This is a genomic window from Acinetobacter sp. A47 (assembly GCF_000805455.1).
Lineage (GTDB): Bacteria > Pseudomonadota > Gammaproteobacteria > Pseudomonadales > Moraxellaceae > Acinetobacter.
In genome coordinates, this window is record NZ_JSUS01000044.1 from 115343 (window position 1) to 219901 (window position 104559).

At 46.4% G+C, this 104559-nt stretch carries 106 protein-coding genes, 2 tRNA genes, 2 pseudogenes and 1 riboswitch (1 of these 111 running past the window's edge); of the genes and pseudogenes, 61 read left to right on the forward strand and 49 right to left on the reverse strand.

Annotated elements, in window-relative coordinates; translation table 11 throughout:
• The 5 genes from OC23_RS10870 to OC23_RS10890 all read left to right on the forward strand — a co-directional run.
• Positions 1-616: the 3' portion of a DUF1285 domain-containing protein gene (locus OC23_RS10870; RefSeq protein ID WP_038344814.1), read on the forward strand. It extends 8 nt beyond the left edge of the window; the window shows 616 of its 624 coding nt (coding positions 9-624); the start codon falls outside the window, past its left edge; it ends in the stop codon at positions 614-616.
• A gap of 44 nt (positions 617-660) precedes the next feature.
• Positions 661-1548 carry a glutamate racemase gene (gene murI / locus OC23_RS10875; RefSeq protein WP_038344815.1) on the forward strand — a complete coding sequence of 296 codons (888 nt, stop codon included), beginning with the start codon at positions 661-663 and terminating at the stop codon, positions 1546-1548.
• Between the two features lie 94 nt (positions 1549-1642).
• A complete protein-coding gene (locus OC23_RS10880) occupies positions 1643-2671 on the forward strand; it encodes a DUF4062 domain-containing protein (protein ID WP_038344817.1) in 1029 nt (342 codons plus the stop codon).
• A 70-nt stretch (positions 2672-2741) separates the two neighbouring features.
• A complete protein-coding gene (gene hemH / locus OC23_RS10885; RefSeq protein ID WP_038344819.1) occupies positions 2742-3758 on the forward strand; it encodes a ferrochelatase in 1017 nt (338 codons plus the stop codon).
• Between the two features lie 29 nt (positions 3759-3787).
• Positions 3788-4432 (forward strand): MBL fold metallo-hydrolase, encoded by a 645-nt coding sequence (locus OC23_RS10890; protein WP_038344820.1) that lies wholly within the window; start codon positions 3788-3790, stop codon positions 4430-4432.
• 56 nt (positions 4433-4488) lie between these two features.
• Here OC23_RS10890 and OC23_RS10895 read toward each other — a convergent pair whose 3' ends face one another.
• The gene (locus OC23_RS10895; protein ID WP_038344822.1) at positions 4489-6225 is read right to left on the reverse strand and encodes a hypothetical protein; all 1737 of its coding nucleotides are present in this window, start codon (positions 6223-6225) and stop codon (positions 4489-4491) included.
• A 428-nt stretch (positions 6226-6653) separates the two neighbouring features.
• On the opposite strand from OC23_RS10895, the gene pqqA reads away from it, so the two are divergent.
• The 6 genes from pqqA to OC23_RS10920 all read left to right on the forward strand — a co-directional run bounded on the left by pqqA (position 6654) and on the right by OC23_RS10920 (position 10976).
• Positions 6654-6728 (forward strand): pyrroloquinoline quinone precursor peptide PqqA, encoded by a 75-nt coding sequence (pqqA, locus tag OC23_RS18830; RefSeq protein ID WP_009514286.1) that lies wholly within the window; start codon positions 6654-6656, stop codon positions 6726-6728.
• A 74-nt stretch (positions 6729-6802) separates the two neighbouring features.
• Positions 6803-7714, forward strand: coding sequence for a pyrroloquinoline quinone biosynthesis protein PqqB (gene pqqB, locus OC23_RS10900; RefSeq protein WP_038344823.1), 912 nt, complete (start codon positions 6803-6805; stop codon positions 7712-7714).
• An 8-nt stretch (positions 7715-7722) separates the two neighbouring features.
• A complete protein-coding gene (gene pqqC, locus OC23_RS10905; protein WP_152607825.1) occupies positions 7723-8481 on the forward strand; it encodes a pyrroloquinoline-quinone synthase PqqC in 759 nt (252 codons plus the stop codon).
• On the forward strand, positions 8474-8758 hold the full coding sequence (gene pqqD, locus OC23_RS10910; RefSeq protein WP_009514350.1) for a pyrroloquinoline quinone biosynthesis peptide chaperone PqqD: 285 nt from the start codon (positions 8474-8476) through the stop codon (positions 8756-8758). Before pqqC ends, pqqD begins: the two co-directional genes overlap by 8 nt.
• Positions 8755-9918 (forward strand): pyrroloquinoline quinone biosynthesis protein PqqE, encoded by a 1164-nt coding sequence (gene pqqE, locus OC23_RS10915; RefSeq protein ID WP_038344827.1) that lies wholly within the window; start codon positions 8755-8757, stop codon positions 9916-9918. Before pqqD ends, pqqE begins: the two co-directional genes overlap by 4 nt.
• On the forward strand, positions 9915-10976 hold the full coding sequence (locus tag OC23_RS10920; RefSeq protein WP_038344828.1) for a dipeptidase: 1062 nt from the start codon (positions 9915-9917) through the stop codon (positions 10974-10976). The genes pqqE and OC23_RS10920 overlap by 4 nt, the downstream gene beginning before the upstream one ends.
• A gap of 18 nt (positions 10977-10994) precedes the next feature.
• Here the strand turns inward: OC23_RS10920 and OC23_RS10925 are convergent, their stop codons facing one another.
• Positions 10995-11186 (reverse strand): DNA gyrase inhibitor YacG, encoded by a 192-nt coding sequence (locus OC23_RS10925; protein ID WP_038344829.1) that lies wholly within the window; start codon positions 11184-11186, stop codon positions 10995-10997.
• 364 nt (positions 11187-11550) lie between these two features.
• On the opposite strand from OC23_RS10925, the gene OC23_RS10930 reads away from it, so the two are divergent.
• Positions 11551-12201 (forward strand): SAM-dependent methyltransferase, encoded by a 651-nt coding sequence (locus OC23_RS10930; RefSeq protein ID WP_161792284.1) that lies wholly within the window; start codon positions 11551-11553, stop codon positions 12199-12201.
• Positions 12194-13402 (forward strand): TIGR03862 family flavoprotein, encoded by a 1209-nt coding sequence (locus OC23_RS10935; RefSeq protein WP_038344831.1) that lies wholly within the window; start codon positions 12194-12196, stop codon positions 13400-13402. Before OC23_RS10930 ends, OC23_RS10935 begins: the two co-directional genes overlap by 8 nt.
• Here OC23_RS10935 and OC23_RS10940 read toward each other — a convergent pair.
• The gene (locus OC23_RS10940; protein ID WP_038344832.1) at positions 13391-13579 is read right to left on the reverse strand and encodes a hypothetical protein; all 189 of its coding nucleotides are present in this window, start codon (positions 13577-13579) and stop codon (positions 13391-13393) included. The genes OC23_RS10935 and OC23_RS10940 overlap by 12 nt on opposite strands.
• A gap of 137 nt (positions 13580-13716) precedes the next feature.
• On the opposite strand from OC23_RS10940, the gene OC23_RS10945 reads away from it, so the two are divergent.
• Positions 13717-14127, forward strand: coding sequence for a GFA family protein (locus OC23_RS10945; RefSeq protein WP_038344833.1), 411 nt, complete (start codon positions 13717-13719; stop codon positions 14125-14127).
• Between the two features lie 17 nt (positions 14128-14144).
• Complete coding sequence (locus OC23_RS10950; RefSeq protein WP_038344834.1) at positions 14145-14783, forward strand: flavin reductase family protein; 639 nt, start codon at positions 14145-14147, stop codon at positions 14781-14783.
• Positions 14784-14796: 13 nt separating this feature from the next.
• On the opposite strand, the gene OC23_RS10955 is transcribed toward OC23_RS10950, so the two are convergent.
• Entirely contained in the window at positions 14797-15129 is a 333-nt protein-coding gene (locus OC23_RS10955) for a HopJ type III effector protein (RefSeq protein WP_038344835.1), read from the reverse strand.
• A 304-nt stretch (positions 15130-15433) separates the two neighbouring features.
• Positions 15434-15500: riboswitch (Fluoride riboswitch) on the forward strand.
• Positions 15501-15633: 133 nt separating this feature from the next.
• Here OC23_RS10955 and crcB point away from each other — a divergent pair.
• Positions 15634-16014: a fluoride efflux transporter CrcB gene (gene crcB, locus OC23_RS10965; RefSeq protein ID WP_038344838.1), complete on the forward strand. Its 381-nt coding sequence runs from the start codon at positions 15634-15636 to the stop codon at positions 16012-16014.
• Positions 16015-16027: 13 nt separating this feature from the next.
• A complete protein-coding gene (locus OC23_RS10970; RefSeq protein WP_038344841.1) occupies positions 16028-16357 on the forward strand; it encodes a DUF190 domain-containing protein in 330 nt (109 codons plus the stop codon).
• Between the two features lie 97 nt (positions 16358-16454).
• On the opposite strand, the gene OC23_RS10975 is transcribed toward OC23_RS10970, so the two are convergent.
• From OC23_RS10975 to OC23_RS10990, 4 genes are all read right to left on the reverse strand, one after another.
• Positions 16455-16709: a type B 50S ribosomal protein L31 gene (locus OC23_RS10975; RefSeq protein ID WP_004774205.1), complete on the reverse strand. Its 255-nt coding sequence runs from the start codon at positions 16707-16709 to the stop codon at positions 16455-16457.
• A 148-nt stretch (positions 16710-16857) separates the two neighbouring features.
• A complete protein-coding gene (locus OC23_RS10980) occupies positions 16858-18150 on the reverse strand; it encodes an ABC1 kinase family protein (RefSeq protein WP_038344844.1) in 1293 nt (430 codons plus the stop codon).
• A 271-nt stretch (positions 18151-18421) separates the two neighbouring features.
• Positions 18422-19780: an MATE family efflux transporter gene (locus OC23_RS10985; protein ID WP_038344845.1), complete on the reverse strand. Its 1359-nt coding sequence runs from the start codon at positions 19778-19780 to the stop codon at positions 18422-18424.
• Between the two features lie 36 nt (positions 19781-19816).
• Positions 19817-20278: a DMT family transporter gene (locus OC23_RS10990; RefSeq protein ID WP_038344846.1), complete on the reverse strand. Its 462-nt coding sequence runs from the start codon at positions 20276-20278 to the stop codon at positions 19817-19819.
• 114 nt (positions 20279-20392) lie between these two features.
• On the opposite strand from OC23_RS10990, the gene hemW reads away from it, so the two are divergent.
• Positions 20393-21547 (forward strand): radical SAM family heme chaperone HemW, encoded by a 1155-nt coding sequence (gene hemW / locus OC23_RS10995; protein ID WP_038344848.1) that lies wholly within the window; start codon positions 20393-20395, stop codon positions 21545-21547.
• A 127-nt stretch (positions 21548-21674) separates the two neighbouring features.
• On the opposite strand, the gene OC23_RS11000 is transcribed toward hemW, so the two are convergent.
• The 4 genes from OC23_RS11000 to OC23_RS11015 form a co-directional block, all read right to left on the reverse strand.
• Positions 21675-21750 (reverse strand) — tRNA-Lys (locus OC23_RS11000).
• Positions 21751-21870: 120 nt separating this feature from the next.
• Positions 21871-21946: transfer RNA gene (locus OC23_RS11005), tRNA-Lys, on the reverse strand.
• A gap of 173 nt (positions 21947-22119) precedes the next feature.
• Complete coding sequence (locus OC23_RS11010) at positions 22120-23961, reverse strand: long-chain-acyl-CoA synthetase (RefSeq protein ID WP_038344849.1); 1842 nt, start codon at positions 23959-23961, stop codon at positions 22120-22122.
• A gap of 190 nt (positions 23962-24151) precedes the next feature.
• The gene (locus tag OC23_RS11015) at positions 24152-27517 is read right to left on the reverse strand and encodes an Rne/Rng family ribonuclease (RefSeq protein ID WP_038344851.1); all 3366 of its coding nucleotides are present in this window, start codon (positions 27515-27517) and stop codon (positions 24152-24154) included.
• Positions 27518-28305: 788 nt separating this feature from the next.
• Between OC23_RS11015 and OC23_RS11025 the strand changes: the two genes are divergently transcribed.
• From OC23_RS11025 to OC23_RS11045, 5 genes are all read left to right on the forward strand, one after another.
• Positions 28306-29238: an RluA family pseudouridine synthase gene (locus OC23_RS11025; RefSeq protein WP_038344853.1), complete on the forward strand. Its 933-nt coding sequence runs from the start codon at positions 28306-28308 to the stop codon at positions 29236-29238.
• Positions 29235-29918, forward strand: coding sequence for an HAD-IA family hydrolase (locus OC23_RS11030; protein WP_038344855.1), 684 nt, complete (start codon positions 29235-29237; stop codon positions 29916-29918). The genes OC23_RS11025 and OC23_RS11030 overlap by 4 nt, the downstream gene beginning before the upstream one ends.
• Before the next feature lie 66 nt (positions 29919-29984).
• Positions 29985-30680 carry a helix-turn-helix transcriptional regulator gene (locus OC23_RS11035; RefSeq protein ID WP_038344857.1) on the forward strand — a complete coding sequence of 232 codons (696 nt, stop codon included), beginning with the start codon at positions 29985-29987 and terminating at the stop codon, positions 30678-30680.
• Between the two features lie 52 nt (positions 30681-30732).
• On the forward strand, positions 30733-31341 hold the full coding sequence (locus OC23_RS11040; RefSeq protein ID WP_038344859.1) for a glutathione S-transferase family protein: 609 nt from the start codon (positions 30733-30735) through the stop codon (positions 31339-31341).
• Between the two features lie 339 nt (positions 31342-31680).
• Positions 31681-32733 (forward strand): MBL fold metallo-hydrolase, encoded by a 1053-nt coding sequence (locus OC23_RS11045; protein ID WP_038344861.1) that lies wholly within the window; start codon positions 31681-31683, stop codon positions 32731-32733.
• Between the two features lie 117 nt (positions 32734-32850).
• Here the strand turns inward: OC23_RS11045 and OC23_RS11050 are convergent, their stop codons facing one another.
• Entirely contained in the window at positions 32851-34371 is a 1521-nt protein-coding gene (locus tag OC23_RS11050; RefSeq protein WP_038344862.1) for a catalase, read from the reverse strand.
• Between the two features lie 583 nt (positions 34372-34954).
• Here OC23_RS11050 and OC23_RS11055 point away from each other — a divergent pair.
• Positions 34955-35404 (forward strand): hypothetical protein, encoded by a 450-nt coding sequence (locus OC23_RS11055; RefSeq protein WP_038344864.1) that lies wholly within the window; start codon positions 34955-34957, stop codon positions 35402-35404.
• Between the two features lie 61 nt (positions 35405-35465).
• On the opposite strand, the gene ptsP is transcribed toward OC23_RS11055, so the two are convergent.
• Positions 35466-37760, reverse strand: a complete 2295-nt coding sequence (ptsP, locus tag OC23_RS11060) for a phosphoenolpyruvate--protein phosphotransferase (protein ID WP_038344865.1) — start codon at positions 37758-37760, stop codon at positions 35466-35468.
• A 92-nt stretch (positions 37761-37852) separates the two neighbouring features.
• Positions 37853-38329 carry an RNA pyrophosphohydrolase gene (locus OC23_RS11065; protein ID WP_004656060.1) on the reverse strand — a complete coding sequence of 159 codons (477 nt, stop codon included), beginning with the start codon at positions 38327-38329 and terminating at the stop codon, positions 37853-37855.
• 184 nt (positions 38330-38513) lie between these two features.
• Here OC23_RS11065 and OC23_RS11070 point away from each other — a divergent pair, with 184 nt between their 5' ends.
• Entirely contained in the window at positions 38514-39164 is a 651-nt protein-coding gene (locus OC23_RS11070) for an HAD family hydrolase (RefSeq protein WP_038344866.1), read from the forward strand.
• 135 nt (positions 39165-39299) lie between these two features.
• The gene (locus OC23_RS11075; protein ID WP_038344868.1) at positions 39300-40733 is read left to right on the forward strand and encodes a DUF2252 domain-containing protein; all 1434 of its coding nucleotides are present in this window, start codon (positions 39300-39302) and stop codon (positions 40731-40733) included.
• A gap of 108 nt (positions 40734-40841) precedes the next feature.
• On the opposite strand, the gene OC23_RS11080 is transcribed toward OC23_RS11075, so the two are convergent.
• Together OC23_RS11080 and OC23_RS11085 are read right to left on the reverse strand one after the other, a co-directional pair.
• Positions 40842-41708, reverse strand: coding sequence for a LysR family transcriptional regulator (locus tag OC23_RS11080; protein ID WP_038344869.1), 867 nt, complete (start codon positions 41706-41708; stop codon positions 40842-40844).
• A 53-nt stretch (positions 41709-41761) separates the two neighbouring features.
• Positions 41762-41968: a DUF2061 domain-containing protein gene (locus tag OC23_RS11085; RefSeq protein WP_005226599.1), complete on the reverse strand. Its 207-nt coding sequence runs from the start codon at positions 41966-41968 to the stop codon at positions 41762-41764.
• A 340-nt stretch (positions 41969-42308) separates the two neighbouring features.
• Here OC23_RS11085 and leuC point away from each other — a divergent pair, with 340 nt between their 5' ends.
• The 4 genes from leuC to leuB all read left to right on the forward strand — a co-directional run bounded on the left by leuC (position 42309) and on the right by leuB (position 46323).
• Positions 42309-43727, forward strand: coding sequence for a 3-isopropylmalate dehydratase large subunit (gene leuC / locus OC23_RS11090; protein ID WP_038344938.1), 1419 nt, complete (start codon positions 42309-42311; stop codon positions 43725-43727).
• Between the two features lie 108 nt (positions 43728-43835).
• Positions 43836-44486, forward strand: a complete 651-nt coding sequence (gene leuD, locus OC23_RS11095; RefSeq protein ID WP_038344870.1) for a 3-isopropylmalate dehydratase small subunit — start codon at positions 43836-43838, stop codon at positions 44484-44486.
• A 135-nt stretch (positions 44487-44621) separates the two neighbouring features.
• On the forward strand, positions 44622-45197 hold the full coding sequence (locus OC23_RS11100) for a hypothetical protein (protein ID WP_038344871.1): 576 nt from the start codon (positions 44622-44624) through the stop codon (positions 45195-45197).
• Positions 45198-45243: 46 nt separating this feature from the next.
• The gene (gene leuB / locus OC23_RS11105) at positions 45244-46323 is read left to right on the forward strand and encodes a 3-isopropylmalate dehydrogenase (protein ID WP_038344873.1); all 1080 of its coding nucleotides are present in this window, start codon (positions 45244-45246) and stop codon (positions 46321-46323) included.
• Positions 46324-46376: 53 nt separating this feature from the next.
• On the opposite strand, the gene OC23_RS11110 is transcribed toward leuB, so the two are convergent.
• Positions 46377-46787 (reverse strand): hypothetical protein, encoded by a 411-nt coding sequence (locus tag OC23_RS11110; protein WP_038344939.1) that lies wholly within the window; start codon positions 46785-46787, stop codon positions 46377-46379.
• A 153-nt stretch (positions 46788-46940) separates the two neighbouring features.
• Between OC23_RS11110 and OC23_RS11115 the strand changes: the two genes are divergently transcribed.
• Positions 46941-47312, forward strand: a complete 372-nt coding sequence (locus OC23_RS11115; protein WP_038344875.1) for a lysozyme inhibitor LprI family protein — start codon at positions 46941-46943, stop codon at positions 47310-47312.
• A 64-nt stretch (positions 47313-47376) separates the two neighbouring features.
• On the opposite strand, the gene infA is transcribed toward OC23_RS11115, so the two are convergent.
• Positions 47377-47598, reverse strand: coding sequence for a translation initiation factor IF-1 (gene infA, locus OC23_RS11120; RefSeq protein WP_001284370.1), 222 nt, complete (start codon positions 47596-47598; stop codon positions 47377-47379).
• A 230-nt stretch (positions 47599-47828) separates the two neighbouring features.
• On the opposite strand from infA, the gene OC23_RS11125 reads away from it, so the two are divergent.
• Positions 47829-48836, forward strand: coding sequence for an AraC family transcriptional regulator (locus tag OC23_RS11125; RefSeq protein WP_038344876.1), 1008 nt, complete (start codon positions 47829-47831; stop codon positions 48834-48836).
• 66 nt (positions 48837-48902) lie between these two features.
• Here OC23_RS11125 and truA read toward each other — a convergent pair whose 3' ends face one another.
• From truA to asd, 5 genes are all read right to left on the reverse strand, one after another.
• A complete protein-coding gene (gene truA, locus OC23_RS11130; protein WP_038344877.1) occupies positions 48903-49700 on the reverse strand; it encodes a tRNA pseudouridine(38-40) synthase TruA in 798 nt (265 codons plus the stop codon).
• Positions 49701-49715: 15 nt separating this feature from the next.
• A complete protein-coding gene (locus OC23_RS11135) occupies positions 49716-50684 on the reverse strand; it encodes an asparaginase domain-containing protein (protein WP_171194782.1) in 969 nt (322 codons plus the stop codon).
• 44 nt (positions 50685-50728) lie between these two features.
• Positions 50729-51973: a FimV domain-containing protein gene (locus tag OC23_RS11140; protein WP_038344878.1), complete on the reverse strand. Its 1245-nt coding sequence runs from the start codon at positions 51971-51973 to the stop codon at positions 50729-50731.
• Positions 51974-52034: 61 nt separating this feature from the next.
• Positions 52035-53438, reverse strand: a complete 1404-nt coding sequence (locus tag OC23_RS11145; RefSeq protein ID WP_038344879.1) for a FimV domain-containing protein — start codon at positions 53436-53438, stop codon at positions 52035-52037.
• Between the two features lie 141 nt (positions 53439-53579).
• Complete coding sequence (gene asd / locus OC23_RS11150; protein WP_038344880.1) at positions 53580-54698, reverse strand: aspartate-semialdehyde dehydrogenase; 1119 nt, start codon at positions 54696-54698, stop codon at positions 53580-53582.
• A 188-nt stretch (positions 54699-54886) separates the two neighbouring features.
• On the opposite strand from asd, the gene OC23_RS11155 reads away from it, so the two are divergent.
• Entirely contained in the window at positions 54887-55996 is a 1110-nt protein-coding gene (locus OC23_RS11155; RefSeq protein ID WP_038344941.1) for an endonuclease/exonuclease/phosphatase family protein, read from the forward strand.
• Positions 55997-56341: 345 nt separating this feature from the next.
• Here OC23_RS11155 and OC23_RS11160 read toward each other — a convergent pair whose 3' ends face one another.
• From OC23_RS11160 to OC23_RS11170, 3 genes are read right to left on the reverse strand one after another with little or no spacing between them, the layout of a single operon-like run.
• The gene (locus tag OC23_RS11160; protein ID WP_038344881.1) at positions 56342-57055 is read right to left on the reverse strand and encodes a hypothetical protein; all 714 of its coding nucleotides are present in this window, start codon (positions 57053-57055) and stop codon (positions 56342-56344) included.
• A 2-nt stretch (positions 57056-57057) separates the two neighbouring features.
• Positions 57058-57939 (reverse strand): DUF6502 family protein, encoded by an 882-nt coding sequence (locus OC23_RS11165; RefSeq protein ID WP_038344942.1) that lies wholly within the window; start codon positions 57937-57939, stop codon positions 57058-57060.
• Between the two features lie 47 nt (positions 57940-57986).
• Positions 57987-59228: a cupin-like domain-containing protein gene (locus OC23_RS11170; protein WP_038344882.1), complete on the reverse strand. Its 1242-nt coding sequence runs from the start codon at positions 59226-59228 to the stop codon at positions 57987-57989.
• Positions 59229-59363: 135 nt separating this feature from the next.
• Between OC23_RS11170 and OC23_RS11175 the strand changes: the two genes are divergently transcribed.
• A complete protein-coding gene (locus tag OC23_RS11175; RefSeq protein WP_038344883.1) occupies positions 59364-60896 on the forward strand; it encodes a PT dipeptide repeat lipoprotein in 1533 nt (510 codons plus the stop codon).
• A 59-nt stretch (positions 60897-60955) separates the two neighbouring features.
• Here the strand turns inward: OC23_RS11175 and OC23_RS11180 are convergent, their stop codons facing one another.
• Complete coding sequence (locus tag OC23_RS11180) at positions 60956-61891, reverse strand: lauroyl acyltransferase (RefSeq protein WP_038344884.1); 936 nt, start codon at positions 61889-61891, stop codon at positions 60956-60958.
• A gap of 127 nt (positions 61892-62018) precedes the next feature.
• Here OC23_RS11180 and OC23_RS11185 point away from each other — a divergent pair.
• Positions 62019-62545: pseudogene (locus tag OC23_RS11185) on the forward strand (O-acetyl-ADP-ribose deacetylase).
• Positions 62546-62592: 47 nt separating this feature from the next.
• On the opposite strand, the gene OC23_RS11190 reads toward OC23_RS11185, so the two are convergent.
• On the reverse strand, positions 62593-64506 hold the full coding sequence (locus OC23_RS11190; protein ID WP_038344885.1) for an ATP-binding cassette domain-containing protein: 1914 nt from the start codon (positions 64504-64506) through the stop codon (positions 62593-62595).
• 32 nt (positions 64507-64538) lie between these two features.
• Here OC23_RS11190 and OC23_RS11195 point away from each other — a divergent pair, with 32 nt between their 5' ends.
• Entirely contained in the window at positions 64539-64784 is a 246-nt protein-coding gene (locus tag OC23_RS11195) for a SlyX family protein (protein ID WP_038344887.1), read from the forward strand.
• Between the two features lie 57 nt (positions 64785-64841).
• Here OC23_RS11195 and OC23_RS11200 read toward each other — a convergent pair whose 3' ends face one another.
• On the reverse strand, positions 64842-65852 hold the full coding sequence (locus tag OC23_RS11200) for a zinc-binding alcohol dehydrogenase family protein (protein WP_038344888.1): 1011 nt from the start codon (positions 65850-65852) through the stop codon (positions 64842-64844).
• A 99-nt stretch (positions 65853-65951) separates the two neighbouring features.
• Here OC23_RS11200 and OC23_RS11205 point away from each other — a divergent pair, with 99 nt between their 5' ends.
• From OC23_RS11205 to OC23_RS18845, 9 genes and pseudogenes are all read left to right on the forward strand, one after another.
• On the forward strand, positions 65952-66314 hold the full coding sequence (locus tag OC23_RS11205) for a winged helix-turn-helix transcriptional regulator (RefSeq protein ID WP_038344889.1): 363 nt from the start codon (positions 65952-65954) through the stop codon (positions 66312-66314).
• A gap of 160 nt (positions 66315-66474) precedes the next feature.
• Positions 66475-66924 (forward strand): hypothetical protein, encoded by a 450-nt coding sequence (locus OC23_RS11210; RefSeq protein ID WP_004774271.1) that lies wholly within the window; start codon positions 66475-66477, stop codon positions 66922-66924.
• A gap of 33 nt (positions 66925-66957) precedes the next feature.
• Positions 66958-69597 (forward strand): type I DNA topoisomerase, encoded by a 2640-nt coding sequence (gene topA, locus OC23_RS11215; RefSeq protein WP_038344890.1) that lies wholly within the window; start codon positions 66958-66960, stop codon positions 69595-69597.
• 26 nt (positions 69598-69623) lie between these two features.
• A complete protein-coding gene (locus tag OC23_RS11220) occupies positions 69624-70568 on the forward strand; it encodes an NYN domain-containing protein (RefSeq protein WP_038344891.1) in 945 nt (314 codons plus the stop codon).
• Positions 70569-70673: 105 nt separating this feature from the next.
• Positions 70674-71432, forward strand: coding sequence for a hypothetical protein (locus OC23_RS11225; protein WP_038344892.1), 759 nt, complete (start codon positions 70674-70676; stop codon positions 71430-71432).
• Positions 71433-71602: 170 nt separating this feature from the next.
• Positions 71603-72175, forward strand: coding sequence for an HdeD family acid-resistance protein (locus OC23_RS11230; RefSeq protein WP_038344893.1), 573 nt, complete (start codon positions 71603-71605; stop codon positions 72173-72175).
• A gap of 118 nt (positions 72176-72293) precedes the next feature.
• Positions 72294-74273: an ATP-dependent helicase gene (locus tag OC23_RS11235; protein WP_038344895.1), complete on the forward strand. Its 1980-nt coding sequence runs from the start codon at positions 72294-72296 to the stop codon at positions 74271-74273.
• Positions 74274-74336: 63 nt separating this feature from the next.
• Positions 74337-74582 (forward strand): RNA recognition motif domain-containing protein, encoded by a 246-nt coding sequence (locus OC23_RS11240; protein ID WP_038344896.1) that lies wholly within the window; start codon positions 74337-74339, stop codon positions 74580-74582.
• A 6-nt stretch (positions 74583-74588) separates the two neighbouring features.
• Positions 74589-74735: pseudogene (locus OC23_RS18845) on the forward strand (ASCH domain-containing protein); the annotation flags it as partial.
• Positions 74736-74770: 35 nt separating this feature from the next.
• Here OC23_RS18845 and OC23_RS11245 read toward each other — a convergent pair.
• The gene (locus tag OC23_RS11245; protein WP_038344897.1) at positions 74771-75115 is read right to left on the reverse strand and encodes an EF-hand domain-containing protein; all 345 of its coding nucleotides are present in this window, start codon (positions 75113-75115) and stop codon (positions 74771-74773) included.
• An 84-nt stretch (positions 75116-75199) separates the two neighbouring features.
• Here OC23_RS11245 and OC23_RS11250 point away from each other — a divergent pair, with 84 nt between their 5' ends.
• On the forward strand, positions 75200-75703 hold the full coding sequence (locus OC23_RS11250; RefSeq protein WP_005280620.1) for a DUF6586 family protein: 504 nt from the start codon (positions 75200-75202) through the stop codon (positions 75701-75703).
• A gap of 112 nt (positions 75704-75815) precedes the next feature.
• A complete protein-coding gene (locus OC23_RS11255; protein ID WP_038344899.1) occupies positions 75816-76094 on the forward strand; it encodes a hypothetical protein in 279 nt (92 codons plus the stop codon).
• 54 nt (positions 76095-76148) lie between these two features.
• Here the strand turns inward: OC23_RS11255 and OC23_RS11260 are convergent, their stop codons facing one another.
• The 4 genes from OC23_RS11260 to OC23_RS11275 all read right to left on the reverse strand — a co-directional run bounded on the left by OC23_RS11260 (position 76149) and on the right by OC23_RS11275 (position 80152).
• On the reverse strand, positions 76149-77864 hold the full coding sequence (locus OC23_RS11260) for a cation:proton antiporter (protein WP_038344900.1): 1716 nt from the start codon (positions 77862-77864) through the stop codon (positions 76149-76151).
• Between the two features lie 228 nt (positions 77865-78092).
• Positions 78093-78248, reverse strand: coding sequence for a 50S ribosomal protein L33 (gene rpmG / locus OC23_RS11265; protein WP_003654787.1), 156 nt, complete (start codon positions 78246-78248; stop codon positions 78093-78095).
• A gap of 12 nt (positions 78249-78260) precedes the next feature.
• The gene (rpmB, locus tag OC23_RS11270) at positions 78261-78497 is read right to left on the reverse strand and encodes a 50S ribosomal protein L28 (protein WP_004649871.1); all 237 of its coding nucleotides are present in this window, start codon (positions 78495-78497) and stop codon (positions 78261-78263) included.
• A gap of 200 nt (positions 78498-78697) precedes the next feature.
• Entirely contained in the window at positions 78698-80152 is a 1455-nt protein-coding gene (locus OC23_RS11275; protein WP_038344901.1) for a coniferyl aldehyde dehydrogenase, read from the reverse strand.
• 121 nt (positions 80153-80273) lie between these two features.
• Between OC23_RS11275 and OC23_RS11280 the strand changes: the two genes are divergently transcribed.
• The 5 genes from OC23_RS11280 (at position 80274) to OC23_RS11300 (ending at position 83973) form a co-directional block, all read left to right on the forward strand.
• Positions 80274-80972, forward strand: coding sequence for a TetR/AcrR family transcriptional regulator (locus OC23_RS11280; protein WP_038344903.1), 699 nt, complete (start codon positions 80274-80276; stop codon positions 80970-80972).
• 84 nt (positions 80973-81056) lie between these two features.
• Positions 81057-81920: a formyltetrahydrofolate deformylase gene (gene purU, locus OC23_RS11285; RefSeq protein ID WP_038344904.1), complete on the forward strand. Its 864-nt coding sequence runs from the start codon at positions 81057-81059 to the stop codon at positions 81918-81920.
• 206 nt (positions 81921-82126) lie between these two features.
• The gene (locus tag OC23_RS11290; RefSeq protein ID WP_038344905.1) at positions 82127-82903 is read left to right on the forward strand and encodes an energy transducer TonB; all 777 of its coding nucleotides are present in this window, start codon (positions 82127-82129) and stop codon (positions 82901-82903) included.
• A gap of 43 nt (positions 82904-82946) precedes the next feature.
• Positions 82947-83567, forward strand: coding sequence for a MotA/TolQ/ExbB proton channel family protein (locus tag OC23_RS11295; RefSeq protein ID WP_038344906.1), 621 nt, complete (start codon positions 82947-82949; stop codon positions 83565-83567).
• 1 nt (position 83568) lies between these two features.
• Positions 83569-83973 (forward strand): ExbD/TolR family protein, encoded by a 405-nt coding sequence (locus OC23_RS11300; protein WP_016542445.1) that lies wholly within the window; start codon positions 83569-83571, stop codon positions 83971-83973.
• Positions 83974-84024: 51 nt separating this feature from the next.
• Here OC23_RS11300 and msrA read toward each other — a convergent pair whose 3' ends face one another.
• The 5 genes from msrA to thyA all read right to left on the reverse strand — a co-directional run bounded on the left by msrA (position 84025) and on the right by thyA (position 87708).
• Positions 84025-84549, reverse strand: coding sequence for a peptide-methionine (S)-S-oxide reductase MsrA (msrA, locus tag OC23_RS11305; RefSeq protein ID WP_038344907.1), 525 nt, complete (start codon positions 84547-84549; stop codon positions 84025-84027).
• Positions 84550-84656: 107 nt separating this feature from the next.
• Positions 84657-85133, reverse strand: coding sequence for an META domain-containing protein (locus OC23_RS11310; protein ID WP_038344908.1), 477 nt, complete (start codon positions 85131-85133; stop codon positions 84657-84659).
• A gap of 126 nt (positions 85134-85259) precedes the next feature.
• Positions 85260-86315, reverse strand: coding sequence for a DUF4105 domain-containing protein (locus OC23_RS11315; protein ID WP_038344909.1), 1056 nt, complete (start codon positions 86313-86315; stop codon positions 85260-85262).
• An 18-nt stretch (positions 86316-86333) separates the two neighbouring features.
• Complete coding sequence (locus OC23_RS11320; RefSeq protein ID WP_038344910.1) at positions 86334-86843, reverse strand: dihydrofolate reductase; 510 nt, start codon at positions 86841-86843, stop codon at positions 86334-86336.
• 22 nt (positions 86844-86865) lie between these two features.
• Positions 86866-87708, reverse strand: a complete 843-nt coding sequence (gene thyA, locus OC23_RS11325; RefSeq protein ID WP_038344911.1) for a thymidylate synthase — start codon at positions 87706-87708, stop codon at positions 86866-86868.
• Between the two features lie 228 nt (positions 87709-87936).
• Here thyA and OC23_RS11330 point away from each other — a divergent pair, with 228 nt between their 5' ends.
• Positions 87937-88209: a hypothetical protein gene (locus OC23_RS11330; protein WP_038344912.1), complete on the forward strand. Its 273-nt coding sequence runs from the start codon at positions 87937-87939 to the stop codon at positions 88207-88209.
• A 146-nt stretch (positions 88210-88355) separates the two neighbouring features.
• Here OC23_RS11330 and OC23_RS11335 read toward each other — a convergent pair whose 3' ends face one another.
• The 3 genes from OC23_RS11335 to OC23_RS11345 all read right to left on the reverse strand — a co-directional run bounded on the left by OC23_RS11335 (position 88356) and on the right by OC23_RS11345 (position 90600).
• Positions 88356-88931: a xanthine phosphoribosyltransferase gene (locus OC23_RS11335; protein ID WP_038344913.1), complete on the reverse strand. Its 576-nt coding sequence runs from the start codon at positions 88929-88931 to the stop codon at positions 88356-88358.
• An 88-nt stretch (positions 88932-89019) separates the two neighbouring features.
• Positions 89020-89724, reverse strand: coding sequence for a DUF3108 domain-containing protein (locus OC23_RS11340; RefSeq protein ID WP_038344914.1), 705 nt, complete (start codon positions 89722-89724; stop codon positions 89020-89022).
• Positions 89725-89919: 195 nt separating this feature from the next.
• Positions 89920-90600 (reverse strand): hypothetical protein, encoded by a 681-nt coding sequence (locus OC23_RS11345; RefSeq protein WP_038344915.1) that lies wholly within the window; start codon positions 90598-90600, stop codon positions 89920-89922.
• A gap of 243 nt (positions 90601-90843) precedes the next feature.
• Here OC23_RS11345 and OC23_RS11350 point away from each other — a divergent pair, with 243 nt between their 5' ends.
• The gene (locus tag OC23_RS11350; RefSeq protein WP_038344916.1) at positions 90844-91731 is read left to right on the forward strand and encodes an energy transducer TonB; all 888 of its coding nucleotides are present in this window, start codon (positions 90844-90846) and stop codon (positions 91729-91731) included.
• 142 nt (positions 91732-91873) lie between these two features.
• Here the strand turns inward: OC23_RS11350 and OC23_RS11355 are convergent, their stop codons facing one another.
• The 4 genes from OC23_RS11355 to miaB all read right to left on the reverse strand — a co-directional run bounded on the left by OC23_RS11355 (position 91874) and on the right by miaB (position 95532).
• Positions 91874-92173, reverse strand: a complete 300-nt coding sequence (locus OC23_RS11355; RefSeq protein ID WP_038344918.1) for an antibiotic biosynthesis monooxygenase family protein — start codon at positions 92171-92173, stop codon at positions 91874-91876.
• An 11-nt stretch (positions 92174-92184) separates the two neighbouring features.
• Entirely contained in the window at positions 92185-92670 is a 486-nt protein-coding gene (ybeY, locus tag OC23_RS11360) for an rRNA maturation RNase YbeY (protein ID WP_038344919.1), read from the reverse strand.
• A gap of 297 nt (positions 92671-92967) precedes the next feature.
• A complete protein-coding gene (locus tag OC23_RS11365; RefSeq protein ID WP_038344920.1) occupies positions 92968-94041 on the reverse strand; it encodes a PhoH family protein in 1074 nt (357 codons plus the stop codon).
• Positions 94042-94080: 39 nt separating this feature from the next.
• Positions 94081-95532, reverse strand: a complete 1452-nt coding sequence (gene miaB, locus OC23_RS11370; protein ID WP_038344921.1) for a tRNA (N6-isopentenyl adenosine(37)-C2)-methylthiotransferase MiaB — start codon at positions 95530-95532, stop codon at positions 94081-94083.
• A 299-nt stretch (positions 95533-95831) separates the two neighbouring features.
• On the opposite strand from miaB, the gene OC23_RS11375 reads away from it, so the two are divergent.
• The 4 genes from OC23_RS11375 (at position 95832) to OC23_RS11390 (ending at position 100006) form a co-directional block, all read left to right on the forward strand.
• On the forward strand, positions 95832-97739 hold the full coding sequence (locus OC23_RS11375; RefSeq protein WP_171194787.1) for a lytic transglycosylase domain-containing protein: 1908 nt from the start codon (positions 95832-95834) through the stop codon (positions 97737-97739).
• Positions 97740-97765: 26 nt separating this feature from the next.
• The gene (locus OC23_RS11380; protein WP_413772403.1) at positions 97766-98452 is read left to right on the forward strand and encodes a ribonuclease I; all 687 of its coding nucleotides are present in this window, start codon (positions 97766-97768) and stop codon (positions 98450-98452) included.
• 167 nt (positions 98453-98619) lie between these two features.
• Positions 98620-99606, forward strand: coding sequence for a malate dehydrogenase (locus tag OC23_RS11385; RefSeq protein ID WP_038344923.1), 987 nt, complete (start codon positions 98620-98622; stop codon positions 99604-99606).
• Positions 99607-99763: 157 nt separating this feature from the next.
• Positions 99764-100006, forward strand: coding sequence for a DUF2789 family protein (locus OC23_RS11390; protein WP_038344924.1), 243 nt, complete (start codon positions 99764-99766; stop codon positions 100004-100006).
• Positions 100007-100035: 29 nt separating this feature from the next.
• Here the strand turns inward: OC23_RS11390 and OC23_RS11395 are convergent, their stop codons facing one another.
• Positions 100036-100563 carry a hypothetical protein gene (locus OC23_RS11395; RefSeq protein ID WP_038344926.1) on the reverse strand — a complete coding sequence of 176 codons (528 nt, stop codon included), beginning with the start codon at positions 100561-100563 and terminating at the stop codon, positions 100036-100038.
• 55 nt (positions 100564-100618) lie between these two features.
• A complete protein-coding gene (locus OC23_RS11400; protein WP_038344927.1) occupies positions 100619-101236 on the reverse strand; it encodes a 2OG-Fe(II) oxygenase in 618 nt (205 codons plus the stop codon).
• Positions 101237-101625: 389 nt separating this feature from the next.
• On the opposite strand from OC23_RS11400, the gene OC23_RS11405 reads away from it, so the two are divergent.
• Genes OC23_RS11405 through OC23_RS11415 form a run of 3 tightly spaced genes read left to right on the forward strand, consistent with a single transcriptional unit; the run spans position 101626 to position 104431 of the window.
• On the forward strand, positions 101626-102483 hold the full coding sequence (locus tag OC23_RS11405; protein WP_038344928.1) for a 23S rRNA (adenine(2030)-N(6))-methyltransferase RlmJ: 858 nt from the start codon (positions 101626-101628) through the stop codon (positions 102481-102483).
• A gap of 38 nt (positions 102484-102521) precedes the next feature.
• Positions 102522-103355, forward strand: a complete 834-nt coding sequence (gene pssA / locus OC23_RS11410; RefSeq protein ID WP_038344929.1) for a CDP-diacylglycerol--serine O-phosphatidyltransferase — start codon at positions 102522-102524, stop codon at positions 103353-103355.
• Positions 103356-103372: 17 nt separating this feature from the next.
• Positions 103373-104431 carry a DUF6670 family protein gene (locus OC23_RS11415; RefSeq protein WP_038344931.1) on the forward strand — a complete coding sequence of 353 codons (1059 nt, stop codon included), beginning with the start codon at positions 103373-103375 and terminating at the stop codon, positions 104429-104431.
• Positions 104432-104559 lie beyond the last annotated feature (128 nt).

Below are 104559 nucleotides of genomic sequence, written 5' to 3' on the forward strand. Positions count from 1 at the left end.
TGAAAATGATTCTCCACAAAACTCTATAGAAAACCCGGGAAAAATCATGTTTTCTGATGATAAAAACTTAATGAACATTGCACAATACTTAAAAGATGTACAGCAAAGTCACAAAAGGTCAATCCCGCCTTTAGACCAGTGGCATCCAAAGCATTGTGGCAAAATGGATTTGCGCATAAAAGCCAATGGAGAATGGTGGCACGAAGGTCAATTGATCAAACGGCAAGCTCTGCTAGACCTGTTCAGTAAGGTGCTCTGGAAAGAACAGGGCAAATTTTATCTGAAAACCCCGGTGGAGCAGATTGAAATCGAGGTTGAAGACGAACCATTACTGATCAATCAGGTGGATCAGGTCGAAATTGAAGGCAAGACCTACCTGCAATTGATAACACCTAATCAGGACGTGGTGATCGTAGATGAAGCACATCCGGTTTTTATGCGTGAATATGCCGGTGAGTTACGTCCTTATGTGCATGTCCGTTTTGGCCTGAATGCGCTGATTCAGCGGCAGAGTTTTTATCATCTCGTCAACTATGGCAGTTTGTCTGAAAATGCACAGGGTGACACGGTTTTGACGCTAAAAAGTGGTGATTTGGTCTTGCATTTGAGCACCTGAGGTTTAAGCTTAATCCAGTAAATAAAACAGTGTCCATGTGTAATATGACTGCCGTTCAATCCATGCCCCTTTTACTTGACCCAATGCCCCATGCATCTGCTGATGCGCCGATCGGGGTATTTGATTCGGGGATTGGCGGATTATCGGTGGCACAGGAGATTGCCCGGCATTTACCCAATGAACGCATTCTTTATTATGCCGATACCGCGCATGTGCCCTATGGTGCACGTTCAGATCAGGAAATCCGTCAGCTGACGGCACAAGCGATTGAATGGCTTTACCGTCAGGGCTGTAAAATAGCCGTGGTGGCATGTAATACCGCTTCGGCCTTTAGCCTGGATTATTTGCGGGAGCATTATGGCGAGCGCTTTCCAATCGTGGGGCTTGTGCCGGCATTAAAGCCTGCCGTGATCCAGACCCAGTCCAGAGTGGTGGCGGTGCTGGCGACCCCGGCGACCTTCCGGGGGCAGCTGATTAAAGACGTGATGACGAAATTTGCCGAGCCGGCAGGTGTCAGGGTGATGCCGGTGACCAGTCTGGAGCTGGTACCGTTCGTTGAGGCCGGACAGCAGATGAGTCCGGCCTGTCTCGAGGTCCTGCAACAGATTTTGCAGCCTGTGGTCGAACAGGGCGCAGACTTTCTGGTCTTGGGCTGTACCCATTATCCTTTTCTGAAAGACGCGATTCGTCAGGTTTTTGCTGAAAAACTAAAATTAATTGATTCCGGACAAGCAGTTGCACGACAAACTGCCTATCTTTTAATTAAAAATGGGTTATTATGTGACAAATTGCGTCATAACATTACCCGTATTCAATGTTATGTCAGTGGTAACAATGCGCAGGAACTACAACCGGTTCTTCAGCACCTTATACCAGAACAATTAACATGGAAGATTCAGAATCTGGCCGAGATTGAGATAGGAAATCACTAAATCGAGCCATATTGATATATTTATTGGGGTTAGTTGTTAATAAAAATCAAGACAAATACTTGATATTATTGATCAATGAATTGGGGCCTGGCCTATGCAAGATACTCGTTATCAAGTTTTTATTTCTACCTCTGGCAATGAAATGCAACCAGAGCGGGCGGTTTTAGCACAAACTTTAGTGGGGATGGGATTTCTGTCATGGGGGCTGGAACAGCGAACCCCGCTGAGTACCTCGATTGCGCGGCGCCAGATTGACGATTGTGATTATGTGGTGATCTTGCTCGGCAGCCAGTATGGCGAGCAATCGGTTTCGGGTGTGGGCTATATGCATCTAGAATATATCTATGCCATGACCAAACAAAAGCCGGTAATTGTTTTTATGCATCAGGACCCGGACTCGCGTGAGGCCAGATTGCATGATCACAAACCGGAACTGAAAGAAAAATTCAAAGAATTCAGAAAGCAGCTTCAACATGAAGTTGATCAGGTGTTTTGTTATCGAAGCTTGAGAGATCTGGAGCTGGCGGTACGTTCCAGTATGCCGCAGATGCTGGAGCGTTACCCTGTCGTTGGATGGGTGCGTCCGCAAAATACACAGGTCTTGCGTGATGAAATAGATGCATTACGGGCCAAGGTCAAGCAGCTGGAAACCGAGCTGGGCAAGCGTGAAGCCGATCCGCTGACTCATGTCCCTAAAGTCTCCATGCATGAACTGTATGCCTTTGAATACCGCATGCATGCTTATCAGGATGGAAACTTCAAGGAAGTCAAACCGCATCGCAAGATGACCTGGGCACAATTACTGAATGTACTGGGCTCAGCCTTTGTGATCCCGACACCGGAAGAATACTTTTCCAAGCGCATCAATGAATATCTGAATGAGACCGGTCTGGACGATGCCCGTCAGGAAATGCCTCGGGCGCATGCGGTATCGCGTGCCCAGGTCAACATTCGTGCCTTGCATGAGATCAAGTTGCAAATGCGCCAGAATGAATGGATTGTGCCCACCGGACGTGATGACCGCCAGCGCATGTTGTGGCAACTCACTACAAAAGGGCAAAAACTGCTGGAAAGTAATATTCTGGATAGCAATCGGGTTTTTCAGTTTAAGACCATGCATTAATCCAATTTAGAAAACAGGCTTAAAACTGCTAAAGTAATCGCATGAACCCAATGAACAGCGGATGCGGTCTATGTTAGCGACACAAAAACCAAAAGTGACTGTGATTCTGGCCAATCTAGGTACACCTGATGACGCCACTGTGCCAGCAGTACGACGTTTCCTGAAACAGTTTTTATCTGATAGCCGTGTGATTGAGATCCCTAAACTATTATGGTGGATCATTCTGCACCTCTTTGTTTTGACCTTCCGTCCCAAACGGGTGGCTGAAGCCTATGCTTCGGTCTGGTCTGGTGACTCACCCATGCGTGAAATCGTGCTGGAACAAACCCTGCTGATTAAACAACGCCTACAAGAAGAAAATCATCAGTTTGACCTGACGGTGGTACCTGCCATGACTTATGGCCAGCCGAGTATTCATGCCGTGCTGGAGCAACTGGCGCACACACCGCAAGAACATGTGATTTTATTGCCGTTATTTCCACAATATTCAGCGACCTCGACGGCGCCACTTTATGATGCCTTTGCCAGGTGGATTCCCAAGCAGCGCCATTTACCGGGACTGACCCTGATCAAGGATTATTATCAGCATCCTTTGTTTATTCAGGCATTGGCCGATGGTGTATTGAGATATCAGGCCCAACATGGCAAAGCTGAAAAACTGTTGATGTCCTTTCACGGAATTCCCCAACCGTATGCCGATAAAGGTGACCCCTATGCCGAGCGTTGCCGGACCACAGCACGTCTGGTAGCAGAAGCGTTGCATCTGAAAGAGGATGAATGGGCGATCAGCTTCCAGTCACGTTTTGGCAAGCAGGAGTGGGTCAAGCCTTATACCGATCAGCTGTTACAGCAGTGGGGTGAGCAAAAAGTCCAGTCGGTACAGGTCATTAGTCCGGCCTTTTCAGCAGACTGTCTGGAAACCTTAGAAGAACTGGCCATGCAGAACAAGGAAATTTTCCAGCATGCAGGCGGGGGCGACTATGCCTATATTCCGGCACTGAATACCGATCAGGCCCATATAGATTTGCTTGCCGGTCTGGTTCAGGCTAATCTTGATGCACTTACCCATACCTTAGCCCATCGTTAAATCGACGCTTTATTTCGCCAGAGGTGACCATGCTCCAAGTCAAAATTGTTCCCGTTACTGCATTTGCCCAAAACTGCTCAATCTTGTGGGATAGTGAAAGCAAAGAGGCAATTTTGATTGATGCGGGCGGTGATGCTGCGCTACTGAAAAAAGAAGTCGAGGCTTTGGGCCTGACTGTAAAAGCCCTATGGCTCACACATGGTCATCTCGACCATGCCGGTGCCGTAGGGGAGCTTGCACAAACCTGGCAGGTTCCGGTGATTGGACCGCATAAGGAAGACCAGTTCTGGCTGGACATGATTCAGGAAGTCTCGGCCCGTTACGGTTTTCCGATTCCACAGCCAGTCAAGGTCGATCAGTGGCTGGAAGGCGGTGAGGTGTTAAAGCTGGGTGAGGATGAATTTGAAGTGCGTTTTGCCCCAGGCCATACCCCGGGGCATGTGATGTTCTATAACGCCAGACATGGTTTGTTATGGACAGGCGATGTACTGTTTAAAGGCTCGATTGGGCGTACCGATTTTCCAAGGGGCAACCACCAGCAGTTACTGGATTCAATCCAGCGCGAATGCTTTAGCTTGCCGGATGAAACCCAGTTTATTTCAGGTCATGGCCCAATCAGTACCATTGGCCATGAAAAGCAGTTTAATCCTTTTGTGGCCAGTAAAGCAGGTTAACTGCCCCTTTTAGCTTGTGTAGAGCAGGCTGTCTGCACAAGCCGGTTTGCTTCCGGTCAGATCGTTTCCAGCCATTTCTGATTGGCCAGATTCAGGTCGAAGTTCACGCTATTACAGATGCTTTGCAAGTCAAATGACGCTTTATCTTCCGGAATCTGAATCAGGATTGGTAAACGGGTAATGCCATTGTCGCCAGTTGGAAAGGCATAATGCCGTTCTTTGTGGTTGATCGAGATGAGTGATTCAGATTCAAGATAAATGATCAGTGATGGGAAACGTCGCTGGATGCGCAAAATTTCCTGATGGGCATTTTTTTTGATCTGTGCGGTTTTCTGTTTGAGCTTGTCAATATTGTCTTTTATTTTTTGCGGCTTATTGAGCAGTTTACTGAGCAAAGAGGCACTCTGTTTGAGTTGACGCTGGTTTTCCTTGAGTTCGGAAAACGCATCTTTATATTCCTGTAAGGAATTCAGGCTAATATCCTTGAGCAGGTTGGTCGGTTCGGCCGCTTCAGCATGATGCTTTTTCCACTCCTCATACGAAAATACGGTAAATATATCCGAATGCCGTTTCTGTAGCAGCGTCGCATAGGATTTGAGCCGGGCAATAAACAGGCTGACCTGTTTATTCAGGATCAGGGAAGGTTGTGACTGGAATTCGATAAAATGGCTAATCAGCTCATCCAGTATCTGTTTCACACTCAAATACAGATAGTTACACTCATCACGATGATGCACCGAATGCTTGAGCGCATCGGCGACAGGCTCAAGAATATTGCTGCACAGCTTCTGCTCAAAATCAATCAGCCGCTGTTCCACCAGTTTTTCAATAAATACCCCGTTGGGCTGTAACGGCTGTTTCAGGAAAGGCACCAGGGTCTTGCTGCTATAAAGTTCGATATTGCGCACGATATCGGACACATACTGGTTGACCGGCTGATCAATGGTAATGATCCGGCTGATCTGCCATTCAAATTGTGCCTGATGGTGGTTGTCCTCGATTTTGTCTAAATCCAGAATGGCGGAATGCACGTAAATGTTTTCACAGCCTTCGAGTTTTTCTTCTTGCAGGAAACGGCGGATGGAAAAGGTATCGGGCATGCCATCCTTGCTGGGCGCCAGAGCAAAAATATACTTGGAGGTTTTAACGATCTCCAGTTGCCTGTCTTTTTGCTGTTTATACAGAAAATATTTAAGGATATGCGGTTTTTCTGCTCTCAACTGATGTGAGCGCAGCAGCTGGAAAGAGTACTTTAATAGTTGCTGCTTGAGATAAACCTCGGTTATGAAGGTCTTGATGACATCAAGGTCGATCTGCCGCTGACAGGCGGGTAATACGATTCTTTGTTTTGCCAGGATAATCTGGGCAGCTGTATAGATAAACTCTTTTAATATCAGCTTTTTTTGTTCCTGCAAGTCAAAGTCATCCTCGGTCTCAAGAGTATTGATCTGGGCTAAAATATGCTCCAGATAATCGGCAATTTCATAAACATGCGCATAGTGTTTTAACTTTTCCAGTGAAGCGGCAATTTGGGTGACCAGCAGCTTGACGGGAGCAATATAGATTTTCTCGAGCAGCAACTGAAAGTCATGTCTTGCCAGATAGGAAAACCGGTTGTCCTTGCGGTTCCAGTGGATTTTTTTCGGTTGCAGAACCTGCTGGGCAATTTTTTCACATTGCTCAGGTGTATGTTGTGAAAATAGCGTGACCAGGGTATTTTGCCAGTGTGCATCCAGATTGGGATCAATTTGTGTTGCCAACACTTTAAGCTGATAAGGAATATCATTATTCATTGTTACATCCTGGTAATTTACTATTTTTATTAAATAAGCTGATTCCATGTAAAGGCATGTGCAACTGGATCAGAATGTTGTATCTGGGTTGAGATGTAGGTACTGTTTTTATTCAACCCGACTATTATGGCTAGATTTGCATAAGGTCATAAAAAAGTAAATTACTGTGATGTGTATCGCAGATTTAAAATGTGTAAAATTTTATTAAAACATGGCAGAAGCGAGGCGGCTTGGTTAGCAGCAGGCCCGAGCACAGGTGCGTCTTGCTGAAATTTAGACAAAAATCACAATTATCGAACAATATCTTCGGCCGGGTAGGTCTACAAGGCGGTTATTTTTATTTAGAATCAATTGTTGTAAACGTTTTATTAAATTTGAAAGCGTTGTGTAAAGAGACATGACGCCACCATTGAGTCGGAGATGATTTCATGCAATGGACTAAACCAGCTTTCACTGATGTACGTATCGGTTTTGAAGTGACCATGTACTTCGAAGTACGTTAATCATTCATATTTAAACTCAAGATAAGCCCTAGTGATGTCTAGGGCTTATCTTTTTCTAAAAAGAAATTAAATTTATGTATATTCATGTCTTAGGTTCCGCTGCAGGAGGCGGTTTTCCCCAGTGGAATTGTAATTGTCCCAACTGTCATGGCGTACGTACAGCAACGATTCAGGCCAAGGCGCGTACCCAGTCCTCAATTGCCGTTTCTGAAAATGGTATCGACTGGGTGTTGCTGAATGCTTCACCGGATATCCGTCAGCAATTATTCGATTTCAAGGCAGCCCAGCCTGCACGGCAGTTACGTGATACCGGGATTCGTGATGTGATCCTGATGGACAGTCAGCTGGATCATACCACCGGACTGCTGACCTTGCGGGAAGGCTGTCCGATCAGGGTCTGGTGTACCGAGATGGTTTATCAGGACCTCACCACAGGTTTTCCTGTATTTAATATGCTGAAACACTGGAATGGTGGTTTGCAATATCAGCCAATCGACCCGAAACAGGCGTTTCAGATTGCCGGTTTTGAGCAGCTGGAATTTATTCCGCTGGTGATTCAGAGTGCTGCACCACCGTATTCTCCACATCGCCATGATCCGCATGAAGGCGACAATATTGCCCTGATCATCCGCGATCATAACACCGCCAAACAGCTGTTTTACGCTCCTGGACTCGGCAAGATTGATGAGCAGGTCATGCAGATTATGCAGCAGTCGGACTGTGTCATGATTGATGGTACGCTCTGGACAGATGATGAAATGCAGCAAACCGGAGTTGGCAGCAAAACCGGTCGGGAGATGGGGCATTTGTACATTAGTGGCGAGGGTGGTTCATTGTCTTACCTGAATCAGCTCAGTTGTGCTAAAAAAGTGCTGATTCATATTAATAATACCAATCCGATCCTGGATGAAAGCTCGGCCCAGTTTGCCGAACTCAAGGCCCACGGTGTTGAAGTGGCTTTTGATGGCATGCAGATCGAGCTTTGAGGTGAATGATGATGTCCACTGATGTATTAAGTGTCGAACAGTTTAAGCAGGCCATTCTGGATAAAGGCCAGTACTATCATATTTATCATCCTTTTCATGTGATGATGTATGAAGGCAAAGCCACCCAGCAGCAAATTCAGGCCTGGGTCGCCAATCGCTATTATTATCAAATCAATATTCCGCTAAAAGATGCGGCGATCATGGCCAATTGTCCAGACCAGCGTGTGCGTCAGGAATGGATTCAGCGGCTGCTGGATCAGGATGGCGAATATCCTGACGGGGGAGGCCGTGAAGCATGGTTGCGTCTGGCTGAAGCGGTAGGCCTGACCCGTGAACAGGTCATTTCAGAAGAGCTGGTACTGCCGGGTGTACGTTTCGCCGTGGACGCCTATGTCAATTTTGCCCGCCGTGCTACATGGCGTGAAGCTGCCAGCAGTTCCTTGACGGAATTGTTTGCACCACAGATTCACCAGTCACGCCTTGACTCATGGCCACAGCATTATCCATGGATTGATGATCAGGGCTATGATTATTTCCGTTCGCGTTTAAGTCAGGCACGTCGTGATGTCGAGCATGGCCTGAGTATTACCCTGGACTCGTTTACCACCTATGAACAGCAGCAGCGCATGCTGGAAATCTTGCAGTTCAAGCTGGATATCCTGTGGAGTATTCTGGATGCACTGACGCTGGCCTATGTGCATCAGCAGGCACCGTATCATACCGTGACCACCCAACCGGTCTGGCATAAGGGGTTATTCCGTGAGTAATGCAGCATTTGATTTAAATCTGGTTCCCATCTGGCGACAGGGCTACCGCTTTCAGTTTGAGCCGGCACAAAATGCCTTTGTCATTTTATATCCGGAAGGCATGATCAAGCTGAATGACAGTGCAGGGGCCATCGGACAGCATATTGATGGACAACGCACGGTTGCTGCCATTGTGGCACTGCTGAAACAGCAGTTTGGCGATATTGCCGAAATCGAGCAGGATGTGGTCGATTATATGCGGGTTGCCCAGCAACAATTCTGGATTGAATTGCAATGACTGAAGGTATCGGTTTACCCCTCTGGCTTCTGGCCGAGCTGACCTATCGTTGTCCCTTGCAATGTCCATACTGTTCTAATCCGCTAGATTATGCGCAGCATAAAAATGAACTGAGCACGCAAGAGTGGTGTGATGTATTTGATCAGGCGCGGCAGATGGGGGCGGTGCAACTGGGCTTTTCCGGTGGTGAACCGCTGGTACGCCAAGATCTGGAACAACTGGTTGCACATGCGCACCGGCAAGGGTTTTATACCAATTTAATCACCTCGGGCATGGGCCTGAACGAGCAGCGTATTGCCCAGCTCAAACAGGCGGGACTGGATCACATCCAGATCAGTTTTCAGGCCAGCGATGCTGTGGTGAATGATGCTCTGGCAGGTTCAAGGCATGCCTTTGAACAGAAATATGAAATGTGCCGTCTGGTCAAGCAATATGACTATCCGATGGTGCTGAACTTTGTGATTCACCGGCATAATATTGACCAGATTGAACAGATTATTGAGCTGTGTCTGGAACTGAATGCCGATACGGTTGAACTGGCGATCTGCCAGTTTTATGGCTGGGCCTTTTTAAACCGTCAGGGCTTATTGCCCACGCAGGAACAGTTGATCCGTGCCGAACAGGTGACCAATGCCTATCGAGAAAAGCTGCGCCAGCAGAATCATCCGTGCAAGTTGATCTTTGTGGTGCCTGATTATTACGAGGAACGGCCGAAAGCCTGCATGAATGGCTGGGGCAAGATTTTCTTTACCGTAACCCCTGATGGTACGGCATTGCCCTGTCATGCAGCCCGCCAGCTACCCATTGCGTTTCCGAATGTACGTGAACAGTCTTTGGCTGATATCTGGTACACATCCACAGGGTTTAACCATTTTCGCGGTGATGCATGGATGCCGGAAAGCTGTCGTAGCTGTCCGGACAAGCAAAAAGATTTTGGCGGCTGTCGCTGTCAGGCCTATATGCTGACCGGTGATGCGGCCAATGCCGATCCGGTGTGTGGTAAATCTGAGTATCATCACCTGATTGAACAGGCGCGTAGCGAGAGTGAGCAGGCTGCATCTCTTGAGCAACTGCAATTTCGCAATAGCAAAAACTCAAAACGTCTGGCGCTTCAGCAAAAGATTCCGGTGCGTAGCATTCCGGGTGAACCTTCTTCATGAAACAAGGTCTGAATCATTCTAAAGTCACGGTTTTTGACGGTCATAATGACCTGCTGACCCGCTTGTGGCTCAGTGATCAGGCCGATCCGGTGCGGGCTTTCATCCATGATCATCTACCCGGACAACTGGATTTAAACCGTTGCCAGCAAGCGGGTTTTGCAGGTGGCATGTTTGCAATTTTTCTACCGCCATTTGCTTATGTCAAACAGCATCATCCCGATAAACTCGTGGATAAACATGCCGAAGATTTCACTCAACAGCAGGTTGAGCAGATCTGTCTGGCGCAACTCGAGCTGGCCCAGCAGATGGTGCAGGCTTGCGGGCAGATCCGGCTCTGTACCTCGGTGCAACAGATACAGGATTGTCGCGCTCAAGGTCAACTGGCGGTGGTGCTGCATATGGAAGGGGCAGAAGCCCTACAGGATAATCCAGACTTACTCGATATTTTTTATCAGGCTGGTCTACGGAGTGTGGGTCCTCTCTGGAACAGGATCAGCCGATTTGGACATGGCTTAAATGCCCGTTTCCCGCATTCGCCTGACACAGGTGCAGGCCTGACTCCTCAAGGCAAAGCATTGGTTAAACGCTGTGCCGAGAAAAAAATGCTGGTGGATGTGTCACATATGAACGAACGGGCATTCTGGGACACGGTGGAGATTTTACAGCAACCGATTGTCGCCACCCATTCCAATGCCCATGCTTTATGTCCGCAGGCGCGTAATCTGACTGATTTGCAACTTAAGGCAATTGCTGAGAGTGGGGGCATGGTCGGAGTCAATTTTGATGTGGCCTTTTTACGCGCTGATGGACAGCGCAATGCAGATACGCCACTTACACTCATTCTCGATCATCTGGAATATATGATGGATCGTCTTGGAGAGGATCATATCGGTTTCGGTTCAGATTTTGATGGTGCCCTGATCAGTAGCGAACTGCAGGATGTAACCGGCCTGCCTCACCTGATTGCAGCGATGCAGCAACGTCACTATTCACCTGAGCTGATTGAGAAAATCTGCTGGAATAACTGGCTCAAGGTAATGGACCGGATCTGGTCTTAGTTGCAAAGCAGAAGATGATTAATCTTCATAATCATCTTCATGGCGTTTAAGGTCTGCTTGCGGTGCATCCTGTGTTGGTAGCTTGTATTCATCGCTGGCCCAGGCGCCCAGATCAATCAGCTTGCAGCGTTCAGAACAAAACGGACGAAACTCGTTACCTTCCCAAGTGCTGGTTTCACCACAACGCGGGCAGGGGAATGTACGTGGCATAGAAAATTCCTAAAACAAAGAGGGTTTGTTGACATTTCAACCATGCATTGCGTTATTAGCTAAAACGACATAAACAAGGCATGAAACGTAGACAATGGCGATTCCCTTGTCAAGTTTCATAACGGAGTTTAGGGAGGTTTTAGCCATAACCCTATGGGACAGGAGCATTTTTTGCTGCTACTGTGTTATGCCTTATTCATTTAGAATAGCTAAACTTCATAAGTCATGCCTTGTATCAGCTAAAAAATGCTCTCTGTCGCAATAAGAGCTTTAGCTCGCAAGGTGAAATGTTAACAAACCCTAAATAGATTAGGCAAAAGTAAGGTGACTTGTTAGACTTATGCCGATTTCTAGATAGTTTGATGTGATTATGTCGATTCGTCAATTTCAAGCACAACGGATGCAAGCCCCCCGTAATTTCAAGCCTATTCCTCACACACCGGTTTGTGTGGAAATTGGTGCTGGCAAAGGTAAACATGCCCTGTTATTTACGGGACAAAACCCGCAGACCACGTTGTATGCAATTGAGCGAACCAAGGAAAAATTTGTGGCGATGCAAAAACAGCATCAACTGGAGCCACGTGCGCATTTATATCCGGTTCATGCCGATGCATTGCCTTGGGTGGTACATGCCTTGTTTCCGGCCCAGGTGCAACAGTTCTTTATTCTGTATCCAAATCCGGAACCGCATAATCCGGCGCAGCGCTGGCTCAATATGCCATTTTTCGAATTCCTGCTTTCCCGTCTTGAACCGAACGGTACCATTACCCTGGCCAGTAATATTGCTGAATATATTGATGAAGCAGAACAACAGCTGACGGAGGTGTGGAAATTACCTTACCAGAAGCAGAAAATTGCAGCAGACTCGGCCCGTACCCATTTTGAAATCAAGTATTTAGAACGTGGTGAGCTGTGCCAGCAACTGGTTATTTGCAAGCCAGAAGGCTACACCACCCGTTTTGATGATTTTGCACCGTTGCAAGGTCAGAATACCCAAGAGAACCGCGATGCCTAAGCGTGTGGCCATTATTGGTGCCGGCCCGGCAGGCCTGATGGCAGCTGAGGTACTCAGTCAATATGATTATGTAATTGACGTGTTTGAACAGAAACCTTCGGCTGCACGCAAGTTTTTAATGGCTGGTAAAACCGGATTAAATATTTCGCATGCCGAGCCGGTCGAGCGTTTTATCCAGCGTTATGACCAGACAGAGTGGCTGGCGCCGTGGATTAAGAAATGGGATGCCCAATGGATTCGGGACTGGATGCAAGGTCTGGGCATTGCATCTTATGTGGGCAGCTCGGGCCGGATTTTTCCTGTTGAAATGAAAGCCGCACCATTGCTGCGTGCCTGGCTAAAACGCTTAATGGCTGCCGGGGTCAAGTTTCATTATCGGCATCGGTGTGATGATTTATCTGGTAATCAACTGACTTTGGAAAACCAGACCCATCGTTTTAGTGCCCGTTACGATGCGATTGTATTGGCCTGCGGCGCAGTGTCATGGTCGCAACTGGGCAGTGACGGTGCGTGGCAGCAATGGCTTTCGGCGCAGGATATCGAAGCTTTCCAGCCGAGTAATGCCGGTGTGTTAAGAACATGGTCGCCGTTTATGCAGCAGTGCTTTGGCCAGCCACTGAAACGGGTCAATGCCTGGGTGACACCTGAACAGCAAACCCATGGCGATATCATCATTACCCACTACGGTTTTGAGAGTGGTGTGATTTATAAACTGGGGCGCGAGCTCAGAGCGCAGCTTGCCCGTCAGCAGCCTTTACAATTGCATCTGGACTTGTTGCCTGATGTCAGCATTGAACAATTAGAACAGAAATTGCAGGGCAATAAAAAACAGTCTTTGACCAATCTTTGGCGTAAAGCCGGCTTAGATCAGGTCAAGATTAACCTGCTGCGGGAAGTTGTTGAAAAAAGTTTATGGTCAGATGCCAGACAAATGGCACGGCAGATCAAGCAGCTCGGTATCGCCTTAACCGGTTTTCGCCCGATTGAAGAGGCGATTAGCTGTGCAGGTGGAGTGAAGCAAGAGGCATTATCAGCCCAGCTGCAATTACACGCCAATCCGTATGTATTTTGCTGTGGCGAAATGCTGGACTGGGATGCACCGACGGGCGGTTATTTACTCACGGCCTGTTTTGCCACGGGACGAGCCGCAGCAGAAGGCGTGAATGAATTTATCCAGAGCCAGATCAACTCAAGTCGCTAAATAAAAATAAACCACACCAAAGCCTGAGGAGGGGTGATGAATGTTGAGCCCGCTGGAGAAGTTCCAAATCAGCAGATCATCAAGCCATTTCAACTGGGCAATGTGTTTCGCTTGTTTTTTCAGCCAGATGGTTTTTAGGCCTGCCTGTTGTTTGGTATATGTGCATGTTTGGTGCATTTACGGTCCTGACCAGCTGAGTTTAAAAGTACGGGCTAATCTTGCTGGCAATCTGTCATGTTCCTTGAGCAGATTTGCCTTGTGAGATGCTCTTTAAAAATGCTAGTTTTGACTAAATACTCATCAGGACTATGGATATGTCTCAAGCTTCACCTGTATATCGTGGCAGTTGTTTATGTGATGGCATTCACTATGAAATTCAGGGTGAAATTGGTGAAATCGTACAGTGTCATTGCCAGCGTTGCCGTAAGGCCAATGGCACGGCCTATGCCACCAATGCCCCGATTAGCAGTGCCGCCTTTAAAATCCTGAAAGGTGAGGAGCTGGTTAAGAAATTTGCCGCTTCTGGCGTGTACCGCTGGTTCTGTAGCGAATGTGGTTCACCGCTGATCAGTTCGCGTGATGCCCAGCCTGAGCTTTACCGTTTACGCCTCGGGACACTGGATACGCCATTGCAGCACAAGCCAAGCATGCACATATTTGCTGCTTCTAAGGCAGAATGGGACTGTATTGCAGATGATTTGCCGCAATATGCTGAACGCCCTTAAACTGGTGTAGCTGTGCGATGATTTTTGAAACCTCGGATTTAGCTCCCAACGAGATCTACCGCCTGCTTGTCGGCGGGATTTCACCTCGACCCATTGCATGGATTAGCACACTTTCCGCCACTGGCGTAGCCAATATTGCCCCTTATTCATTTTTCAATGTGGCCAGCTGTAATCCGCCCATTCTCTGGTATTCACAGGTCAACCCTAGAGACGGTCAGGATAAAGATACCATTCGTAACCTGATCGATACCCGCGAATGTGTGGTGCATATTGTCAATTCGGCTTTAATGGAACAGATGAATTTATCCTGTGCCTTATTGCCTCCGGCGCAAAGTGAATTTGAGTTTGCCGGCATTGAGTCTGAACCGGGTCATTCGGTTGCGGCATTCGCCGTCAAACATGCCCCGGTTCGTTATGAGTGCCAGTTAAGGGAAGTGCTGCAACTGAGTACGCTGCCATCGGGTGGTACGGTGGCCTTGCTGGACGTAAAAGCAATTTATGTCGATGACCGGCTTTGGGATGGCCAAATGATTGATCAGCAGCAACTGGACAGTGTCGGGAAAATGGGCGGTGATTTTTATAGTCTGAGCACGGATCTGAGGAAACTTGCCAGACCGGTCGTATCAGCAACCGATGCGCATAAAAAAGGAGGTTAAAACCTCCTTTTTATTATTTGGCCGTTAAGGCTTCACCTTCAAACTTTACGCCGTCCCAACCATGTTGCATAAACTGACGGATATTCTGGTGGTCAGTGGCGTCAGGGGTTGCCAGGACCGATGCATAGTGTTCTGCAAATAAACTTAAAGTGTCTGCCTGATTGAGACCTTCAATTTTGGCAAAACTGAGGACTTTGGCACTGCCTTGATTTTCAGTTGCAGCATTGGATTGTGCGCCATTCTGGAATGCAGTCGGGGTATGCTGATAACGTGCTTCGATAAATGCCAGTACATCTGCAAATTTTGCCGAGCTATCTTTCAGTTGTGCCAATAAGCTTTGAGCCATGTCTAAAGTTCCATGTCGATTGAGTCAATGCCCGTATCATAACATTGAAAATATACAAGAGAACCTGCTCGAGAGCGGAACCTGGCGCTGGCGTATTCACCGTCTATGCTCAAAGAGTTCATTTATATATTGACCAATCATTTAAAGGCACAAGCCTTTGATTTCGTCGCATCCGTCTTGGACTTTTATGGAGTTGGGGAAAAGTTTGAGGAATATCTGGCTGAATTGTGGATAACTTTATGTTTATACACAATGCAATCCTGCTTAAAAAGAGCGATTGAGTTGCCTAAAAAATATGTTATTTTAGAGCACAGGAGATGGCATTCCTCCTGTTACAAACCGCCTGAATGGCTAATGATGCCTACGTTACCCTGAACAGGGGACGTAGGTTCGTGCGTGCTCTGTTCCTGTTTCTGGAGTTCGCTCATGATTATTCTGCACAACTGCTACCCTATATCCATGTCTCATCATTCTTTCGCTCCAGCCCTGTTCTTGGAGTAAACCATGTTTTATCCATTACTTTCGATTGCTTTAGGTTCGGTTTTAGGGGCGTGGTTACGCTGGTTTCTGGGTTTAAAACTGAATCCTGTTTTCCCCAATATTCCTTTGGGGACGGTCACGGTTAATTTTGTTGGCGGCTTTATTATCGGTTTTGCAATTTCCTATTTTTCGCAAAGTTCACTCAGTCCCAATTACAAACTGTTTGTGATTACAGGTTTTTGTGGTGCATTAACCACCTTTTCAACTTTTTCTGCCGAAATCATTGGCCTGCTGCAAACCGGTAAATTGGGTTATGCCTGTGCCGCGATTGTGATTCATGTGCTCGGATCACTGCTGTTTACGATTTTAGGCATGAGCCTGCATCAATGGCTGAGTGCAGCATAGCTGGAGTAATCGCATGCATGGATTCCTAATTACCTTTTATAGTGCACAAAACCGTTCCTATCAGGGACAACCCATCAGCGAATGGCTACTGGCTGTTGCAAAACAGATGAATTTGCGTGGCGCGACAGTATTGGCGGGGCTGGAAGGCGTTGACCATCAGGGCCTGTTTCACTCAGCCAGTTTCTTTGAACTGGCGGATCGACCGGTACAGATTCAATTTGCGGTTACAGAAGAGCAGGCGACCGAGTTATTGAGCTATCTCAATAGTAAAGAGATTTCACTGTTCTATGTGAAAACACCGATTGAGTTCGGTGTGGTGGGGCAGCAAAAGACGGATTGCTAAGGCAGCATCAAGGCATAAAAAAAGAAGTCTAAGTGGAGGAGAGATAGCCTTAGACTTCTAATGCTTTTAAGCTTAATGGATAAAACTTAAATGAAGATTAACCTTTGCGGTTAAAACGTGCAAAGCGTTTGTTAAAGCTTGCAACACGGCCTTCATTGCTGGCCTGACGTTGCTCACCAGTATAAAACGGATGAGATGCACTTGAAATATCCAGGGTCACGTAGGGATAGACTTTGCCTTGATATTCTTTGGTCTGTTTGGTTTGCAGTGTACTCCCAATTAAAAAGTAGGCATCTGCATTGGTATCGTGAAATAAGACTTGCTGATAAGCCGGGTGGATATCTTTACGCATGTTGATTGACTCCTGTTGTTAATAGAAATGTTATAACATAACAATATATGAAGTCAATTTATGCCTTTTCAAGCCAGTGCGATGTCGACATGAATATAAATGGCTTTCCCTCCCGCTTGCGGTTACAAGTTTGGAGGGCATTAGATTGTTAGGCTGGAACTAATTCTTCAAACAGATCATTCAGGTTGTCATTGACCTTGAGATGGATCAGGTTCCAGTAATGTCCTGAAATGGTCCGGTTAACCATCAGGGTATCTGGTGACGGCTTAAAAACATCCCAGTATTTCAATGATTTTTTCACCAGTAACATGCCATCATGATGTGACGAGTTTTCGGCAAAATCATAATGGGTGGTTAATGGACGTAACAGGATTTCAATCCACTGGTTATACAGCTCGGCCGGAAATTTATGTTTCTCGGCAATCGAGTGCAGTTGCATCAGTAAATCTTCAAGCTGGGCGATATCGTGCTGGCGGGCTGCATTGACCAACGCCTTAAAGTGCTGAACAACTTCTGGTGCAAGGGTTTTCACGCTGCCATAATCATAAATAATTACACTGCCATCTGTGCGGAAGGCAAAGTTACCGGGGTGAGGATCACAATGAAAGCGTCTCAGGAAAAACATTTCCTGACCTAAGGCACGAATCAGGCGCCGACCGATCTGGTTGCGGGTTTCAACTGGCCATGTACTTGCGGTTTCGATGGATTCACCCTGTTCCAGACTGAGGGTCAGCACCCGGCGAGATGAGTAATCCTTATAGACTGTTGGAATGATCACTTGAGGGTCGAGTTTTTCATGGAAGGTTTTAAAGACTTCCAGATTTTGTGCCTCGATTTCATAATTGAGCTCGGCAGATAAACTGTCCTGAATTTCCTGAAACAGTTGATCTTGCAGCTTTTTATCAATTTTTAATACACCCATCAGTCGCAACGCCAGACGTACCTGTTTTAAGTCACTTTCACAGGCCTGATCCACACCCGGATATTGCACCTTGACCACAACGGCTTGCCCGTTTGGCAGTACGGCACGATGGACTTGTCCGATTGAAGCAGCAGCAAAAGGTTCTGTTTCAAACGAGCTGAAAATCTGCTTTAACGGTTTGCCCAGTTCCTTTTCTACCTGTTGCTGAATCGCGGCAAAGGGCATGGCTGGGGCTTGACGCTGCAGCTTGGCAATGGCTTTGGCGACTTCCGGTGGAAAGATATCTTTATATTGCGAGGCGATTTGACCGACTTTCATCACTGCGCCTTTCATTTCACCCAGTGTATCGGCAATTTGCAGACCGATGTCCTGAAACAGCTGGCTACGCGCGGCATTTTTCTGTTCTTCATCTGCGGTGAGGTTCCGGATGGAGTTGGCAACGCTTTTGCTGGCAATACTTGCGGTCATACCCGCCAGTTTGAGAAAACGCTTACTGGGAGAGCTAGCATGTTTTGCCATAAGGACTTGACCTCATACGATCCGGTTTTAGGGTGATGCTTTGATCATAGGCGACAAAACTTAAATTGCCTATAACAAAATGTTAAGTGATGTAAGTGTTTAAGACCGGAAGCCTGATTGAGGGGACACAGGTCGTGCCTGCACCGAACACAGTGAATGCCTGCCTGCATTCCTGCTATTGATTGACTGAGGCGATATCGGGAGGGGGCGGGACACGGGCGCGTTACTGAGACCGCCCGTGTTACTGTATATAGCAGGATATACAGGATACTTAGTGTGATGCTGCGGGATGTGCCAGACGTCTATTATTGAAATATAACCGTGTGATCAGCAATACGCAGGCAATGCTTAAACCGATAATCAGACCGAGCCAGACGCCTGCCACGCCCCAAGAGGTGTAGCGGGCAAGATATAGCCCGATTGGAAAAGCAATTACCCAATAGGCCATCAAGGTAATCCACATCGGGGCCTGGGTGTCCTGCATGCCGCGTAGGCAACCGGCGGCACTCACCTGCCAGGCATCCATCAACTGATACGCCATGGCAAACCAGAGCAGATACATCGCGACAGGAATCACATCCACATCTGTGGTGTAAATGGCGACGATATAGGGGCGTGCAACTGCAATCAGACTCATGGTGAACACGGCAAAGATCGTTGCACTGATCAATCCCACCGTTTGTACCTGACGCATGGCATGCCAGTTCTGCTCGCCATAATACATCCCGACCCGGATGGTCAGGGCTATGGCCAAAGAAAGCGGAATCATAAACAGCTGTGAAGTCACTGAAATGGCAATCTGGTGTGCTGCAATGGCATTTTCACCCAGCGGACTGAGTACAATGGCACCTGTACTGAAAATGCTGACTTCAAAGAAAACGGCAAGGCCGATTGGCAAACCCAGCTTTAGAATCCGTTTAATCCAGACCGGATCGAGCTTTTCCCATTGTGTAAAAATAGGTGCCTGCTTATAGGCCTTGGCTCTGGAAACGTATACGGCCAGTGTAATAAACATTAACCACTGTAAAATTGCAGTGGCAAAACCGCAGCCAGCACTGCCAAGGGCTGGAATTGGCCCGAAGCCATACATAAAGATAAAGTTGAGCGGAATCAGGACCAGCAGGGCGATCAGGCTGATGGCGGTGACCGGACGTGGATGTCCCAAGGCTTCGGAGTAACTGCGTAATGCGGCATACATCATTACTGCCGGCATACCAAAACCAATCGCATGCAGGAACAGGCTGGCTTTCGGTAACAGGCTTTCAGGCACACCGAATAGCGGTAAAAATCTTGGCATTCCTTGCAGGATTAGCATGGCAACAGTGCCCAGAATGGCTGCGACCCACAGAGACTGCCGGGTAATGGTGGGAATTTTCTCCGGTGTCTTGGCACCTCGTGCTTCGGCCACCAACGGTGTTGTGGCCAGCATGATGCCTGCAAATAACAGCATGACCGGAATCCATAACCCGACCCCGACTGCGATCGCCGCCAGATCGGTGGCAGAGAGATGACCGGCCATAATGGTATCAATCAGGCCCAGTCCGGCTTGGGCAAACTGGGTGATCAGGATCGGAAGCATCAAATGAAAGAGCTGCTTGAGCTCAAACCGCTTGGTTGTGACATGGGACACAAAAAATACTCTTATTAAAATTTAAGATGAGAAAAGTCAGCGCTGCAAGGTGAGTAGCACGCCGATAAAAATGACCAGACTACCGAGCAGGCGTTGCCAGTTAACCGGGGTTTTTTCAGTCCCTAACCAGCCAAAGTGATCAATAAACATTGAAATGACCAATTGCCCGAAAATCACTAAACCTGAAAATGTTAACAATCCGAGCTTGGGTGCAGTATAAATGCTCATGCTGATTGCATAAACCCCAAGAAAACCGCCCAGCCAGAGAAACCAGGGTATTTGTGAAATTTCACTTAATCCCGGCTTGCTGGCACTTTGCAAACAGACCAGCAGCGCCAGAACAAGGGTGCCAATAAAAAATGACAGCAAGGCTGCTTGCAATGGTGAGTGCAGATAATCCCTAAGCTGGGTATTAATCGCCGTTTGAAATGCCATGGCAATGCCAATCCCCAAGGTGAGTGGAAGGATCAATAGCAACTGGCTGGAAATTTTCATCATCGCTTGGGTCTAATTGTTCTTGGTTGTCCTCAGTCTAACTGAATACGCAGATGATGATAAGCCGAATCACAGAGTCATGGTAAAATAGAGAAGTTCTGTTATTGAGCTGCGATCTTGAGTCATTTAAACCCTGCAAATATTCCGCTTTCCTTGTATATCCATATGCCGTGGTGTGTACGTAAATGTCCTTATTGCGACTTTAACTCACATGCGGTGCCTGATGGCCAGTTGTCATTAGCGCTGGAACAGCAATATCTGGCTGCATTGGTGGCGGATTTTGAAACTCAGGTTGACATGGCGCAAGGCCGGCCCATCCACAGTGTCTTTATTGGTGGCGGCACACCTTCACTGATTTCTGCATCAGGCTACCAATGGTTATTTGAACAGTTAAAAGCGCGTTTGGCGTTTGAGCAAGATTGTGAAATCACCTTGGAAGCCAATCCGGGAACCGTTGAGCATGATCCTTTTGCCGATTATCTGGCAGTGGGGATTAACCGATTATCGTTGGGGGTACAAAGTTTTGATGCCGGGCATTTACAGCGTTTGGGACGGATTCATACCGCCAATAATGCACTGGATGCAATCCGGCAGGCACGTCAAGCCGGTTTTGAGCGCGTGAATGTGGACCTGATGCATGGCTTGCCGCAGCAAACAGAAGAGCAGGCCTTGACCGATCTGCAACTGGCTGTCGAGCAGGGTGCGACGCATATTAGCTGGTATCAGCTGACCATTGAACCCAACACGGTGTTCTTCCGCACCCAACCTGTCTTGCCGCAAGATGAGGTGCTAGAGCATATTCAGGCGCAAGGTGAGGCGTATTTAAAGGCCAACGGTTATGTGAATTATGAAGTTTCGGCCTGGCGCAAGGAAAAGCCATCGGCACACAACCTCAATTACTGGCAATTTGGGGATTATCTGGCGATTGGAGCCGGAGCGCATGGCAAGGTTACACGTCCGGATGGAGTTTACCGTTTCCAGAAGACCCGCTTGCCCAAAGACTATTTAGCCAAAGTGCCGGCTGAACATGTGCAAATGAAACGGATTGAAGCAGATGAGCTACCCTTTGAATTTATGATGAATGCATTGCGTTTAAATGAAGGGGTGGCGGCGGAAAGCTATGCACAGCGTACCGGACTGGTGCTGGCCGATTTAGCCCCGACACTGGATCAGCTACGTGAGAAAAAACTTTTGATTGCCGATCAGGATCGAATTGCCTGTACCGAGCAGGGGCACATCTTTTTAAATTCGGTACTGGAAGAATTTTTATAATTTAAAGAGTACGCATGCTTTGGGGCAGGGAGGCTTTAAAGCATGAATTTTACTTTTGTCATTGTCTGGAAAGATATCGATGACACAATGAAAAAAGCCTCATCATATGATGAGGCTTTTTAGAATCTGGTGGGTCGTCCGCGACTCGAACGCGGGACCAACGGATTAAAAGTCCGCTGCTCTACCAACTGAGCTAACGACCCTGAGCGAGGATAAGTAAAACAACGTTTTACCTGAGCGCAAGAGAAAATCTATGATTTTCTGTAGCTTAACCTCTTACAGGCGTTTGTAAAATACATTTTACAAACTTTCAAAACATTAGATGGTGGGTCGTCCGCGACTCGAACGCGGGACCAACGGATTAAAAGTCCGCTGCTCTACCAACTGAGCTAACGACCCTAAGCAAGTATTTCAACCGGCTTCGCAAGTAAAACTGATTGGTTCTAAGTGCGTCTTCGTTTTGATGTTGCGTATTCTAGCAAGTTATTCAGCTAACACAAGAGGAAATTTAAAAACATGTGCATGATTGTTTATAAAAAGCACGATTTCCTCTTATTTAGCTAAAAAATAAACTAGAAACGGTATTGATAGCTTTGAATATTGTCAAAAATCTCGGGAGTTACATCACAATAGCTGTTGGCACCCGGCAATAAAACCAGCAAACGTTCAGATGTTTTGCCCGGATCAAAGCTTTCCTCTTTCAGTTTGTTCTTCTGGTATTTGAATGTACCGGTGGTTTCAACCTTTTCCTGAACACGCAAAAACACCGGAACGGCATAAGAGGGTAAGCATTTTTTAAATACGGTGACCATATCGCTTAAATCTGCATCATTCAGCTCGGTACCTTCTACCAGCGTAATGGCGGCCATGCCGGCACGTCCGTTGGTATTTGGAATTTCTACGCCGTAAACCACAGCTTCTGCAATTTTTTCATATTCGCAGACCATGTTTTCCACTTCGGTGGTCGACACGTTTTCACCTTTCCAGCGGAAAGTGTCGCCGAGACGGTCGACAAACTGGGCATGACGGAAGCCGATATCACGAACCAGATCACCGGTATTGAAGTAGGAGTCACCTTGGGTGAACACATCTTTCATGATGACAGATTTATTCTTTTCCGGGTCGGTATAGCCATCAAAAGGCGAACGGCTGGTGATCTTGCCAATTAACAGGCCAACCTCGCCGGTTTTGACTTTCTTGCAGTAGCCTTTTTTGTCGCGCACCAGTTCATTCTTTTCTTTATCGTATTCAACGATGGCATAAGGTGTCGGAGAGAAGCCGACGGTATTGTCAAAGTTAAAGATATTGCTAAAGCCGACATTGCCTTCACTTGAAGCGTACAGTTCAAGTACTTCTTCAACCCCGAAACGTTCCTTGAACTTGTTCCAGATATTGGGACGCATGCCATTGCCGATCATTTTGGTGACGCGATGGGCACGATCCAGTTCGGTTGCTGGTGCATCAATCAGGTAACGGCACAGCTCACCGACATAACCAATCGCAGAGGCATTGAATTTCTGTACATCTTTCCAGAAGGCACTGGTTGAATATTTGCGACGGACCGCAAGTGTTGCACTGCCGGCAATGACACCGCACCAGCATACCACCACACCTGTTGCATGGTAGAGCGGCAGGGTCACGTACATCACGTCATCTTTGCCCAGATTGAGAATATGACCATAGGTACCATAAGCCAGTGTCCAGCGGCTATGGGTGAAAATCACTGCTTTTGGCAGGCCGGTGGTACCTGAGGTGTAGATATAGAACAAACCATCTTTACCGGTTACGGTACGTGTGGTTGACGGGTTGAATTTCGGAAACTGGTCAATTTGCAGGGCAAGGTTGACGTAGCCTTCTGGTGCTGTGCCGGCATTTTTACGGGTTTCCTGATCTGCAAACCAGTGGAAACGGTCTTGTGCAACTTTTAAATCCTGACGTGCTTCATCAATTGCAGCACGGACTTCTTCACCGGCAATCACGGCAATCGGGTTGACCAGATTGATGCTATGCGCGAGTACCTTGCCGACTTGAGCGGTATTGACGAGTGCAATCGTCACCCCGATTTTGGCTAAAGCTACGATGCTGGCAATCAGTTCAGGACGGTTCTCAACCATCACTGCAATCACATCACCTTTTTTTGCACCCAGCGATAGATAGTAATGTGCAATCTGGTTGGCCCATTCATTCAAAGCCTGATAACTATAGCTTTGATCTTCAAATAACAGAGCGATGCCTTGAGGGTTACGCTTGACTGCTTTTTCAAAGGCAATACCTAAGCCAGCGGGAGAAGATGGCGTCCGTAAATATGCCTGTTTAAGACCACTAAGGATATGAGGTACTTTAGTGATGAAGTTCGGAAGTCGGGTAGCGACATCACCAAAGGTAATAATATCGGTCTGCGTAGTTTGGCTCATATCAATCCTGTTTATTTTTCGATCAATCCTAAAATGGCTATCCGTAAGAACACAACCATTCACACCATTGTCGTTGATGCTGTTTTTTAATGGTAAGTTCCTAGAGCAATCAACCTAATTTGACAAAATAACAAAAAAGCCTAGTCACCGAAATGACTAGGCTTAGCCTTATTGAGTGCAATTTAGCAAATTATTCATTGCTTGTTGCAGCCTTTTTCGGTGGACGTCCGCGTGGACGGCGAGGGCGGCTTGATTTCTCTTTTTCTGCATCATCTTCAGCTGTTGCATCTGCATTGCTTGCAGGTGCAGCAGCTTCGGCTTTGGCCGCAGGTTTCGCTTTTTCCGTGCCTTCGGCAGCTGCTTTGGTTGCAGTTCCGGCCTTGGCGGTTGCAGTTTCAGCTTTAGCTACCGGGGCTTCAACAGTTTCAGCCGCTACTGGGGCTAGTGCAGCAGCTTCAGTATTGGCAAGTTCCAATGGCTGTTGCTCTGGCGCTGTAACGACCGGTTCTTCGGTAGCTGCAACTTCGGCGACTTGCACTTCCTCTTTCGGTTCGGTGCTTTGTGCAGGTGCTGCTGCCGTACTTGAAGCAATATGCGCTTCTTTGGCCTGCTCAGCTGCCAGTTTTGCTAAACGACGACGTTCACGTGGATCATTGGCCACACGTGTCGCCGGCGCTTCCGGCGGTGTTAACGCCAGTACCGGTGCAGGTTCAGCTTCTTCGGTTGGTTTCTTGCTTGGAAGCTCGGCATCACGAGTAACAGGACGCTTTTCTTCTTCGCTGGTACCAACCACAAGGCTGCTGGCATATTGCTCGGCAAACTTGACTAAAGCACGGTTAAATGTTGTCACTAAACCGAACTGCTCGATCAGGATGGTGCAGTCTTCGCCATAGACATGACGAATCAGGCTGCCAAGCGAGTATTGAGCCAACGCCGGGATTTGCGATGGTGCAATTTTAGGCGCAGCTGCTTTCTGTGGTGCTTGAGCACCACGTTGACGGCGACGTGAGCGTGGATCATTGCTGGCACGTTTTACCGGCGCCTGAACGGCGTCTTCAACCGGTACAGCAGGGGCTTCTTTGGCTGCAACCGGTTCTGCCTGAACAGCAGCCTTGCTTTCTGCCTTTTCAACAACAGCCGGTGCAGCTTCTGCTTTAGGCGCAGGCGCAGCGGTTTGTTGAGGGTTGAGCGCAACAATTTCGCTCTGGCCCTGGTCGATATTGACGATCAATGCCGTGTTCATTGGCTCTGAACGCGGTGCATCTACCACATCAACTTTCACCTGTTGCGGATTGGCTGGTACTTCAGTCGCAGCAGGTGCCTCGTTTAACACGCTTGGGTCACGATGGCGGTTTGGCCGGTTCGGACGTTGCTGGTTACGGTCACGACGTGGTAACGGCGCATTTTCATGACCTTGCGCAGCCTCATGGTGCTGTTGCTGGTTCTGCGATTCTTGTGACTGCTGACGTTTTTGCTGACGTTTTAGTTCACGTTGCTCCTGACGCTGTTCCTGACGTGACATCTGCACAACTTCTTCATGCACCTGATTTTGTTGTTCATGTGCATGTGCGTGTTGTTCACGTTGCTCTTTATGCTTGCGTTTCTTCTGGTTCTGATTTGGACGATGCGGTTTTTCGTCTTTTTCGAACTGTTCACGCGCTTCCTGTTTTACAGGGTGCTGAGACATGTAGACATTGTTGGTCGCAGGCGCTGCAGTTTCAGTAACGACTGGAGCGTGATTGACCTGACCAAACTGGCCACGGCTAACCGCACCGTTATTTACCATTTGCTCAATCGCAGCGGCAGCATTTTGAGCCGAACGAGATTGATCAGTGGTTTGTGCCTGTTTTTGCACAAACAGGTTTTCTAACCATGCACAAGGACTTGCCGATTTTTGTGCAGCAGTCTGCTGTGCCTGTTTGGCTGGTACTGCTGCCTGCTGTGCTGCTTTTTTCTGTGGAGCAGCGGCTTGATTTTGTGCAGGTGCATGGTGATGCTCTGCATCTTCCAGATGCCAGTCAGAAGACTCATAACCCAGTTCTTTTTCACTTGAACGGGTCGCTTCGGTACGTTCATAACTAGACGGTGCAAAACCGTCCGGATTGAACTGGATCTGATAGTGTGGTGTTTCCAAGTGCGGATGCGGTAATACCGTAACACGAACATTTGAAGTTTGCTCGAGGTAAACCAGACTATGGCGCTTTTCATTCAACAGGAATGCTGCAATTTCAACCGGGACTTCGACTTGAACTTCACCTTGGCGTTCACGTAACGCGATTTCTTCAACCTTACGCATGATCGACAGTGACAATGAGCGCAAGTCACGCACCATACCGGTACCATGACAGCGTGGGCAAACGTAACCGGTTGCCTCTTCCAGGGAAGGACGTAACCGCTGGCGGCTCATTTCCATCAGGCCAAAACGCGACAGTTGACCGAACTGGATACGGGCGCGGTCGCTTTGCGTTGCTTCACGTAGTTTGGCTTCCACCATGCGCTGGTTGCGGTCTTTGGTCATGTCGATAAAGTCGATGACGACCAAACCGCCAATATCACGCAAACGCAGTTGACGTGCAATTTCTTCGGCTGCTTCCAGGTTGGTATTGAGTGCCGTTTCTTCAACATCATGACCGCGGGTTGACTTCGCCGAGTTAATATCAATCGATACCAAGGCTTCAGTCTGGTCAATCACGATTGAACCACCAGAAGGAAGTTTCACTTCACGTTCATAGGCAGTCTGGATTTGGCTTTCAATCCCGAAGTGCGCAAATAGCGGCTCGTTCAGGGTATAGGTTTTTAATTTGTCGAGCTGACGTGGCATCACTGCTTTTACGAAGTTATAGGCTTCGTTATAAGCCTGTTCGCTATCAATCAGGATTTCAGCAACATCATCACGTAAATAATCACGAATGGCACGGGTCACCACGCCTGCTTCCTGATGGACCAGCATTGGTGACGGGCCTGAACTTGCTGAACCCTGAATCTGTGCCCACAGGTCAAGCAAGTGTTGCAAGTCAAGTTGCAGTTCTTCTTGGGTACGACCAATACCAGCGGTACGAACGATCACGCTCATGCCGCGTGGCACGTTTAAAGAAGCCAGAATTTCTTTGAGTTCTTCACGGACAGAACCTGAAATCTGACGGCTGATCCCGCCACCTTTCGGGTTGTTTGGCATCAATACCAGGTAACGGCCGGCAAGTGAAATGAAGGTCGACAGGGCAGCACCTTTGTTGCCACGCTCTTCTTTTTCTACCTGAACCAGTAATTCAGTCCCTTCAGTAATGAGTTCACGGATATTTGACGTTTGGCGAGGGTCTGCCTTGAAGTAGGAATTTGCGATTTCCCGCATGGACAAAAAGCCTTGACGCTGTGCGCCATACTCAACGAAAACCGCCTCTAAAGAGGGCTCAACGCGAGTAACATGACCTTTATAGATATTTGATTTTTTTTGTTCACGAGTACGATTTTCTAAATCGAAATCGTAAAGACGATTACCAGTGATAAGTGCAACGCGAACTTCTTCGGCGTGGGTTGCATTAATCAACATACGTTTCATGGGTGTGACACCTAGTAGTGATGCACATCAACAACAAGCCCAATATTTTCGAGCAAACATCAAATTGGCGCGATCAAGACTCAGAAGCAACTTTGTGTAGGAAGCTCTGAAACCACTGACTGTAAGTATCCAGCTGGGGCTTTGACTCGGTTATTTTGATGTCGGCAATATTGCTTCAATCTTCGATCTGTTGCTATTTCATTTATGTCTTGCATCTGTGAAATATCACCAGATCCGACATAATCAAAGTTTCCTGTACGCTTCACTGGCGGGTGAGCGGTGCATTGGATGGTGACTTTCACTGTCATTAAGCATTGAAGTCGATCCATCTGGAAGTCTTGATACGGAATGATCATCGTATCTCTGCCTGGCAGTTCCAATGCATCAACGCTTTAGCCTGAATGCGACATCAGGGAGCAAATTGTCTGATGTGGATCAGTTTACGTTTAATAACCAGCAAATTGCTGGCGACATATTTTTTCTGAACAAACTGTATGTGCAGATGCACAATTAAACGCAACAGTTTGCCATTTTGCCGATATAATAAGCCTTCGGCGTCGGCATAATTCTTTAGGACCTATCCGAGCTATTGGTGAATATCTTATCGATTTAAAATTTTATCTAAATAAAATTTCTGATTTGATGATCACTTACGGTGGTATCCGTGCGCTGAATATACCAAACCTTGCAGCATCTGCCTATGGGCTAAGTTTAGGTTTCTTGTGAAATAACTTAGCTAAATGATCAATTTTTAATCGTATTTAGCAAATCTTGGATGAATCGAGCGTATGAATTCTACACAACAATGGCAAAGTGTCACTTGGTTTGACGTGGATGAGCATCAAGACGGGCAGCGAATCGATAACTTTTTATTTACCCGCCTAAAAGGTGTTCCAAAAAGCCGGATCTACCGTTTGATTCGTGAAGGACAAGTACGCGTAAACAAAAAAAGAATAAAAGCAGAAACGCGTTTGAACATAGGTGACCAGATCCGTGTCGCACCAATCCGTTATGAACAGAAGGACGAGACGGCTGCACCTGTCAGCGATAGCGTGGCACAAAGCCTGCTGAGCCGGGTGGTGTATGAAGATGAAGGCTTGCTGGTGGTCAATAAGCCTTCTGGCATTGCCGTACATGGCGGCAGTGGTGTGGCTTATGGCCTGATCGAAGCATTACGGGCTGCAACCGGCAAAAAATATCTGGAACTGATTCACCGGATTGACCGCGATACCTCGGGACTGGTGATGGTCAGTAAAAAGCGCAGTACCTTAAAATTGCTACAGGACCTGCTACGTGAACACAAGATCCAGAAAACCTACGCGGCCATTGTCAAAGGACAGGTCAGTCTGGACCGGCAAATGATTGATGCGCCATTATTGCGTTATGAGCTGGCCAATGGCGAGCGTCGCGTGCGTGTGACCTCTGAAGGCAAGCCGAGCAAGACCGACTGGAAAGTGGTGGAGCGCTTTAAGGCAGCAACACTGGTTCATGCTTCACCTTTATCAGGCCGTACCCATCAAATCCGTGTGCATGGTTTAAGTATTGGCCATCCTTTGCTGGGTGACGATAAATATGGACACAATACGGTGTATAACGGCCCGGCGGCACGCCGTTTGTGCCTGCATGCCATGCGTCTGGAAATTCCGAATTATCCCGTGATTGAAGCCCCGATGCCTGAAGATATGCAGCAGGTGATTGACGAGTTGAGAAAGCAGAAATGAAGCAGAAAATAGAACTCATCATTTTCGATTGGGATGGTACCCTGTTCGACTCGGTTGGTCAGATCGTGGCAAGTTTGCAATATGCAGCGCAGCAATTCGAACAGCCACTGACCGATGAAGCCGCGAAAAGTATTATTGGTCTGGGTTTGCCTGAAGTGATGCAGATCCTGTTTCCACAGGTGCCGCATTTGCATCAGGAGCTTTTGCAATGTTATGCCGACCATTATGTGGCAAACTCGAAAGGCGATGTCTGGTTTAATGGGGTCGCTGAACTATTGATGGATTTAAAGCAGCAAGGTCTCAAGCTGGCAGTGGCAACCGGTAAAAGCCGTAAGGGACTTGATCGTGTATTGGCGCAAACCAATAGTCATGCATTGTTCGACATTACCCGTGCTGCCAGTGAAACCAAATCCAAGCCGGACCCTTTGATGTTGCAGGAAATTCTGGCCGAGATGGATGTCGCGGCCGAGCATGCGATTATGGTGGGAGATACCAGCTACGATCTGGAAATGGCGCAAAACCTGAATATGCCGCGTATCGGGGTGAGTTATGGCGTGCACAGTATTGAAACTTTGCAACAGTATCAGCCTTTAACCATCGCACATCATGTACAGGAACTGCATCATTATTTACAAAGCCTGCTGCAGGTTGCCGATTTAACGGAAAGTTCATCGGTTTGAAATAACCTAAAATAGCCAGAGGGGAGCGCGTGCTTTCCCTTTATTTATAATAACAACAGGGACTGTATGAGCCGATCAATACGCTTGCTCAATCTATTACAACTCCTCCGGGAATATCGCTATCCGGTTACAGCGCAAGTCTTGGCAGAGCGTTTGCAGATTAGCCAGCGCAGTGTGTATCGTGATATCGAGACACTACGCGCGCAAGGGGTAAGCATTGATGCGGCGGCAGGGCTGGGGTTCCAGCTTAAAGAAGATTTTCTATTACCGCCGATGACCCTGAATGAAACCGAGATCGAGGCCATCTTTCTGGCCTTGAACTGGTTGAGTGAAATTCCCGATCTGGCTTTAAAATCGGCCTCGACTTCGGTGCTGGCCAAGCTCAATGCGGTACTGCCTGAACATTGCCGGCAGTTGCTCCAGCACACGACCTTACGTTCCATCAATGCCTGGTTACCTGTAGATGAAAAGCTGGTCGAACAAGTCCGTCTGGCCATCCGCCAGCAAGTCAAGATTGTAGTGGATTATGCCGATGAGCAGCAGCGTATCAGTTCCCGTACTGTGTGGCCTTTTGCCTTAGGGTATTTTAATGATCGGATTGTACTGGCCGCATGGTGCGAATTGAGGCATAGTTTTCGGCACTTCCGGATTGACCGTATCCGGCAGCTTAGTCTGAGTCAGGAGCTTTATCCGCAATTCAAGCAGCAACTGTTTCAGCAATGGTGGCGGCAAGAGGTGTGTTCGACTACTGACAGAAACTGACAATCCAGACAATTAAATTGAAATAACAATAACTCACCAAGGATATATCAACATGGCTCTTAAACTTTATACCAATAATTTCTCTCGTGGCGTCGTGGTGGACTGGCTACTGATCGAACTGGGTGTGCAATGTGAGCGCATCGAGGTCGCCTTCCAGACCGAAATGAAAGCGCCGGAATATTTGAAAATCAATCCCTTTGGCAAGGTTCCTGTACTGGTAGATGGGGATGTGGTGGTCTATGAGCTGGATGCAATCTGTGCCTATCTGGCAGACAAGTTTGCAGATAAAGGTCTGGCACCTGCACTCGATGACCCCAAACGTGGTCTGTATTACCGCTGGTTGTTCTTTATCTCGGGGCCTTGGGAGGCTGCTTCGACCAATAAGATGCTCGGTGTTGAGGTCAAACCGGATCAGAAAGTTTCAGTCGGCTATGGCGACTATCAGGATGCCTACAATGCATTTGTACAGGGGCTGAGTGAGGCCGATCCGTATTTATGTGGCAAACAGTTTACCGCTGCGGATGTAACGGTTGCTGCCATGCTGTTCTGGCAGATGAAGATGGGTGAGCTTGAGTCTCATCCTGCCATTGAACGTTATCTGGAACAGATCAGGCAACGTCCGAGTTACCAGAAGTTTGCTGCCTTTTTTAGTAATGTCTGAGTCATCCCCGATGACTAAGCCGACTTGTTCGGCTTTTTTATTTGCCCAAACACAGGCATAAACTAAAAATCTCCTTGAAAACGTGTACTTTAATGGGGAGATGGAATTGTCACCAAGCCTTATTAGTTGCGTAAAATTGTGTTGACTCGGCTGTAGAAAATCAGCATAACTAAAAACCTTATGTTAGGATCAAAGACCGGTCATGGTGTGATGAAATGCCATTTTTATCTTCAAGAAAATCATGCCGCTTAAGCATGTGAGCATTGCCAAGAACATCATAATCACAGGGACATAACATAATGAAGCTCATGCGATCAGATTCCACCACAGAAGAAGTACATGAAAGATAAGCCGACATTAACCTATCAATTGCCGACACAATCTTGCTTGAGTCATACTTGGGTGAAACCGCCATTTCCACATGAGGCTTCTGATCATTGTGGCATAGACCGGTTTTATAATGTGCAGAAACCGTTAACGCCGTTTGACCGTAAGGGCTTGCTCAAATGGCTGGCCACACGTAAATCGTATACCTGGAACGTAGATCGTGTTCATGAATCAAATTTGCGTAATCAAATGCTGGAACTGCCACAAAACCGACCGCATGCAGATTTGAATAACTGGCAGATCTGGTTTGTGGGACATGCCACAATCCTGATCCAGATTGGCCCCTATAATTTCCTGACCGATCCGGTCTGGTGCGAATATGCCAGCCCGAAACAGGGCAATGGCCCGCGCCGGGTCTGTCCGGCAGGTATTGCACTGGAACACCTGCCGACCATACATGGGGTGTTATTAAGCCATAATCATTATGATCATATGGATCTGGCAACCCTGCAATGGTTACACCAGAAATTTGAAATGCCGATTTATACCGGCTTGGGCAATGCCTACTATTTACCTAAATATTTGCATGTGATTGAGATGGACTGGTGGCAGGAAATCCCGTTTCACGATGAGCTCAAGATTGCCTATACACCAGCCCAGCATACGTCCGGACGCGGAGTACGTGACCAGAACCGGGCCTTATGGGGAGGCTTTTCCCTGCTGGCCAAGACCGGACACTGTTTTTTTGCCGGTGATACCGGTTATTCGGGGCACTTTAAGCAAATCCATGAGCGTTATGGCGATGCCAGAATGGCATTGTTACCGATAGGTGCCTATGAGCCCCGTATGCTGATGCGTTATGTGCACATGAATCCGCAAGATGCCTTTCAGGCCCATTTAGACTTGCATGCACATCGTTCACTGGCCATTCATTACCGGACCTTCCAGTTAACCGATGAAGACCGCGCTTCGCCTGAACATGAATTGCAGCAAGCCATGAAATCTTCTTCAAAACTGGTGAATCCGTTCTATTGTATCCGGGAAGGGCATTTTATCCGGGCTTAAAGGGCGGGCGAGTGCTCTTAGATGTGTACCCGATTGACTTGCCGGTTGGGGCTAGAGTGCTAGTCCCATAAAAAAAGCCATCCGAAGATGGCTTTTTTTATTTTATGATTTCAAGGCTTAAAGAAAGCTTGGTAAATGACGTGCCGGATCGGTTGCACGTGCCGCCTGTGCATCGGCAACGGTCATGCCCAGCGCCTTGGCAACCCCTTCGCCATAGGCAGGGTGGCAGGCATAGCAATTACGGATATGACGGTATTTGATAAAGTCGAGCGCATCGCCCATGGCACGTGCTGTATTGCCAAATAATGCCTCTTGTTGTTCAGGAGTCATTAACTCGAACAAGGCACGTGGCTGGCTGAAATAGTCATTATCATCTTCACGATAATCCCAGAAATCGGCATCACCATTAATTTTTAATGGAGGCTCTTTATACTGAGGCTGTTCTTGCCACTGTCCAAAGCTGTTTGGTTCGTAGTGTGGTAAACCACCGTAGTTGGCATCAATACGGCCCTGACCATCGCGGTGATTACTATGTACCGGGCAGCGTGCAGCATTGACCGGGATCTGCTGGTAGTTTACGCCCAAACGGTAGCGTTGAGCATCGGCATAGTTAAACAGGCGCGCCTGTAACATACGGTCTGGTGAAGCGCTGATGCCTGGTACCAGATTGCTTGGGGCAAAAGCAGACTGTTCAACATCAAGGAAGAAGTTTTCAGGATTACGGTTCAGTTCAAACTCACCCACTTCAATGAGCGGATAATCGGCATGTGGCCAGACTTTGGTCAAATCAAACGGATGATAAGGTACTTTTTCCGCATCTTGTTCCGGCATGACCTGAACGAAAAGGGTCCATTTTGGATAGTCTTTACGTTCAATGGCATCGAACAAGTCACGTTGATGGCTTTCACGATCCTGACCGACCAGTTCGCCCGCCTCGGCATCTGTCAGGTTTTTAATGCCCTGTTGGGTTCTAAAGTGGAATTTCACCCAGAAACGCTCATTGGCTGCATTGATGAAGCTGTAGGTGTGGCTACTAAAACCATGCATATGGCGATAGCTGGCAGGAATACCACGATCTGACATGACAATGGTGACCTGATGCAAGGCTTCTGGCAGTAATGTCCAGAAATCCCAGTTATTGGTTGCACTGCGCATGTTGGTTTTCGGGTCACGTTTGACCGCTTTGTTTAAATCCGGGAATTTACGCGGGTCACGCAAGAAGAATACCGGGGTGTTATTGCCCACCATATCCCAGTTACCTTCTTCGGTATAAAACTTCAGGGCGAAACCACGAATGTCACGCTCTGCATCTGCTGCACCACGTTCACCGGCAACGGTGGTGAAACGGGCAAACATTTCGGTTTTTTTACCGATTTCACTAAAGATCTTGGCGCGGGTATAGCGGGTAATGTCATGGGTAACCGTAAAGGTACCAAATGCACCCGAACCCTTGGCATGCATACGACGTTCTGGAATGACTTCACGGACAAAGTTGGCAAGTTTTTCATTTAGCCATAAATCCTGGGCTAATAAGGGGCCTCTGGCACCTGCGGTCATACTGTTCTGGTTGTCTACAACGGGAGCACCAAAATCAGTAGTCAGGTGGCTATAAGGACATTTTTTTTCGTCTTGGCTCATGTTCTATCTCCATCAAGATGACCGGTGAGCGAGGTCATCTCAACTGTTTGACCGTTCAAAGATATGGGGACTGCACTGCTTTATATACAAACTGGGTATCGAAACTTCAGATGCCTAAATGATGTTTGCCTTGAATCAGTTCAGCCTTTGTATTTTTACTCTAGGTTGATGAAAGCTTTTTTTCCAATGGATTAAAGTTGATGTCATAAATGCTTTATTCGATTAAAGCTGTCTAAATCTTAAACTTGAGTTGAGCTGTTGTAGATATAAAAATTGTTAAAAAAGCTGGAAAACTTTTGAAAAATAAAAGTTTTATTCTTAACTTTTACAACCCTGCCAAGAGTTGTAAAGGCTAAAAAGGTACAGATAAACCGGTGCCCGGGTTCACTTGAAAAACTGCTGTTTTCCCTGTTGCAGTTGTGTAAAGCGGCCTGTAGCGACCGAAAGCCATGCCGGCATACCACTGGTTGAGGAAAAGACGTCATTGGACTGGCCACAAAGGATTGGGTTGAAAATATGTAAGTGTTCATGATTTTAAGGCAGGACATGTTATGTTGGGCGTTTTCTTGATGAGATAACAACAATGAAAAAATTAGTAATGGGTCTTGGTTTATCTTTCACTTTACTGACAGGTTGTAGCTCCATGTCGCAAAACTCTGAACTGAATGCCAGTCAACCGACAGCCCTGACGGTTGAGTTTGTGGGAACTGCCAGACATGCGGTTCAGCCCCAGCAGGGAATCGTCAGTTTATACGCCGTAGACAGCCGCATGGCAGATGTTGCTGCGACCCTGATTCAACAGAAGCAGGTTCAGGTAAGCGAGGTTCCGTTTAAGGTTGATTTTAGTGTGCCGGCCAATCATCGTCAGCAGATCCAGCCTCCCGTACGTGAAGGTGCAGACCTTAGCTATTATGTAACCTGGCAATCCGATACCAAAAATTTAACGGGTAAAGATGCCATTGTGATTGATTACGACCGTCAATTTCCTCGGGTAAAGCTTGGGCACGGCATACAGCAGGTTTATTTAAAATAAGCCTGCCGGGCCATAAAAAAAGAGCGATGCTTTTTTAGAAGATCGCTCTTTTTTATGGCGTTTATACACTGACCAGACGATTCGATTTCACCATATCGGCGAGTCCATGGGTTCTGAAATAATGCTCAAGCCAGCTTTTAATCACTAGCGGGTTGTTCATTTGTAACACATCTTCCAGCAATTTTTTGGCATCACTCATCGGGACATGACAAATCGCTTTGCGGACACGCAAGATATTGCTTGAACTCATGGACAAGGTATTGAATCCCATCGCCATGAGCAATATGGCAGACAACGGGTCTCCAGCCATTTCACCACAGACACTGACCGGTTTCTGGTGGGTATGGCAGTCTTCTGCCAGACGCTTTAAGGCCCGTAAAACCGATGGGTGAAAGTGTGAATAGACGTTGGCAACATGCGGATTGTTACGATCCACTGCCAGTAAATACTGGGTCAAATCGTTTGAGCCCACCGAGAAGAAATCGACCAGCTCGGCAAATTCATCAATCTGCAACAGGACGCTCGGGACTTCGACCATAATGCCGATTTTTGGCTTGGTAATCTTGACCTGTTCTTCTTCCTGTACCGCCACCCAGTCACGTTCGAGCAGATACAGTACTTCTTCTACTTCACTAACGCTGGTCACCATTGGTAGCAGGATATGCAGGTTATTCAGGCCGATGCTGGCTTTGAGCATGGCGCGGATTTGTGCAGAGAAAATCTCTGGATGATCCAGCGTGAAGCGTAGCCCGCGCCAGCCCAGCGCCGAGTTTTCTTCTTCAATACTGAAATACGGCAAGTCTTTATCCGCACCGATATCCAGGGTACGCATAATCACCGGTTTATTGGCAAAATGGCTGAGCTGCTGACGGTAGATAGCGCGCTGTTCTTCTTCGCCCGGGAAGCGCTCACGTAGCATGAAGGGAATTTCACTACGATATAAGCCTACGCCTTTGGCACCGCGCTGAACGCCACGCACCACATCAATCATTAAACCGGTATTGACGAATAACGGGATAGAGATGCCATCAGGTGTGATCGCATCTTTGGTTTCGTATTGCTTTAAATCTTTGGCAATCTGTTCTTCTTCTTTCTGGACTTCTTTATAACGTTGGCGTAAACGACGTGGTGGATTGACAAAGACGCGACCTTGGTAGGCATCGACAATCATTTCAATGTCATCCAGTGTGGTGATTGGCAACTCGGTGACACCGACCACGGTTGGAATGCCCAGCGCACGCGCTACAATCACCATATGTGAATTGGCTGCGCCTTCAGACGTGACAATCGCCGCGATATTATCCACCGGTAACTCCACCAGTGCGGCGGTACTGATTTCTTCGCCAATCAGGATACTGTCGGGGCTAAGCTCGCGATGGCTGGAGTCTGCCTCCTGCAGGCAGGCCAGAATGCGGCGGCCAAGGTCTTTCAGGTCAGAAACACGTTCACGCAGGTAGTCATCTTCCATTTGTGCAAACAGTGCCACATGCTTGTCGATGACTTTACGTACTGCGCCCTGAGCCCAGCTTCCTGCGCGGATATGGTCCTTGATTTCGCTGGGTAAGGCATTTTCATCCAGCATGCGCAAGAACACGCTAAATAACGCCCGTTCTTCCGACATCAGGGAGTCCTGCATTTTTTCATCTAAAGACTGGATTTCCTGACGCACCGAGGCGATGGCCTGATCCAGTAACTCCAGTTCTTCGCTGATGTCTTCTGCTTCACGATCCGGAATCGCAGCCAGATCGGCAGGCGGGTAGAGCACGATGGCACGTCCCAGCGCAATCCCGCCAGCTCCTGAAACCCCTTGGAAGGTTTTATAGGTCGAGCCTGTGCTGGGCTTGCGGAAAACATCAATATTACCGACTGCATGGGCATGGGCAATCACGCCTGAAAGCTGTGCACACAGGGTGACCAAAAAGGATTCGGCAGCTTCACTAAAGTCTTGGGATTCCTTATTCTGAACCACAAGTACGCCCATCACCTTGCGGCGATACATCACCGGCACGCCGAGGAAGGAGTTAAACAGCTCTTCGCCGGTTTCCGGTAAGTAGGCGAAACGGTCATGCCGTGGTGCATTATCCAGGTTGACGATTTCTTCACGTTGCCCGACCAGACCAACCAGACCTTCACCAATATTCAGGGAAACATTGCCGACAGCTTCAGGCTTGAGGCCTTTTGATGCCATCAGCACATAGCGGCGGTTGCGTTCATCCAGCAAATAAATCGAGCAGACATCCACATGCATGGCTTCGGCCACATGATTGACCATAATGTCCAGAGAATCATGCAAACTGACGGACGCATTAATTTCCTGCACAATGCGTCTGAGTGTGTCGAGCTGCATGTTTGACATGGATGTTTACTCCAGTTTATTGAATCGTTATAGCCTAGTTATAACAGCTCTCTTGCCAAAAATCATTGCTTAAAATGATGATTCTATGACAATTAACGCTGAGGTAGTTGTAAACATAATTCCATCATGGCTTTACGGTAAACATCACGTTTGAAGTTGACCACTTGACCCAATGGGTACCAGTAACTCACCCATTGCCATTCATCGAATTCGGGTGGGTCTGACAGGTTTAGCTGAATATGATGCGGCGAGGCCGTTAACTTCAGTAAAAACCATTTTTGCTTTTGTCCAATACATACCGGATCTGAATCTGACCGAATGTACCGATGTGGCAAACGATAACGCAGCCAACCTTTTGTTTGCGCTATAATCTGGACGTGTTCGGGCAATAAACCGACTTCTTCTCTCAGTTCACGAAAAAGTGCCTGTTCAGGGGTTTCTCCAAATTGGATTCCTCCTTGTGGAAATTGCCAAGCATTGTGACCAATGCGTTTTGCCCATAAAACCTGTCCGTCATCGTTTGCCAAAATGATCCCGACGTTGGGTCGGAAACCTTCTGAGTCGATCATTTGGCTACCTAAATTTTGTCTATGTCGTTGACTTTGATCTCGGGGACAGTCACTCTTCTTGTCCAGCTCGAAAAAGGTCAAAGTAAAATGTTTAAAAATTGCTATGATCTTAACGAATTTCTATCGACTAGCGGAGATAGATTTACATTTTTTTTCTTAATTTTCAGTTTAAACGAGAAATTCTATGCAATTGGCTTTGTTTGATTTAGATCATACGTTGTTAAATACCGACTCTGACCATTCATGGGGAGAGTTTCTGGTCAATGAAGCCTTGGTTGATCCGGTCCATCATCGCCAGATGAATGACAAGTTTTATGAAGATTATAAAGCCGGACAACTCGATCCGATTGCCTATAACGAATTTGTATTTGAGTTTCTGACCAAACATGATCATGCGTATTTAACTGAGCTACATCAGTTGTTTATGCAAAAAGTCATTCGTCCGCAAATGCGTCCGCAGGGCTTTGATGCGATTAAGAAGCATCAGGATCTTGGCCATGCCATTGTGGGGATTACAGCCACCAGCGATTTTATTACGGCACCGATTTTTCGCGAGTTCGGAATTAATGAAATCATTGCCACCAATGCCGAAGTGGCTGATGGAAAATATACCGGCAAGGTGACCGGAATTCCATGCTATCAACAAGGCAAGCTGGCCCGTCTGGATCAATGGCTGGCTGGACGCACGGTGAATGAGTCTTGGGCCTATTCAGATTCGATCAATGACCGTTTCTTGCTGGAATACGCCACCCATGCGATTGCCGTCAATCCCGATGAACGTTTAGAAAAACTGGCGCAAGAGCAGGGCTGGGAGATTCAGGACTGGTCCATCTAGAGAGGCTTTTGCCAGACTTCAGCTGATCTGGCGGGCAGGTCTGGCAATTTTTTAACAACAATAAAAAGGCCAAATAGGTGCATTATGGTCTGATCGAAATATTAAAAACATCAACGGATAGGTTGAGAGGGTGAGATGTCGGAACCATGCATCGTACTTCCCGAACGGCTCTGGACCGAACAGAGCATTGATTTAACCCGGCATCGTTATCAGGGCAGATTGCTGACCAGAAGCGATGGTCTGGCCCTGGGCAAGGCACAGCGGAAAAAAGTGCCGAGAGAACAGCTGGAGCAATTGTCCCGGCGTCCCAAAGGCATTACTGCGCTGAACCTGTATGACTGGAGCAATCAGGGGCGTCTGGAGAAACTCAAGCCGATCCGTGCCAGCAGGATGAGTAGCTCGGCATTGGCCTTTTATCGTGGCATGCCTGCATTAATGCTTTTTGATCAGGTATGGGAGACGACCAATTCAGGTTTGTTCCAGCAGATCTGTGGCGATTGCCATCTAAGCAATTTTGGTGGTTTTGCCAGTCCAGAGCGTAATTTGCTGTTTGGTATCAATGATTTTGATGAAACGCTGGTGGCACCGTTCGAGTGGGATCTCAAGCGTCTGGTCACCAGTCTGGTGATCGCGGCCCATGAAATCGGTCTGGATGACAATGCCGGTTTAAAAGCCATCCGCATGATGCTCACGGCTTATATTTCCCATCTGGACCAGCAAGTGAGCTTGTCACCGCTGCAGGTCTGGTATGAAAAAATTGATGCAACGACCTTGCTGGCAAAAACGGAAAATCAAAAAGTCCGTAAAAAAATAGAGAAGAAAGTCAGCCGTGCGCCTTTGCGTGACAGTAGCTCGGTTTTACCAAAACTGACCCGGCAAGAGGATGAGTCGGGATTTCGCCATTTTATTGATGATGAACCCTTATTATGGCATCCCAAACCGGGTGAACCCTTTAGCCAGCATCTGGATGCGTTTTTCCAGCTGTACCGCGAATCACTGAAATATGACCGGCAGGTCCTGTTTGACCGTTATCAATGCACGGATGTGGCTTTCAAGGTGGTCGGTGTCGGCAGTGTCGGAACACGTGCAGCGGTTGCCCTGTTTGAAGATGCAGATCGTGATCCCCTGATTTTACAAATGAAAGAAGCAACGCCGTCCATTCTTGATCCGCTTTTTATGCAGACCGTACCCCATGAAGGAGAGCGTGTGGTGCGTGGTCAGCAGCTGATGCAGGCTGCCAGTGATATCTTTTTAGGCTTTTCAAGCGAAGGCCAGCAGCATTATCTGGTTCGCCAGCTCCGGGACATGAAGGTCTCGATTGACCTGACCGGCATGGATGAAGCATTTTTTTATGAATATGCCGATAGCTGTGGCCTTGCGTTAGCACATGCCCATGCCAAAGCCGGTAATGCAGATGTACTGAAAGGATATCTGGGCGAGGGCAACACCATCATCAGTACCCTGCAAAGCTATGCGCTACAAGCGGCAGCGCGTAATTTAACGGACTATCAGCAATTTATGAATGCGATTGCCGATGCCCGGATTGAGCTGGCTGGAGCACCTGAGTAATCTCGGGATGGGGGATATCGTCCTGACGGTTTATGGCAGAACATATCCTGATGCTTTTCCGGTCTGGTCTGGCCGGATGTACATGGTTATATCATGTCGGGAATGGGTTCAAGCACCGGCCTGCATCATGCGTACCAGTTCTTCTGCCGCTTTAGACTGGATTCGGGCCGGATGCCAGACCATGCCCAGTTGACGTTGCATAGCCAGATTCAGGTCAAGTTGTTTTAAGTCCTGATTGACCAGTGTTTTTGGCAGCACCGACCAGCCCAGCCCGATTGAAACCAGCATCCGGATCGATTCGAGGGGATTATTGCTCATGGTGATTTTAGGTTTGAGATTATTCTTTTCAAATTCTGCCAGGGTAATCTGGCTGGTATAGGTTTGTGCCGCAGGTAACAGGCTGGGATAGGCAATCAGGTCTTCTAGCTGGAGTGAGCCTTGCTGGGCTAATGGGTGAAAAGGGGCACAGACAAACACCAGTGGATCATTCCAGATGGTGACATAGTTCAGCCGGTCATCACCGACAGGTGGCAAGGTTAAGAAGGCCAGTTCCAGCTCTCCTGCCAGCACCTGTTCATGGGCCTGTTCGGAGTCCACAAAATGCACGTCCAGAGTGACCTGCGGAAATTTCTGGACAAAGTTTTTTAAGGGTTCTGCCAGATGATGCAAGCCGATATGGTGACTGGTACCAATTTTCAGGCGACCTTGTACCTGCGTCTGTTCATGACTCAAGGTATGGTGTATTTCACCGAGTTCATTCAGCCAGGTCCGGACTTTCGGCAATAGAGAATGGGCCGCATGTGTGGGTTGAATGCCGCGACCTGCCGATTCAAATAGCTTGACGCCAAAGTAGTCTTCAAGGCTATGAATCCGCTTGGTCACAGCAGGCTGGGTAATAAATAATTGTTCTGCCGCAATGGAAATTGAACCTGTTTCCATTACTTTTACAAATGCTTCAAAAGCTGCGAGGTTCATACACGCCGATCCAGGGAGATTTTTAAGTTGGTTTTTTTGCGCAATTTTTTAAATTAGAAATAATTCCAGACTTTTTCATGAAAGAAAAAAGCAAAGGCCTGCACGGTCGGTTCGATTAAACTTAATGTTGCAGCCATCATCAGATTCCCTGTAATCACATAGGCAACCATCATTGCCACACTAATATGCATGATGTAATAACTCAAGGTCTTTTTTAAGGTACGCCGGTTATTGAGTACGAATTGCTGGATATTTGCCATTGTGTTCACCTATTGCTCGCTGTTTAATTAAATAATAATCATTATCATTTAAAATGTAAAAAAGAAATTTCGATTTATCACGATTGTTTTTATAAATAGAATGAAGATTCACTTAAATCTGCCCTGATACAGGCTCATCTAGGCTAAAATAAGACGGGCAAATTCTGATTACACATATTGTTATTTTATCAATCACAACACAGGAAAAAGAAGCACTTATTATTCCAAAAAGTTTGTCAATTTATAAAAATGATAAATTAGATTTATGTGAATCGATTGCTATAATCAAATCAAGATAACAATACCCAGACCGATGGCAAGCACGATGGAGGGCGACGACATGGCAGGCAAAACTTTGTATGACAAATTGTGGGATGATCACTTGGTAAAACAGCGTGATGATGGTTCAAGCCTGATCTATATCGACCGTCATTTATTGCATGAAGTCACCAGCCCGCAAGCATTTGAAGGATTACAGCTTGCCGATCGCCAGCCATGGCGTTTAAGTGCCAATGTCGCAACGCCTGACCACAATGTACCGACTTCTAAAAAAGAGCGTGAACAAGGCATTGCCGGGATTGAAGATGATACCTCGCGTATTCAGGTTCAGACGTTAGACGACAACTGTAAAACATTTAATATCGTTGAGTTTGGAATCAACGACATCCGTCAGGGGATTGCCCATGTGGTTGGCCCGGAGCAAGGTTTGACCTTACCGGGCATGACCGTGGTGTGCGGTGACTCGCATACTGCTACACATGGGGCCTTTGGTTGCCTGGCACATGGTATCGGAACTTCTGAGGTTGAGCATGTCTTGGCAACACAATGTCTGGTACAGAAGAAATCAAAAAACATGCTGGTACGTGTCGATGGTGTATTGGGTAAAGGCGTGACCTCTAAAGATGTCGTGTTAGCGATTATCGGCAAGATCGGTACAGCAGGCGGTACAGGCTATGCCATCGAATTTGGCGGACAGGTTTTCCGTGACATGTCGATGGAAGGCCGCATGACAGTCTGTAATATGGCGATTGAAGCCGGTGCCCGTGTAGGAATGGTCGCCGTTGATGACAAGACCATTGCCTATGTCAAAGACCGTAACTATGCACCCAAAGGTGAACAGTGGGATCAGGCGGTTGAATACTGGAATACCTTGCACTCAGACGAAGATGCCATATTTGATGCGGTGGTGGTGTTAAATGGTGCCGAGATCGAACCGCAAGTGTCTTGGGGAACCTCGCCAGAAATGGTGATTCCGGTGACACAGGCCGTACCAACCTTGGAACAGGCCAAAGATGAGGTACAACGCAATGACTGGACCCGTGCTTATCAATACATGGGTTTAACCGCTGGACAGGCCCTGGCTGATATCCAGCTGGATCGCGTCTTTATTGGATCATGTACCAACTCGCGCATTGAAGATATCCGTGCAGCTGCCGATGTGGTGAAAGGCCGTAAAGTGGCGGCAAGTATCAAGCAGGCCATGATTGTTCCGGGCTCGGGCTTGGTAAAACAACAGGCAGAACAGGAAGGTCTGGACCAGATCTTCTTGGAAGCCGGCTTTGAGTGGCGTGAACCGGGGTGTTCAATGTGCTTGGCAATGAATGCTGACAAGTTACAGCCAGGTGAGCATTGTGCCTCGACTTCAAACCGTAACTTTGAAGGTCGTCAGGGCAATGGCGGACGTACCCATCTGGTCAGTCCGGCCATGGCCGCTGCAGCAGCCATTGCAGGCCATTTTGTTGATGTTCGGACATTTTAATTAAAGCCTTTATACCCGCTCATCCTAACCTTCTCCCTTTGGGAGAAGGGGTTGCCTCTCCTTAAAGGAGAGGGTAAGGGAGAGGTTACAGATTTTTAGGAAACAATCATGAAAAAATATACTGTAGAACAAGGGATTGTTGCACCTTTAGACCGTGCCAATGTCGATACCGACCTGATCATTCCAAAACAGTTTTTAAAATCCATCAAACGTACCGGCTTTGGTGACAACTTATTTGATGAGTTGCGCTATCTGGATGAAGGCTATTTGGGACAGGACATCAGCAAGCGCCCAAAAAATCCTGATTTCGTTTTAAACAAGGCACGTTATCAAGGTTCTAGCATTTTATTGGCACGCAGCAATTTCGGTTGTGGTTCAAGTCGTGAGCATGCGCCGTGGGCCTTGAGCGAATATGGTTTCCGTACCGTGATTGCCCCTAGCTTTGCCGATATTTTCTTTAATAACTGCTTTAAAAATGGCATGTTGCCGGTGATCTTGCCTGAGCAGGTAGTCGATCAGTTATTTAAGGAATGTGCTGAAACCGAAGGTTATCAGTTAACCATTGATCTGGAGGCACAGGAAGTTCGCACTCCATCAGGTCAGGCATTTAAATTTGAAGTTGATCCGTTCCGTAAACACTGTTTGTTGAATGGTCTGGATGATATCGGCTTAACCTTGCAGGTTGCAGAGGATATCCGTGCCTATGAAGCGAAAGCGAAACAGGCACGTCCATGGGTATTTCAGGATATACAGGCCTGATTTTGGTAGACGAAATTACACTTCGTCTTGGACATTTTAAACATAGCCATAGCGCAGACATTGAACTCTTGTTAACATGCTAGCGAATAATTTTTTGCTTACATGTTAACAAGGCATGAGGACTGGGCTTGAATAATGAAAAGAACATTCGCTCGCAGTATTTTACTGTGTCTATGTGTTGGTACGAGTTTAACCGCGTGTCAGAATGCACCGAACGTGGTTGATCAGGTCCGTATTGCACAGAACACGCTGGAAAGTAAGGCGGACAACACGACTTTATATTGTTCAGGTGTTGAGAGTTGTGAGTTTGAACGTATTGGCAATATTGCGGTAATCGATGCCAAGACCCACCGGATCAGCCAGCAGGCGATGGAACGTGGGATCGTGCGGTTACACGGTTCGGTATTTAGCCGGAAACAGCAGGTTTATTTAAGCTTGCCCGCCAAGCAATATGAAGTCGTCATCCGCTTTTATCCAATTTCTCCCGATCGTGCAGAAACTTTCCATGTCATCCATGCGTTCAAACCGCATGTGCGCTATACCTTTAAAATGTATCGAGACCGGACACGCCGCTCAGGCAGTTTGCTGAACGTTTCTGTGCCTGATCCGCTGTGTGTAGATTTACAACAGGAGCAACATACCATCCGCCGCTTCTGTCGTCCTTTTGACGTCAGTACAGGTCTGGGCGAGTTTGTTGAGAAAAAGGTTTAATCGGCTCGCAGTGTCAAAACTGCCTATATGAAAACTGGAAAAGTAGATGTCTAAACATATTTTAATTTTAGCGGGTGATGGCATTGGTCCTGAAATCGTAGCTGCAGCAGAACAGGTGTTAACCAAGGTCAATGATAAATTTAATCTAGGTTTGACATGGGAGCATGGCTTGCTCGGCGGTGCTGCAATCGATGCACATGGCGAACCGTATCCGGCTGTGACCAGCGAGCAGGCAAAGAAGGCAGATGCCATTTTACTTGGGGCGGTTGGTGGACCTAAATGGGACAGTATCGAGCGTTCGATTCGTCCGGAACGGGGATTGTTAAAAATCCGTAGTGAACTGAATTTATTTGCTAACCTGCGCCCAGCCATTTTATATCCGCAACTGGCAGATGCCTCAAGTTTGAAGCCGGAGATTGTAGCAGGTCTGGATATCCTGATTGTGCGTGAATTGACGGGCGGGATCTATTTTGGCCAGCCGCGCGGTATTCGTGAGCTGGAAAATGGCGAGAAACAGGGCTATAACACCGACGTTTATTCCGAAACTGAAATCAAGCGTATTGCCAAGGTTGCATTTGAACTGGCGGGATTACGTGGCGGCAAAGTCTGTTCAGTAGATAAGGCCAACGTACTGGAAGTGACCGAACTCTGGAAGCAGACCGTGACGGATTTACAGCAGGCGCAGTATCCGGATATCCAGTTATCGCATATGTATGTTGATAACGCAGCGATGCAGCTGGTGCGTGCACCAAAGCAGTTTGATGTCATTGTTACAGGCAACCTGTTTGGCGATATCCTGTCTGATGAAGCTGCAATGTTGACAGGCTCGATTGGCATGTTGCCATCTGCTTCACTGGATGAAACTGGCAAAGGCATGTATGAGCCATGTCACGGCTCTGCACCAGATATCGCAGGCCAGAACATTGCCAATCCATTGGCGACGGTACTGTCAGTGGCGATGATGTTGCGTTATACCTTCCGTGAAGAAGCAGCTGCCAAGGCGATTGAAGATGCCGTTGGCCAGGTACTGGATCAAGGCTTGCGTACCGCTGACATCATGTCTGAAGGCATGACCAAAGTGGGTACAGATGCGATGGGTGAGGCGGTTGTTACTGCGCTGAACTAAGCGGTATCAAAAGTAAAAACGCAGCAAAAGCTGCGTTTTTTTATGCTGGACCTTTAGCAGGCCTTGCCTTCATAACGGATGGCACGGGCGATTTGCTGCCGGTCCAGCTCGAAAATAATATGGCAATAGAAATTTACATCATAAGATTGCTGGCTGGTCGAGATCGATCCTAATCGCACTGAACCACTCATCGGTGAGCCTAGATCTCCATAAGACTGTGCCATCGGAACCGGAATCTGGATCGGGCGCAGTACCGTAAAAATCAGCTGTTCTTTGCTTCGCTGCGGTTGTTTGAGTGTCTGAAATCCCAAATGACGCAAGTTCAGGTTTTGCTGGATCTGATCGGCGGACTGGCCAAGATACGGCTGTAAATAGTCCTGTAAAGGAACAGGCCGCATTCCAGACGTTGCGCATCCCTGCAAGCCCAGAACGAGCGCGGCCAGATATATTTTATAATGTGTCATGTGATCATCCTGAATGCTGTCGCTCATTTTCCTATTCTAAGGCGAGCTGCAGATAAAGACAAAAATGTACAAACTTGTCTACTTTTGGGTAATATTAAAGAGAAGCAAAATATGCTTAGATGAGCCTGAAATTTAAAAGATGTGGAAAGTTTTATGTACAGGTTACTATTCGGATTGATCAGTAGTGTCGTGGCGACACTAAGTTATGCGGATAATTGTGATAAAACACGTAGTAGTTATGATGATGTTTACTGTACCAACAAAATTTATCTGGGCGCTGATACCGACCTCAATAAAAACTATCAGCTGGTACGTAAATACCTGAACGAAACCCAGGAAAAAATTTTAAAAAAGTCCCAGCTGGCCTGGATTCGTTATCGCGATGCTGAATGTAGCGATAACCTGCAAAGTACTGAAAATATCCAGTGTCGCCTGAACATGACCCTGGAGCGTAATAACTGGCTGCAGGAGCGGTTACGTGAATGTGAAGCGGGCACATGTAAAACGACACGCTTGAGTGAGTAAACTCAGAAACGGGCATAAAAAAAGCCACATAAAGATGTGGCTTTTTTGCATTCACTAATCTGACTTAGCGTGCACGATAAGTGATACGACCCTTGGTTAAATCATAAGGTGTCATTTCAACTTTTACACTGTCACCTGTCAAAATACGAATATAGTGTTTACGCATTTTACCAGAAATGTGAGCAATAACTTCGTGACCGTTTTCTAAACGTACACGGAACATCGTATTAGGAAGCGTTTCGGTGACAACGCCTTCGAACTCAATGAGTTCCTCTTTATTGGCCATAGCCTACCTGATGATCAAATTGGGAAGGCGCAAATTATAGTCAATTTATTTAAAATTTACAAGATCAAGTCGCTATAAGGCTGTCACATATTAACCGAAAGAAACTGTCGGACAATTTCTGAATTTTTTTAACAAAATAAGCAGAATATTGTTGTCAGTTTGGTCAATCAACGTTAATCTAAAATTGTTGTTCATTGTCATAATAACGTATTTACAGGGAAGGGCACTGCGTGGGTCAGCTAACAGATGCATCAGTTGTATTGCGCTTTGGTTATCAGGCAATTCGTAAAGCAGGATTACCAACCGAAGAGATTTTAACAAAAGCCGGCGTGGCATTAAATCAGGTTGATACTAATGCAAGAACGCCCCTGAGTGCACAAAATGCTTTCTGGATTGCGGCTCAGGACGTCAGTAAAGACCCTGATATCGGACTCCATCTGGGGGAGCATTTACCCCTGTATCGTGGACAAGTCATTGAACATTTATTTATCAGCAGTGAAACCTTTGGTGAAGGGTTAAAGCGTGCTCTGGCCTACCAGCGCCTGATTAGCGATGCCTTTGATGCCAAACTGGTTGTCGAGGACGGACGTTGCTATCTGACCAATGGCGAGCAGTTCTGGTCAGATAATCTGGTCAACCGTCATTTCTCGGAATGTGCCATGTCTGGCATTTTACGTTTCTTCAAGTTTATTACCGAAGGTCAGTTCGAGCCTATCTACATTGATTTTAATTTCAGTGAAGGCGCTGCCGATGACGAATATTTCCGGGTGTATGGCTGTCCGGTCAGTTTGGGGCAAAAAGAAACACGACTGTATTTTGATGCTGCGGTACTGGACTATCCATTGTGGCAGGCTGAACCCGAGCTCCTGCAATTGCATGAGCAACTGGCAATTGAAAAATTACAGGAACTGGCGCGATACGATCTGGTAGGGGAGGTGCGCCGTGCCATTGGCTCGACTCTGGAAAGTGGTGAAACCACGCTGGAAACAGTGGCAGCACAACTGAATATCACCCCGCGCCGCTTAAGGACACAACTGAGTGAAGCCAATACCAGCTTCCAGCAAATTCTTTCGGATTATCGTTGCCGTCTGGCGAAAAAGCTCTTGGCCAACACCAGTGAAAGTGTGGAACGAATCGTGTATTTGACCGGATTTTCCGAGCCGAGTACGTTCTATCGTGCATTTAAGCGCTGGACCAATGAAACACCGGTAGAATACCGTAAGCGCAAACAGCGTTAATCATTCCGCAACAAAAAAGCCTGATCCAGTTGTGATCAGGCTTTTTTATGTCGAGTGGTGCCTTGCTTATTCGGGTAAATTGAGCCAGTGAGGGCCTAGTGGTGTCTTGGGCAGGTCAAACTCGTCCGGATAATAAGCCTGAATAAAATACAGCCCATCAGAAGGAGCGGTAATGCCGGCAGCAGTACGGTCTTCTGCTGCAAACATGGTGTCGATATGGTCAATGTCGTACATGCCCTGACCGATTTCGAGCAGGCAGCCCATGATATTACGCACCATATGGTGCAAGAAACCGTCTGCCTGAATATCCAGTACCAGATAACGGCCATGCTCAAACAGGCGACAATGTTTTACATGACGCACGGGCTGATTTGACTGGCAGGCCGCAGCACGGAAGGTTTCAAAGTTATGGGTTCCCTCGAACTTGGATGCCGCGGCAATCATTTTTGCAACATCCAGGTTCTGGTAGAGATGGGTTACCTGTTTATGCAGCAAGGCTGGACGTGTTGGAGCGTTATATACCACATAACGATAACGGCGGGCGATGGCTTTAAAGCGGGCATGGAAGTTTTCATCCATGCGCTTGATCCACTGGATTGAAATATCTTTAGGCAGCTGGCTATTGGCCCCCCGAATCCAGCCTTGTTCCGGACGGATCGCTGCGGTATCAAAATGTGCCACCATATTGGTTGCATGCACACCGGCATCGGTACGGCCTGCGCCATGCAACATGACCGGTTCATTGGCAATTTTACTCAACACCTTTTCGATGCTTTCCTGCACAGTGACAACGCCAGGCTGTTGGGTTTGCCAACCACGGTATTGAGTACCGCAAAATTCAATACCAATTGCATAACGTTGCATGTTCTAACCTCAGTCCTAGTGTTGTTGCCAATGATCGAAGCATTGTTGGTGGGTCGGGTATTTTAAATACATTTGCAGGGCTTTTGCATATAAATCGGCATGGCTATGACAATCATTGAGCAAAACTTTGGCAGATTGAATCCATGTGCTGACGGCATAGCGCTGGTCCAGCTGTCCGGAAGTAACCTGGGTACTGATAATTGGCAGGCACTGTTTTTGATAAAACGCTTCAAATAACCCGAGGATTTCATCATTAACGGCAATATTACCGGTACCAAACCCTTGCAAGACCAGAAAATCAGGTGGATCAAGCAGCAGGTTGTTGAGCTGCATGATCAGTTGCTCTTTGGCAATTGGCTGTAACATCAGGTTGAGCATGCTCATTTGCGCTGCTTTTGCAATATGCTCAGGCTGTATGATCAAGGCATCTGCTGTGGTAGGGCAATGCTGTTCGGCCCGAACCCCGCTAAATGCATCCAGTTCCGTGGTATGCACTTTGAGGGTTGTCTGGGCATGGAATACCTGGTGGTGAAAAGCCAGATAGACTCCGCTTGGCAGGTCCAGTACCTGTTCGAGTGCCAGGTATAAATTGCCGGTTGCATCGGTAAATTCGCGTGTATCGTTGCCTTCAACATTGAGTAACGGATATTGGCTACCGGTAATAATCGCATGGCAGGAATGTCCAAGGAAGCGTGCCAGTGTTGCTGCGGCATAGCTGAGAGTATCGGTTCCGTGAATAATCACGAAATGCTGAAAGCCATCGAGTTGTAATTGTTGGATCTGTTGTACCAGTTGCAGCCAGTCGGTTGCGGTACAGGCACTACTGTCTTTAATACTGGGTGCAGCGAAACATTCGACCTGTAGATGGGGGGGGATCACCTTGCTGAGCAGGGGTAAAAAGTCCTGTTCCGGCATTGGCATTAACGGTTCGCCAACACAGCCAAAAGTTCCACCCATATAGATTAAAGCGATTTTTTTCATCATAAAAAAAGCAGTCCTAGAGACTGCTTATATTAGACTGATCAAATTCAGGAAGCTATTTGATTCAGTAAAATTTCTGAACGTTGTTGCTGTTCGGCATTCAACCCCGAGGTATTTTTTAACAATTCACGGGCAGATTGGTAGGCACCCAGCTCAATATATTGTTCGGCCAGTTCTAAGTTGAGCTGGGCTTCATCGAGCTGTTGCAAGTCCGGGAAGGATTGTACCAGTGGATCATGACTTGCTAGAGCTTGAGCTGGTGCTGGTGTAAATTCAGCTTTAGGTTCAGCAACCGGTGCGGGCGCTACATTGTCAAATGAAAATTCAGTCTCTTCAACCGAGGTTTTTTCTTCAGCTTGCGTTTGAGACGGTTCAAAACTGAAATCAAAGCTTGGTGCTGTTTCTGTACTTTGCTGTTTAGCTTCAGGCTGATGTGGAACAACTTCTAAATCTGCAAAGTTAAAGTCTAATTCGGGTTTAGTGTCTTCAACTTTGCCCTGTTCAGTCTGCGCTGGGGTTGAATCCAGATCAAAAGAAAACTCAAGCGGCTGCTGCTGTTTAGCTTCAGGTGTTTCAACAGGTGTCGGGGCCGGTTCAACCGTTTCCTTTTGTTCAAAAGAAAAGTTGAAGTCTAAAGGTTGTATTTCAGGGGCTGCTTCTACAGGTTTTGCTGCTTCTTCTGCTGGAGCGGCATATTCTGATTGCAGGTCTTCAAAAGATTGCGCCGCTGGGGTTTGTACCAAAGCATCAAAATCTGCACTATGGTCTTGAGCGGCTGATTCCGGCGAGCTTTGGTGGAAATGTTGTGCGGCAGAAGCAAACTCGATCGAATCGGGCTGTTTGTTCTGTACATATTCGCGATGCTTGATCTCGGCGGCCTGGGCAATATCTTCAAGCTTGAGTGCATGCACATGTTTGATCAGCTGATCGATTGCAAAATCATCTTTTTGCTTGAGATGGATATCCAGTAAAAACAGATAAAGTTCATGCTGCGAATTGTCTTGTTTTAATGCCTGATTGATTTGTGCTTCGGCAGCCTGGAAATTGCCAAGCTGAATCTGTTTTTCAAGCTGCTGGCGAAGCGTTTCAGAAATCGCAGTTGTTACTTGAGGGGCAAGTTCCTGCTCTTCCCGAACAAGAGTGGTACGTGAAGCCGTCTTGGCTGCAGTTTTTTTGGCGCTTTTGGCTGTCGCTTTTTTTGTTGCAGTATTGGCCTGATTACTTTCACGTTTTTTCAAAAAGATCGCGACTACCAGCACAATGACCAGTAGTACAATGATGATATTTGACATGATCTTTACCCCTTAAAGATAGAGCCGCTTTTATACAAATTTATGAGAGTCTTTTCGTCAGCTAGCGTGTTGGCTTTTTAGTTTCCTGCTGTGCTTTCAATTGCTCCTGCAACTCGGCAAGTCGTGCATTTAACAGTTGAATGCGTTGTTCCTTCTGGTGTAGTGCCAATTCTAACTGGGTGACGTTTCTTTGTAATGTAACGGTTTTTTCACGAGCTGTCATAACTTTTAATGACAAGTCTGCACTGGTTTTAGGTTGTAATGTGTCTTTTTTGGCACTTCCGCTACTAGAATCTTGTTGACTTTCAGCCACTAAAGACATTTCGGCCTGTTGTAGGCGATATTTGGCCTTACTGCTGGCCGGACGCTGGGTCTGGGCGGCCATCTGGTTCGCTTTGCTGTGCTGCTGGGTTGCGCTTGCGGCGAGATTGATATTCAGCTGTGAGCCCTGTCTAAGCCGGTTTGCATGACCACCAATAAAGGCATGTTCATTTTGCATCTTGATTTGATGCATTACCTGAGATACCGGTTGTCGGGTTTGTCCGGCAATACGCTGTGCAATACTCCATAATGATTCATTACGCTGTACTACATGTTGTTGTGCAGTCTCATCTGATGGCGTTGCTGGGGGCTGAACAGGAGCTTTTTTTGGGGTGGCTGCAAGCTCTTTGGCCTGATACTGGGCCTTGGTTGTTTCCGGATCTTCAACTGCCTGTACAACACGTGTCGCATCATGTTGTGGCTGGTATGCCGCCGTAACGACAGTTTCATTTTTGTTGCCTGAACCGGCAACTGGCTGTGTCGCAGGTGAGCCGGGGGCCGGTTCTGCTCCGGCTGGCGCGGCCACAGCGATGGCTGCAGCATGGAGCGGAGCCGAAGTCTGCGGTGTTTTTAAGACCGGCGGCAGGGCAAATGCGGCATTGAGCAATCTCTCCTGCTGAGGCGGCTGGGCGTCGGTATTGGCCGTTGCAACATTGAAGCGGGTGCTTTCAGGTAGATTGAGTGCAATATCTTTTTCACTGACAATAAACTTGGGGGTCAGAGCCTTCTCGTTGCTGTTTCTGGCATTGAGTGTTGCCTTGGCTGGCTGGCGCATGGACTGGCGAATCTGTTTTAGATGGGCAGCGCCGCCTTCTTGTATCTTGATAATGATATTCAATTCAGCATCGGTCATCGGGCGGGAAGAAGTAATGACAATGACTCCTTCTCCCTGATTGTTACGACGTGTAAAAAAGTTCAGGTTGGCAGGAGGCTGATGCGAGGCCCCGATCATCATCAAGTCTTCCGGAGTGGCCAGACTCACCTCAAATTTCGAGTCGGGATCTGCCTGATGAAAACTCATTTCAGCATAGAGCAATTCGCCTGGGGCAGACTGGATTTGCAATGGATCAAGTGTAATGGCATAAAGATGTTGTGACGAAATTATGGCTAAAATGGCAATTTTTAATTTGTTATAAACAGTCATCTCGATCCATGAAAAAGTGATGTTATGGTCAGAAAAAAGTATACATTACCGTGATGTAAATGAATTGTAAATTCTTCATGTTGCATCGGCATAAAAAAGCCGATCAAATGTGATCGGCTTTTGATTTTTCGGGATTTTTGCTTAAGCGTTCTTGTATTCAACCAGGATACGCAGCATACGGCGTAGCGGTTCGGCCGCACCCCAGAGCAACTGGTCACCGACCGTAAATGCACCGAGATATTCTTTACCCATATTCAGCTTACGCAAACGGCCGACTGGTACAGTCAATGTGCCTGTAACGGCCACCGGAGTCAGGTCAGTCATGGATGCTTCACGGGTATTTGGCACCACTTTTGCCCACTGGCTAGAGTTGCGGATCATGTCTTCGATCTCGTCCAGTGCGACATCTTTTTTCAGTTTCAAGGTCAATGCCTGAGAGTGACAACGCATTGCACCGATACGGACACAGTGACCATCGATTGGCACAATTTGCTGGTTACCCAGAATCTTGTTGGTTTCGACCTGACCTTTCCATTCTTCTTTTGACTGGCCGCTTTCAAGCTGCTTGTCGATGTATGGAATCAATGAACCTGCCAATGGTACGCCGAAGTTTGCTTTCGGAAAACCTTCACCACGTTGCAGGTCGGCAATTTGACGGTCAATGTCAAGAATTGCAGATTTAGGATCATCCAGTAAGTCTTTGGTATTGTTATACAGATAGCCCATGCCTGTGATCAGTTCACGCATGTTTTGTGCACCTGCACCCGAAGCTGCCTGATAGGTCATTGAGGTTGCCCACTCCACCAGATTGTTCTGGAACAGTGAACCTAAGCCCATCAACATCAGCGAAACGGTACAGTTACCACCAACAAAAGTTTTGGTACCGTTTACCAGACCATCCTTGATCACGTGCAGGTTTACCGGATCAAGCACAATGATTGCATCATCTGCCATACGCAGGGTCGATGCTGCATCAATCCAGTAGCCATCCCAGCCTTCGGCCTTGAGCTTTGGAAAAACTTCAGAGGTGTAATCACCGCCTTGGCAGGTTAAAATGACATCCATTTGCTTCAGACTGTTAATGTCCGTTGCATCCATAAGTGCTGGGGCAGTCTTACCACCAAATGCAGGCGCTTCACCACCTGCATTACTGGTAGAGAAATAGAATGGCTCGATATGAGCAAAATCATTCTCTTCAACCATACGTTGCATCAGGACGGAACCAACCATCCCACGCCAACCGACCAGACCTACTTTCATGTCATTGTGCCTCGGTATGTAAAAAAATTTAAAGGGGTTTGAGTGTATCAAAAGCGTCCACAACTGCAAGCCTTAGCTATGTAAAACGGTCAGTTTATTGAGTGGAATATCTTGTTTATATTAGAGAGAAAATTGATAAAGCGACAGCTTTATTGTAAATCTATGCTATCCCTAAGAGAAAAATGAAGATGATGTGGATTCAGATTTGCGCAGCAGTGGTGATATGGCTTTCGTTTTGGTCTTTGATCCCGAGAGATGAATGGTGGATTCGGGGAGCCGATTTTCCCCGCTTGCAAATCTTGGCACTGGGGATCGGGACGGGGGCTGCGATGCTATTCGGACTGCCAGACTGGAGCCTGGGCACCGAAGTCCTGTTTGTGGGGCTGGTCGCTGCGATTGCCTACCAGCTCAAAATGGTCTTGCCCTATACGCCGCTATGGAAAAAACAGGTGCAGCAGGTCAGGCCGGAACAACTGAAGCCTGATCAGCAGCTTTCCTTGCTGGTTGCCAATGTCCTGACGCCAAACGATAAATATCATCTGTTACTTGAGCATATTGAGAACCTGAAACCTGATGTAGTGCTAACGCTGGAATCCAATGCGGCCTGGCAACAGGCACTTCGCAAGATCGAGCCAGATTATCCGTTCCGGGTACCGGTACCGCTAGAGAATCTGTACGGGATGCATCTTTATAGCCGCCTGCCGTTAAACCATACCGAAGTGAAGTTCATCTTAAGTGATGAAATTCCTTCCATCCATACCTGGCTGACTTTGGCTTCGGGAGTACAGGTCAAACTGTATTGTTTACATCCAAAGCCGCCAAGTCCCACTGAGGCCAAAGATTCGACTCTCAGAGATGCAGAGCTGCTGCTGGTCGGTGACCAGATCAAAGATCATGACCAGAGCTGTATTGTGATGGGTGACCTGAATGATGTGGCCTGGTCCAGAACAACACGTTTATTCCAGCGGATTAGCGGTCTGCTTGACCCTCGGGTGGGGCGCTATTTTATGAATACCTTCCACGCCGATTATCCGTTATTGCGCTGGTCGCTGGATCATATCTTTCATAGTACAGATTTTGGTCTGGTCAAGATGAAGCGTTTGTCGCATATCGGTTCAGATCATTTTCCGATTTATGTGGTTTTACAAACAGACCGTCTATTTGAACAACAACAGCAATCATTGCAACAGACTGCCGAAGATGAACAGGAAGCGCAAGAGGCGATACAAGAAGGCATAGAAAAGGCAGAACAGGAAGAAAAAAAGGTAACAGACCCGTTGGCGCAACCGCATCAATAGCATTGAAAAAAGTGCTGAATGACGGTCGCGATCCTGATCTGGCAAATACCGCAAACCGGCTTATTTTAAACTTTAACTAATTAATGTACGTTATTTCGTACATGGATTTAAGTTTGCAACGAATAGTCCTGCCCGTACAAAAGATTTATTCTAAATACATCAGCACAGGGATGCAGGAATGGATTTCCGCTTAAGGACAGCAACGCTGAGATGGAACAGTCATCATGGATATGATGCATGCGATGGACGCAACACAATAAAAATAACGTGAAAGCACAACCTCATTTGCCCGGGTCTTGCAGGATGCGAGATCCGGGTTTTAATTTTTGCTCATTATCGTATGTCTTATTCTGGCTTTTCACCTTTTGGAATTTCCGGTAAGGGCGCAGACGGGTCTACCGGTTCAGGGTTACTATGAATACGCCGTTTATGGATCGGTATGCCGAGCTGTGCCGCATCACATTTTTCCCACACCGTTTCAGGAGTAGGCGGAGTGGTATGGTAGAAGGCCTTATAGTTGACAGTGAAAGGCAACTCGGTTTCTGCAAAGTTGAGATCCAGCTCATAATGACGCGTTTCGTAGGGGCGTAAGACCTGTAATTCATCTTGCCCGTCAGCACATCTGAAAGACTGGCCGTGAAAAATGACGGTATCACCCACCTGAAATTCAACAGGACGGCACGAAGGGACAAGCTGATAAATATAATCGGCAGTCGTATTTGTAATTTCAACCTGTAAGGGAGACTTGGCCAGGGCATGAACAGCGTTTAGTGTTAACGGCTGTCCGGTTTCCCCGTCAATTAAGCGCAAATTACGCTGTATGCCGTTACAGTTACTCTGGCTTTCTGGAGGCGCAGTGACGAAATATTCATAACGCTCATCTTTATCTCCGGTAGATGGATTTGAAATCCCGCCATTGCCACCACCACCCGGTAACGGTTTCTGGGTGCCCGAGCCACTGCCTCCCAGACTGACATTGGCTGCTGAAAAGTTTTCCCCGCATGCGGTCAATATCAGGGCTGAAACGACAAAAAAGCCCGGGAAAATTATGGTTTTCATTTTTATTTATCCTTAAAAGTATAAGGCACTTGCAGTTTTATTTGTGCATCGTACTGATAGACCCCAAACCGGAATTGATAGTTGGCATCTGCCTGATCCTGGTCCTGTTCACAATGATGAATGGCGGCATTCAAGAGTTGTTTAGCCATATTTTGCCAGAGCTCGATACTGAGCTGCCGCAGTGCTTCAACGGACTGGGCCGTTAACTTTTCGGCATGCACTGCCTGTTCGAGATGGGTAAAGTTTTTTTCACTGATAAAGTTGTCAATGCCAGCAGCCAGATGATCGGTCAGGTTGGCAGAGAACAGGGCTTTACTTTCCTGCATCTGGTTGTCGGGTGTAAAACTGTTCTGCTGTAGCACCACCATCTGGCCGTGCTGTTCCACCACGCCTAAACGTTGCAATTCAAACAGAATTGAACGTGGGTGCTTTTCGGTCGAGATATGTCTGACCAGTGCTTCAAAACTGTCTTCGTCACCCGAAACCGGAATCTGTTGTGGAAGATCCAGTGCAACCCAGCGGGCAATGACACGGGCCGGAACACTAATGGCAACACTGGGTGTTTCGGTGCTGCTTTGGCTGGCCTGTTGCCGAAAAGCACTGACATCTTTACGGTGCAGTCCTGATAACAGGCTGACTGCCGAATCGGTTTTATTCTGTTGAATCCGGTCAAGTTCAGCCAGTGCCTGTTCATAAAAGATGGGCTTTAGAGCCGCCACAAAGTCGGTATAACCGACACCTGAATGAATGAGCCAGCGTGCAATATGCTGCATCATTGGAAAAATGCTTTCCAATGTGGTTTCTGCTTCCTGTGCAATAAGCCCCTGCGCAGGGTTGGCAACGGGTGCTTTGTCATTCATCACCTGATGTGTGGGTTTTACCATGAAAGCCTCTGCATAATTGAAACGTATCAGTAACTGGGCGGGCCAGTCTAACAATGGCTGGACGATGGGAAGAATTCTGCTCCGCCATTGTCGATCTTAAAATGAGTAAACGAAACACTGATGGAAATGTCCAGACTTTCGACACAATGCCACCAGCCCAGCGGAATAAATAAAGCTTCCCCGGGTTCCAGAATGCATTCGATTTTACTGCTTTGCGCAAAATCTGGAAATGAGGCGGTCAAATCGGTCTGGTGAGGATCGGCCACCTGGCTAAACACGGCTACATCGTTATACAGATAGGGCACTTGCAGTGCCGGAATCAAGGTCACTTTCTTGCGGCCGTAAATCTGAACCAGAATATTATTGGTCAGGTCATGGTGTAAGGGGGTAAATGTGCCTTTGGGGCCAAACCAGATAAAGCTGCGATCATCGCGCTGGCTATGGTCGGTATAGCCATGAAAATGATCCAGATCGTTAAACAGGACAGCCAGACTGGACTGGCTGGCTTTGGCATTGTTGGCGGTCATATAAAAATTATTGGAGTGTTGGGCCCGCTCAACAAGCTCGACAAATTCATTCATCTGCATTCTGGTCTTATGCTGAATGGAATTCCGTTCAAACATCGGGTCCTGTTCACGGTTGCACTGTACTTCGATCTGCTGGCTGCCGACAGTATCTTTGAAGTATTGGGGAGACCATGTTTTCAATGCAGGCCAGTGAGACACTGAATCGGTAAAAATAACAGGCAGGTTCCGGCTGTAATAATGCCGGATAAACTGCCCGAATGAAGGACAGGGGATGCGTTGAACTTGCAGGTATGCCGGATTTAAACGGGCAAAACGGTCCAGGGTATTGAGCAGCCAGTTGCGTTTCCGGACCAGAAAATGCTGTTCCCGTGCAATTTGAAAATAAGGATGCTGGTGGAGCCGGGTCAACGCTTGTGCAATCGTGCTTTCAGTGCAGCCCTGCTGTTGTAGCGATTGATAAATATCGGTCAGATCCGAGCCATCCAATACGGCCTGCGCGAGCCATTTCTGCTGCTGGTGATTAAGAATGCGAACGGACTGAGTCTGCTCATCTGTCACTGTGGGGGCATACAGTTGCTCAGGTCGGGATGCCGCTGGCGTGTCAGCTAAATCATCAGGTTCAAGCTGGATCAGACCTTCACGCTGCAAAATATTGACTAAATCCAGAGGAGGGCAGCCACGTTTCAGGTTTTCTTCTAGCCAGTTCTGCCATTCAGTAGGTAATGCACTGAATTGTCTGGCTAATTTTTCATGTTTACCCATAGCTTTTCCCTGTCCCTAGTCAAGATTTTTGACCTTCCGTTATTTATTTAAGCACAAATATATTTGCACTCAAGCAAAAAAGTGTTAAATTTTCACACGAATAAAATGTGAAAAAATCACACAGAGGGTAAAACAATGAAAAATATATGGACACAACTGGCACTGAGCGTGACCTGTGCGGTACTGGTCGGATGTGGCTCGGATCATGATTCAGATTCAAAACCGACGCCCACACCCACACCTACACCAACGCCCACACCGACACCTACTCCTACGCCGACACCCACTCCCACGCCAACACCGACGCCCACTCCGGTTGTGGCTGATCGCTTTGTGGGCTCTTGGTTAACCGGCTTTTGCCATGAAGGACAACGTTCAAACCTGATCGTACATAAGACTTCGGACAATAGCGTGCGTTTTACTACAGAGACACGTCAGTTTGAAAAGGACGACTGTACCGGGGCAGTGGTTAAGAATTACGCCGTTGCCTCTGATGATGCCTTGATTACTGAAATTGCTGCGACAGAAAGTAGTGGCAGCACCACTGCAAACCGGGTGAAATATAGTGACCGCTATCGAAATGGCGTCGCCTCAGCTTATGCCTTTAAAGGGGATGGCATGTGTGCTGTCAATGAAAAAGCCAGTATTAAAGATATTCAGGCTTATATGGATGCGGTTGATCCATCTAAAGTCATTACCTGTTATACCCGCACCAATATCGAAGGGTATAGCCTGTTAAAACCGGCTGTTAAAACGGCCACTGCAAGTTACCGGCTCCTGGACAACCAGAGTTCTTTTGATGATTTCCTGGCGCAGGCCAATGAACAGGGACGTCAGGGCTTTGCCCTGGCCAGTACTTCTCTGGATGTCAAAAAAGCCAATAGTGACTTCCCTGAAGCTAAAAACTTATATATCAGGAATAATGAGTCGGCTGACACATATAGTTATAAAATCGCTGATGTAAATACCAATGTCGTGGCCAATGTCTATCTGTACTGGCTGGCCGAAATCAAAAAACAAGGTGAAGCCGGATTTGCCTACAAGTCCTCGCTAGGAGAGTCACCAAGCAATAACTATAAATATTTATTTGTAAAAAATGATAAAAAACCAGCGACTTATAGTTATGACAACCGGTTCTTGACCGATACCAGCCGCGCTAATATTCTGGCAGTATTTAACCAGCTCGGGGCTCAGGGCTGTAAGTTAATTTATGCGGGCAGTACCTTTACCCATAACGGTACAACCAATGGCACGTTTTATGTACCCACCTGTGTAAACAGCAGTACTCATAACGGTACTTATAGTTATCGCTATTTTGAAATGCCGAAAACTGCTGCGGGTTTCTATGAGGACAATCCAGCCAAGCTAGACCTGTTACTTAAGCAGCAGGCCGCAGAAGGTTATCACCTGATTGATAAGGATAATGCCATTGCATTCTTTAATACCAAAGGTTATTTATTTGAGCGTGACAGTGCCAGCACCACCCAGATTGAATCCAAGGTATTTAAGGAAGATGCAATCTATAAACTGGATTTACCGGGCGAGATTCAGAACCGTTTACAGGATCAGGGGAATCTGGGCTGGTTTATCAATGTGAAATTAGGTTCGGTATATAGTAACCAGCCCACCTATTACGATTTAAGTTCAGGCGTGATTTTCCCAAATTAAGTCTTGTTGTTTTATTAAAGAAAGAGCCGATTCATATCTATGGATCGGCTCTTTGTTGCTTAATAGACTTTTTCGTAACCTTCGGCTCTGGTTTTAAAACGACGGTGGAACCACATCCATTGCGTCGGTGCAATGCGCAGTTGAGCCTCAATAATCTGATTGACCCGAATCGCATCACCCACTTCATCTTCGCTTGGCATATTGTCCACAACCGGTTCAATCAGCACTTTGTATTGTGGATTACGTACATCACCGTAGCGATAAAAATATAGTGGAATTGCAACCGCTTTTGAAATTTTCAGCAAGCGGCGATGTGCTGTTACGGTCGCAGCGGGCACGCCAAAAAACGGGGCCATGACGCCTTGTTTCAGGCCGAAATCCTGATCCGGACTATACCAGATGGCGCCACCGTCTTTAAGGCGACGGATCAAGCTGCGCATGTCATCATGATCGATCTGGTGCTGATAGATGGTGGCCCGACCGCGATAAATCAGCATATCCAGCAATGGATTGTTTTGCGGGCGATAGACAACATCCGGCTCGAAGTATTGGGCACTGATATATCCGCCAGCATCGAGCAGGGTACTGTGCGTACCGAGGATTAAAATCCCTTTGCCCTGAGCCTGGGCTGCCTGAATATGTTCCAGTCCTTCAATGCTATGACGACCTTTAAACCATTGCGGGCAGTACCAGGCATTCAGGGTTTCAAAAACCCCCAGCATCATATCGACAAAAACTTGCTTGGCCTGAGCTTCGACTTCCGCAGGTGACCATTCTGGAAAACACAGCTCCAGATTACGCAGGGTAGTCTTGCGGCGAGACTTGAGTAAATGCCAGCATACAGCCGCCAGACCATGTGCCAGACGCCATTGAATGGCCCACGGGAGAATGGCCAGCAACATAAGAAAAGAAATGGCGATCCAGATTTTCCAGTATTTGGGTAATAAAAATTCCCATTGAAATTCGCCAGGTAGATAAGACTGTTTTTGGCTCATAAACGTAGTAAGTTGAATAACGTTGAATTTTGGAGCAGTGTAACATGAACAGCCTGAGACAACTTTAAATCCGGAACAAAAGCTCAAGACTCAGGTAAATCAATAAAGACAGTTTCAGGTGAGGGCAATGAAAGAGATCAAGATCATCAAAGCCGATATTACCCGGCTGGCTATGGATGCCATTGTTAATGCTGCCAATACCTCACTGCTGGGAGGCGGAGGGGTTGATGGTGCCATTCATCGAAAAGGGGGAGCAGCCATTTTGGCAGATTGCCAAAAAATCCGTGCCCAGCAGGGCGGCTGTGCGGTAGGCGAAGCCGTGGTGACCACAGCCGGGCAGTTGCCGGCACACTATGTCATCCATACTGTTGGCCCGGTCTGGGTAGATGGACAGCACGATGACCTTTATTATTGGAACATGCCTACCGCAACAGTTTTAAACTGGCTGAAGACCTGAAACTCGGATCTATTGCATTTCCCAACATTTCCACAGGTATTTATCGCTTTCCCAAACCACTGGCGGCTGAAATCGCCATGAGCACCATCTCTGAACAGTTAAAGCAAAGCCAGTCGGTACGAGAAGTGGTCTTTGTCTGTTTTGATGATGAAAATTTTAATATTTATCAGTCATTAAAAGAGAGTTTCAAGGTTTAATCCTGAATAGAGCATCTAGCCTGACCAGATAGATGCTCAGATCAGATTTAATTGCCTTTGCTGAGATTCTCTAGCTCATCCCAGCGCTCTAGCTTTTCAAGCAATAATTCGTCAATTTCTGCCAGACGCTGGCTTGCCGCTGTAGCAGCAGGGGCATCTGTCACAAACCACGAGCCGTCTGCCAGTTTTTCTGAAAGCTCGGCCTGCTCTGTTTCCAGTTGCTCGATCTCGGCAGGTAACTGTTCCAGTTCACGTTGATCTTTATAGCTAAGCTTGGCTTTTTTTGCAGCCGGCACTGTTGCTGCTGCGGCAGCCGCTTCAGCCTTGGCCTGCGCCTTTTTGACATCGCTCTTCTGGTCAACGACTTTCTGGTCAGGACGCTGTTCCAGATAGTCCTGATAGCCACCGATATATTCATCGATGTTGCCTTTGCCATCAAACACCCATGTTGAGGTGACCACGTTATCCATAAAGGCACGGTCATGCGAGATCAATAACAAGGTGCCTTTATATTCGGACAGCATTTCTTCCAGCAACTCAAGCGTCACCATATCCAGGTCATTGGTTGGCTCATCCATCACGATCAGGTTTGATGGCTTAAGTAACAATTTTGCGAGGAGAATACGGTTGCGTTCACCACCAGATAGGGCTTTTACCGGAGTACGGGCACGTTCCGGAGAGAACAGGAAGTCTTGCAAATAGCTATAGATATGACGACGGTTTCCATTGACATCGACAAAGTCCGAACCTTCGGAAACGTTTGCCATTACAGTTTTTTCAAGATCGAGTGCATTGCGTAACTGGTCAAAATAGGCGATCTCGAGTTGCGTCCCGGTCTTGACGGTACCGCCATGCTCGATTTCACCCAGAATTGCCTTGATCAGGGTGGTTTTACCAACCCCATTGTCACCCACCAGACCAATCCGGTCACCGCGCAACACAATGGCGGAGAAATCCTTGATCAATGGCTTGTGATCATAACTGACGCTGAGGTGCTCGATTTCAAAGACCAGTTTGCCCGAGCGATTGGCTTCCTGAGTGGCCATGCTGACCTTGCCTTGCTGGTAACGGCGTGCCTTGGATTCTTCACGTAACGCTTTTAAGGCACGGACACGGCCTTCATTACGGGTACGGCGGGCCTTAATCCCCTGACGTATCCAGGCTTCTTCCTCGGCCAGCTTTTTATCAAATAAGGCATTCTGTTTTTCTTCTGCTTCCATCTGCTGTGCTTTGAGGTCGAGGTAGCGCGAGTAGTTGCCTTCGTAGCTACGCAATGTTCCCCGATCCAGTTCGACAATACGCGTGGCAATGCTGTCAACAAATGAACGGTCATGCGAGATAAACAGCAGAGTCAGGTTGTTCTGGTCCAGCAAGAATTTTTCAAGCCATTCAATACTTTCCACATCCAGATGGTTGGTTGGCTCGTCCAGTAACAGCACGTCTGGCTGGGTCAGCAGGGCACGAGCCAATAATACACGGCGCTTACGTCCACCCGATAAATCTGCCAGGTCTGCATTCGGATCAAGTCCCATTTTACCTAAAATGGTATTGACCTTGTTTTCCAGTGCCCAGCCATCGAGCTGGTCCAGTTTGTGCTGCAGCATGCCCATACGGTCACAGGCTTCCATATCGCCTAACACGCAGGCATCGCTGGCCTCGTGATATTCCTTTAATACACTGGCTGCTGCACCTGCACCCTCAGCCACGATATCCGCAACTTTACCCGAGTCCATCGGGACATCCTGGGCTAACATGGATACTGTTAAACCATTTTGAATGGAAACTTCACCGTTATCGGGTAACAGGCTTCCCTCAATCAGTTTTAATAAAGTAGACTTACCTTCGCCATTACGACCAATTAAACAGACTCGTTCGCCACGTTCCAGGTTAAAGTTCGCGCCGTCGAGTAAGGCAGGTCCGCCAAATGCGAGATGGACATCCCTTAAAGTAATATAGGCCATAATGTTTCCTAAAAGTTCAGATGAGGTCTGAAATGACTAAACCACAAAATTTTGATGATCACGCGTCATTTTCCGCACCCATTGAAGATTTGCAAGTGCGAATTGCATTTTTGGATGATTTAGTTGAACAATTGAATCAGCAACTGGCCATCCAGACCCAGGAAATTGCCGATCTAAAAAAACAGATGCAACTGTTATATCGCCGGGTTGAAGCTTCAGATTTGTCAGACGGCATTGCACCCTTTGATCCGCTGAGTAACAAACCGCCGCATTATTAATAGCTCTTGCAGCAAGGCTGGGGGCATGACTGCAAGATTTAATGTAGATGTTGGCGTTTAAAAACGATGCAGCACAATTTTCCCTTTGGTTGTCCCGCTTTCGATTTGTTGGTGTACACGTTTTAGGTTTTCTGCATTGATTGGCGACAGTACCTGCGTCACGGTGGTTTTAATCTTTCCCTGATCAACCAAGTGCGCAACTTGATTCAAAAGTTGGCTCTGTTGGCTCATATCGTCAGTCTGGTACATCGAGCGGGTGAACATAAACTCCCAGTGAACCGAAACAGACTTTGATTTAAAAGGCTTAATGTCGAGTTTCTCGGGATCATCAATTAAACCGAAATGGCCTTGTGCTGCGATCAGTTCGGCAATATCAGCAAGATGCTGACCGGTTTGCGTGGTTGAAAATACATATAGCGGGGCACTCAAGCCGAGCTGCTGCATTTGTGGGGCTAATGCTTGTCGGTGATCCAGGACGTAATCAGCGCCCAACTGTTTTACCCATTCAGCAGTCTCTGGTCGAGATGCAGTACTGATGATGGTCAGGTTGGTTAACTGTTTAAGCAACTGAATGGTGATTGAACCGACCCCACCGGCACCGCCAATGATGAGGATGGAGGTATTTTCAGCCGCAGTCCGAGGCACTTGTAACCGGTCAAACAGCATTTCCCATGCGGTAATGGCAGTTAAAGGCAGCGCTGCTGCTTGGCTTGCATTGAGTGACTTCGGTTTATGCCCGACAATACGCTCGTCAACCAATTGTAATTCACTATTACTGCCCGGCCGGTCGAGAGCACCTGCATACCAGACTTGGTCACCGGTTTTGAACTGGGTGACTTGTTCGCCTATTGCCTCAACGACGCCGACCGCATCCCACCCCAGAATTTTCCACTGCTGATCTTCTGCGTTTTTATTGTTCCTGATTTTGGTATCGACCGGATTAACCGAAACAGCTTGCACACGAACCAGTAAATCATGTCCATGTGCAACAGGTGAGTCGATCTCAATGTCGACAAGTGCATCGTCTAGATGAATTGCACCTGCCTTTTGGTATGCCACAGCTTTCATGGTTTTGCTTCCACTTGATTGGAATCCCAGCATAACTTAAGCTTGATTTTGGTGACTACAGACAAATAACGCTCATAGTGTCAAAAAGGATACTGTAAAATGGCAAAAATGCGACATTCGAGTTTTGATTGTTCTCCGGGCTGTGCCGTCGAAGCCGCCATCAGTCTGATTGATGGTAAATGGAAGTGTGTCATTCTCTGGCATTTATTCAATGAGGGTACCTTGCGCTTTAATGAAATCCGCAAGCGTGTCCCGAGTATTACACAGAGAATGTTAACCAATCAGCTACGCGAATTAGAACAAGATGGCATTCTACATCGCGAGGTCTATCCTCAGGTGCCTCCAAAAGTTGAATATTGTTTAACGGATTTAGGCCGTAGTCTGGAACAGATTATTGTTGCATTGAAAAATTGGGGCGATGCACATCTTGACCAATTCGGAAAATTAACCCTGACCGAATAAAGTCGTCGTGTTAAATGCATTGTACGTTTTAGGCTGCTGACCTCCTAAAAAAGGGAGACTTAAAAGGCTTGAGTTGAATACAAGATTATTTTTTACGTTGTAACTTGCCTTTTGGATTCAAGTTATGTAACGCTAATAAAAGGACGTTTTGGGCAACTTTATGAGTAATATTGGAATTTGGATCACAGTTGCGATTGTACTGTTCGTACTGGGCTCGATTTTTGGCTTACGTGTCAGTCCGCGAGAAAAGGCATTGGGCATGATGCGTGACCAGGCACGAAAAATGGGACTACATCCACGCTTGATCGCGGCACCCGAATGGACAAAAATTCCAATGGCATCGGAAAAGCGTGCCAGTATGGTGGCTTATTACAGTGTCCTGATTCCAGATGCCCGTTTGCCGCTAATGCGTGCAAGGGTGGTCGATGGCAAGCTTCAGGTAGTGCAGGGTGATCAGAAATTTAATGATTTAACCATTGCATTAAAAGGAGTTTATGCTATTGATATGCAGGCAAACTGTGTTGGCCTGTATTGGGATGAAGAAACTGACTTAAAAGCCACACAGCTTGAACAGATAAAAACTTACCTACATGAATTGGCTCAACGCTAATTTATTGATTGAACAAAGGAAAAACGATTTATTATGGCGAAAACTCCACGCTCTGCTTCAGAAAGCACAGCAGCTTCCGCATCTGCTGCAAAGAAACGTGCCTTAGTGATTGTGGAGTCGCCTGCAAAAGCGAAAACAATTAATAAATATCTAGGTTCACAGTTTGTGGTGAAGTCGTCGGTCGGTCATGTCCGTGATTTACCCACAGGTGGCGGGGCGAAATCGGCTGAAAAGAAGCCGGCAACGCGTGTCAAACTGACCGAGCAGCAAAAGGCGGAAAAAGCACAGACGGCTCTCATCAACCGTATGGGAGTAGACCCTGAACATGACTGGATTGCCCATTATGAAGTGCTGCCAGGCAAAGAACATGTGGTTGCCGAACTGAAAAAACTCGCTAAGGATGCCGATGCCATCTATCTCGCAACGGATTTGGATAGAGAAGGGGAAGCCATTGCCTGGCATTTAAGAGAAGTGATTGGCGGCGATGACAGCCGTTACCATCGTGTGGTCTTTAACGAGATTACCAAAAATGCCATTCAGGAAGCCTTTAAACAGCCAACACGCCTCGATCTGAACCGTGTCAATGCACAACAGGCACGTCGTTTCCTTGACCGTGTGGTGGGCTTTATGGTGTCGCCATTGCTATGGGAAAAGATTGCCCGTGGCTTGTCGGCAGGCCGTGTACAATCGGTTGCGGTCAAGCTGGTGGTCGAGCGTGAACGTGAAATCCGTGCCTTTATCCCGGAAGAATACTGGCAGGTGTTTGCAGATACCTTGTCGAAAAAAGATGACATCCGTCTGGAAGCGGTGAAACAGGCCGGTAAGACACTTAAGCTCAAGAATAAAGTAGAAACAGATGCCTTGCTTAATGTCTTAAAAGATGCCGAATATAAAGTGGCATTACGCGAAGATAAACCGACCAAGGTAAATCCTAGTGCCCCTTATATCACTTCAACCCTGCAGCAGGCGGCAAGTACCCGTCTGGGTTTCTCTGTGAAGAAAACCATGATGCTGGCGCAGCGTTTGTATGAAGGCGGTTTTATTACCTACATGCGTACCGACTCCACCTTCCTGAGCGATGATGCCGTGAATATGGTACGTCAGCATATCCAGCAGAATTTTGGAGATAAGTATTTACCGGCCAAACCGAACCGCTATGGCAATAAAGCAGGCGCGCAAGAAGCCCATGAAGCGATTCGCCCGTCTGATGTCGGACTGACCGGTGACAAGCTGGCAGGTATCGAACGTGATGCCCAGCGTTTATATGATTTGATCTGGCGCCAGTTTGTGGCGTGTCAGATGACACCAGCAGAATATTTGTCTTCGACCTTGACAGTTGAAGCCGCAAATGTCGAGTTAAAGGCCAAAGGCCGTACTTTAGTGTTTGACGGTTTTACCCGTGTGCGCGGTGCCAACAAATCCGATGATGATGTGTTGCTGCCAGCAGTAAAAGTGGGTGAAGTGCTCAAGTTGGAAAAACTTGATCCAAGCCAGCATTTTACCAAACCACCGGCACGTTTTACCGAAGCCTCTTTGGTGAAAGAACTTGAGAAAAAAGGCATTGGCCGTCCATCGACCTATGCTGCGATTATTTCAACTATCCAGGAACGTGGTTATGTGAAGCTGGAAAACCGTCGTCTCTTTGCCGAGAAGATGGGCGAGATCGTGACCGATCGTCTCGATGAAAGCTTTAACAACCTGATGAACTATGCCTTCACCGCAGATCTGGAAGGTCAGCTTGACCGTGTAGCAACAGGCGAGCGTAACTGGAAAGAGCTATTAGACACTTTCTACGGTGACTTTAAAAAGCGTTTGACCAATGCCCAGGGCGAAAGCGGCATGCGCCGTAACCAGCCGGTTGAAGTGCCTGATGTGCAATGCCCTGAATGTTCACGCCCCATGCAGGTACGTACCGGAACCACTGGTGTATTCCTGGGCTGTTCAGGCTATAACCTGCCACCGAAAGAGCGCTGTAAGGGTACACTGAATTTAACTCCAGTCGAATCTCTGGCAGCGTTGTCGGATGATGATGGTGCTGAAACGGCTGACCTGATGTCAAAACATCGTTGCCCTAAATGCGGTACGGCGATGGACAGCTATGTGGTCGATGGCGGCCGTAAACTGCATGTCTGTGGTAATAATCCGGATTGTGACGGTTACGAAGTCGAAGAAGGCGAATTCAAGATCAAGGGCTATGACGGGCCAACCATTCCATGTGATAAATGTGATGGCGAAATGCAGTTGAAAACGGGGCGTTTTGGCCCGTACTTTGCCTGCTCAAGCTGTGACAATACCCGCAAGGTCTTGAAAAATGGCCAGCCTGCGCCACCACGGGTTGACCCAATCAAGATGGAACATATCCGTTCAACCAAACACGATGATTTCTTTGTGTTACGTGACGGTGCGGCAGGTCTATTCCTGGCAGCCAGCAAGTTCCCGAAAATCCGTGAAACACGTGCACCGAAAGTAGCCGAATTGCGTAGTGTGGCGGAACAGCTTGATCCGAAGTATCAATTCCTGCTGCAAGCGCCAGATGTTGATCCTGAAGGCAACCCAACCGTGGTGAAATTCAGCCGTAAAAACCAGTCACAGTATGTGGGTTCTGAAACGGCTGAAGGCAAGCAGACCAAATGGAGTCTGGTATATCAGGATGGGAAATGGGTAGACGGTTAAAAGATTTTTAACCACGGGTTGAATAAATGGATTTAAGACCTAAAAAACTTGCAGTACTTATTGATGCGGATAACTCTTCTGTAAACTCAATAGAGTCAGTTCTAGAGGAAGTTGCAAAATATGGTATTGCAAGTGTAAAAAGAGTGTATGGTGATTGGAGTAGTGATACATTAAAAAAATGGCGTGATGTATTGTTACCTCATGCCATAACACCAGTACAGCAATTTGCCTATACAACTGGTAAAGATGCTACAGATATGATTCTCATTATTGATGCAATGGATTTATTATATGGTGGGGCATTAGATGGTTTTTGTATCGTTTCTAGTGATAGCGATTTTACGCCATTAGCCTCGAGGATTAGAGAAAGTGGTTTAACTGTTTATGGTTTTGGGCGGAAAAAAACACCAGAGTCTTTTAAAAAAGCATGTGATAAATTTATTTTTGTTGAAAATCTTTCTGAAGAGGAAGAGATAAAACAACATACTATAAAGAAAAATGATGAGAAAGAAATAAAGACGGAGCGATCGCCACTAGAGTTAGATAAATATACGCTTAATTTGATTTATAAGGCTGTGAAAGAGAATGCTGATGACAGTGGTTGGGCCTACCTTGGATTGGTGGGTAGCTATATCACAAATGTAAAGCCTGATTTTGACACTAGAAACTATCATCATGATAAACTATCAAGTTTAATAAATGCCTTGAATTTATTTGAAATAAAAATGAAAGGCAGTCAGATGTATTTAAGGAAACGTAGTTTCAGTACTTTTGTTAAGTTTGTGCAGAAGGCAATTAATCAGCATAGTAATATGGAGGGGTGGGCTGAGATAAAACATATTATCGAAATTCTGCAGAAATCGGATTTTAATCTTCATAATTATGAAGATGCAATAAACTCAATTCATAATGGATGGATTGAGTTTTCAGTTAATGGCCAGATGATAAAAGTTTCTAAATTAATGCCATAATAAAACCATAAAAATTATAATGTTATTAAAGTATTGTACCTATTTTGTCGAAGCATCATACCTTAATTAACTATGAGTCTAATTTTAACGTCTTGGGGAAATAGGATGTGGAAAAATATCCGGGTTGCGATCTTGCTGGCCATATTGCTGGTGGTCGCCATAAATGCCTATCGTGATCAGAATCAGGACTGGAACCGGCCGGTTCATATTTTATTGCATCCGATCAATGCCGATGGCCGAGCCAGCACACAACAGTATATTCAGCAGTTACAGCAAGATGACTTTGCCGAGGTCAAGCACTATCTGGAAAAAAATAGCCAGCAGTATCGTGGGCAAAGCAGCTACTTCATAATTCAGATTGGGCGGGAACTGCAACAAACACCCCCGAAGATGGCTGAACAGCCGAGTATCTTGAATAATATTGTATGGAGCCTGAAGTTCAGGTTTTATGCATGGCAGCAGCATCAGTCAAAAGATGGTTCGCCAAGTTTGACGCTATATCTGAATTATTATGATCCGAAGCAGCGCAGGGAGCTGAAGCATTCAACCGCACTGGAGCGAGGACGGATTGGTTCGGTCAATCTATTTGCTTCACCCAAACAGGCGGCACAAAACAATGTAGTGCTGGTACATGAATTACTGCATGGTTTTGGCGCAACCGACAAATATAATTTGAGTAATGGCGAACCGATTTTTCCGGCTGGCTATGCACAAGCAGATCGGCAGCCTCTGTATCCACAAATACAGGCAGAGATCATGGGAGGGCGCATCCCTCTTTCAGCAGTGCAGAGTAAAATGCCAAATGACCTGAATGAAACCATGATCGGTGTTTTAACGGCTACAGAAGTGGGATGGGTCAAGTAATCTGTGGATAAGTCCGGATTTATCCATAACTTAAAATAGAAGCAGCAAAAGCGCATATAAAACACAATTTTTCTGACATTCCGTCATTAATTTTCAACATGCCTTATACAGAATTGGGCAGTAAATAGGCTCAATATAGCCATATAACATTGAAGATAAAAGAGTAAATAATGATGAAAACAGTGGGTAATGACCTGATTCGCAATCAGCTCCATGCTGATCGTAAATGGTATCTGCTATTAGGCGTGTTACTGGTTATTTTTGGCTTGGTTCTTTTAGCTGCGCTACCATTCGCCACCTTGTCTGCCGTACTTTTATTTGGCGTCTTGATGATGCTGGGCGGCGTTTTGCATTTTATTGCTGCATTTACCGTGTTTAAAGGCGGTACGCGCTGGCTGTGGGCCTTATTCGGTGTGCTGTATCTGGTGGCGGGTTATTTTGCCTTTACCACACCGGTCATCACTGCGGTGGTGCTCACCAGTTTTCTGGCCATTGCCCTGATCATTGCGGGCATTATCCGTACCGTGAATGCATTTATCCTGCGACCGGTTTCAGGCTGGGGCTGGGTGCTGTTCTCTGGCATATTAACCCTGCTTACCGGGATTCTGATCCTGTCATCGCCTGATTCACCATTTTGGGTACTGGGCATGTTCCTGGCAATCGATATTTTATTCCAGGGCATTAACTATCTGAGTTTTGCAGGCGCAATCAAGCAATTGCCGCATAGCTCAACCACGGTTTAATTGACCATGTTAAAATTTTTGAGCATGCGCAGGGCATGCTCTTTTTGTTTTGTTGCAAGAAACATTTACATGGCTTTAGTCTGTTAAAATATCGATTCGTTTTTAACTGACCGATTGTATGACGCTTGCCAAGCTAATTGATGAACTGAATCCGCAACAGAAACAGGCTGCCACCACGACTGCACAAAACTGTCTGGTTCTGGCAGGGGCCGGATGTGGTAAAACCAAAACCATTGTGGCGAGATCGGCATATTTAATTGATCAGGGCTTGCCTGCGCAGCAGATCCAGATCCTGACCTTTACCCGTCGGGCTGCAAGCGAAATCGTGACCCGTGTCGAGCAGCATATGGGGGCACAGGCCAAGGGCTTGCGTGCTTCGACCTTTCACACCTTTTGCATGTATTTGTTACGTCGTAATCCGCGCGCCTTTGGCCTGATCCAGTTCAGCATTATTGACCGTGATGACCAGTTGCTGATGTTCCGTTTATTGCGTGGCAAGGATAAAGGCAATGTGTTGCCCAAAGCGGCTGAGTTATGTGATCTGTATTCTTATGCCCGTAATACCAAGACCAAACTTTCAGATGCTTTATTGCAGCAGTTACCGCAAGCAGTTGAGTACAAGGCGCAAATTGCAGAGCTGATGCAAGCCTATGAACAGCGTAAGCAAGAGCGCAATTTTCTCGACTATGATGACATCCTGTCGATTGTGGCTGTGCATTTGCAAAACTCACCCGAACTGGTGCAATGGGTCACGGGTTTCTGTTCAGCGCTGCTGGTTGATGAAATGCAGGACACCAATCCGTTGCAATGGGCGTTGCTGCAACCCTTGGTCGGCAAGGTCAAACTGTTTTGTGTCGGTGATGATGCACAATCGATTTATGGCTTCCGCGGCGCGGATTTTGAAAATATTCATCATTTCAAAGAGCGTGTTCCTGATGCGCAAGTGCTGACGCTGGAAATGAACTATCGTTCCACGCAGGGGATTCTGGATTTATCCAACTGGTTACTGGCGCAAAGTCCGATTGAGTATGACAAACATCTGCAAGCCTATCGCGGTAAGGGCCTAAAGCCTCAGTTGCATATCCTGAGCAATGAGTTTGAAGAAGCGAACTGGATTATTCAGGATTTAAATCGCCGGCATATGCAAGGCGCGGCGTGGGCGGAGCATATGGTGCTGTTACGTTCAGGTTTTAGTGGGCGTTATCTGGAAGGCGCCCTGATTGCTGCCAATATTCCCTACCGTTTTATTGGCGGGGTGAAATTGCTGGAATCGGCGCATGTCAAGGATGTATTGAGTCTGCTCCGTGTCAGTGTCAATCCGCAGGATGATCTGGCCTGGATGCGCTTTTTAACACTCTGGGATGGTGTCGGCGATGTCGGTGCCAGCAAACTGGCTCAGGAACTGATTCAACTGCCTGACATTGAGGCACGTTGCCAGCGTTTGGAGCGTCATGGCAAAGTACCTCAGCAAGCCATCCTGATCCTGATGCAGCTGGATGTATTGCAGCAACATGTCGAAGCCTGCATTGGGCTGGCGCTGGATGCCCTGAGTGAACAGCTGGAAAATAACTATAAAACCAAAGACTGGGGGCGCCGGGTCAAGGATTTTGATCTGGTCAAGCAACTGGCACGTAAACACAGTTCTCTCGGCGAGTTTCTGGAGGAATATGTACTCGATCCAATCTCGGTTTCAGAAATTGATAAAACCCCAGATCAGGACCTGGTGACGCTGATTACGATCCATTCGGCGAAAGGTGCCGAGCAGAAAGTCTGTTATGTGCCGCATGTCTCGCCAACACAGTATCCGCATGCACGGGCACAGGGCGATTTTGACGATGTGGAGGAAGAGCGCCGTGTGCTGTATGTGGCCTTGACCCGTGCCGAGAATGAACTCATTTTGACGAAACAGAATTTAAATTTGTGGGCACATGATCAGTATGATGAGCTTGGCCGTAAAATAGAAAGTTATTTTCTCAATGATTTACCTCAACATTTGGTCGATATTCAAATCCACCGTGATATTCCGCGTGCTTATGGGCAAGCCAGTCGCTCGCGTTCGAGTGCAATCAATTTAGGTTTTGGCATCGATTTGGATTAAACTACCCGGATTCAATTGTTTTGATTTGCCAGTTTGCTGGTGAATCATATTTTAGGTTTTAGCATGAAAATTTTAGTTCGTAATTTAGATCGTAGCGTGACCGAAGCAGAAGTGCTCGACTTATTTAAAGCCTATGGCAAAGTCGAGTCGTGTGTGGTGGTCAAAGATGCTGAAACAGGAAAATCGAAAGGCTTTGGATTTGTAGAGATGCCAAATCCGCGTGAAGCGATTAAAGCGGTAAAAGGCTTAAACACCTTGAAAGTAAAAGGCTATGGCATCCGTGTGAAAATTGCGGAAGATAAAGCTTAATTCTGTATGTTAAAGCAATATACCGCTTTATCGGTTGTTGCTCAAAATGCCGGGCGAATTGTGCAAGGTCAGAAAACCTTGGAAGTTCGCTCATGGCATCCTGAGGTATTGCCTTTAAAAGATGTAGTAATTGTCGAGAATCAAAACTTTATCTGCTCGAGCTGGGCATTGAGTAACTTGTTTTCGCTTTATTTACCCCATGTTTGTCCCCAACCCTGACAAGGGTTGATGAAATAGCCATAGATATTGGTGATTTCTTGTTGGTCGATTAAGCCATTATGATCCTGATCGAGTGCTTTAAAAATCTTTATGCGTTTACGGTCGAGCGGGAAAAATTGTTTTTGCCAGGAGACAGGTTGATCTTTTAGTTCAATGAGTTTTGTCCATTCATTTTGATCAATCATTTGATCTCGGTTGAGATCATAATCGACATAGAGTTTTTCCCAGTCCAAACCAGTAGGTTCACAGCTATAAGCGGTTGAAATGGCCATACAGCATATAAAGCTCAGGATGGCTTGTTGAATATGACGCATGGGCTGGCTCAAAAGATATTGATTTTATCATTAAAGCATTTAATCTTAAGCTATCCAAGAGAAAGGATTTTGAAGGAAAAGATTATGTCCCGTGTTGCTCGTTATCATGCAGATCGTACCAACCAAAAACTGTATTTTGCCCGTCTTGCATGTCAACAAGCTGAACAGACAGAACATATCCAGCAGGCACAAGCCTATCGTGAAGCTGCTGTTTTCCATCTGCATGGCGCAATTCTGGCATTTTTACAGGAGCTGGTGCGTTACTATCGCCTGAATGATTTACAGCCGACCTTTAAGTCAATTGAAGAACATATGGCAGACAAAGGTCAGGTCTCTCCCGAGATTCAGGTATTACAGCAACTGGCAAAAGACGGTTTTGTTGCAGAACTAAAACGTGCCTACCGGATGTGCCAGTATGCACCCGAGCCCTCTGCACCAGAACCTGAAAATGAAACTTCTTCCAATCTGATTATCAAGGTGACACAAAGCCCACAGGCCTGGTTGCCTGATGCCAAAATCTTGCGGGAATGGCATCGTGAATTAAGTCACTTAATTGATGGTTTTCGTAATGAAATGGTGGAGTTCTAAGTCAAAACTTTAATGTGACTTGAAATCTGGTCTATCAGTACTTATATAAATAAGACGTGAGAGCGCAAAGTATCCGATACTTTGCCACCATGTTGAAACATGGAGAAAATTTATGTCAATGCAACAGTTAAAAGAACTATTTGGTAATCAGGAAGCAATTCTTGAACTGGTTCAACTCGAAGGTGGTGAGCTTGCTTTGCGCAATGCCGGTTCTGAAAATGAGCCTTTGGTCAAAATACAGTTTAGTGAAGAAGTGAAAGCGATTCTGGGCGACCAGACGCCAACCGTGGCGCAGCATATGATTCAGGCCGCTTTGTTTGGATTGCTGGAAAAGCAGGTGAATCAGTGGCAGGCAGAAGTCGTAGACGAGCAGCCGACCCATTTTAGTTAATCCTGAAAGATAAAAAGCGTACACGAGGTACGCTTTTTTGTTTTGAGAAATTTCTTAATGTGCTTCGGTCTGATGCGCGAGTTCGATCTGATTGAGGATATGATGGCTCATATTCTTGGCCATTTCTTCTTTGGCATAGAACACTTCACCAATATTTTCCTCACGGATCACAGCCGCTTCTTCTTTACTCTCTGCACAGATCAGTACCTGAATCTCCGGATTAAGCTGTTTGGAAATATCCACGATACGATGAATGTCGAGAATATCCATCGGTGAAATCACCAGCAGGCGGGCATGCTGGATATGTGCCTGAATCAGTACATTCGGTTCGGTGGCTTCACCGCTGACCGCTGCAATTCCGCGATCACGCAATTTTTCTACGATCTCCCGGTTTTCTTCCGCAATCACCACTTTGATATTTTGTTGCATCAGGTTTTCACTGATACGGCGACCAACACCACCATATCCGATAATCACCACCTGATCGCGCAGGTAAGCCTGATCTACCTCATCTGGAAGCATTGCCAGCGGGTCGCCACTACGTTCCAGTAAGCGGGCCAAATGCGAGCGTTCTCGTATCCAGCGCTGAACAGGTTCAATCGCCGAGAACACAAATGAATTCAGGGTAATTGAAAATAATGCGCCTGCCAGTATCAGGTTCTGGGCATCAGGCGTCAGCAAGCCAAGTGACAAACCGAGTGTCGCCAGAATAAAGGAGAATTCTCCGATTTGCGCCAGACTTGCACCTACCGTTAAAGCAGTATTGATTGGATAGCGGAAGAAAAGTACTAATGCCATTGCGGCCAGGGTCTTGCCCACCATAATGATGGCAACCACCGCTAAAATCTTTAAGGGAGCTTCGACCAGGATACTTGGGTCGAATAACATGCCGACCGAAACGAAGAATAAAATCGAGAAGATTTCACGTAAGGGCAGGGTCTCTTCTTCAGCACGGTGACTGAAGTCGGACTCTTTGACCACCATCCCGGCAAAGAAAGCGCCCAGCGCCATAGATACGCCAAATACTGCATAGGAACCATAGGCAATGGATACCGCAGCTGCCACCACGGTCAGGGTAAAGAGCTCTCGGGAACCCAGACGTGCCACAAACTGCATGATCATCGGGACCAGACGTTTACCAATAATCAGCATGAAGGCAATAAAGCCGGTGACTTTAAGCAGGGTAATGCCAATGGTGAGCCAGATGCTTTGGGACGTATCCGTACCCGGCAGGGCCTGTCCACCCAGTAATACTGCTGTGGCAGGGAGCAGAACCAGCGCCAGTACCATGACCAGATCTTCAACCAGTAGCCAGCCAACGGCAATTTTTCCATTGACGGAATCGAGCAGACCACGATCTCCCAACGCTTTAAGCAGTACCACAGTACTGGCACACGATAAGCTGAGGCCAAAGATCAATGCTGAACCAAAACTCCAGCCCCAGTACATGGTTACCCCGATGCCGAGCAAGGTCGCTACTGCAATCTGCAAGATCGCCCCGGGAAGGGCAATGCGCCGAACCTGTAGCAGGTCTTTCAGGGAGAAATGCATGCCCACACCAAACATGAGGAACATCACTCCCAGCTCAGCCAGTTGATTGGCAAGCTGGATATCACCCACAACACCGGGGGTATTGGGACTAATAATAATGCCGGCAACGAGATAGCCAATCAGCGGCGGCAGGCGTAGACGTGCTGCGATATAGCCAAAAACCAGGGCCATACCAAAACCAACGGCAAGTAATATAATTAAATCAACATCATGTGGCATCGGAGCTCCTTAATCGTTGCGGTTAAGGTAGAAAGAAACGAGCATAAAACATGCCAAGAAAACAGTGAATAAATTGTAACAACTAAAATCGAATTTGTTGATGATAATTTTTTTAATTATCAAAAAAAATTATGTAAGCCATTTATTCCGTTGTTTTGTTATTTATACCGTTTTTTGCAGGCAAAAAAAAAGGCTTCCAAGGAAGCCGTTTTTTCTAAAGAACTAAAATTATTTAATTTTAGCTTCTTTGAAGATCACGTGTTGACGGATTTTTGGATCAAACTTTTTGATTTCCATTTTTTCCGGCATAGTACGTTTGTTCTTGGTAGTGGTATAGAAATAACCTGTACCAGCTGTAGAAACGAGGCGAATCTTATCACGCATTGTTCAGACTCCTTAGATCTTTTGACCTTGAGCACGGAGATCAGCAACAACTTTCTCGATACCCAATTTATCAATAATACGCATACCTTTAGTGGTTAAACGAAGACGTACGAAACGCTTTTCGCTTTCTAACCAGAAACGGTGGTGGTGCAGGTTCGGCTCGAACCGGCGTTTGGTTTTGTTGTTTGCGTGCGACACGTTGTTACCAACGATAGGACGCTTGCCGGTAACTTGGCAAACCTTAGACATGGTGAACTCCATTGCTAGTTTATACAGCACAATTTCGTGCCACTAGCCATTCAAGTAAACGGATGAAATCATTCAAGGGGCGTTTTATACCAAAAATACGATTAAAAGACAAGCGAATTTGGTAAAAACAAGACATGATCTGGTGTGATAGATCATGCCTTAACCAAGTGGTGGTTTCTTACGACGACCACAACCCCTTTCTAGCGAAATAATGTTTTCAAAAGCAATTTATGGGTGGCTTTATTATACGGCGGCAGGATGAATTTTAAACTATAAAGTTTAGGGCTGACCGGATTGGACATGATTGAACGTTCATGCGAAAAACTAAAGAAGCCTTCCTTGCCATGATACTTGCCCATGCCTGATGCACCAATGCCGCCAAATGGCAGGTCATCCTGCGCCACATGCGTCAGGGTCTGGTTAATACCAAAATGCCCTGAATGTGTGCGTCCTGCGACGTAATCTGCGCGCGCGCTATCTGTATCGAAGTAATAGAAAGCCAGTGGACGTGGGCGACTATTAATGAACTGAAGGGCCTCATCAATATGCTCGTATTCCAGAATAGGCAGAATAGGGCCAAAGATCTCATTCTGCATAATGTCCATGTTTGTGGTCACACCTGTTAACAAGGTTGGCGCAATTTTACGGACTTCAGTGAGTGACTCATTCTTGGCATTGAGCTCAATAATATGTGCGCCCTGATCACGGGCATCTTCCAGATAGCCTTGCAGGCGGTTGTACTGCTTGTCATTAATGATGGAGGTATAGTCTTTGTTATCCCGTAATGTCGGGTACATGGTGGTCACAAAGTCATTATAGTGCTGAGTGAACTCGGCCGTCTTGCCTTTAGGCAGGAACATATAATCAGGCGCAACACAGGTCTGACCCGCATTCCAGAGTTTACCGACTGCAATGCGCTGTGCCACATCACGGATATTCATCGCAGAATGTACCAGTGCCGGTGATTTGCCACCGAGTTCTAAAATCACGGGGACCAGATTTTCAGCTGCAGCTGCCATGACCGTTTTACCTACAGCGGTTGAGCCTGTGAAAATCATTTTGTCAAATGCCAGATGGCTAAATGCATCTGAAATCACACCACCGCCATTGACCACAGCCACCAGTTCTTGCGGGAATGCTTCTGACAGTGCATTTTCAAGCACATATCCAAAGTTTGATGAGGCACTCGAGATTTTGATCATGGCGTGGTTACCTGCTGCCAGCGCACAGATCAAGGGGCCAATTGAAAGCAGCAAAGGATAGTTCCACGGCGCGATAATGCCGATTACACCCAAGGGCTGATATTCTACCCAACCCTTTGCCGGTTGGTGTAACATGCTGATATGGCGTCTGGAGGGTTTCATCCATTCCGTCAGGTTCTTGCTGTAGTATTTGATATGTTCCAGACAAGTCAGGACTTCGCCGATCTTGGTTTCCATAATGGCGCGGTTGCCATAGTCTTGATTAATTGCGTTAGCAAATTGATCTTGATATTTTACCAAGATGTTTTTAAGTCGGGCTAAGCGTTCAATCCGTTCTTTGGCGCTTGGCACAGGATGACGTTGGTAAGCTGCTTTTTGCTGCTCGAGCAAATCATGAAGCCGTTGCACATCAACATGAGGTGTCATGGCGGTTGTTTTTGTTTGACTGTTCATAGGCGTGGACCAAGAAAAAGCTTATTATTTTTTAATTTTTAGAGTAAATACTCTAAAGTGTCAAGTCGCTTTATAGGTTTGTTTTATAACCTGTTGATAATGTTATAGATGGTTAAACTCAATGTCACACGCTAAACCGAACAAAACGAAAGATCGAATTTTGCAAATCAGTTTGCAGTTGTTTAATGAGCGTGGAGAACGTTCGGTTACCACCAATCATATTGCGGCTGAACTGGGGATTAGCCCGGGCAACCTGTATTACCATTTCCGCAACAAGCAGGAAATCATCAAGGAACTGGCACAGCAATATCAGGCAGAAACCCTGGAAATGTTAGCGCTGCCGTCAGACCGTCCATTGAATGCCAATGACAAGATCAGTTATTTTCAGGTACTCAGCAACCAGTTATGGGCTTATCGCTTTATTCACCGTGATGTCTATCATCTGGTCGAAAATAATGAAGACTTTAGAAAGATCTATCCGCGTTTTGCCGGGCAGGTGATGCAGCAGGGGCAAAAGATCTATCGTGCCTTTGTGGATGCTGGTCTGATGAAAATGACGGATTCTGAAATCGAAGCCCTGATTATCAACCTGTGGATTGTACTGACCAACTGGACCAACTTCCTGTATATGTCCGGGCATATCAGCGATAACAACCGTCTTGAAGAAAAGTGGGTCTGGCAGGCATTACGACAAATGGTGTTTCTGGAAGGGCCGTATTTGATGGGTGAAAGCCGTCAAACCTATGAACAGCTGTTAAAGTCACTGGGCCCGTCAGACCTGTTTGCCAGCTTGTCTAGCCTTAAAAATGACGACGAGTGAGCCTTAGCTATTTAGTCAGCGACAAAAAAGGGTTAGAATGCCCGGCTTGATTTTAATTTGATTCGAATAAGTGATATTAACCAAATGAACACGACTACAGCCCACACAGCTCGATTACTGATTACTTGTGAAGACAAGCCGGGGATCGTGCAAGCCGTATCGAGCTTTTTGTATCATCAGGGAGCAAACATTACCGCACTTGATCAGTACGCAACAGAAGCTCAGGGCGGGCGTTATTTCATGCGTGTTGAGTTTGAACTTGATAATTTGCCATCCCGCAAAGAAGCCCTGATGCAGACTTTTGCTGCAAATGTGGCAGAACGCTATGAAATGCAATGGAAATTGAATTTTGTTGGCGAGTTGAAAAAGGTCGGTATTCTGGTATCCAAGGTGGATCATGCCTTGTTAGAGCTGTTATGGCGTCATGCCCGTGGTTCATTGCCATGTGAAATTACCCAAGTGATTTCAAATCACCCGGATTTGCGTGAGGCTGTTGAAAACTTTGGCATCCCTTTCCATGTTGTACCGGTCAATAAAGACAATAAGGCAGAAGCCTATGCCCAGATTAACGAGATGATGCAAGGCAATGACTTGTTGATTCTGGCGCGTTACATGCAGATTTTGAGTGAAGACTTTGTATCGCAATGGGAAATGAAGATCATCAATATCCATCATTCATTCCTGCCAGCTTTCGTGGGTGCAAATCCATATAAGCAAGCCTATGAGAAAGGCGTGAAGCTGATTGGTGCAACAGCACATTATGTAACAGCCGATCTGGATCAGGGGCCGATCATCGAGCAGGATGTTGAGCGTGTCAGCCATGATTATAATGTCGAGCAACTTCGTGAATTAGGTGAAGATGTAGAACGTAACGTGCTGGCACGTGCGGTGAAATGGCATCTGGAAGACCGTATTATTGTAGATGGCAACAAGACCGTGGTTTTCTAGGAAAACCGAGGTTTGCCATAGATAAGGAACATGCCGCAAGGCATGTTTTTTTATGTCTATTTTTCAATGCTTAGCGAATATACAATAAAAAACGGTTGAAAATGAAAACACTTCTCATTTATTATTACGGCACTTTCATTGTTCTATCCGATGAGTGAAATCGCTTTTTTGAAAGCTTCACCGTCTATATAGGTACTTAGATTCTTATGAGTCAATCTCCTGCGACATTCAACACGCCACACCCGATGAAGAAGAAAATCATCACTGCCTTAGTTGCGGTTGTGATTGGACATGTAGGAGTTCTGTGGGCAGTTAGCCAGATGAAAACGATTGAGCTGAAGCCAGTCGAAAAAGAACCGCTTAAGGTGAAGTTCGTAAAAATTAAGGAACCTCCTAAACCTGAGCCACCAAAACCGAAAGAAAAGCCAAAACCAAAGCCTGAGCCTAAAAAAGAAGTAAAAGAAGTGAAGGTGGTGGAAAAACCGATGGCACCTCCGCCGAAGAAGATTGAAAAAGTTCAGCAGGTCAAAGAAGCGCCAAAACCGGTGCTGCAAAAAACTGAACCGAAAGTTGAGCCAAAAGTCGAACCGAAAGTTGAAACCAAGGTGGTGACAACCACGACCGTGACTGAAAAGGTGGTGGAAAAACCGCAGCCTGTACAGGAAGTTGCAAAACCGCAGCCAGCTGCTGATCCATCTCCGAAACGTGTCGCAATTGGTGGTTCCGGTGTGCAGTGGAGCCGCTCACCGAGACTCTCTGTTACAGCGAAAGATCTGGATAACCAGGCACGGTCTGTCATGGTTCTGATCGAGGCTGATGAGAAAGGCAAGATTACCAATGTACGGATTACACGTAGCAGTGGCTTGCCAAATCTCGATGAAAAAGTTTTACGTGCCGTGAAAAGCGCGAAATTTAAACCGTATATGGAAAATGGTGTTGCTTATCCAATTCGAGCAGAGCAGCCGTTTGATCTTAGTCCTTAATGAAATTTGAGTCCTTGCGACAGATTAAATCAGGAGTTCGTATATGAACTTTTCAGTTTATTGGCAACATGCAGATGCAGTAAGTAAAACACTGTATTTCATCCTATTGGCAATGTCGATTGCGACGTGGACTATTTTCATTCTGCGCCTTTTAGGAACACGCCAGTTAAAACAGCAGGCTTATAACCAGCTGGTACAGGCTTTGGCTACGCTTAAATCAAAGTTACAGCCTTTATCGTTTGAACAGCGTAAAGCTGTTGCCGAGCAGGCTCTACTTCGCCAGATCTCTGCCGAGAAATCGCAAGCAGAAAAGGGCGTTTCAGTATTAGGTACGATTGCTTCACTTGCTCCGTTCGTGGGCCTGTTCGGTACCGTATGGGGGATTTTCCATGCGCTTGTGGCGGTAGGTAAAAGCGGACAGGCTGGTCTGGCTCAGGTGGCAACGCCTGTAGGTGAGGCCTTGATTATGACCGGTCTTGGCCTTGCCGTTGCGATTCCGGCGGTACTGGCTTATAACATCTGTGTGCGTTTTAACCGTGGTCTGGCTCATGATTTGCAAGATCAGGCACATAGCTTGTTGATTGATACCATGTTGCAGCAAGAAACCACCGTAAAGACAGAGACTAAAGCGACTCAACAAAGTTTAGTTGGAGGTCAGGCTTAATATGGGCTTTCAATTGGGTGAAGACCACGACAGTGGCATGAATGAGATGAACCTCATTCCTCTGATCGACATTATGTTGGTATTGATGATTATCTTTTTAGTCACAGCAACGGTTGCTAACCCATCAATTCCATTAAGTTTACCAAAAACAACGGCTGAAATTGTTGATCCACCGCCAAAAGCGATCACCATCAGTATTAATGACAAGGGCGAAGTGGCCTGGGATGCGCAAATCATTAGTCTGGATGAACTGGAAAAGCGTTTCCAGGAAGCGGGCCAGGCTGAAACAAAACCGACCGTGCAGTTACGTGCAGATAAAGAATCAAAATATGATACGGTTGCACAGGTCATGTCACGTGCCAGTGAAGCCGGTTTGAGCGATATTGCATTCGTCAGCGAAAACTAGGTGCTAAACCCGCAATAAAAAAAGCAACTCGAGGAGTTGCTTTTTTTATGCCTATTCATCCTTGAGCAGGTCAAGGTACTTGGCGCGTAATTTGGACAGCTTGGGCGGAATGCTAAAGTTGCAGTAGCCTTGTGACGGGTTACGGGCAAAGAAATTCTGGTGATATTCTTCTGCAGGATAGAATGTTGGTACCGGGCTGAGTTCAGTCACAATATTCAGTCCTTCATCTTCCAGCCCTTGAATGACTTGCTCGGCTTGCTGCTTTTGCTCATCATCGAAGTAATAAATCACAGAACGGTACTGGGTGCCGATATCATTACCCTGACGGTTGGGCGTTGTTGGATCATGGGTGGTAAAGAAGACGTTCAACAACTGGGTGTAGCTGATTTGCTGTTCATCAAAATCGATCAGGACTACTTCTGCATGTTGTGTATTCCCCTGGCAGACTTGCTCATAGGTCGGATTCTGGGTAATCCCGCCTGCATAGCCACTCACTACCTTTTCAACACCTTTGAGTTGCAGGAATACGGCTTCCACACACCAAAAACATCCACCACCTAACATTGCCTGTTGCATAAAATTTCCCGATTTTTAATTTTAAGAATGCTACTAAATTAAACCAAGTGCAGAAAAAGTAAAAGCCCGTGTTTGAAACGAGCTTTTGCTTTGTAATGAGCTTCCAGTTATGGAAGTGGCTGGATCACAGTCACGAAGCTCACCAGTACCTGACCAGAAGCGTCCATGAACTTAAGCTCATGACCTTTAAGCTCGTAGTGGGTTGTACTTGCCAAGGCATTGGCATATTGACGCGAAAGCGCAGTATTTTCTTTACCGATACATGCCATCATGGTTGAAGCAATTGGACCTAGGCGTAAGATCGCGCCCTGGCTTTCAAAGCTACCCTGAATCTGGTTACAGCCATCTGCACCAGAGAAACGTTTAGACTTGGCATCGAACTGAATGGCAGGACGTTTGCCAGAAAGATCATTGCTCTTGATTTCCACACCGTTGATGTGGGTTGCAATCCAGTTACGGTTATATAGATCAATGCTTTGTTTTTGAGACGCATTTGGTGAAGTCTGGAGAGATTCTGTAGTTGCACAGCCCGTCATTGCTACAGCAATTGCCAAAGTACAAGTTGTTAAAAAAGGCTTTAACATAAGATTTTAAATCCGAATCGTTGTGTTTCTATGCAGAATATTAAAATAAATAAACATGGATAGGAGCGGTATATTACGTATCTATTTGTAAGTTTTAAGGTAACTTTAATAAAAATAGTGGAAAAATCACTCAGTTTTAGGAATGCCTGAGCGAATAACTTCCGAAAAATACTCACTACTTTGATTGGCCTGCTGTGCATACTGTTCGGCACGTGGGTTGATATGCGCCAGACGATACCACTCCTTTACACTATAATGCGGGTTAAGTGCCTTTAAGTCGTATAGGTAGTTGGGTAAATATCCTGAAGCCAGTAAGCGGTAGTCTTTCGGTAACTTTTTCGGATTGATGGCCTGCACCATATCAAATACCAGGGTTGTACAGTTACTGGTCAGGGTGTTATACCATCGGGCTTGGGCTCTTAGATCATCGGCTTTATGCAGGTATTCGATAAACAAGGCTTTGCGCTCTGCGGCCGGCATTTTCACAGGAAACAGGTAAACCTGTTCGTGACGGATATTGCTGCGGGTATAGACAATATCTTTTTCGTCAGAAGCAACCAGGCTGAGCTCGTATTTACGGAAAAAACCGCCAATGGCAGAAAAGTCTTCGCCTTTTTCTTTGCGGATTTCAATCGAAAACACCAAAGGCTTTTGATCGGCAAAATCAAAACTGACCAGTGTATGGGCAATCTGGGGGCCCATCCAGTAGGAGGTAATCACATTGAGGCCGGTGATCTTGTTCAGATCAATAGTACGGTCTTCCCAGCGTACGTCATAGGTTCCATCGCTATGCCAGTCAAAGTTACGGACTTTATGTAAGGTGACCAGATCACCTTGTCTGGTGTAACTGAGCTGTTCGGCAACTTCCGGATTCCAGTCACGATCCTGTCGGGCTTCCAGAGAAAAATACCAAAACAGTGAACAGGCAAAGGCAACGCAATAAATAACAATATCAGTACGCCGGCTGATGAGGTGACCACTGAAATATACACCCAGCAAACTCAGCGCAAACAGGCTCCACAGTACAATGGTGACCCGGCTCAACACGCTGCCGAGCGGTTGCTGAATCCACAATGCAAGACAGAGCCAGACACTGGAAAGAACCACGAATAAGGTAAATAGACCGTGTAACAGTCCAGTCCCTAAAGCAATAAAAAACTCTCGTGATCCTATATTATGCATGGCCCGTGCGATCCATTATTATTTTTGGTAGGTTGCAAACTCAAAAGCGATACCGGTTTTCTCATCGGTATGCGGTTCTAAGCTGATTTTACGAAAACCCTCAGGAATTTCTGGATAATGTGCATCACCTTGAACATCAAGCTCTACATGGGTTAACTCAAGACGATCGGCGATGGTCAGGGTTTGCTTAAAAATCTCTCCGCCTCCAATAATAAATAAAGACGTTTTTTCAGCCTGTTGTGCATCTGTAAGTGCGCCGTTTAAAGCCTCTTCGATACTATGCGCGACCTTGACCCCGTCAAACTGCCAGGCCGGATCACGGGTAATCACCCAGTTGACCCGGTTGGGAAGGGCCCGGCCCATAGATTCAAGGGTTTTACGCCCCATGATCACAACACCGCCCTGGGTAATGGCTTTAAAGTGTTTCAGGTCGGCCGAGATATGCCAAGGTAAAGCATTGCCTTTGCCGATACAGTGATGTTTATCCATCGCCACTACGTGAACAATTTCAGTATTTTGCCATGTCATTGCTATATTTTCTCTTCAGTCGTTAAACGGCGACAGGGGCTTTAATGGCTGGATGTGATTCATAGCCCACAATTTCAATATCTTCAAATTTAAAGTCGAAAATATCGGTGATCTCAGGATTCAGCCTTAATTGACATAAGGGTAACGGCTCTCGGGTGAGCTGTAATTTTGCCTGCTCAAAATGATTGGCATAGAGATGGGTATCCCCACCGGTCCAGACAAAGTCGCCGACCCCTAAACCGCAGACTTGCGCAATCATATGGGTCAGCAGGGCATAGCTGGCAATATTGAAGGGAACCCCTAAAAAGACATCGGCACTGCGTTGGTATAGCTGGCAGGATAACTTGTTATCATGTACGAAGAACTGGAACAGGGTATGGCAAGGTGGCAAAGCAACCTGGCCGGCTTCATTCGGGTTCCAGCCAGACACGATCAAACGACGCGAGTTTGGATTGGTCTTGATCTCATTGACCAGCCATTTGATCTGGTCAAAGCCATCTTGCTGATAGCTGCCATCTGCATTTTGGGTTGCGCCAAAGTTACGCCATTGGTGACCATAGACCGGCCCCAGTTCGCCTTCTGGACGACCAAAACGTGCGGTTTGTTCTGCCGTAGCCCATTCATCCCAGATCGTGACTTTATTGTCTTTTAGATATTGAACGTTGGTATCGCCCTTGAGGAACCAGAGCAACTCGATCACGATGGAACGAAAATGTACTTTTTTGGTGGTCAATAAGGGAAAACCTTTGGAAAGATCAAAGCGCATCTGATGACCGAATACTGAACGTGTCCCTGTTCCTGTACGGTCACCTTTGTCGCCGCCATTGTCGAGGATATGTTGTAAAAGGTCTAAATATGTACGCATCGTCATTCCTATCGCAAATTTTGCTCGGGCTAATCTTATCAGATTTAGGTCATAAATAATGATTCTATTTTGACACGACGAGACCCGGCCGATGCGAGTTGCTTTGCCATTTGCATATATTTTTTACTGCAAGTCCTGTCTGTATTTTATTATTGGCGTCTATTCTTGCTTCTATTATAAATGGATAAGATTGTTAGCCGTTAAAAAACATAAGAGGAGCTTATGCTGATGTTGAGTGAACAAGAAATCAAAAGCATGTCCGAGCAAGAATTTCTCTTAAAATACAGTGAAATTGATAATAAGGGTTCAAATTATGTATTCAATGCAATAGGGATCTTGGTGCTGGCTGCAATTCTGTTGATTACCGGGATTTGGGCTGGGGACACTCTGGTCTATCTCGCTTTTGGCGTTCTGGGAGTAAGTGTTTTCTTTTATAAGCGAGGAATGAATTATAAAAAGAAGGCTCTGGGCTTATGGCTGATGAGATATCCAAATCATTAATTTTTTGTTTTAAGTAGCACTGGATGAGGTTTGAAAAGGGCAGGACGCTGCCGTTATAGAGCATGTCTAAGGTGCGGGATGAACGGGTTTGTTGTTAAATAAAAAAAGCGGATGAACTGTCATCCGCTTTTTTAGGCACTTTAATCTTATTCAGTGACAAAGGTTACTTTGCCATCGGCCAACGACTGAACACGTGCCAGTGACTCAACGCGATAGCCTTTCTCTAGCAACACATCACGACCTGGCTGGAACGATTTTTCAATCACGATACCGACACCCACCACTTCAGCATTTGCCTGATGAATCAGGTCGATGAGACCTAATGCAGCCTGACCATTGGCAAGGAAGTCATCAATCACTAGCGCTTTATCGCTTGAGCTGATGTGCTTGTTAGAAATTGCGATGGTGCTTTCAGTCTGTTTGGTAAACGAGAACACTTTAGAACGGTAAAGGTCGTCTTTAAGTGTTAATGACTGGTATTTACGGGCAAAAATAACAGGAACGCCAAGTTCTAAACCTGCCATAATTGCAGGTGCAATACCTGAAGCCTCGATGGTAATAATTTTAGTAATACCTGCATCTTTAAATCGAGCGGCAAATTCTTTACCAATCAGCTGCATTAACACAGGATCGATTTGGTGGTTTAAGAAAGCGTCAACTTTCAAAACCTGATCAGATAGAACGATACCTTCATTTAAGATTTTCTGTTCTAAAGCGTACACGGGAGAATCCTCTAAACGGATGCTTGTTCAAGCAAAGGCATATTTTAAAAAGCATCAAAAAAAATGCAAGCCAAAATTGACCAGTTGCTTAGTTTGTTTTGCCCGAATAGCCTGTTAATAACAGTCCGTAAGAAGATTTTCCATCATTATGGGCCATTTTTACCGGCAGGTAATCAAGTTGTGGAGCTAACCAGAACACGGTATTGCGCTCAGGTTTGTCATGCTGCATGACCACTTTGATGGTATTGAATGTGCCATAAGGTGTTTTTACACTTTCTGTACCTTGCTTGACAAAACGGCGCTCATCCAGACCTTTGGCATCAGCAATCAGATACTTGCTCTTCAATGCATTGTTTTTCAAATCTTCTCGGATCTGCAATTCGGCATTAAGTTCATCCAGTGCGCCAGCCTGCCAGGCAAATGAACGTGCCTTGTCATCTTTCTTGGTATTTACAACCTTACTGCCCGGATTGAAGTTAATACTCATTGTATTGTTATGAATCAACACCTTGCTGCTACGGCTAAATTTTTGCGAATTAATCTTGTTGTTTGTAAAACTGAACTGGCTGGTCTCCGAGGCGGAAGCAAGTGCGGCAGCTTTGGCACTGAACTGGTAGGTCCAGTTATTGCCTTGCTGAGAGAGTGTACGTGTTGCAGAACCCAGATTTTTATTGTTGTAGCTAAATTGATAGCTGGCCTGAAAAGGTGCCATTGCCAATGCATGACTAGACAAGCTTGCACTTAGAAGGGCCGCAGAGGTCATACCTGCTACTTTCAGAAATTTCTTTGTCATAACATTCTATCCTTTGAGTGAACTTGAATTAAATCACTCATTTATCATGTAGATTGTGATTATTATGCCTGCAGATTATGGAGAAAAGATCAGGCTTTTTACTAAGCGCTTGTTAATGTTTCGTATATATCATGAAGATGTGTATTTGAGTGACATGACACATAGATGTTTCATGTCACCAAAGTATCGGTCCATTTATCTTGTTTGATCTTTCTGCTGAATCGGCGTGACTTGAGTATCTTCCAGTGCTTCCTCATCAAAGTCATCATCGTTCGAGGGCGATAATATGGCAGCCAGATTGACATTTCCCCAGACGATTAACTCTGCTGGACGGACACGGGCGCGGTTTACATGTACTTTGCTCAGGGTTTCGATAATGCTGGCTTTCTTGCCAAGCCAGCGGTTCAGGTCCAGATAAAGTAAATCATCTTTGACCTTGACGATTTCAAAGTGTTCCAGAATCTTGCCTAATGGATCTTCTTCACGAAATTTCTGGTAATACCAGATGGCCATATAAAAGCCCCATTTCTGAAAAATATTCTTGAATTTTGCCTCAATGACCTGGGTGTTGCTGATCTGTTCAAACACCATCAGTTGAACATCCTGGTTCATTTCCATCTGGATCAGTTTTAAATCGACTGACAGGGTAGTATATAAACCTTTCACATCCAGAGTTGTATACAGGCGTAACCAGCCATCATACAAATCGGCGTGCAGGTCTTTCATCATGTCGACATTTTCGGTGATATAACGTTCCATCGTGGCATTCACGAAAACCTGCGATAATGAAAATTCTCTTTCTTCTTCAATGAATTCTTCTGCTTTTTGGTAAACTTTACGTAGACGTTTAAAAACGGATGATATTAGCGTTTGCATAAAAGTTGTTCCAGAAAGTGAATTGATAGGTCATGCAATGCCACAATCTTTGTCTTAACTAAAAAATAAAAATAAATTTCTGTCTTGCAGTGTAGCAAAATTAATTGCTACATTTTCATAAAATGCTGGTATGGAAACACTGTAACTATAAGTGGATCACATTTTTGTAAAATTTTGAATATTGTTTTGGTTTTTATACGGTTATTGCCGTTGGGGATGGGACATTTTTGTCACTTGACTAACATGTGGAATAAAATAAATTTTCGTTCAGCGCTATCTCCTTGGTGGTGGCAAGACCCGGTTTTTGCAGGCGCGGTTGTTTTGGCGACACTACTGCATGGGGCTGTGCTGGCTGTGCATTTTACCATGCCCTCTCCGGCAGATACCTCAACCAAAGAAATCGCTGTTTCTGTACGTCCAAGTACAGATAAAGTCAAAGACGCTGATTTTCTGGCTCAGGCCGATCAACAGGGTTCAGGTGATTTCCGTCAAGCGCACCGTATGTCTAGTGATATGCCTGCTCCCATGCAGGCAGATGCCACTACGGGCGAAGCTGCGCTGGAAAGTCTGGAAAAAATTCAGCAGCAGCGTGAGCTCAAATTTGAAGAAAAAGTATTAATGACGGTGTTAAGCTGGCAAAAGCAGGCAGAGCAGAGCGAACGTAAAAAAACACTTGAAGAGCTGCAAAGCCAGTTTCAGGCCAAGGCTGCCATGGTCGCCAGTCTGGAAGCCCAATATTTACAGCGACAGCAAAATTTTAGCCGCAAACAACGTATTAAAACTGTCGATGGCATTCAGGCCAAACAGGATGCATCCGCAGCCTATCTGGATAAGTTCCGTCAAAAAGTCGAGCTATATGGCAACCGTTATTATCCGGATGAAGCCAAACAGCAACGGTTAGCCGGAGAAGTGCGTTTAATGGTGATTTTGAATGCTGAGGGCGGAATCCGGGCGATTCGTCTCATTGAAAGTTCTGGTCATGCCATTCTGGATGAAGCGGCCAAGGCATCGGTACGCCGTGGTGCGCCGTTTGGTGCCTTTGATGCAGCGATGAAAAAGGATATTTCTGAACTCAGGATTATCCGGACCTGGCGTTTTGATCCGGTCGATGCAGAGTTTGAAGTGCACTAAAAACGTCGCTTCAAGCCAAAATTCACTGTTCAATCAAATCAGATGAGCCTATAGGCCTTCGGTTTTATCTCTCTTCCAGACATCAAAAATTGGCTTTTTGCATACCATTTTTTGATCGGGGTGTGGATAAGTCTGCTGTTATTCACATGTCATGCTGGCTGGAATAGGCACGTTCAAGCTGGCAGATTTCCACACTAAAGTTCCGGTACCAGTGCTCTTTACCCAAGCGCTGGGCCAGCTGATGCTCGGCATCTTGCTGCCAGCGTTGAATATCTTCAAGGCTATGCCAGTAGGACAGGGCAATTTCAAAACCATTTTCACTGCATGCTTCAAACCTGACACAGTTAAACTGGCTCAAGGCTTTATGTCTGAGCTTCTGCGCCATGTCTGAATAAGTTGCATCAAGTGCTTTGATGCTGGCCTTAAAGATAACAATATACATGGGAGCCTGAATCAGCTTTCATCGGCCTGATAAGGATTGGCAATTCCCAGTTTTTTCAGGATTTCGATCTCCAAAGCTTCCATCTCTTCAGCTTCGGCTTCACTGGTTTCGTGATCGTAGCCAAGTAAATGTAAAACGCCGTGAACCAGTAAGTGAGTAAAATGATCCGCAGCTGACTTTTGCTGTTCGGCAGCTTCCTGTAAAACCACCGGGATACAGATCACCAGGTCACCTAGGGGTTCTGCATCGAGCAAGCTGAGCATTTCCTCTGGAATATCACTCGGAAAAGACAGCACATTGGTCGGTTTGTCTTTTTCACGATATTGCAAATTGAGTTCATGGCTTTCTGCCAGATCGACACAGGCAATCCCGATTTCACAATTGACATCGAAACCGACATGACGCAGGGCCGTTTCGATATTTTTTTTGATCTGTCCACGTTTTAGTGGCAGTTCAGCAGCTTGAAAGTCTTGTTGAAGACTTAAATTGATTTTCAAAATAGATCCTTAGATATAAATTACATTTACACGCTTAGATAGAGTCCAAGAAATATAGGTCAAGATCATGGTGGCAGCTTGCCATTTCTTATCCATTTACGGGATAAGCCTGCGGCATGGCCTGCTTATGCGTTCACAAAAGCAGGCAAAACCTGAGTTTAGATCATCGTAACGTGAGAGCCGCATCCTGCATTCATAGCCCAGCGGCTGATCTTGTGCTGAGACCAAACATTACTTGGTTTGGCTTTGCTCAGATTGCCAATGACGGCTCCGGGAAATGAATCAGGTTCAGCTTATTTAATGCTGAGCATCAGCTTTCTCATCATTTTCTGCAATCAGTGCTTCCTGTCTGGCTTTACGTTCGGCACGGGCCTCGGCAGACAGGCGTTGCTGTTCGCTGTCCCAACCTTCATACGCTTCAACAATTTTTTGTACCAGTTGATGGCGTACCACATCACGTGAATGGAAACGGGTGATATGAATTTCATGCACATTTTCAAGTACACGTAAGGCATGGGCCAGACCTGATTGCTGACCACGGGGCAGGTCAACCTGAGTCACGTCACCAGTAATTACGGCACGCGAGCCAAAACCTAAACGGGTCAGGAACATTTTCATCTGCTCAGGGGTGGTATTTTGTGCTTCATCCAGAATCACGAAAGAGTGGTTCAGGGTGCGTCCACGCATGTAGGCCAGGGGAGCCACTTCAATCACCTGACGTTCAATCAGTTTGGCAACTTTTTCAAAACCCAGCATTTCATACAGGGCATCGTAAAGCGGGCGCAAGTAAGGATCGATTTTCTGGGTGAGATCGCCCGGTAAAAAACCAAGTTTTTCACCTGCTTCAACTGCCGGACGGACCAGCAGAATGCGCTGGATTTCATTGCGTTCCAGCATATCAACCGCAGCAGCAACAGCCAGATAGGTTTTACCTGTTCCTGCCGGGCCGATACCAAAGGAGATGTCGCTTTGCAGAATACGTTGGACGTAGCGTTTTTGATTGGCACCACGCGGGTTGATGCGTCCCTTGCGCGTCTGCAACCAGACACTGTCAAGGCCAGTATGCTCCTGTTCTGAATCATCTATCAGTTCACGGTCAGTTTGTGAACCCTGAATCATCAGGTGCAGGATGTCCGCGCTGATTTGAGAGGAAATTTCTGATTCTTGATAGAGCCGTTGCAATAGTGCTTCGGCTCGTTCGACCGCTTCTATATCACCATCGAGATAAAAAGCATCGCCACGGTGAGTAATTTTGACATCTAAACGTTGTTCGATTTGTTTTAAATGCCCGTTATACGCACCGAGCATGCTTTTTAAACGTTCCAGTGAAATCTCAGGGAACGTTACTGTACGTCGAATCGCTGCAGTCAAGAGAAACCCTTTTTGTTGACTTGTAAGAATACCCTTACATTACGCCACGTCAGGTTCAAGATTCAAGAGCTCGCCATAAACTAAATTTAAAGTTTTGATTTCAGTAATCTCGATCTCTGCGAAACGGCCAACCCATGCGGCATCACCGATAAAGGTCACCAAACGGGTATTATCTGCCGTACCGACCAGAATATTCGGGTCTTTATCTGACACTTTCTCGATCAGCACACGCTCGATTTTACCCAGCATGGCATCGGTTTTATTGATGCTTGACTGCTTGATGACTTCCTGTACCTGCGCAAGGCGGTCTTTTTTCACCTGTTCAGGCGTGTCATCAGGCAGGTCTGATGCTGGCGTCCCCGGACGTTTTGAATAGACAAAGCTATAAGAATGATCAAAATCCAGATCTTTAATGAACTGTAGCGTTTCTGCAAAGTGTTCATCCGTTTCGCCCGGGAAACCAATAATGAAGTCGCTGGATAAATGCATATCCGGGCGCACCTTACGCAATTTGGCAATCCTGTCGATATAGACATCAATCGTGTGATTACGTTTCATGGCTTGCAATACATTGTTTGAACCGCTTTGCACAGGCAGGTGCAAATGTGAAACCATTTGTGGCAGGTCACGATAGCACTGGATCAGTTCATCGGAAAACTCAAGCGGGTGAGAGGTGGTATAGCGTAAACGTCCAATTCCTGGGATTTCTGCAACCAGACGCAATAATTCAGGGAAGGTACAAATGCCGCCTTCAAAAGTTTCGCCCCGATAGCCATTGACGTTTTGCCCCAGCAGGCTGATTTCACGTACGCCTTTTTCAGCCAGACCTGCAATTTCAGCCAGCACGTCATCGAGAGGACGGGAGACTTCTTCGCCACGGGTATATGGAACGACACAGAACGAACAATACTTTGAACAGCCTTCCATGATAGACACGAATGCCTTGAAGCCTTCAACGCGTGGTTCTGGCAAGAAGTCGAATTTCTCGATATCCGGGAATGAAATATCAACCAGCTTGATTTTTTCTTTCTTTGGCTTTTCCACCTGTGCCTGATGCTGATCCAGCATTTGTGGCAAACGGTGCAAGGTTTGCGGGCCAAAGACCATATCGACATAAGGTGCACGTTTCTGGATATTGTCACCTTCTTGAGAGGCAACACAACCGCCGACCCCGATCACCAGATCCGGATTCTGTTCTTTGAGCTTGCGCCAGCGACCTAGGCCACTGAATACTTTTTCCTGCGCCTTCTCTCGAATCGAACAGGTATTCATCAGCAGGATGTCTGCTTCGTTGGGATTGTCGGTGAGCACATAACCATGTGAATCACCTAACAGGTCTGCCATACGATGACTGTCATACTCATTCATCTGACACCCTTGAGTTTCAATATATAATTTTTTGATTGAAACATCAGCGGTGTGCATTGGCTGGTTAACAGTGTTTTCTGAGGCAGCTTTTACAGCACTAGGAGTGAATGTTTGAACCGTCATGCAGGCTCCTAAACAAGGTGGATTTAAATAAACCGCGAATTATAGCAGCATTTTCAGTTGTGCGCAGAGAATAAAAAACTGACAAAAATGGACAGTTTGTGAATAAAATTGTGTGAATTTTAATGAATATGAATCAGTAATTTACATAACACAACAATAGTGAGAAGCTAGACTTATTACACTATGATAGCAGGCAAAATTGGGCACAGATATTGATGAAGATGAAAAAGCACCGTGATTTAACAACAACAGGAAGCCATAAACCGAATAATAAGAACCGCTTCCGACGTTATATTGCCATGGGTGGGATGATTGCATGTTCATCCGTCTATGCTTTAGATGAACAATTCAATGATGCCTTACGTGCGGCCAATGCGGGCAACACGGCCTTGCTCGACCAGTATCAGTACGAAATGCAGAACGATGCATTGGGATACTATCCAGAGTACTGGAAACTCAATACCAATCTCGGCTTTCAACCCGCCACATCCATTATCAGTTTTGCCCAGCGTTACCCGCAATCGGCAATGGCTGAAAAACTTGCCGCCGATTATGTCGAAGAAAAAGTAAAACAGGCCAGTTTTGCCGATGCCAAGCCTGTGCTCAGTTATGTCACCAATCCCGATCAGGAAGAAAGTTGTGCGGTAGCACAGGTGCGTGCCAAAACCGGTGACAGTCTGGTCTTTGCCGAATATAAGGACATCTGGCTCACCACCAATTCCCAGCCTGAATCCTGTACCGGGCTGGGTCGGCTCATGTTGTCAAGTCCGTTGATGACGGCGCAGGACCGTCAGCAAAGACTGTGGGGACAATTGCGTGCCGGGCAGTCCGGACAGGCGGTTGCAACGGCGCAAACCCTGGGATTGAACCTTTCCCTGGCTCAGTTTAACCAGATTCAGGCCAATCCATTGGGCTATTTGTGGAGTGCTCCAAAGTCCAATGATGCCGATTATGCCTACCTGATTTTTGCGCTGGGACGTGTCGCAGACAGTGATCTCACCAATGCTTTAAGCAATGTGCAACGTGTGGTTCAGGACGTGCCTCAGCCGGTGCAGAAATATCTGTACCGCACCATCGGCTATGTCGGTGGTACCACGGTCATGAAGAACGGATTTAATCGTGAAGTGCTAAATGCTTTTGACCAGAGTTATGGTTATCCATTTAGTCCCGAAGAAGCGGAAATTTATGCGCGTCAGGCCATCCGTTTCGGTGCCTGGGAAAGCCTGATCCGTGCCATAGATGCAATGTCGGTGACCCAAAAACAGGAAGACCGCTGGCAATACTGGTTGGCCCGTGCTTCCGAACAGCGTTCAGACAGCGGTTCTAAACAGGCGGCACAACAGATTTACCGCAAGCTTGCCCAGGCCGGTGATGACTATCACAACTTACTGGCAAAAGATCGTCTGGGTCAACGCTATAACCATCAGCCATACAATGAACAGCCTAGTGCTCAGGATCTCCAGCGTCTTAACCAGAATATTCATTTTAGACGTGCCTTTGCCTTAAGAAATATCAATGCACCTGCCAGCTATACCAATCGTGAGTGGAACTGGGCTGTCCGCCAGGCCTACCTGCAGCATGATGATGGCCTGTTACTTGCTGCGGCCAAGCGTGCGCATGACATGGGCTGGTATGACCGCGCCATTTATGCAGCTGACCGTACTACCTCGCGCCATAACGATACCTATCGCTATGCTACGCCGCACCGTAGTAATGTCACCAGTCATAGTTACAATGCCGGTATTGATCCCGCTTGGGCGTATGGTTTAATGCGTCAGGAAAGCCGGTTTGTGACCTCTGCACGTTCCAATGTCGGGGCGGGTGGCTTGATGCAGATCATGCCGAATACGGCAAAACTGATCGCACGTCAAATGGGTGAGACCTATAACCCGGCGGCCTTAAGTGAGATGAATACCAATATCCGTTATGGTACCTATTACCTGTCCATGATCCAGAGCCAGCTGAGTGGTAATGCGGTTCTGGCAACAGCAGGTTACAACGCCGGACCGAATCGTGCCCGCCGTTGGCAGCCTGATCTACAGGTGATGGCAGCTGACCAGTACACGGAAACCATTCCATTACTGGAAACACGTGACTATGTAAAACATGTCATGACCAATGCAACACATTATGGTGTGGTACTGGGACAGGGTGCGCAGTCGTTAGAAAAACGCATGAGTACAATTCCTGTGCGCAATAGTCCTTAGACACATAAACATGTTTAATTGAAATAATGAAGTTTTTGCATTTGATGAAATCCGTCAACTTATTTAAAGGGCAATGGATACGATTTGTACAGGCGGCGCTGTGTTTTGCGGCCATGTCATTTGGTGCACCATTATATGCAGCAGGCAAGCAGGAAGTTGCAGGCTATGTCATGCATGTACAAATGACGCCGGCGGCCTGCTCATTTGATTCATCAAGACAAAAACAGCGTAAATGTCTGGAAGGTTATTCACTGACGATTGCAAGCCTGTTGCCAGAAGTTCCTTTAAACCGGGATTGCTCAACCCGTTCTTCGGCGCGGCTTTCACCTTTACAAGCCAAAGTGGTGGCCCGGGTCATGCCGGATGAAAATGCACGTGTCCAGCTTTGGCAGGATGTCGGTGGCTGCATGCCAATGAATGCCAGTCAGTATTTTAGAACCATCATCAATTTTGCCGAGCGTTTGAAGATACCGGCTGATCTGACCAGTCCAAATACCATTGAAGTGCAAAAAGAAAGCCTGAGACAGCAATTTATCAGGCTGAATCCATCCTTGCCGGCAAATGGCATCCGCTTTACTTGCCAGTCATCGAAATTTAACTCGATTCTGACCGAGATCCGGGTGTGCTACCAGAAAAATGGTCAATATAAACAATGTGCTAGCCATATTATGACAGGCTGCCCAAATGAATTTACAATTAAAGGCAGTTACTAGGCATTTACCTAGTTTGATTTGTATTTTCTATTAGACTTTCGTTGAAATTCATTCTCTTTTACATGCATCTACATTCGCTTTAGAGTACAATCTTTGCCGTTTATGATAATTCGATTGAATAATAAAAAGGTTCAATCGTGCTAACGCATCTCATTGGAGAATATCACATGAAGCAACCCGTTCGTGTTGCCGTTACAGGCGCTGCTGGTCAAATTGGTTATAGCTTATTATTCCGCATCGCAAGCGGTGAAATGTTAGGTAAAGATCAACCAGTCATTTTACAATTGCTTGAAGTTCCTTTTGAGAAAGCTCAACAAGCGCTTAAAGGCGTGATGATGGAACTTGATGACTGTGCTTTCCCTTTATTGGCTGGCATGATCGGGACTGATGATCCTAAAGTTGCATTTAAAGATGCTGACTATGCGTTATTGGTTGGTTCTCGTCCACGTGGTCCAGGTATGGAACGTGCTGACTTGTTAAAAGTGAATGGCGAAATCTTTATTGGTCAGGGCCAGGCATTAAACGAAGTTGCTAGCCGTGATGTTAAAGTACTGGTTGTTGGTAACCCTGCCAATACCAATGCTTATATTGCAATGAAATCTGCACCAGATCTTCCTGCGAAAAACTTCACAGCAATGTTACGTCTTGACCACAACCGTGCCTTGACTCAACTTGCTCAAAAAGCGGGTGTTGCAGTTTCTGACATCGAAAACATGACGGTTTGGGGTAACCACTCTCCAACAATGTATGCTGACTACCGTTTTGCAACTGCAAATGGCGTAAGCTTGAAAGACAAAATCAACGATGCAGCTTGGAACAAAGATGTGTTCCTTCCAACTGTTGGTAAACGTGGTGCGGCAATCATTGAAGCACGTGGCTTGTCTTCAGCTGCTTCAGCTGCGAATGCTGCAATTGACCATATGCGTGACTGGGCATTAGGCACAAACGGCAAATGGGTAACAATGGGTATTCCATCTGACGGTTCTTATGGTATTCCAGAAGGCGTAATGTTCGGTTTCCCTGTAACCACTGAAAACGGTGAATACAAAATCGTTCAAGGTCTGGAAATTGATGAATTCAGCCGTGAACGTATTAACTTCACGCTCAACGAGCTTGAAGAAGAACGTGCAGCTGTAGCTGACATGGTAAAATAATTTATCCCTTCGATAAATTGAAAAAGCACTCTCCTTGAGAGTGCTTTTTTTATACATAGCTCACAAAAAACAACAAGAAAATATAGACATACCTCATCAGGGTATTGGCATTTACTGTTAAATTATTTTGATCAGGACAACTGCTTGGAGAATAACAATGTTTGAACAACAACCGACACTGGAACTTTTATTTGAACAACTTGGACTGGGGGCTGATGATGCTGCAATTGAAAGTTTTGTGAAGGCTCATCAACTCGGCGCTGACCAGAAATTACATGAAGCTGAATTCTGGAGTGCTGCCCAGCGAGACTTTTTAAAAAGTCACTGGGAGAAAGATGATGACTGGGCTATTGTCATTGATGAACTCAACCAGCAACTACACCTCGACAGCACCAACTAATTCTGGCCATCTTAAAAATAAAGCTCACATCAGTGAGCTTTATTGTGGATCAGGCTTATAAACCAGTCTTCTTTACGCACCTGGTCAAAAGCAGGGTGAAGCTGTAACAGTTCCAGGTCATACTCAAGGCAGGATACATACTTGTTTAGCCAGTGCCGCGTTAATGCCAGCTCCTGTTTGACAGCAGAGGCATAAGCCAGGAAGAAATAAATATCCAGATGGTGATGATGGGCTAAAGGTTTAAGAATCTGCTGGGTAATCAGGGCAAAGCGCTGTTCCTTGCTGAGCTCAAAATAAATCATATAGGCTTTGGCTAAATGCAAAGAAAGATTTAAATATAAGCTCAGTGGCATTTCGTCATATTCGATTCGTGCCTGTTCCAGCAACACGATGGCTTCTTGTAAAAAATGCAACTGTTCCTGACGGACATGACTCAGCGTTACCAGCTGTAAGCGGAGGTCGGCGCGCTCTAAAGCTAGTTCAGGTGTATTGCTTTCCAGGTAGAGCTGGTCTGTTTCACCAATCCGGGCAATCACTTGTTTGGTTTCGTTCGGCATGTCGGGGTCCAGAATCGTCAGTTATGCCTAGATATATAAGGCTGTTTTCAGGAATTTAAAGGGCCTGGCCTTGCCAGATCGAATTTCCGCTACGTAGCCATGCGGTAATTGATAAGCGTTGCTGCTTTGAGCGAAGCACTTCATGCAATAAATCACTCTGGAAAATTGCCAGACGATTGGGGAGGGGCTGAATGATATGCCATTGACCCAGTTTGTCCTGCAGGCGTAGCTGCCCACCCCAGTCCTCTTGCCACTGTTCATGCACATAAAACACCGTAGAGATCATACGGTCATTTTTCTGTTGCGGATTATCACGGTGCAAAGCATAAAATTCACCTGCGTTATAGCAGGCAAAATGAGCTTCTACTTCTTTGATCCCCAGATAAAAGGCTTGATTTAAGGTTTGTGATAATGCTTCCAAAGCCTTGAGGTGCTGTTGGGCAATCGGCAACTGACCATCAATCCACAAAATATGGTCACTGCGGATATGACTGACCACGCCGTTTTGTACTCCCGCTGCCCTGAATTCGGCCAGATGAGATGTACATTCATGAACAAGAGATTGTACGTATTCATTTGAATAGACATCATCAATCAAGGCAAAGCCAAATTCATTTATATCATCCAGAATCCGGTCTAGATTCCATGATCCGGCAAGAGAGGTGGGCTGCATAGCACTCCAGTGTATTTAGAAAAAGATACCATCGTGATTGTAGTCGATCACATCAGCACGAGAGCATAATTGAGAGGCTGCCAATATTTCAACTATGGCCTGCATGATCGGTTCAAATAATCTGGGCAGAACTGGAAAAGTGAGACCGCGGAGGACTTTATCCAGTTTTAGCCTCCTCTGGTACAAGAGTCGTTAAGCTGTGAAATATGGTTTTTTCCCCAGTTTCATGGAAGGCAGCATTGGCCAGCGCTGAACATTTAGGATGTTGAGTTTTGTAACCCCATGCTTGTAGCTGCTAAAAAATGTCTACAGTTGCGGGCCACTGTGAAATGTCATCGGCCTCTATTTTCATGTTAAACTATCCTTTGAATTGAGGAATAATTGTCAACATGAATTACCGTCACCATTTCCATGCGGGTAACTTTGCCGATGTCATGAAGCACGTACTTTTGCTTCAGCTACTTGCCCGTTTAAATGCCAAAGATAAGCCTTATCGATATATCGACACCCACGGTGGTGCTGGTAAATATGATTTATCGCTTGCGCCTGCACAAAAGTCTGGTGAATTTTTATCAGGTATTCATCGTTTGGTACAGTTAGGTGAAATTGAAAAACGTCAGGCTCCGGAAGGCGTTCAGGAATATTTGAAACTGGTTGAAAACTTACGTTCGGAAGAAGGCAAGGGGAGCTATCCTGGTTCTCCGTGGTTTGCCCTGCAAGCGATGCGTGAAATAGACAAGGCCACTGTATTTGAAATGCAGCGTGATGTCTTTCAGGAGTTACGCCACAATATTCGCGATAAACGCATGGGATTGCACGAGCGTGATGCGTATGAAGGCCTGTTAGGGGTTATTCCGCCGAAAGAAAAGCGTGGCCTGGTCATGATTGATCCACCTTACGAATTGGAGCGTAAGGATTTCCCGCAGCTGGTTGAGTTACTTCAGGCAGCTTATAAAAAATGGCCAACAGGTGTTTTTGCCGTGTGGTATCCGATCAAGGATCGCGCCATGATTGAACGTTTTGAAAAGAAAATGTTTAAAACCGGGATTCGCCGTCAACTGGTCTGTGAAATTTGCGTATGGCCAGATGATACGCCGGTGGGCTTGAATGGTTGTGGTCTGCTGGTGATTAATCCACCTTGGAAATTCTCGGAAGATGCGGATCAGGCATTACAGTGGTTGTTTCCACATTTACGTATGCAAGAAACCGGTGGTCATGCCGCAGTGCGTTGGTTGGTGGGTGAATAACCCATCAACGTCAAAATATTCTTGAGGAATTGAAAATAATGACAAATTCTCTTAAACCTGATTCTGATTTAAATAAAGATGATCATTCTTTTGATGGGATCACTTTTGAAGTAGAAGAAGAAGAGCATACGCACGAAGGACAAAAAGTGAAACGCCGTGGCATTTATTTGTGGCCCAATTTAATTACAACGGCTGCGCTGTTATCTGGCTTTTATTCCATTATTGCCAGCATGAATGGCAATTTTAACCAGGCGATCTATGCGATTTTTCTGGCCGCGCTACTGGATGGGCTTGATGGGCGTGTAGCACGTGCAATTGGTGCACAAAGTGCTTTTGGCGAGCAGTACGATTCACTCTCTGATTTACTGGCATTTGGTGTAGCACCTGCAATACTGATGTATAGCTGGAGCTTGCACGATCTGGGACGTATTGGGCTGGCGTGCTGTTTTATCTACACAGCCTGTGCCGCTTTCCGTCTGGCTCGCTTCAATGTACAGATTGGTGTGGTCGATAAGCGTTATTTTATCGGGATTGCAAGTCCGCTTGCTGCGGTCACGGTTATTTCACTGGTATGGGTGGGACGCGATTTCCCATTTATCTTTGATCTGAAGGATATCGTGGTTCAGGTCATCAATGCTGTGGTCATGGTTGCTGTGGGCTTATTGATGATTTCCAATATCAAATACTATTCATTTAAACAAATGGATCGTAAGCGGGTGCCTTTTGTCGTGATGTTACCTGTGGTCTTGATTTTTGCTGCAATCACGTACAACATTCCTGTAGGGATCCTGATTGTATGTATTCTCTATGTACTCTCCGGGTTTGTCACAACGCTATTTGCCAAAAAAAATGATGCTAAAATAACAAGTTAAAATTTGGGAGGTTCAGTATGCCAATATTGATGAGTAATAATCAATTCAAGCAGCTGAACCTGAACAAGTCAGATGCTTTAACTTTCTATCCACCTAAAGGGCTTTTTAAAATTGTTTATCAGGCCTTGATCCTGCCCAATCTGCCTGAACCCTTTCATTATTTCAATTTTATTAGCCTGATTGGGCAGCCCCGTATACCGATTTGCTATAACGCCAGTGCGATTACAACCACAGCCATCGATACCGCAACCGTTTTGGTGAGCAGTAGTGTGGCAACCGTTGGCCACCTGAAAAGTTATAGTGCAAAAGAACAATGTCAGTTAGACATGGATCAGTATCAGTTTCTTGATGTTGACCATATACAGGCTGATTTTCCAGACTATTATTTTACCCGTACTGATGAAGAGCTTAGTTGTCAGCTCAAAGTCCGCCTTTGCGGCAATATTGAAAATCATTCGGCATTGCAATGGGGGGTGGCAGATTACTGGTATGCAGCTTGTCGATGTGAAGGCGAAATTATTTATAAAAAACAAAAATATCAAATCGAGGCCAAAGGCGTTTTAAAGCATGCCAGAGCCATTTACTTTCCTTTTATTGCCTTTCATTTTTTTACTTATCAAATTATTCAGGTCAGTCCTGATTTACAAATCATTTTGTCTGAACTGCGCAATCAATGGAATAACATTGTTTTTTCACGCATAGAAATTCAGACAGAAGAGACCACGATTCTGTATGAGCAAGAGGTGGTTCTGGACATTACCCGGGTTTATCCAAAAGTAAAAACACCAAATGGACGAGAAATGTATCTGCCGCGTGAACTGGTTTGGCAGTACCAGCAAAATGGAGAGATCATTTTTCAGCTGCATGCCAAGAGTCGGGGAGATTACAAGTTTGGGCTGGCTGCTGGCTATGTGGGGAGCTTTCACTATCAATTACAATGGAAAGAAAAACACTATCAGGGTTCAGGTTATTGTGAATATATTGATTGTCGCCCTTTACACTGGCAAGAAAAGAGTAAAAACGAACAAATAATCGACCAGATAGCGCATTTTCAGCCTTATTTGTGCAAAAAGTAGACGCTTGATAAAATAATTTAAATAAATTTGCAGAAAGCGGTTGCAACCGATCTGAAATGCTGTAGAATGCACATCCATCGGCGGTGATGCAGATAAAAACTTGTTGAGAAACAAGGATTTGGCTAAAA

What these genes read in the sequence shown, in the direction of transcription:
- ptsP (WP_038344865.1), bottom strand. Translation starts at nt 37,760, where the DNA reads ATGTCAAACATGCAGCTCGACACACTCAGACGCATTGTGCAGGAAATT.
- OC23_RS11165 (WP_038344942.1), bottom strand. Translation starts at nt 57,939, where the DNA reads ATGGTAAAACCCACACATCAGGTGATGAATGACAAAGCACCCGTTGCC.
- OC23_RS11045 (WP_038344861.1), top strand. Translation starts at nt 31,681, where the DNA reads ATGAAAGATAAGCCGACATTAACCTATCAATTGCCGACACAATCTTGC.
- rpmG (WP_003654787.1), bottom strand. Translation starts at nt 78,248, where the DNA reads ATGCGTGATAAGATTCGCCTCGTTTCTACAGCTGGTACAGGTTATTTC.
- OC23_RS11025 (WP_038344853.1), top strand. Translation starts at nt 28,306, where the DNA reads ATGAATTCTACACAACAATGGCAAAGTGTCACTTGGTTTGACGTGGAT.
- OC23_RS10880 (WP_038344817.1), top strand. Translation starts at nt 1,643, where the DNA reads ATGCAAGATACTCGTTATCAAGTTTTTATTTCTACCTCTGGCAATGAA.
- OC23_RS11030 (WP_038344855.1), top strand. Translation starts at nt 29,235, where the DNA reads ATGAAGCAGAAAATAGAACTCATCATTTTCGATTGGGATGGTACCCTG.
- OC23_RS10980 (WP_038344844.1), bottom strand. Translation starts at nt 18,150, where the DNA reads ATGGCAAAACATGCTAGCTCTCCCAGTAAGCGTTTTCTCAAACTGGCG.
- rpmB (WP_004649871.1), bottom strand. Translation starts at nt 78,497, where the DNA reads ATGTCTAAGGTTTGCCAAGTTACCGGCAAGCGTCCTATCGTTGGTAAC.
- OC23_RS11085 (WP_005226599.1), bottom strand. Translation starts at nt 41,968, where the DNA reads ATGGCAAATATCCAGCAATTCGTACTCAATAACCGGCGTACCTTAAAA.
- OC23_RS11080 (WP_038344869.1), bottom strand. Translation starts at nt 41,708, where the DNA reads ATGAACCTCGCAGCTTTTGAAGCATTTGTAAAAGTAATGGAAACAGGT.
- OC23_RS11225 (WP_038344892.1), top strand. Translation starts at nt 70,674, where the DNA reads ATGTGGAAAAATATCCGGGTTGCGATCTTGCTGGCCATATTGCTGGTG.
- leuC (WP_038344938.1), top strand. Translation starts at nt 42,309, where the DNA reads ATGGCAGGCAAAACTTTGTATGACAAATTGTGGGATGATCACTTGGTA.
- OC23_RS11115 (WP_038344875.1), top strand. Translation starts at nt 46,941, where the DNA reads ATGTACAGGTTACTATTCGGATTGATCAGTAGTGTCGTGGCGACACTA.
- OC23_RS10970 (WP_038344841.1), top strand. Translation starts at nt 16,028, where the DNA reads ATGCATGGATTCCTAATTACCTTTTATAGTGCACAAAACCGTTCCTAT.
- hemH (WP_038344819.1), top strand. Translation starts at nt 2,742, where the DNA reads ATGTTAGCGACACAAAAACCAAAAGTGACTGTGATTCTGGCCAATCTA.
- OC23_RS11135 (WP_171194782.1), bottom strand. Translation starts at nt 50,684, where the DNA reads ATGATGAAAAAAATCGCTTTAATCTATATGGGTGGAACTTTTGGCTGT.
- OC23_RS10975 (WP_004774205.1), bottom strand. Translation starts at nt 16,709, where the DNA reads ATGCGTAAAGATATCCACCCGGCTTATCAGCAAGTCTTATTTCACGAT.
- asd (WP_038344880.1), bottom strand. Translation starts at nt 54,698, where the DNA reads ATGAAAGTAGGTCTGGTCGGTTGGCGTGGGATGGTTGGTTCCGTCCTG.
- OC23_RS11170 (WP_038344882.1), bottom strand. Translation starts at nt 59,228, where the DNA reads ATGGGTAAACATGAAAAATTAGCCAGACAATTCAGTGCATTACCTACT.
- thyA (WP_038344911.1), bottom strand. Translation starts at nt 87,708, where the DNA reads ATGCGTACATATTTAGACCTTTTACAACATATCCTCGACAATGGCGGC.
- OC23_RS11110 (WP_038344939.1), bottom strand. Translation starts at nt 46,787, where the DNA reads ATGACACATTATAAAATATATCTGGCCGCGCTCGTTCTGGGCTTGCAG.
- murI (WP_038344815.1), top strand. Translation starts at nt 661, where the DNA reads ATGACTGCCGTTCAATCCATGCCCCTTTTACTTGACCCAATGCCCCAT.
- OC23_RS11245 (WP_038344897.1), bottom strand. Translation starts at nt 75,115, where the DNA reads ATGCGTCATATTCAACAAGCCATCCTGAGCTTTATATGCTGTATGGCC.
- miaB (WP_038344921.1), bottom strand. Translation starts at nt 95,532, where the DNA reads ATGACGGTTCAAACATTCACTCCTAGTGCTGTAAAAGCTGCCTCAGAA.
- OC23_RS11155 (WP_038344941.1), top strand. Translation starts at nt 54,887, where the DNA reads ATGATGTGGATTCAGATTTGCGCAGCAGTGGTGATATGGCTTTCGTTT.
- topA (WP_038344890.1), top strand. Translation starts at nt 66,958, where the DNA reads ATGGCGAAAACTCCACGCTCTGCTTCAGAAAGCACAGCAGCTTCCGCA.
- OC23_RS11275 (WP_038344901.1), bottom strand. Translation starts at nt 80,152, where the DNA reads ATGAACAGTCAAACAAAAACAACCGCCATGACACCTCATGTTGATGTG.
- OC23_RS11010 (WP_038344849.1), bottom strand. Translation starts at nt 23,961, where the DNA reads ATGAGCCAAACTACGCAGACCGATATTATTACCTTTGGTGATGTCGCT.
- pssA (WP_038344929.1), top strand. Translation starts at nt 102,522, where the DNA reads ATGACAAATTCTCTTAAACCTGATTCTGATTTAAATAAAGATGATCAT.
- OC23_RS11310 (WP_038344908.1), bottom strand. Translation starts at nt 85,133, where the DNA reads ATGTTAAAGCCTTTTTTAACAACTTGTACTTTGGCAATTGCTGTAGCA.
- OC23_RS11050 (WP_038344862.1), bottom strand. Translation starts at nt 34,371, where the DNA reads ATGAGCCAAGACGAAAAAAAATGTCCTTATAGCCACCTGACTACTGAT.
- OC23_RS11235 (WP_038344895.1), top strand. Translation starts at nt 72,294, where the DNA reads ATGACGCTTGCCAAGCTAATTGATGAACTGAATCCGCAACAGAAACAG.
- OC23_RS11395 (WP_038344926.1), bottom strand. Translation starts at nt 100,563, where the DNA reads ATGCCGAACGAAACCAAACAAGTGATTGCCCGGATTGGTGAAACAGAC.
- OC23_RS11280 (WP_038344903.1), top strand. Translation starts at nt 80,274, where the DNA reads ATGTCACACGCTAAACCGAACAAAACGAAAGATCGAATTTTGCAAATC.
- leuD (WP_038344870.1), top strand. Translation starts at nt 43,836, where the DNA reads ATGAAAAAATATACTGTAGAACAAGGGATTGTTGCACCTTTAGACCGT.
- OC23_RS11405 (WP_038344928.1), top strand. Translation starts at nt 101,626, where the DNA reads ATGAATTACCGTCACCATTTCCATGCGGGTAACTTTGCCGATGTCATG.
- OC23_RS11205 (WP_038344889.1), top strand. Translation starts at nt 65,952, where the DNA reads ATGGCAAAAATGCGACATTCGAGTTTTGATTGTTCTCCGGGCTGTGCC.
- OC23_RS11320 (WP_038344910.1), bottom strand. Translation starts at nt 86,843, where the DNA reads ATGACATGGCAAAATACTGAAATTGTTCACGTAGTGGCGATGGATAAA.
- OC23_RS11300 (WP_016542445.1), top strand. Translation starts at nt 83,569, where the DNA reads ATGGGCTTTCAATTGGGTGAAGACCACGACAGTGGCATGAATGAGATG.
- OC23_RS11255 (WP_038344899.1), top strand. Translation starts at nt 75,816, where the DNA reads ATGTCAATGCAACAGTTAAAAGAACTATTTGGTAATCAGGAAGCAATT.
- OC23_RS11350 (WP_038344916.1), top strand. Translation starts at nt 90,844, where the DNA reads ATGTGGAATAAAATAAATTTTCGTTCAGCGCTATCTCCTTGGTGGTGG.
- OC23_RS11400 (WP_038344927.1), bottom strand. Translation starts at nt 101,236, where the DNA reads ATGCAGCCCACCTCTCTTGCCGGATCATGGAATCTAGACCGGATTCTG.
- truA (WP_038344877.1), bottom strand. Translation starts at nt 49,700, where the DNA reads ATGCAACGTTATGCAATTGGTATTGAATTTTGCGGTACTCAATACCGT.
- OC23_RS11330 (WP_038344912.1), top strand. Translation starts at nt 87,937, where the DNA reads ATGTTGAGTGAACAAGAAATCAAAAGCATGTCCGAGCAAGAATTTCTC.
- OC23_RS10895 (WP_038344822.1), bottom strand. Translation starts at nt 6,225, where the DNA reads ATGAATAATGATATTCCTTATCAGCTTAAAGTGTTGGCAACACAAATT.
- OC23_RS11190 (WP_038344885.1), bottom strand. Translation starts at nt 64,506, where the DNA reads ATGGCCTATATTACTTTAAGGGATGTCCATCTCGCATTTGGCGGACCT.
- OC23_RS11250 (WP_005280620.1), top strand. Translation starts at nt 75,200, where the DNA reads ATGTCCCGTGTTGCTCGTTATCATGCAGATCGTACCAACCAAAAACTG.
- pqqE (WP_038344827.1), top strand. Translation starts at nt 8,755, where the DNA reads ATGACTGAAGGTATCGGTTTACCCCTCTGGCTTCTGGCCGAGCTGACC.
- OC23_RS11015 (WP_038344851.1), bottom strand. Translation starts at nt 27,517, where the DNA reads ATGAAACGTATGTTGATTAATGCAACCCACGCCGAAGAAGTTCGCGTT.
- OC23_RS10935 (WP_038344831.1), top strand. Translation starts at nt 12,194, where the DNA reads ATGCCTAAGCGTGTGGCCATTATTGGTGCCGGCCCGGCAGGCCTGATG.
- OC23_RS11315 (WP_038344909.1), bottom strand. Translation starts at nt 86,315, where the DNA reads ATGCATAATATAGGATCACGAGAGTTTTTTATTGCTTTAGGGACTGGA.
- OC23_RS11230 (WP_038344893.1), top strand. Translation starts at nt 71,603, where the DNA reads ATGATGAAAACAGTGGGTAATGACCTGATTCGCAATCAGCTCCATGCT.
- OC23_RS11200 (WP_038344888.1), bottom strand. Translation starts at nt 65,852, where the DNA reads ATGAAAGCTGTGGCATACCAAAAGGCAGGTGCAATTCATCTAGACGAT.
- OC23_RS10990 (WP_038344846.1), bottom strand. Translation starts at nt 20,278, where the DNA reads ATGATGAAAATTTCCAGCCAGTTGCTATTGATCCTTCCACTCACCTTG.
- OC23_RS10955 (WP_038344835.1), bottom strand. Translation starts at nt 15,129, where the DNA reads ATGGCTCAAAGCTTATTGGCACAACTGAAAGATAGCTCGGCAAAATTT.
- OC23_RS11100 (WP_038344871.1), top strand. Translation starts at nt 44,622, where the DNA reads ATGAAAAGAACATTCGCTCGCAGTATTTTACTGTGTCTATGTGTTGGT.
- OC23_RS11375 (WP_171194787.1), top strand. Translation starts at nt 95,832, where the DNA reads ATGGGTGGGATGATTGCATGTTCATCCGTCTATGCTTTAGATGAACAA.
- OC23_RS11195 (WP_038344887.1), top strand. Translation starts at nt 64,539, where the DNA reads ATGACTAAACCACAAAATTTTGATGATCACGCGTCATTTTCCGCACCC.
- OC23_RS10950 (WP_038344834.1), top strand. Translation starts at nt 14,145, where the DNA reads ATGATTTTTGAAACCTCGGATTTAGCTCCCAACGAGATCTACCGCCTG.
- infA (WP_001284370.1), bottom strand. Translation starts at nt 47,598, where the DNA reads ATGGCCAATAAAGAGGAACTCATTGAGTTCGAAGGCGTTGTCACCGAA.
- OC23_RS11210 (WP_004774271.1), top strand. Translation starts at nt 66,475, where the DNA reads ATGAGTAATATTGGAATTTGGATCACAGTTGCGATTGTACTGTTCGTA.
- OC23_RS10920 (WP_038344828.1), top strand. Translation starts at nt 9,915, where the DNA reads ATGAAACAAGGTCTGAATCATTCTAAAGTCACGGTTTTTGACGGTCAT.
- OC23_RS11065 (WP_004656060.1), bottom strand. Translation starts at nt 38,329, where the DNA reads ATGATCGACTCAGAAGGTTTCCGACCCAACGTCGGGATCATTTTGGCA.
- OC23_RS11390 (WP_038344924.1), top strand. Translation starts at nt 99,764, where the DNA reads ATGTTTGAACAACAACCGACACTGGAACTTTTATTTGAACAACTTGGA.
- OC23_RS10925 (WP_038344829.1), bottom strand. Translation starts at nt 11,186, where the DNA reads ATGCCACGTACATTCCCCTGCCCGCGTTGTGGTGAAACCAGCACTTGG.
- pqqB (WP_038344823.1), top strand. Translation starts at nt 6,803, where the DNA reads ATGTATATTCATGTCTTAGGTTCCGCTGCAGGAGGCGGTTTTCCCCAG.
- OC23_RS11055 (WP_038344864.1), top strand. Translation starts at nt 34,955, where the DNA reads ATGAAAAAATTAGTAATGGGTCTTGGTTTATCTTTCACTTTACTGACA.
- OC23_RS11345 (WP_038344915.1), bottom strand. Translation starts at nt 90,600, where the DNA reads ATGCAAACGCTAATATCATCCGTTTTTAAACGTCTACGTAAAGTTTAC.
- msrA (WP_038344907.1), bottom strand. Translation starts at nt 84,549, where the DNA reads ATGCAACAGGCAATGTTAGGTGGTGGATGTTTTTGGTGTGTGGAAGCC.
- OC23_RS10945 (WP_038344833.1), top strand. Translation starts at nt 13,717, where the DNA reads ATGTCTCAAGCTTCACCTGTATATCGTGGCAGTTGTTTATGTGATGGC.
- pqqC (WP_152607825.1), top strand. Translation starts at nt 7,723, where the DNA reads ATGATGTCCACTGATGTATTAAGTGTCGAACAGTTTAAGCAGGCCATT.
- purU (WP_038344904.1), top strand. Translation starts at nt 81,057, where the DNA reads ATGAACACGACTACAGCCCACACAGCTCGATTACTGATTACTTGTGAA.
- OC23_RS11260 (WP_038344900.1), bottom strand. Translation starts at nt 77,864, where the DNA reads ATGCCACATGATGTTGATTTAATTATATTACTTGCCGTTGGTTTTGGT.
- OC23_RS11295 (WP_038344906.1), top strand. Translation starts at nt 82,947, where the DNA reads ATGAACTTTTCAGTTTATTGGCAACATGCAGATGCAGTAAGTAAAACA.
- OC23_RS10890 (WP_038344820.1), top strand. Translation starts at nt 3,788, where the DNA reads ATGCTCCAAGTCAAAATTGTTCCCGTTACTGCATTTGCCCAAAACTGC.
- OC23_RS10940 (WP_038344832.1), bottom strand. Translation starts at nt 13,579, where the DNA reads ATGCACCAAACATGCACATATACCAAACAACAGGCAGGCCTAAAAACC.
- OC23_RS11220 (WP_038344891.1), top strand. Translation starts at nt 69,624, where the DNA reads ATGGATTTAAGACCTAAAAAACTTGCAGTACTTATTGATGCGGATAAC.
- OC23_RS11385 (WP_038344923.1), top strand. Translation starts at nt 98,620, where the DNA reads ATGAAGCAACCCGTTCGTGTTGCCGTTACAGGCGCTGCTGGTCAAATT.
- OC23_RS11240 (WP_038344896.1), top strand. Translation starts at nt 74,337, where the DNA reads ATGAAAATTTTAGTTCGTAATTTAGATCGTAGCGTGACCGAAGCAGAA.
- OC23_RS11140 (WP_038344878.1), bottom strand. Translation starts at nt 51,973, where the DNA reads ATGTCAAATATCATCATTGTACTACTGGTCATTGTGCTGGTAGTCGCG.
- crcB (WP_038344838.1), top strand. Translation starts at nt 15,634, where the DNA reads ATGTTTTATCCATTACTTTCGATTGCTTTAGGTTCGGTTTTAGGGGCG.
- OC23_RS11340 (WP_038344914.1), bottom strand. Translation starts at nt 89,724, where the DNA reads ATGACAAAGAAATTTCTGAAAGTAGCAGGTATGACCTCTGCGGCCCTT.
- OC23_RS11380 (WP_413772403.1), top strand. Translation starts at nt 97,766, where the DNA reads ATGAAGTTTTTGCATTTGATGAAATCCGTCAACTTATTTAAAGGGCAA.
- OC23_RS11035 (WP_038344857.1), top strand. Translation starts at nt 29,985, where the DNA reads ATGAGCCGATCAATACGCTTGCTCAATCTATTACAACTCCTCCGGGAA.
- OC23_RS11070 (WP_038344866.1), top strand. Translation starts at nt 38,514, where the DNA reads ATGCAATTGGCTTTGTTTGATTTAGATCATACGTTGTTAAATACCGAC.
- OC23_RS11040 (WP_038344859.1), top strand. Translation starts at nt 30,733, where the DNA reads ATGGCTCTTAAACTTTATACCAATAATTTCTCTCGTGGCGTCGTGGTG.
- OC23_RS11075 (WP_038344868.1), top strand. Translation starts at nt 39,300, where the DNA reads ATGTCGGAACCATGCATCGTACTTCCCGAACGGCTCTGGACCGAACAG.
- OC23_RS11415 (WP_038344931.1), top strand. Translation starts at nt 103,373, where the DNA reads ATGCCAATATTGATGAGTAATAATCAATTCAAGCAGCTGAACCTGAAC.
- OC23_RS11180 (WP_038344884.1), bottom strand. Translation starts at nt 61,891, where the DNA reads ATGAGCCAAAAACAGTCTTATCTACCTGGCGAATTTCAATGGGAATTT.
- OC23_RS11290 (WP_038344905.1), top strand. Translation starts at nt 82,127, where the DNA reads ATGAGTCAATCTCCTGCGACATTCAACACGCCACACCCGATGAAGAAG.
- OC23_RS11175 (WP_038344883.1), top strand. Translation starts at nt 59,364, where the DNA reads ATGAAAAATATATGGACACAACTGGCACTGAGCGTGACCTGTGCGGTA.
- OC23_RS11355 (WP_038344918.1), bottom strand. Translation starts at nt 92,173, where the DNA reads ATGTATATTGTTATCTTTAAGGCCAGCATCAAAGCACTTGATGCAACT.
- leuB (WP_038344873.1), top strand. Translation starts at nt 45,244, where the DNA reads ATGTCTAAACATATTTTAATTTTAGCGGGTGATGGCATTGGTCCTGAA.
- OC23_RS11145 (WP_038344879.1), bottom strand. Translation starts at nt 53,438, where the DNA reads ATGACTGTTTATAACAAATTAAAAATTGCCATTTTAGCCATAATTTCG.
- OC23_RS11160 (WP_038344881.1), bottom strand. Translation starts at nt 57,055, where the DNA reads ATGAAAACCATAATTTTCCCGGGCTTTTTTGTCGTTTCAGCCCTGATA.